Source organism: Kitasatospora sp. NBC_01250, from assembly GCF_036226465.1.
GTDB lineage: Bacteria > Actinomycetota > Actinomycetes > Streptomycetales > Streptomycetaceae > Kitasatospora.
Genome location: NZ_CP108476.1, coordinates 4,742,550 through 4,855,689, shown reverse-complemented (window position 1 = coordinate 4,855,689; position 113,140 = coordinate 4,742,550). Strand labels below are relative to the sequence as shown.

The 113,140-nt window shown below is 72.1% G+C and carries 104 protein-coding genes and 3 tRNA genes (2 of these 107 only partly in view); 46 read left to right on the top strand and 61 right to left on the bottom strand.

The genetic code is table 11. The features are described from left to right. From OG500_RS20265 to OG500_RS20250, 4 genes are all read right to left on the bottom strand, one after another. A protein-coding gene (locus OG500_RS20265; protein WP_329582203.1) for a VC0807 family protein crosses the window boundary here: on the bottom strand, positions 1–472 show its 5' portion. The gene continues 233 nt to the left of window position 1, outside the view; the window shows 472 of its 705 coding nt (coding positions 1–472); the start codon lies at positions 470–472; its stop codon lies beyond the left edge, outside the window. Positions 473–665: 193 nt separating this feature from the next. Continuing rightward, positions 666–866 (bottom strand): DUF5326 family protein, encoded by a 201-nt coding sequence (locus OG500_RS20260; protein WP_327068064.1) that lies wholly within the window; start codon positions 864–866, stop codon positions 666–668. 191 nt (positions 867–1,057) lie between these two features. Continuing rightward, positions 1,058–1,729 (bottom strand): thiaminase II, encoded by a 672-nt coding sequence (gene tenA, locus OG500_RS20255; protein ID WP_329582201.1) that lies wholly within the window; start codon positions 1,727–1,729, stop codon positions 1,058–1,060. Positions 1,730–1,773: 44 nt separating this feature from the next. After that, positions 1,774–2,091, bottom strand: a complete 318-nt coding sequence (locus OG500_RS20250) for a cupin domain-containing protein (protein WP_327068062.1) — start codon at positions 2,089–2,091, stop codon at positions 1,774–1,776. Positions 2,092–2,150: 59 nt separating this feature from the next. Here OG500_RS20250 and OG500_RS20245 point away from each other — a divergent pair, with 59 nt between their 5' ends. Then, positions 2,151–2,528, top strand: a complete 378-nt coding sequence (locus tag OG500_RS20245; RefSeq protein ID WP_327068061.1) for a phage holin family protein — start codon at positions 2,151–2,153, stop codon at positions 2,526–2,528. Between the two features lie 138 nt (positions 2,529–2,666). Then, complete coding sequence (locus tag OG500_RS20240; protein WP_327071616.1) at positions 2,667–3,203, top strand: NUDIX hydrolase; 537 nt, start codon at positions 2,667–2,669, stop codon at positions 3,201–3,203. Positions 3,204–3,215: 12 nt separating this feature from the next. On the opposite strand, the gene OG500_RS20235 is transcribed toward OG500_RS20240, so the two are convergent. The 3 genes from OG500_RS20235 to OG500_RS20225 all read right to left on the bottom strand — a co-directional run bounded on the left by OG500_RS20235 (position 3,216) and on the right by OG500_RS20225 (position 6,132). After that, the gene (locus tag OG500_RS20235) at positions 3,216–4,826 is read right to left on the bottom strand and encodes a globin domain-containing protein (RefSeq protein WP_327068060.1); all 1,611 of its coding nucleotides are present in this window, start codon (positions 4,824–4,826) and stop codon (positions 3,216–3,218) included. A 243-nt stretch (positions 4,827–5,069) separates the two neighbouring features. Next, a complete protein-coding gene (locus tag OG500_RS20230; protein ID WP_327068059.1) occupies positions 5,070–5,273 on the bottom strand; it encodes a DUF397 domain-containing protein in 204 nt (67 codons plus the stop codon). Further along, positions 5,266–6,132: a helix-turn-helix domain-containing protein gene (locus OG500_RS20225; protein ID WP_327068058.1), complete on the bottom strand. Its 867-nt coding sequence runs from the start codon at positions 6,130–6,132 to the stop codon at positions 5,266–5,268. The genes OG500_RS20230 and OG500_RS20225 overlap by 8 nt, the downstream gene beginning before the upstream one ends. A 304-nt stretch (positions 6,133–6,436) precedes the next feature. Between OG500_RS20225 and OG500_RS20220 the strand changes: the two genes are divergently transcribed. The 4 genes from OG500_RS20220 to OG500_RS20205 are packed head-to-tail and all read left to right on the top strand — an operon-like array spanning position 6,437 to position 7,483. Next, on the top strand, positions 6,437–6,838 hold the full coding sequence (locus OG500_RS20220) for an ATP-binding protein (RefSeq protein WP_327068057.1): 402 nt from the start codon (positions 6,437–6,439) through the stop codon (positions 6,836–6,838). Next, positions 6,835–7,098, top strand: a complete 264-nt coding sequence (locus OG500_RS20215) for a hypothetical protein (RefSeq protein ID WP_327068056.1) — start codon at positions 6,835–6,837, stop codon at positions 7,096–7,098. The genes OG500_RS20220 and OG500_RS20215 overlap by 4 nt, the downstream gene beginning before the upstream one ends. Then, on the top strand, positions 7,086–7,325 hold the full coding sequence (locus tag OG500_RS20210; RefSeq protein WP_327068055.1) for a hypothetical protein: 240 nt from the start codon (positions 7,086–7,088) through the stop codon (positions 7,323–7,325). The genes OG500_RS20215 and OG500_RS20210 overlap by 13 nt, the downstream gene beginning before the upstream one ends. Continuing rightward, positions 7,322–7,483 carry a hypothetical protein gene (locus OG500_RS20205; protein WP_327068054.1) on the top strand — a complete coding sequence of 54 codons (162 nt, stop codon included), beginning with the start codon at positions 7,322–7,324 and terminating at the stop codon, positions 7,481–7,483. Before OG500_RS20210 ends, OG500_RS20205 begins: the two co-directional genes overlap by 4 nt. On the opposite strand, the gene OG500_RS20200 is transcribed toward OG500_RS20205, so the two are convergent. The 8 genes from OG500_RS20200 to pdhA all read right to left on the bottom strand — a co-directional run bounded on the left by OG500_RS20200 (position 7,480) and on the right by pdhA (position 13,827). Further along, complete coding sequence (locus OG500_RS20200; RefSeq protein ID WP_327068053.1) at positions 7,480–8,046, bottom strand: hypothetical protein; 567 nt, start codon at positions 8,044–8,046, stop codon at positions 7,480–7,482. The genes OG500_RS20205 and OG500_RS20200 overlap by 4 nt on opposite strands. A 199-nt stretch (positions 8,047–8,245) precedes the next feature. Then, positions 8,246–8,494, bottom strand: coding sequence for a hypothetical protein (locus tag OG500_RS20195; RefSeq protein WP_327068052.1), 249 nt, complete (start codon positions 8,492–8,494; stop codon positions 8,246–8,248). Positions 8,495–8,594: 100 nt separating this feature from the next. Continuing rightward, complete coding sequence (locus OG500_RS20190) at positions 8,595–9,455, bottom strand: helix-turn-helix domain-containing protein (RefSeq protein ID WP_327068051.1); 861 nt, start codon at positions 9,453–9,455, stop codon at positions 8,595–8,597. A gap of 6 nt (positions 9,456–9,461) precedes the next feature. Next, positions 9,462–9,947, bottom strand: a complete 486-nt coding sequence (locus OG500_RS20185; protein ID WP_327068050.1) for a DUF6879 family protein — start codon at positions 9,945–9,947, stop codon at positions 9,462–9,464. Between the two features lie 4 nt (positions 9,948–9,951). Then, positions 9,952–10,179 carry a hypothetical protein gene (locus tag OG500_RS20180; RefSeq protein ID WP_327068049.1) on the bottom strand — a complete coding sequence of 76 codons (228 nt, stop codon included), beginning with the start codon at positions 10,177–10,179 and terminating at the stop codon, positions 9,952–9,954. A 200-nt stretch (positions 10,180–10,379) separates the two neighbouring features. Next, the gene (locus OG500_RS20175; RefSeq protein WP_327068048.1) at positions 10,380–11,678 is read right to left on the bottom strand and encodes a dihydrolipoamide acetyltransferase family protein; all 1,299 of its coding nucleotides are present in this window, start codon (positions 11,676–11,678) and stop codon (positions 10,380–10,382) included. A 5-nt stretch (positions 11,679–11,683) separates the two neighbouring features. After that, on the bottom strand, positions 11,684–12,679 hold the full coding sequence (locus OG500_RS20170; protein WP_327068047.1) for an alpha-ketoacid dehydrogenase subunit beta: 996 nt from the start codon (positions 12,677–12,679) through the stop codon (positions 11,684–11,686). Between the two features lie 5 nt (positions 12,680–12,684). Then, a complete protein-coding gene (gene pdhA, locus OG500_RS20165; protein WP_327068046.1) occupies positions 12,685–13,827 on the bottom strand; it encodes a pyruvate dehydrogenase (acetyl-transferring) E1 component subunit alpha in 1,143 nt (380 codons plus the stop codon). Positions 13,828–14,025: 198 nt separating this feature from the next. Here pdhA and OG500_RS20160 point away from each other — a divergent pair, with 198 nt between their 5' ends. Then, on the top strand, positions 14,026–14,541 hold the full coding sequence (locus OG500_RS20160; RefSeq protein ID WP_327068045.1) for an Lrp/AsnC family transcriptional regulator: 516 nt from the start codon (positions 14,026–14,028) through the stop codon (positions 14,539–14,541). Between the two features lie 25 nt (positions 14,542–14,566). On the opposite strand, the gene OG500_RS20155 is transcribed toward OG500_RS20160, so the two are convergent. Further along, the gene (locus tag OG500_RS20155) at positions 14,567–15,160 is read right to left on the bottom strand and encodes a TetR/AcrR family transcriptional regulator (RefSeq protein ID WP_327068044.1); all 594 of its coding nucleotides are present in this window, start codon (positions 15,158–15,160) and stop codon (positions 14,567–14,569) included. A 174-nt stretch (positions 15,161–15,334) separates the two neighbouring features. Between OG500_RS20155 and paaN the strand changes: the two genes are divergently transcribed. Then, positions 15,335–17,017, top strand: coding sequence for a phenylacetic acid degradation protein PaaN (paaN, locus tag OG500_RS20150; protein WP_329582185.1), 1,683 nt, complete (start codon positions 15,335–15,337; stop codon positions 17,015–17,017). Between the two features lie 44 nt (positions 17,018–17,061). Here paaN and argS read toward each other — a convergent pair whose 3' ends face one another. Then, positions 17,062–18,810: an arginine--tRNA ligase gene (gene argS, locus OG500_RS20145; protein WP_329582182.1), complete on the bottom strand. Its 1,749-nt coding sequence runs from the start codon at positions 18,808–18,810 to the stop codon at positions 17,062–17,064. Positions 18,811–19,025: 215 nt separating this feature from the next. On the opposite strand from argS, the gene OG500_RS20140 reads away from it, so the two are divergent. Further along, positions 19,026–20,549, top strand: coding sequence for an FAD-dependent oxidoreductase (locus tag OG500_RS20140; RefSeq protein WP_327068041.1), 1,524 nt, complete (start codon positions 19,026–19,028; stop codon positions 20,547–20,549). On the opposite strand, the gene OG500_RS20135 is transcribed toward OG500_RS20140, so the two are convergent. Further along, positions 20,546–21,448 (bottom strand): DMT family transporter, encoded by a 903-nt coding sequence (locus tag OG500_RS20135; protein ID WP_327068040.1) that lies wholly within the window; start codon positions 21,446–21,448, stop codon positions 20,546–20,548. The genes OG500_RS20140 and OG500_RS20135 overlap by 4 nt on opposite strands. A gap of 259 nt (positions 21,449–21,707) precedes the next feature. Here OG500_RS20135 and OG500_RS20130 point away from each other — a divergent pair, with 259 nt between their 5' ends. The 4 genes from OG500_RS20130 to OG500_RS20115 all read left to right on the top strand — a co-directional run bounded on the left by OG500_RS20130 (position 21,708) and on the right by OG500_RS20115 (position 26,899). After that, the gene (locus OG500_RS20130) at positions 21,708–24,134 is read left to right on the top strand and encodes a protease pro-enzyme activation domain-containing protein (protein ID WP_329582179.1); all 2,427 of its coding nucleotides are present in this window, start codon (positions 21,708–21,710) and stop codon (positions 24,132–24,134) included. Between the two features lie 351 nt (positions 24,135–24,485). Continuing rightward, on the top strand, positions 24,486–25,499 hold the full coding sequence (locus OG500_RS20125; protein ID WP_327068038.1) for a hypothetical protein: 1,014 nt from the start codon (positions 24,486–24,488) through the stop codon (positions 25,497–25,499). A 61-nt stretch (positions 25,500–25,560) separates the two neighbouring features. Beyond that, positions 25,561–26,034, top strand: coding sequence for an SAM-dependent methyltransferase (locus OG500_RS20120; RefSeq protein WP_329582176.1), 474 nt, complete (start codon positions 25,561–25,563; stop codon positions 26,032–26,034). A 64-nt stretch (positions 26,035–26,098) separates the two neighbouring features. Then, a complete protein-coding gene (locus tag OG500_RS20115; RefSeq protein WP_329582173.1) occupies positions 26,099–26,899 on the top strand; it encodes a TrmH family RNA methyltransferase in 801 nt (266 codons plus the stop codon). Here OG500_RS20115 and OG500_RS20110 read toward each other — a convergent pair. The 4 genes from OG500_RS20110 to OG500_RS20095 are packed head-to-tail and all read right to left on the bottom strand — an operon-like array spanning position 26,888 to position 32,242. Further along, on the bottom strand, positions 26,888–29,053 hold the full coding sequence (locus OG500_RS20110; RefSeq protein WP_327068035.1) for an FUSC family protein: 2,166 nt from the start codon (positions 29,051–29,053) through the stop codon (positions 26,888–26,890). The two genes, OG500_RS20115 and OG500_RS20110, sit on opposite strands and share 12 nt — an antisense overlap. Positions 29,054–29,089: 36 nt before the next feature. Next, positions 29,090–30,352, bottom strand: a complete 1,263-nt coding sequence (locus tag OG500_RS20105; protein WP_329582170.1) for an HTTM domain-containing protein — start codon at positions 30,350–30,352, stop codon at positions 29,090–29,092. Continuing rightward, the gene (locus tag OG500_RS20100; RefSeq protein ID WP_327068033.1) at positions 30,349–30,999 is read right to left on the bottom strand and encodes a DUF5819 family protein; all 651 of its coding nucleotides are present in this window, start codon (positions 30,997–30,999) and stop codon (positions 30,349–30,351) included. The genes OG500_RS20105 and OG500_RS20100 overlap by 4 nt, the downstream gene beginning before the upstream one ends. A 25-nt stretch (positions 31,000–31,024) precedes the next feature. Continuing rightward, on the bottom strand, positions 31,025–32,242 hold the full coding sequence (locus OG500_RS20095) for a rhodanese-like domain-containing protein (RefSeq protein ID WP_327068032.1): 1,218 nt from the start codon (positions 32,240–32,242) through the stop codon (positions 31,025–31,027). 308 nt (positions 32,243–32,550) lie between these two features. On the opposite strand from OG500_RS20095, the gene OG500_RS20090 reads away from it, so the two are divergent. Further along, complete coding sequence (locus tag OG500_RS20090; RefSeq protein WP_329582166.1) at positions 32,551–35,394, top strand: SpoIIE family protein phosphatase; 2,844 nt, start codon at positions 32,551–32,553, stop codon at positions 35,392–35,394. 46 nt (positions 35,395–35,440) lie between these two features. Here the strand turns inward: OG500_RS20090 and OG500_RS20085 are convergent, their stop codons facing one another. Both OG500_RS20085 and OG500_RS20080 read right to left on the bottom strand, forming a co-directional pair. Further along, a complete protein-coding gene (locus OG500_RS20085) occupies positions 35,441–36,091 on the bottom strand; it encodes a hypothetical protein (protein ID WP_327068030.1) in 651 nt (216 codons plus the stop codon). Positions 36,092–36,426: 335 nt separating this feature from the next. Continuing rightward, positions 36,427–38,265: a phosphatidylglycerol lysyltransferase domain-containing protein gene (locus tag OG500_RS20080; protein ID WP_442789189.1), complete on the bottom strand. Its 1,839-nt coding sequence runs from the start codon at positions 38,263–38,265 to the stop codon at positions 36,427–36,429. A 185-nt stretch (positions 38,266–38,450) separates the two neighbouring features. Between OG500_RS20080 and OG500_RS20075 the strand changes: the two genes are divergently transcribed. The 4 genes from OG500_RS20075 to OG500_RS20060 all read left to right on the top strand — a co-directional run bounded on the left by OG500_RS20075 (position 38,451) and on the right by OG500_RS20060 (position 41,122). Beyond that, positions 38,451–39,113, top strand: a complete 663-nt coding sequence (locus OG500_RS20075) for a response regulator transcription factor (protein WP_327068028.1) — start codon at positions 38,451–38,453, stop codon at positions 39,111–39,113. Then, the gene (locus tag OG500_RS20070) at positions 39,110–40,306 is read left to right on the top strand and encodes a sensor histidine kinase (RefSeq protein WP_329582162.1); all 1,197 of its coding nucleotides are present in this window, start codon (positions 39,110–39,112) and stop codon (positions 40,304–40,306) included. The genes OG500_RS20075 and OG500_RS20070 overlap by 4 nt, the downstream gene beginning before the upstream one ends. Before the next feature lie 189 nt (positions 40,307–40,495). Beyond that, a complete protein-coding gene (locus OG500_RS20065) occupies positions 40,496–40,741 on the top strand; it encodes a chaplin (protein WP_327068026.1) in 246 nt (81 codons plus the stop codon). A gap of 222 nt (positions 40,742–40,963) precedes the next feature. Then, positions 40,964–41,122, top strand: a complete 159-nt coding sequence (locus OG500_RS20060; RefSeq protein ID WP_329582159.1) for a hypothetical protein — start codon at positions 40,964–40,966, stop codon at positions 41,120–41,122. Here the strand turns inward: OG500_RS20060 and OG500_RS20055 are convergent. Then, a complete protein-coding gene (locus OG500_RS20055) occupies positions 41,076–41,828 on the bottom strand; it encodes an alpha/beta hydrolase (RefSeq protein WP_329582156.1) in 753 nt (250 codons plus the stop codon). The two genes, OG500_RS20060 and OG500_RS20055, sit on opposite strands and share 47 nt — an antisense overlap. Before the next feature lie 243 nt (positions 41,829–42,071). On the opposite strand from OG500_RS20055, the gene OG500_RS20050 reads away from it, so the two are divergent. Next, positions 42,072–42,446: a hypothetical protein gene (locus OG500_RS20050; RefSeq protein WP_327068023.1), complete on the top strand. Its 375-nt coding sequence runs from the start codon at positions 42,072–42,074 to the stop codon at positions 42,444–42,446. Positions 42,447–42,471: 25 nt separating this feature from the next. Here the strand turns inward: OG500_RS20050 and OG500_RS20045 are convergent, their stop codons facing one another. Then, positions 42,472–43,131 (bottom strand): MOSC domain-containing protein, encoded by a 660-nt coding sequence (locus OG500_RS20045; RefSeq protein ID WP_329582152.1) that lies wholly within the window; start codon positions 43,129–43,131, stop codon positions 42,472–42,474. On the opposite strand from OG500_RS20045, the gene OG500_RS20040 reads away from it, so the two are divergent. Next, positions 43,130–43,804, top strand: coding sequence for a potassium channel family protein (locus OG500_RS20040; RefSeq protein ID WP_329582149.1), 675 nt, complete (start codon positions 43,130–43,132; stop codon positions 43,802–43,804). The two genes, OG500_RS20045 and OG500_RS20040, sit on opposite strands and share 2 nt — an antisense overlap. A gap of 31 nt (positions 43,805–43,835) precedes the next feature. Then, on the top strand, positions 43,836–44,030 hold the full coding sequence (locus OG500_RS20035; RefSeq protein ID WP_327068020.1) for a hypothetical protein: 195 nt from the start codon (positions 43,836–43,838) through the stop codon (positions 44,028–44,030). A 112-nt stretch (positions 44,031–44,142) separates the two neighbouring features. Here OG500_RS20035 and OG500_RS20030 read toward each other — a convergent pair. Beyond that, a tRNA-Leu gene (locus OG500_RS20030) sits at positions 44,143–44,226 on the bottom strand. A 429-nt stretch (positions 44,227–44,655) separates the two neighbouring features. On the opposite strand from OG500_RS20030, the gene OG500_RS20025 reads away from it, so the two are divergent. From OG500_RS20025 to pknB, 5 genes are all read left to right on the top strand, one after another. After that, complete coding sequence (locus OG500_RS20025) at positions 44,656–45,513, top strand: DUF3662 and FHA domain-containing protein (protein WP_327068019.1); 858 nt, start codon at positions 44,656–44,658, stop codon at positions 45,511–45,513. A gap of 11 nt (positions 45,514–45,524) precedes the next feature. Then, complete coding sequence (locus tag OG500_RS20020) at positions 45,525–46,139, top strand: FHA domain-containing protein FhaB/FipA (RefSeq protein ID WP_327068018.1); 615 nt, start codon at positions 45,525–45,527, stop codon at positions 46,137–46,139. Between the two features lie 98 nt (positions 46,140–46,237). After that, entirely contained in the window at positions 46,238–47,980 is a 1,743-nt protein-coding gene (locus OG500_RS20015; RefSeq protein WP_329582144.1) for a PP2C family protein-serine/threonine phosphatase, read from the top strand. Positions 47,981–48,191: 211 nt separating this feature from the next. Next, a complete protein-coding gene (locus OG500_RS20010; RefSeq protein WP_327068016.1) occupies positions 48,192–49,652 on the top strand; it encodes a peptidoglycan D,D-transpeptidase FtsI family protein in 1,461 nt (486 codons plus the stop codon). 262 nt (positions 49,653–49,914) lie between these two features. Next, the gene (gene pknB / locus OG500_RS20005; protein ID WP_327068015.1) at positions 49,915–52,056 is read left to right on the top strand and encodes a Stk1 family PASTA domain-containing Ser/Thr kinase; all 2,142 of its coding nucleotides are present in this window, start codon (positions 49,915–49,917) and stop codon (positions 52,054–52,056) included. A gap of 73 nt (positions 52,057–52,129) precedes the next feature. Here the strand turns inward: pknB and OG500_RS20000 are convergent, their stop codons facing one another. The 5 genes from OG500_RS20000 to OG500_RS19980 form a co-directional block, all read right to left on the bottom strand. Beyond that, entirely contained in the window at positions 52,130–52,894 is a 765-nt protein-coding gene (locus tag OG500_RS20000) for a class E sortase (protein ID WP_442789188.1), read from the bottom strand. A gap of 47 nt (positions 52,895–52,941) precedes the next feature. Further along, the gene (locus tag OG500_RS19995) at positions 52,942–53,991 is read right to left on the bottom strand and encodes a class E sortase (RefSeq protein WP_327068014.1); all 1,050 of its coding nucleotides are present in this window, start codon (positions 53,989–53,991) and stop codon (positions 52,942–52,944) included. Between the two features lie 4 nt (positions 53,992–53,995). Beyond that, positions 53,996–54,658, bottom strand: coding sequence for an aminodeoxychorismate/anthranilate synthase component II (locus OG500_RS19990; RefSeq protein WP_327068013.1), 663 nt, complete (start codon positions 54,656–54,658; stop codon positions 53,996–53,998). Positions 54,659–54,717: 59 nt separating this feature from the next. Then, positions 54,718–54,882, bottom strand: a complete 165-nt coding sequence (locus OG500_RS19985; protein WP_329582140.1) for a hypothetical protein — start codon at positions 54,880–54,882, stop codon at positions 54,718–54,720. Positions 54,883–55,003: 121 nt separating this feature from the next. Then, on the bottom strand, positions 55,004–55,672 hold the full coding sequence (locus tag OG500_RS19980; RefSeq protein WP_327068012.1) for a DUF881 domain-containing protein: 669 nt from the start codon (positions 55,670–55,672) through the stop codon (positions 55,004–55,006). Between the two features lie 269 nt (positions 55,673–55,941). Here OG500_RS19980 and crgA point away from each other — a divergent pair, with 269 nt between their 5' ends. After that, the gene (gene crgA / locus OG500_RS19975; RefSeq protein ID WP_327068011.1) at positions 55,942–56,193 is read left to right on the top strand and encodes a cell division protein CrgA; all 252 of its coding nucleotides are present in this window, start codon (positions 55,942–55,944) and stop codon (positions 56,191–56,193) included. A 358-nt stretch (positions 56,194–56,551) separates the two neighbouring features. Here crgA and OG500_RS19970 read toward each other — a convergent pair whose 3' ends face one another. Continuing rightward, positions 56,552–57,454, bottom strand: a complete 903-nt coding sequence (locus tag OG500_RS19970; RefSeq protein ID WP_327068010.1) for a rhomboid family intramembrane serine protease — start codon at positions 57,452–57,454, stop codon at positions 56,552–56,554. A 218-nt stretch (positions 57,455–57,672) separates the two neighbouring features. Between OG500_RS19970 and OG500_RS19965 the strand changes: the two genes are divergently transcribed. After that, positions 57,673–58,491 (top strand): DUF5324 family protein, encoded by an 819-nt coding sequence (locus OG500_RS19965; protein ID WP_327068009.1) that lies wholly within the window; start codon positions 57,673–57,675, stop codon positions 58,489–58,491. A 67-nt stretch (positions 58,492–58,558) separates the two neighbouring features. Here OG500_RS19965 and OG500_RS19960 read toward each other — a convergent pair. The 13 genes from OG500_RS19960 to dnaA form a co-directional block, all read right to left on the bottom strand. Further along, a tRNA-Ala gene (locus tag OG500_RS19960) sits at positions 58,559–58,631 on the bottom strand. Positions 58,632–58,763: 132 nt separating this feature from the next. Further along, positions 58,764–58,892, bottom strand: a complete 129-nt coding sequence (locus tag OG500_RS19955; RefSeq protein WP_211786189.1) for a DLW-39 family protein — start codon at positions 58,890–58,892, stop codon at positions 58,764–58,766. Positions 58,893–59,126: 234 nt separating this feature from the next. Further along, complete coding sequence (locus tag OG500_RS19950) at positions 59,127–59,882, bottom strand: protein phosphatase 2C domain-containing protein (protein ID WP_329582135.1); 756 nt, start codon at positions 59,880–59,882, stop codon at positions 59,127–59,129. A gap of 78 nt (positions 59,883–59,960) precedes the next feature. Next, positions 59,961–60,034: transfer RNA gene (locus tag OG500_RS19945), tRNA-Ile, on the bottom strand. Positions 60,035–60,050: 16 nt separating this feature from the next. Beyond that, positions 60,051–61,457 (bottom strand): cyclopropane-fatty-acyl-phospholipid synthase family protein, encoded by a 1,407-nt coding sequence (locus OG500_RS19940; protein ID WP_329582132.1) that lies wholly within the window; start codon positions 61,455–61,457, stop codon positions 60,051–60,053. A gap of 273 nt (positions 61,458–61,730) precedes the next feature. Beyond that, complete coding sequence (locus tag OG500_RS19935; RefSeq protein ID WP_327068006.1) at positions 61,731–62,462, bottom strand: DUF3566 domain-containing protein; 732 nt, start codon at positions 62,460–62,462, stop codon at positions 61,731–61,733. Between the two features lie 145 nt (positions 62,463–62,607). Further along, the gene (gene gyrA / locus OG500_RS19930) at positions 62,608–65,238 is read right to left on the bottom strand and encodes a DNA gyrase subunit A (protein WP_329582129.1); all 2,631 of its coding nucleotides are present in this window, start codon (positions 65,236–65,238) and stop codon (positions 62,608–62,610) included. A gap of 68 nt (positions 65,239–65,306) precedes the next feature. Beyond that, a complete protein-coding gene (gene gyrB / locus OG500_RS19925; protein WP_327068004.1) occupies positions 65,307–67,331 on the bottom strand; it encodes a DNA topoisomerase (ATP-hydrolyzing) subunit B in 2,025 nt (674 codons plus the stop codon). 261 nt (positions 67,332–67,592) lie between these two features. After that, positions 67,593–68,135 carry a DUF721 domain-containing protein gene (locus OG500_RS19920; RefSeq protein ID WP_442789352.1) on the bottom strand — a complete coding sequence of 181 codons (543 nt, stop codon included), beginning with the start codon at positions 68,133–68,135 and terminating at the stop codon, positions 67,593–67,595. Positions 68,136–68,172: 37 nt separating this feature from the next. After that, complete coding sequence (recF, locus tag OG500_RS19915) at positions 68,173–69,306, bottom strand: DNA replication/repair protein RecF (protein ID WP_329582124.1); 1,134 nt, start codon at positions 69,304–69,306, stop codon at positions 68,173–68,175. A 44-nt stretch (positions 69,307–69,350) separates the two neighbouring features. Next, positions 69,351–70,226 (bottom strand): phosphogluconate dehydrogenase (NAD(+)-dependent, decarboxylating), encoded by an 876-nt coding sequence (gene gnd, locus OG500_RS19910; RefSeq protein ID WP_327068001.1) that lies wholly within the window; start codon positions 70,224–70,226, stop codon positions 69,351–69,353. A gap of 142 nt (positions 70,227–70,368) precedes the next feature. Further along, positions 70,369–71,499: a DNA polymerase III subunit beta gene (gene dnaN, locus OG500_RS19905; RefSeq protein WP_327068000.1), complete on the bottom strand. Its 1,131-nt coding sequence runs from the start codon at positions 71,497–71,499 to the stop codon at positions 70,369–70,371. A gap of 1,035 nt (positions 71,500–72,534) precedes the next feature. Next, complete coding sequence (gene dnaA, locus OG500_RS19900; protein WP_329582119.1) at positions 72,535–74,613, bottom strand: chromosomal replication initiator protein DnaA; 2,079 nt, start codon at positions 74,611–74,613, stop codon at positions 72,535–72,537. 426 nt (positions 74,614–75,039) lie between these two features. Here dnaA and rpmH point away from each other — a divergent pair, with 426 nt between their 5' ends. The 9 genes from rpmH (at position 75,040) to OG500_RS19855 (ending at position 81,916) form a co-directional block, all read left to right on the top strand. Beyond that, entirely contained in the window at positions 75,040–75,177 is a 138-nt protein-coding gene (gene rpmH, locus OG500_RS19895; RefSeq protein WP_148643823.1) for a 50S ribosomal protein L34, read from the top strand. An 18-nt stretch (positions 75,178–75,195) separates the two neighbouring features. Beyond that, positions 75,196–75,621, top strand: coding sequence for a ribonuclease P protein component (rnpA, locus tag OG500_RS19890; RefSeq protein ID WP_329582116.1), 426 nt, complete (start codon positions 75,196–75,198; stop codon positions 75,619–75,621). Next, positions 75,618–76,019 carry a membrane protein insertion efficiency factor YidD gene (gene yidD, locus OG500_RS19885; protein WP_327067997.1) on the top strand — a complete coding sequence of 134 codons (402 nt, stop codon included), beginning with the start codon at positions 75,618–75,620 and terminating at the stop codon, positions 76,017–76,019. Before rnpA ends, yidD begins: the two co-directional genes overlap by 4 nt. A gap of 3 nt (positions 76,020–76,022) precedes the next feature. After that, positions 76,023–77,204, top strand: a complete 1,182-nt coding sequence (gene yidC / locus OG500_RS19880; protein ID WP_327067996.1) for a membrane protein insertase YidC — start codon at positions 76,023–76,025, stop codon at positions 77,202–77,204. 81 nt (positions 77,205–77,285) lie between these two features. Beyond that, positions 77,286–77,825, top strand: a complete 540-nt coding sequence (locus OG500_RS19875) for a Jag family protein (protein WP_327067995.1) — start codon at positions 77,286–77,288, stop codon at positions 77,823–77,825. A 187-nt stretch (positions 77,826–78,012) separates the two neighbouring features. Next, the gene (gene rsmG, locus OG500_RS19870) at positions 78,013–78,783 is read left to right on the top strand and encodes a 16S rRNA (guanine(527)-N(7))-methyltransferase RsmG (RefSeq protein ID WP_327067994.1); all 771 of its coding nucleotides are present in this window, start codon (positions 78,013–78,015) and stop codon (positions 78,781–78,783) included. 158 nt (positions 78,784–78,941) lie between these two features. Then, on the top strand, positions 78,942–80,036 hold the full coding sequence (locus OG500_RS19865) for a ParA family protein (protein WP_442789351.1): 1,095 nt from the start codon (positions 78,942–78,944) through the stop codon (positions 80,034–80,036). Then, entirely contained in the window at positions 80,033–81,112 is a 1,080-nt protein-coding gene (locus tag OG500_RS19860) for a ParB/RepB/Spo0J family partition protein (protein ID WP_327067993.1), read from the top strand. Before OG500_RS19865 ends, OG500_RS19860 begins: the two co-directional genes overlap by 4 nt. Positions 81,113–81,298: 186 nt before the next feature. Next, the gene (locus tag OG500_RS19855) at positions 81,299–81,916 is read left to right on the top strand and encodes a GNAT family N-acetyltransferase (protein ID WP_329582111.1); all 618 of its coding nucleotides are present in this window, start codon (positions 81,299–81,301) and stop codon (positions 81,914–81,916) included. Positions 81,917–81,989: 73 nt separating this feature from the next. Here the strand turns inward: OG500_RS19855 and trxA are convergent, their stop codons facing one another. From trxA to OG500_RS19820, 7 genes are all read right to left on the bottom strand, one after another. Then, positions 81,990–82,334, bottom strand: coding sequence for a thioredoxin (trxA, locus tag OG500_RS19850; RefSeq protein WP_327067991.1), 345 nt, complete (start codon positions 82,332–82,334; stop codon positions 81,990–81,992). 131 nt (positions 82,335–82,465) lie between these two features. Beyond that, the gene (gene trxB / locus OG500_RS19845) at positions 82,466–83,440 is read right to left on the bottom strand and encodes a thioredoxin-disulfide reductase (RefSeq protein ID WP_329582108.1); all 975 of its coding nucleotides are present in this window, start codon (positions 83,438–83,440) and stop codon (positions 82,466–82,468) included. Between the two features lie 156 nt (positions 83,441–83,596). Further along, positions 83,597–84,589, bottom strand: coding sequence for a zf-HC2 domain-containing protein (locus tag OG500_RS19840; RefSeq protein ID WP_329582105.1), 993 nt, complete (start codon positions 84,587–84,589; stop codon positions 83,597–83,599). Then, entirely contained in the window at positions 84,586–85,422 is an 837-nt protein-coding gene (gene sigM / locus OG500_RS19835; RefSeq protein WP_329582103.1) for an RNA polymerase sigma factor SigM, read from the bottom strand. Before sigM ends, OG500_RS19840 begins: the two co-directional genes overlap by 4 nt. 89 nt (positions 85,423–85,511) lie before the next feature. Next, complete coding sequence (locus tag OG500_RS19830; protein ID WP_329582100.1) at positions 85,512–87,527, bottom strand: protein kinase family protein; 2,016 nt, start codon at positions 87,525–87,527, stop codon at positions 85,512–85,514. Positions 87,528–87,733: 206 nt separating this feature from the next. Beyond that, positions 87,734–90,181 (bottom strand): murein biosynthesis integral membrane protein MurJ, encoded by a 2,448-nt coding sequence (gene murJ, locus OG500_RS19825; RefSeq protein ID WP_329582097.1) that lies wholly within the window; start codon positions 90,179–90,181, stop codon positions 87,734–87,736. 97 nt (positions 90,182–90,278) lie between these two features. Beyond that, complete coding sequence (locus OG500_RS19820; protein ID WP_329582094.1) at positions 90,279–92,693, bottom strand: DUF6049 family protein; 2,415 nt, start codon at positions 92,691–92,693, stop codon at positions 90,279–90,281. A gap of 236 nt (positions 92,694–92,929) precedes the next feature. On the opposite strand from OG500_RS19820, the gene OG500_RS19815 reads away from it, so the two are divergent. After that, positions 92,930–94,441, top strand: a complete 1,512-nt coding sequence (locus OG500_RS19815) for a CCA tRNA nucleotidyltransferase (protein WP_442907045.1) — start codon at positions 92,930–92,932, stop codon at positions 94,439–94,441. A gap of 47 nt (positions 94,442–94,488) precedes the next feature. Here the strand turns inward: OG500_RS19815 and OG500_RS19810 are convergent, their stop codons facing one another. The 4 genes from OG500_RS19810 to OG500_RS19795 all read right to left on the bottom strand — a co-directional run bounded on the left by OG500_RS19810 (position 94,489) and on the right by OG500_RS19795 (position 99,204). Then, positions 94,489–95,676, bottom strand: coding sequence for an LppU/SCO3897 family protein (locus tag OG500_RS19810; protein ID WP_329582091.1), 1,188 nt, complete (start codon positions 95,674–95,676; stop codon positions 94,489–94,491). Between the two features lie 104 nt (positions 95,677–95,780). Continuing rightward, on the bottom strand, positions 95,781–97,049 hold the full coding sequence (locus OG500_RS19805) for an MFS transporter (protein WP_327071611.1): 1,269 nt from the start codon (positions 97,047–97,049) through the stop codon (positions 95,781–95,783). Positions 97,050–97,302: 253 nt separating this feature from the next. Next, the gene (locus OG500_RS19800; protein ID WP_327067983.1) at positions 97,303–98,385 is read right to left on the bottom strand and encodes an inositol-3-phosphate synthase; all 1,083 of its coding nucleotides are present in this window, start codon (positions 98,383–98,385) and stop codon (positions 97,303–97,305) included. Positions 98,386–98,520: 135 nt separating this feature from the next. Continuing rightward, positions 98,521–99,204 carry a PadR family transcriptional regulator gene (locus OG500_RS19795; RefSeq protein ID WP_327067982.1) on the bottom strand — a complete coding sequence of 228 codons (684 nt, stop codon included), beginning with the start codon at positions 99,202–99,204 and terminating at the stop codon, positions 98,521–98,523. A 415-nt stretch (positions 99,205–99,619) separates the two neighbouring features. On the opposite strand from OG500_RS19795, the gene OG500_RS19790 reads away from it, so the two are divergent. Beyond that, a complete protein-coding gene (locus OG500_RS19790) occupies positions 99,620–102,463 on the top strand; it encodes a transglycosylase domain-containing protein (protein ID WP_327067981.1) in 2,844 nt (947 codons plus the stop codon). A gap of 120 nt (positions 102,464–102,583) precedes the next feature. After that, positions 102,584–104,158: a glycosyltransferase family 87 protein gene (locus tag OG500_RS19785; RefSeq protein ID WP_327067980.1), complete on the top strand. Its 1,575-nt coding sequence runs from the start codon at positions 102,584–102,586 to the stop codon at positions 104,156–104,158. Positions 104,159–104,186: 28 nt separating this feature from the next. Here OG500_RS19785 and OG500_RS19780 read toward each other — a convergent pair whose 3' ends face one another. The 3 genes from OG500_RS19780 to OG500_RS19770 all read right to left on the bottom strand — a co-directional run bounded on the left by OG500_RS19780 (position 104,187) and on the right by OG500_RS19770 (position 107,041). Further along, positions 104,187–105,317, bottom strand: coding sequence for an alanine racemase (locus OG500_RS19780; protein WP_329582088.1), 1,131 nt, complete (start codon positions 105,315–105,317; stop codon positions 104,187–104,189). 64 nt (positions 105,318–105,381) lie between these two features. Further along, positions 105,382–106,500, bottom strand: a complete 1,119-nt coding sequence (locus OG500_RS19775) for a lipid II:glycine glycyltransferase FemX (RefSeq protein WP_327067978.1) — start codon at positions 106,498–106,500, stop codon at positions 105,382–105,384. A 235-nt stretch (positions 106,501–106,735) separates the two neighbouring features. After that, on the bottom strand, positions 106,736–107,041 hold the full coding sequence (locus OG500_RS19770) for a hypothetical protein (RefSeq protein ID WP_327067977.1): 306 nt from the start codon (positions 107,039–107,041) through the stop codon (positions 106,736–106,738). A 339-nt stretch (positions 107,042–107,380) separates the two neighbouring features. Here OG500_RS19770 and rpsF point away from each other — a divergent pair, with 339 nt between their 5' ends. The 4 genes from rpsF to rplI all read left to right on the top strand — a co-directional run bounded on the left by rpsF (position 107,381) and on the right by rplI (position 109,163). Then, on the top strand, positions 107,381–107,671 hold the full coding sequence (gene rpsF, locus OG500_RS19765; protein WP_327067976.1) for a 30S ribosomal protein S6: 291 nt from the start codon (positions 107,381–107,383) through the stop codon (positions 107,669–107,671). Positions 107,672–107,772: 101 nt separating this feature from the next. Further along, positions 107,773–108,384, top strand: coding sequence for a single-stranded DNA-binding protein (locus OG500_RS19760; protein ID WP_327067975.1), 612 nt, complete (start codon positions 107,773–107,775; stop codon positions 108,382–108,384). 78 nt (positions 108,385–108,462) lie between these two features. Next, positions 108,463–108,699, top strand: a complete 237-nt coding sequence (gene rpsR, locus OG500_RS19755) for a 30S ribosomal protein S18 (RefSeq protein ID WP_030304537.1) — start codon at positions 108,463–108,465, stop codon at positions 108,697–108,699. A 17-nt stretch (positions 108,700–108,716) separates the two neighbouring features. Further along, a complete protein-coding gene (gene rplI, locus OG500_RS19750; RefSeq protein ID WP_327067974.1) occupies positions 108,717–109,163 on the top strand; it encodes a 50S ribosomal protein L9 in 447 nt (148 codons plus the stop codon). Positions 109,164–109,296: 133 nt separating this feature from the next. On the opposite strand, the gene OG500_RS19745 is transcribed toward rplI, so the two are convergent. Continuing rightward, a complete protein-coding gene (locus OG500_RS19745) occupies positions 109,297–110,664 on the bottom strand; it encodes an MATE family efflux transporter (RefSeq protein WP_329582087.1) in 1,368 nt (455 codons plus the stop codon). Positions 110,665–111,230: 566 nt separating this feature from the next. On the opposite strand from OG500_RS19745, the gene dnaB reads away from it, so the two are divergent. Further along, positions 111,231–112,679 carry a replicative DNA helicase gene (dnaB, locus tag OG500_RS19740; RefSeq protein WP_329587645.1) on the top strand — a complete coding sequence of 483 codons (1,449 nt, stop codon included), beginning with the start codon at positions 111,231–111,233 and terminating at the stop codon, positions 112,677–112,679. Between the two features lie 254 nt (positions 112,680–112,933). Then, positions 112,934–113,140, top strand: partial view of a YciI family protein gene (locus tag OG500_RS19735; protein ID WP_327067972.1) — the start only. The gene runs 225 nt beyond the window's last position; the window shows 207 of its 432 coding nt (coding positions 1–207); the start codon lies at positions 112,934–112,936; its stop codon lies off the right edge, out of view.

The following is a 113,140-nucleotide window of genomic DNA, read 5'->3' as shown; positions in this document are numbered from 1 at the left end:
GCTCCCAGGCGGCCTCCAGCCGGGCGTCGCCGCGGGTCAGGAACGGGCGCAGGCCGGCGGCCATCAGCGGGTTGCCGCGCAGTGCGGAGACCAGGATGCCGCCGCCGATCGCGCTGCTGACCAGGCCGTCCTTGGCGATCATCAGCCGCGGGTCGCCGGTCAGGAAGGTGGCCAGCAGGCCGACCAGGTTGACCACCAGCATCAGGCCCGCCAGCCCGTTGACCCTGCGGTCGCGGACCAGGCCGTGGACCGTGCGCACGGCCGGCAGCAGGCTGCTGACCATCAGCGAGCCGACCATGCTCATCCCGAGGACCGAGTGCGCGGCGTAGTAGACGCCCAGCGGCACCGCGACGTCGACCGCCAGCGGCAGCAGGGCGGTCACCAGCGGGTTGCCGGCCTTGGCGGCAGTGGCGGCAGTGGCGGCAGTGGCGGCGGCGGTGGTGCTCGGCTGCAGGGTGCTGGTCTCGCTCATGGTCCGGTCCTCCCGTTGGTCCCGCTCGGCTACGAGGTAGAGACTCCCAGTCGGAGCTGACCGGCCATCAGTGCCTGATGTCGCCAGTGGCGCATGACAGCTGTCATGCCGCGCACCGGCGGTTGTCACGAAACACCGCGGCGCCCGTCACCTGCGGTGCAGGTACGGGCGCCGGAGCGGAGGCGGCGTTGGATCAGCCCTTGGCGGCCTTCTTGACCAGGATCACCACCGCGGCGGCGATGCCGACCACGATCAGCGCCTTGAAGGCGAACCAGATGATCGCACTGACCACGCCGAGGACCATGCCGAGAAGGTTGATGGCGAGGATCAGCACCAGGATCGGGACCACGACGTTGCGCATCCAGGACGGCAGCGACTTCCAGATCTCAGCCATTTCGGTTCCTTTTCTCCCTTGCGGGTCCGGCCCTTGATCGCCGCATCCCGTCCGCTTTCGGTACTTCGATCGTACGAGGGCGCCGTAGCGGAAACGAGAGTTCAGGCCCCTGAGAGAACCCGGAGACGGCCCTGACCCCGGTCCCTCAGGGTCGCCCTTACCGGTGGCTTACGCCCGCCGGGCGCGGGCGGTCAGACCGGCCAGCCCTCGCCCCGCCAGGCGGCGTCCCAGAACATCCACTCGTACCGGGTGGTGGTGCGCACGTGCTCGTGCACCCGCCGCCGTTCGGCCTCCCCGAGCTGCTCGCCGAGCCGGTCGGTGAGCGCCAGCACCCGGCGCACCACCGACTGGAAGGACTCCTCGCCGTAGACCGCGATCCACCGCGCGTAGAGCGGATCGGGGGAGGAGCGGGCGAGCAATTGCTCGCCCACCTTGGCGTAGACCCAGTAGCAGGGCAGCACGGCCGCCACCGCCTCCGCGAAGGATCCGCCGTAGGCGGTGGCGAGCAGGTAGCTGCTGTAGGCCCGGGTGGTCGGCAGCACCGGCAGGGCGGCGGCCTCGGCCGCGCTGTGGCCGAAGACGGCGAGGAACTCCGCGTGCATGCCCTGCTCGGCGGCGAGCGCCCCGATCGCGTCGTCGGCGAAGGCCCGCACCTCCTCCTCGCCCGGCGCCTTGGCCGCGCAGACGGCCAGCGCCCTGGCGTAGTCGCGCAGGTAGTGCGAGTCCTGGACGACGAAGTGGGCGAAGGCCTCGCGCGGCAGCGTGCCGTCGGTCAGACCGGCCAGGAACGGGTGCTCGAGGATCTTGGTGTAGACCGGCGCGACGCTCTCGGCCCACAGCTCCTCGGTCAGGGTCTGGGTCATGTCAGCGACCCTACGTTCCGCCTGCCGGAGGATCACGGGCAGCCTCAGTCCTCCGGCGGCGAGAAGACCACCAGCACCCGCAGCTCCTCGGTGATGTGGTGGAACCGGTGCGGCACCCCGGCCGGCACGAAGACCACGCTGCCGCGCCCCACCGTGCAGGTCTCCTCCCCCACGGTCAGCGAGGCCCGCCCGCTGACCACCTGGTAGAGCTCGTCCTGCGGGTGCGCGGACTGGGTGTCCTGTTCACCGGGCGCGAGCGCGTACAGGCCCGCCGACATGGTGCCCTCCTTGAGGAAGCGCAGATAGGCGCCCTGCTGCCCGGCCCGGTGCCGATCGAGCTCGTCGAGTCGAAAGACCTTCATCCGCTGCTCCTCCTGTAGGTGCTTCCACCGGCCGCCTGGGCCTGCGACCATGCGGAAGCATGAAGCACTTCGTGGTCAAGACCCTCATCAACGCGGCAGCCATCTGGGTGGCCGCCTGGATCGTCAACGGCATCACCCTGTCCGGCGGGGACTGGAAGCAGAAGACGCTGACGGTGATCGCCGTCGCGCTGATCTTCGGGGTGGTCAACTGGCTGATCAAGCCCCTGGTGAAGTTCTTCTCGTTCCCGCTGTTCATCCTGTCGCTGGGGCTGATCACCTTCGTGATCAATGCGCTGATGTTCTGGCTGACCTCCTTCGCCTCCGACCGCCTGAAGCTCGACTTCCACGTCGAGGGCTTCGTCCCCGCCCTGCTCGGCTCGCTGATCATCAGCGTGGTGGCCTGGGGCCTGCACCTCGCGATCGGCGACGAGGACTGAACCGACGAGGACTGGAGCGTCGTCGGCCGAGCAGACGACGGCTGAGCCGTTCGGCCGGACATTTCGCTCGCGCGTGCGAGTTTCGGGCTCCCTGAGCTGCGGGATGCTCCGGCACAGGAGCATCCGGAGGTGACCCACGTGGCCCAGGTGACGCCGCACCCCCGTCCGGTGGTCAAACGCACCGCACGGGCGATCCTGCTCGACCTGCCGAGCGACGACCCCTGGCAGGGCACCGCCGAGCTGATCGTGATCAAGCGCACCAGGCCGGGAGCGCCTCCGTACTGGATCACCCCGGGCGGGGGCGTGGAGCCCGAGGACCGCACCGTGACCGACGCGCTGCACCGCGAGGTGGACGAGGAGCTGGGCGGCAAGGTGGTCGACGTGGTGCCCGCCTTCGTGGACACCGTCGCCCACCACCACCACGAGGACGGCAGCCCGGCCCATCCGCACGGGGTCAAGGTGCAGCACTTCTTCGTCTGCCGGCTGGCCGCGCTGGACCCGGCGCTGCGGCACGGACCCGAGGTGGACGAGCCGCGCGGCGAGTACGAGATCGTCCGGCTGCCGTTCACCCGCGAGGGCGTCACCTCGGTCAACCTGGTGCCGCCCTCGCTGCGCGCCTACCTGGCCGCCAACATCGAAGGGGTGCGCGCGCTGCTCGCCCCCGACCTGGGCTGAGGCCTGCCGGGTTCAGCTCTGCCCGTCGGGCAGGTCGTGGTGCAGGTGCTCGGCCCGCACCCCCGAGCGCAGCAGCGCGGCAGCCGAGCGGCGCACCATCGCCGCCGGACCGCTGAGGTAGGCGTGGTGCCCGTCCCACGGACCGTTGCGCACCACCACGTCACCCAGCAGCCCGCGCAGCGCACCGTCGCCGCCGGGCTCCTCGTCCGGTTCGGAGACCACCGGGCAGACCGTGAGCCAGGCGTGCCGCCGCGCCGACTCCTGCAGCTCCGGCAGCTGGTAGAGGTCGGCGTGCAGCCGGGCGCCGTAGAAGACCGCCACCTGGCGCCCGGCCGGGTTGCCGTGCGCGGCCAACTCCTCGACCAGCGCGGCGATCGGCGCGATCCCGGTACCGCCGCCCAGGCAGAGCAGCGGGGCCGGCACGGCGTGGTCGAGCACCATGCTCCCGGCGGGCGGACCCAGCCGCAGCACGTCCCCGGGCGCCGCCCGGCGCACCAGCGCGCTGCTCACCCAGCCGGCCTGCAGGGCCTTGACGTGGAAGGTCAGCAGCCCGTCGGGGCGCGGCGCGGTGGCGAACGAGAAGTGCCGCCAGACCCGCGGCCACCAGGGCGTCTCCAGGCTGGTGTACTGGCCGGCCCGGTACGGGTAGGCCTGGTCGGGCCGCACGGTGATCGCCGCCACGTCCCGGCCCAGCCTCCGGTGCGAGACCACCTCGGCCTGCCACCAGGGCGGCGAGCCGACGGCCGCCTGCTCGGCGGCCTCGATCATGATCCGGGAGACCAGCCCGTAGACCCGGCGCCAGGCCAGCTCGGCCTCGGCGTCCCAGCGGGTGCCGCAGTACCGCGCGAGCGTCGCCACCAGGCACTCGCCCACCGGCGCGTAGTGGCCGCTGAGCGTGCCGTACTTGCGGTGGCCCTGGCCGAGCCGGGCCAGGTAGGCGGTCAGGCCCGCCGGGTCGTCGGCGCTGCGGGCGGCCTGGAGCAGGGCCCGGAAGAGGCGGTCGCGCTGCACGTCCATGGCGGCGGGGAAGAGCGAGCGCACCTCGGGGTGGTGCAGGAAGATCAGCGCGTAGAAGTGTGCGGTGGCCCGGTCCGCCACCGGCTCGACCACCGCCAGGGTGGCCCGGATCAGCTCCAGGTCGCGGGCGGTGGGCGGTTGGGCGGCGTCGACCGGGGCGGCCGGTGCGAACTGCCCGGGAGCGGGACCGGGGACGGTGGGCGGGCCCGGCGCCGCCCAGGCCTGGCTCCAACCATCGCCCGGTCCGGTCCAGTTGAGGCCGGGGGCCCAGCGGAACAGCGGCTCGATGGCCGGGCGGGGCTCGGCGGCGGGGGCGGGGCGCACCAGGTCGAGCGCCGAACCGGCCGGAGCGGCGACCGACGGGGCGACCGGCGCGGGGCCGACCGGCAGGGGAGTGACCGGCGGGGTGGTGGCCGGTGGGGCGGCGGGCGGTACGGCCGGCGGCTCGGTCGGCATCGGCGGCACGACCTGCCCGGTCGGCTGGGGCGCCACCGGCGTCGGCAGCGGCGTCGTCATCCCCGGCACCGAGGTGGCCGCGGCCGACCCCTGCCCCGAGCGGACCAGCATCGCGGCGAGCGATTTCACGGTGACCTGTCGCGTGCTCAAGAGAATCGTTTCGCCTCCGGTCGTCCCAGCAACGCCTCCAGCAGCGTGGCACGGCCGAACAGCTGATCCGACAAATCGCGCAAACGCCGGACGGACGCCCGGTCCGCGCGCTAGGGTCGCTCCCTTTGCGCACCGGGCCGGCGGGTGGGTCCGCTCTGGTGTAGCCGACGCACAGCGGAAGAAGGCCGCCGACCCGCGCCTTCGCGCAGCTCGGCGGCCTTCGGCGGGCAACGGCCCGATGGTTCAGTTGGATGGGCTGGCGAAGTGGTCGAACTCGCCGTCCTTGACACCCTGGAGGAACTTGGCGAACTTGACGGGGGTGGTGCGGACGATGACGTCGCCCTCGTCGGACTCGCGGAGCTCGATCAGGCCGTCGGCGGTGCGGACTTCGACGCACTCCTCGTCATTGCTGCTGAAGCTGGACTTCTGCCACTGTGAGCTAGTCATTGATTCCTTGCATCTCTTTCATGATGGAACGAATGAAGACGCGTGATTCATCTTCTGACAGTGCAATAGATCCGATGCGATCAAAGGTTGCGCGATAGCGCCCAAGCTGAGCGGGTGAGTCGAGGAGGCGGGAACCGTCAAAGGCATCGAGCTGGATGGTGTCCAACTCCGCTACTGGGCCTGCCATGTGGCCGATGCTCTCACTCGGGATCGGAAAGACTGCCGCATCGAACGGCACGACTCTGATCGAGATCCCCGGGCGCTCGGAGTCTTCCAGGAGCGAGGCAAGCTGGCCGCGGAGCACTGCGGCCCCACCGAACTGGCCGCGTAGGCAGGATTCGTACAGGAGTGACGAGTAGGGCGTCCCGGTTGATCGGACAACCTGTTGCCTGCGCAGGCGGAACGTGGTCCTGGTGTCGACTTCCTGTTGCGGGAGGGGCAGAAGCGTCTGCGCGAACAAGGCGTTGGCGTAGGAACCTGTCTGGAGCAGCCCAGGGACGTAGGACAGAGAAAAGCAGGTGAGCTTCGATGCGTGCCCCTCCAGCTCTGCCAGATCGAGGAGATGGGACGAAAGCACACCTCGGTACTCCTCCCACCAGCCGCTCGGTCCCCGGTTGATGATGATGTCGGCCAGCGCGCTGACCAGGGGCTCGCTGGTGCACATGCACAGGTCAGCGATGGTGTACAAGCGCTCCACGCTGAGCCCGGTCCTGCCGCTCTCCATCTGCGTGACATGGGCAGGGTTGATGCCGAGTTGGCGCGCGAGCTGGCTGCCTCCGAGGCCGGCCTGCTCCCGCATCCGCCGCAGCTCGGTGCCAAGTCGGCGCTGACGGAGAGTCGGGTTCGTTCGAAGGGCCATGGTCTCCTCTCAACAGCTGGTTGAGAGCAGTCTGCCGCACGCGCAGCACCGTGCCATCCACGATCGGATGAACCTCGTGATGTGCGGCACAAATTTGGGACCTCGTGCGCTATGGTCGTTGCCATACCCGATCCGACGGATCGTCAGTAACGCCTTTCACCAGGGCAGTAGGCGCACACTGCCCCGCACCGCAGAGCAGCCACACGCGACCTCAACCAGTCCCGTCCTGGCCTGGCTCACGGCGACGCATCCGCCGATCACCGCATCCTCATCCTCACCAGTCCACCGCCTCGCGGAGGTTCCCATGCCTTCCTGTGCCCGCCCCACCTTCTCCCAGCCGCCCGACTGGTCCGCCGCCCGCAAGGAGCTGCGCGACCTCCTCACCACCGCTGGGTGGTCCGACGACCTCATCCACGACGCCGAACTCGCCCTGCACGAGCTCTTCGTCAATGCCTGGAAGCACGGCGGCAGCCCCGCGCCCGTCGTCGTGGTCGTGCTCCTCGCCGACCAGGCCTTCCGCACGCTCCGGGTCTCCGTCGCCGACGACAGCCCCGCTCTGCCCGAGCAGCGCCCCCGCACCGCCGATCCCTACGAGCTGTCCGGCAGGGGCCTGCACCTGGTCCGCGCGCTCACCCACCGGTTCGGCGCCGACCCGCACGAGCGCGGCGGCAAACGCGTCTGGTTCGAGCTGGACTCGGCCGCGTGACCGCCGCCCGCCGTGCGCCGATCGCGCCGGCCGACCCCCGTACCTGCGACTACGACGATGCCCAGGTGACCGAGCTGATCACCGAACTCCAGCAGCGAGGAAACCAGTTCGGCCTTCTCTGGGGCTCCGCCCGGACCAACGGCACCGTCGACGGGCACGTCCTCGTCAACTTCGGCAACGCCCCGGTCAGCACCCTGCTCAACCTCCTCGACCTGATCCGCGAGCTGGAAGGGAGGGAGCAAGAACCATGGGAGTCCTGATCATCCTCGGCGGCGCCGCGCCCCACGTCGAGCGGACCACCGTCGCCCACCTCGACGTCGAGTCCGCGCCCGACGCCGCCCTCCAGCTCCGGGCCGCCGTCGACCTCGACATCCACGTCGGCCCCGGCGAACAACTCGCCCTCGCCCTCACCCACCAGCAGGCCGATCACCTGCTCCAGGACCTGGCCGCCCGGCTCGGCCGGCGCCTCATCGGCATCCACCGGTGAGGCCCGGCACCGAGGACGCTCTGATCATCGCGGCCCTGGCGATCTGCTTCGCGCTCGCGATCGCCGGCGTCGCCCTCGGAGTCGTCACCTCCCTCCGGCTGACCCGGCCCGACGAGGACACCACCCTCCCGACGGGCCCACCCCCTCCACCTGGCTAGAACTCCACCCGGCGGACGTACACGGCGTCGGCGAGCAGCGAGAAGCCATGCCCCGCCCAGGCGCGCCGGAGCTTCACCACGGCCTCCTCGTCCGGGCGCCGAACCTCAGGATCATCGGACTCGTACGAGCAGACCTCTCCAGGCCCGTGCTGCGGATGGACGGGTGCCGGATAGCACACTGCCAGCGCCCCAGGCACAGCTAGGCGGCGCAGGGCTTCGACGGCCAGGCGCATCCCCACGCCCTTCCCGCGCCATTCGTCGCAGACCTCGACCGACTCCAGCAGGAGCAACAGCGAGGGCCGCAGCTCGGCCACGGCAGGGGTCATCCTGCCGTCCTCGGTGAAGATCACCTGCGGGATGCGGTCGAGAAGGCCCGGGTCGGCAGCCAGCGTCTCCCGGATGTTCGGGACCGCACCAGGAACAACACGGGTGATCACGGCGGTCCCGAATACCTTGCCCGAGTCATTCTGGTAGAAGGACGCCGTCCAGCGGTCCGCCCTCAGAGCCCAGTCCGTCTCGGAGAAGTGCCGTGTGCTGTACGCGATGACAAGTCGGTCATCCATCGCCGTTCTCCCTCGAAAACGGCGGCAGGCCCCTCACGACGCGACGCGCGCGAGGGGCCTGCCGCCCTGCTGGCCGAACCGCTACTTCTGCGGCGGGTTGGGGTTCTCCGGCGCGGGCTTGCCCGCGTGCTTCGGCGGCGGCTTCGCGTCCCCCTTGTGCTTCATCGTGGCAGTGCTCATGAGTAGTTCCTCCTGCTTCCTACTCGTCGCGGTCGGGGTCGGTGGTGTCGCCATCCGGCGGCATGGGGCCTGGTGGCCTCTCGGTGGGAGATGTCACGATAATGTCGTCCTTCGTGCACTGGTGCTTCGGACAGCCGCACCACGCGGTGTTGACCAGTTCGGGCGTGCCGCGCGCGACGCGATCCCCCTGTGCGGCGAGGTACTCGGCTCGGACCTCGGCCATCTCCCCGGCGCTGACCGTCTTCCTGATTCGGGTGCTCGCGGCCACAACAACCCACTTCCTCGGGGCAGTTGGTACTGTCCCCAGGAAGAAGGTAGGAGCCACGGCGACCGCGTCTCCAGGAACTTGCCCTGGTTTGCCGGGAGGTTCAGCCCAGCGAGTCGATCGCGGTGGTCACAAGAGACCGGAGAGCAGCGCCGTGAACAGCGAGCTGCCCGAGCTGGGCGAAGGTGCGGGCGTACTGCCGCACCTCGCTGGGCTGGGTGATGGTGATCTCGGCCGTGACGGTCTCGACGACGACACGCGCCTGGTCGAAGATCCAGAACCCTTCGACCGGCCACACCGCGCGCCGAACGCCGGACGGGATGACGCCGAGGCTGACATGCGGTAGCTCGGCGACCCGCAGGAGATGGCCGTACTGGGCGGCCATAGTCTCGTCATCGGCCACGCGGGAGCGCAGCGCGGACTCTTCGATCAGGAAGGCGAAGCGCCGCCCACCGCCGTCGTAGAGCACTTCCTGCCTCTGCAGCCTGCCCTCGACCGCCGCTTCGATCTCCGCTTCGACGTCGGCACCTGAATCCAAGCGGCGTACGGACGTGCTGAGGATGGCCCCAGCGTAGGCCCTCGTCTGGAGGAGCCCAGGAATGACGCCTGGCTCGTAGATGCGGAAGTGCCGGGTGCCCTTGAAGAGCGGTACCGCCGTGTACTGAATGTGGCGGGCACCGTTGCGTGCGGCGCGCCGCCATTCGACGTACATTCCCTCGATGCCGTGGGCGGCGGCGATCAGGTCGTCGGCTTGTTCGGGCACACCGCACACGGCTGTCCACGCGCGGATGTCGTCGCTGCTGGGGAGCCTGCGTCCGCTCTGGATGTTGGAGCACTTGGACTCGTGCCAACCAGCGCGAGAGGCGAGCTCCCGCGCTGTGAGGCGTGCGTCTCTCCGGATCTCTCCCAGCCGCTTTCCGAGGTCGAGCCGGCGCTGGCGGACCGCTGGTGTTTCGGAGGTCACTGTTCGTCAGACGATGCTGTAGTCCTCGTGCGGCACGGCTTGTCGCCAGACGGCCTCGAATGCCTCCCGGCACAGGTCGATGGCTGCCGGTCGCGTGTCGATCTCGGCGCCCTCCCAGTCGCCGTTGCCCGCGAAGTGAAGAACGAGGAGGGTCTCATCGTCGAACAGCCAGAAGTCGTTCCCCGGTAGAGCGATGGCGGTACTCCGCCGTCGCGGAAGCCATCGGACGTCCTCGCCGGCAGGCTGGTTGAGCGACGTCGTGTACTCGTACTCGAAGCGCAGGTAGTCGCTGGCGGGCGTCGAGAAGACGCGGGCGCGCTGCACCTGGACTCCTCGGTGCGTGGCACCTGAGACTGCCGCGCGCCACGCCTGGCTCCCAGCGTCCAGCTCTACCCGGTTCTCCCGCTGCCAGGTGATGAAGCACGGGTCGTCGAGCATGTACCCGTCGCGCATCTCAAGGTGCTTGGCGCTCCTGGTCGCTTCCCTGAGCAACTGATCAACTGTCGGCGTCGGCACCGTGGTTGACCTCCGGGAAGAACTTCATCATGCGGCGCGGGAACTCGATGACATCCTCGTGGTCCGGGATGTCCAGCTGCGACAGCCGCTCCTCGTCAAGCACCTTCCACCCTTGTAGCAGGTAGTTGTCGGTGACGTCGTCGTAGTAGACGGTAGGCGAGTTGCCGTTGCGACTCTCCGGGTCCTTCCCAAGCCTGTGCAGTGCCATCGTGCGTCTCCTTTGGCTGCGGAGTCGAGCGCTGTGACACAGCGTGCCGCAGTTGCGGGCTCAGAACGCCGAACTTGCCCGAACTTGCCAGCACGGGTTCAGCGGAGGCCGGGATCCCCAGGTCGGAAGACCCCTCCTCGGCTTGGCCACGGCGGTCATCATGAAGCACCGCCGCGGCCCTGCTCCGCGTCGCACGCTGCTCACACCTGCCGCAGCAGCATCCCCGGTCGCTCCACGCAGTCCGCGACGAAGCGCAGGAAGCCGCCCGCCGTGCCGCCGTCGCAGACCCGGTGGTCGAAGGTGAACGACAGCTGGGTGACCTGGCGCACTGCCAACTGGCCTTCGTGGACCCATGGTTTGGCCGTGATCCGGCCCACCCCGAGCATCGCCGCCTCCGGGTGGTTGAGGATCGGGGTGGAGCCGTCGACGCCGAAGACGCCGTAGTTGTTGAGGGTGAAGGTGCCTCCGGTCAGCTCGGCCGGGGTGAGCGTGCCGGCGCGTGCGGAAGCTGTCAACCGGCCCAGCTCCGCGCCCAGTTGCTCGGTGGTGAGCCGTTGCGCGTCGCGCACCACCGGGACCACCAGACCGCGCTCGCTCTGCGCGGCGAAGCCCAGGTGGACGGCGGTGTGCCGGCGCAGCGCGACCGGGGCGCCGTTCGCGTCCAGGTCCACGCTGGAGTTGAGCTCGGGGTGGCGGGCCAGCGCGGCCACGCAGATCCGGGCGAACAGTGCGAGCAGGCTGACCTTCGGGGCGTCCGGTGCCTGGTTCATCTGGGCGCGCACGGCGAGCAGTTCGGTCGCGTCCGCGTCCACCCAGACAGTGACCGCCGGGATCTCGTGGTGGCTGCGGGTGAGCTTCTCGGCCACCGTGCGGCGCAGCCCGCGCAGCGGGACGACCTCCGCGTCCGCAGGCACCGCGGCGGGTGCCGGGGCGGCGGCCGGCAGGATCGCGCGTTCCACGTCGGCCCGCATGATCAGCCCGTCCGGGCCGCTGCCGGCAACGGCGGCCAGGTCGACGCCGTGCTCCCGGGCCAGCCTGCGCACCAGCGGGGAGATCACCGCGATCGCGGTGGCCGGCTGCTCGACCACCGGCTGCGGAGCGGCGACCGGAGCAGCGACGGCCTGCCCGGCCGGGGCCGCAGCACCCACCCGGCGCCGACGCGAGCCCTTGCCGCCCTCCGCCACGCCGTACCCCACCAGCGGGCGCTCGTTCTCCTGCGGCCCCGCGGCATCGGGCACGGTGGTGCCCGGCTCCGGCGAGACCGCCACCGTCACCAGCGGCTGTCCCACCGCCCGTTCCTCGCCGACCTCGCCGTAGCGCGCGGTGACCACCCCGCCGTACGGGCAGGGCACCTCCACCATCGCCTTGGCGGTCTCCACCTCCACCACCGGCTGGTCGACGGCGATCACGTCGCCGACCTCCACCAGCCAGCGCACCACCTCGGCCCCGGTCAGTCCTTCGCCGAGGTCCGGCAGGGTGAACTCACGCACGATGGGCATCACGCTCAGTCCTCCCACTGCAGCTTGGCGACCGCGTCCAGGATCCGGTCCACGCCGGGCAGGTGGTGGTGCTCCAGCATCGGCGGCGGGTAGGGGATGTCGAAGCCGGTCACCCGCAGCACCGGAGCGGCCAGGTGGTGGAAGCAGCGCTCGCTGACCCGGGCGGCGATCTCGGCACCGACGCCGCCGAACCCGCTCGCCTCGTGCACCACCACCGCGCGGCCCACCGAGCGGACCACCTCGCAGACCGTCGCGTCGTCGAACGGCACCAGGCTGCGCAGGTCCAGCACCGCCAGGTCCCAGCCCTCGGCCCTGGCCGCCTCGGCCGCCTCCAGGCAGACCGGCAGCGAGGGCCCGTAGGTGATCAGCACCGCCGAGCGCCCGGCCCGGCGCAGCACCGCGCGCCCGATCGGCTCGCTCGGGGCCGTGGTGTCCAGCTCGTCCTTGGACCAGTAGAGCCGCTTGGGCTCCAGGAAGATCACCGGGTCGTCCGAGGCGATCGAGGCCCGCAGCAGGCCGTAGGCGTCGGAGACGGTGGCCGGGGTGACCACGTGCAGCCCGGGGGTGGCCGTGTAGTACGCCTCGGAGGAGTCGCTGTGGTGCTCCACCCCGCCGATCCCGCCGCCGTAGGGCACCCGCACGGTGATCGGCAGGCCGAGCCCGCCCGCCGTCCGGTTGCGCATCTTGGCCACGTGCGAGACGAGTTGCTCCATCGCGGGGTAGGCGAAGGCGTCGAACTGCATCTCCACCACCGGGCGCAGCCCGTACATCGCCATGCCGATCGCGGTGCCCAGGATGCCCGCCTCGGCCAGCGGGGTGTCCAGGCAGCGGTCCGCGCCGAACTCGGCCGCCAGGCCGTCGGTGATCCGGAAGACCCCGCCCAGGGTGCCGACGTCCTCGCCCAGCAGGTGCACCGCCGGGTCGGCCCGCATCTCGTCGCGCAGCGCGGCGTTGAGCGCCTGCGCCATGCTGCTGGTGCGCACACCCTGCTCCGTGGTCATCACGTTCACGCCCCCGCCCCCGCCTGCTCGGCCGCCAGCTCGGCCGCCAACTGTTCCGCCTGCTCCATGAGTTGCGGCGTCGGTTCGGCGTACACGTGCCGGAACAGGCTGAGCGGGTCGAGCTCGGGCTCGGCGTGGAACTCCGCGCGCATGGTGGCCGCCACCGCCTCGGCCTCCTCGGCCGCCCGGGCCACCGTCGCGTCGTCCAGCAGGTCGGCCTCGCGCAGGTGGCGCTCCATCAGCACCAGCGGATCGTGCGCGCGCCAGGCCTCCACCTCCTCGCCGACCCGGTAGCGGGTCGCGTCGTCGGCGTTGGTGTGCGCCTCCAGCCGGTAGGTCAGCGCCTCCACCAGGGTCGGGCCGCCGCCGGACCTGGCCCGGTCCATCGCTTCGGCCAGCACCGCGTGCACGGCCACCACGTCGTTGCCGTCCACCAGCCGTCCGGGCATCCCGTAGCCGACCGCCTTGTGCGCCAGGCTCGGCGCCGCCGACTGCTTGGTGAGCGGCACCGAGATGGCGTAGCCGTTGTTCTGCACCAGGAAGACCACCGGGGCGTTCAGCACCGCGGCGAAGTTCAGCGCCTCGTGGAAGTCGCCCTCGCTGGTGCCGCCGTCGCCGAGCATGGCGAGCGCCACCACCGGCTCGCCGCGCAGCCGCGCCGCGTGCGCCAGCCCGACCGCGTGCGGCGCCTGGGTGGCCAGCGGGGTGCAGAGCGGCGCGGTCCGGGTGGCCCGGGGGTCGTAGCCGGTGTGCGCGCTGCCGCGCAGCAGGGTCAGCGCGGCCAGCGGGTCCACCCCGCGCCCGACCACCGCGAGGGTGTCGCGGTAGCTGGGGAAGAGCCAGTCGTCGGCGCCGAGCACGGCCGCCGCCGCCACCTCGCAGGCCTCCTGGCCGGTGGAGGAGGGGTAGACCGCGAGCCGGCCCTGCTTGGTGAGGGTGGTCGCCTGCTGGTTGTAGCGGCGGCCCACCACCAGTCGGCGGTACAGGTCGCGCAGCAGCTCGGGGTCGTACTTGGCCAGCGCGGGGGTGCCGAGGACGCGGACCGGGGAGGTGTCCGGCAGCAGCGGTGCGGGGTCGGTCCTGGGGCCGCTCGCGTCGGGCAGCCACGGGGGGACGGGCGCGGTGGGCCGGTGGTCGAGGACGGTCATCAGGCACCTCCAAGGGGTGGGGAGGTCGCCGCAGCGGAAGCCGGCGGGCCGCGGGAAGGACGGCAGGGGGGTGTTGCCTCCCAACCGATTGTTCGGTTGTCTGTTCATTGTGGCCACAGCCGAACCAAGGTGCTGGACAATCGGCCGCCGCGGCAGTCTGCTGAAGGCAGCGCGTCCATCATGGGAGGGCTGGGGGACATGAGTGCTGAACAAATGGCCGGGTCGACCGGAGGCAGAGCGCAGCTCCCGGCGGTGGGCACCGGCGCCGACCGGGGCCTCGACCGGGTCGACCGCTCGATCCTGCGGCTGCTCCAGCAGGACGGCCGGGCCTCGATACGCTCGGTCGCCGAGCGGGTGCACGTCTCGCGCGCCAACGCCTACGCCCGGATCGCCCGAATGATGGAGGACGGCGTGATCCGCGGCTTCACCGCCCGGGTCGACCACGAGCGGGCCGGTCAGGGCGCCTGCGCCTACGTCACCCTGAAGATCGTCCAGAACTCCTGGCGCACCGTGCGCGAACAGCTGCTCGACCTGCCGGGGGTGGCGCACATCGCCCTGGTGGGCGGCGAGTTCGACGTGCTGATGCTGGTGCACACCGCCGACAACCGGGCGCTGCGGGAGCTGGTGCTGGGCAGCATCCAGGCCATCCCCGACGTGCTCTCCACCCAGACCCTGCTGGTCTTCGAGGAGACCGACCGGGTACCTCCGGCCTGAGGGCGCCCGGCCTGAGGGCGCCCGCTCAGGCCCGCAGACCGTCGAAGGCCAGGTGGATCACCGCGTCCGGCACCCCGTCCACCGTGTGCTCCGCCAGCGGGCCGTCGGGCCGGTACCACTCGACGATCGAGTTGATCATCCCGAAGAGCAGCCGGGTGGCCAGCCGCGGCTCCACGTCCGCGCGCAGCTCGCCCGCCGCCACCGCCTCCCGGAGCAGCTCGGCCACCCGGTGGTCGAAGTCCCGGCGGCGCTCCAGCGCCCACTTCTCGGTGCCGGTGTTGCCGCGCACCCGCAGCAGCAGCGTGACGTAGGGCAGCTCGGCCAGCAGCACCTCGGTGGTCCGCCGCACCACGTGCTCCAGCCGGTCCACGGCCCGGCCCCGGCCGGCACCCGGCTCGTCCAGGATCGCGAACAGCCCGTCCAGCGCCCGGCCGACCGCGAGCCGCAGCAGCTCCTCCTTGCCGCGCACGTGGTGGTAGATCGAGGACTTGGAGATCCCGGCCGCCCGCGACAGGTCCTCCATCGAGGTGCCGTCGTAGCCGCGGTCGTTGAAGACCTCCACGGTGACGGCGAGCAGGGAGTCGACGGTGTAAGTGGTGCGGTTCGGGTACTCGGCCATGCACCGAGTATCCCCGCACCCGGCGGGCCGCCTCCGTGCACCCCTGGCCGCGCACCCCTTGCCCGTGCTCCCCGTCCCCGCACAGCCCGTCCCCGCACACCCTGTCCCCCCGACCGATCGTTCGGTTACGCTGAGGAGCGTCAGCCCAGTCCTCCCCCTCCGAGGAGAGCCCGCATGGCCGCCGTGGACGCATTGATCGAACGTCACCAGGAGACCCTCACCCGGGCGCTCACCGCGCTCGGCGAACGGGACTACTGGTCGCCCTACCCCGAGTTCCCCAAGGCCTACGGCGAGGGCGCACCCGAGGAGGGCAGGCGTGCCTTCGAGTCCCTGCTCGGCACCCCCTTCGCGCTGCCCGGCCAGCCCAGCACCGGCGAGCTGGAGGGCACCGAGGTCTCCCCCTTCGGCCTCGAACTGAACATCTCCTACCCGCGCAGCGAGGTCCCCGAGCTGCTGGCCGCCGCCAAGGCCGCCCAGGGCGCCTGGGCCGCCGCCACCCCGGCCGCCCGCGCCGCGGTCTGCCTGGAGATCCTGGCCCGGATCAACGCCCGCTCGCACGAGATGGCGCTGGCCGTCCAGCACACCACCGGTCAGGCCGCCGCGATGGCCTTCCAGGCCGGCGGCCCGCACGCCCAGGACCGGGGCCTGGAGGCGGTCGCCTACGCCTACGCCGAGCAGGCCAAGCTGCCCGCCGAGGCCAGCTGGACCAAGCCGCAGGGCAAGCGCGACCCGCTGGTGCTGCGCAAGCGCTTCGTCACCGTGCCGCGCGGCACCGCGCTGATGATCGGCTGCAACACCTTCCCGACCTGGAACGGCTACCCCGGTCTGTTCGCCTCGCTGGCCACCGGCAACCCGGTGGTGGTCAAGCCTCACCCGCGCGCGGTGCTGCCGCTGGCGCTCACCGTGCGGATCGCCCGCGAGGTGCTCGAGGAGGCCGGCTTCGACCCCAACCTCGTCACGCTGGCCGCCGAGCGCGACCGCGAGGGCATCGCCAAGACCCTGGCGCTCCACCCGGACGTGCGGATCATCGACTACACCGGCTCCACCGAGTTCGGCGACTGGCTGGAGCAGAACGCCAAGCAGGCGCTGGTCTACACCGAGAAGGCCGGCGTCAACACGGTGGTCATCGAGTCCACCGGCAACTACAAGGGGATGCTGGCCAACCTGGCCTTCGCGCTCTCCCTCTACACCGGCCAGATGTGCACCACCCCGCAGAACCTGCTGATCCCGCGCGGCGGCATCGAGACCGACCAGGGCCCGAAGTCCTACGACGAGGTGGTCGCCGACCTGGCCGGCTCGATCGAGGGCCTGCTCGGCGACGACGCCCGGGCCGCCGCGATCCTGGGCGCCGTGGTCAACCCGGCCGTGCTGCAGCGCAGCGCGGCGGCGGCCGGCGGCGAGTACGGCGACCTCGCCCTCGCGCCGCGGGTGGTGACCAGCGAGGAGTTCCCGGGCGCCACCATCCGCACCCCCGCGCTGATCAAGGTCGAGGCGCACAAGCCGGACGACCGTGCGCTCTTCCTCACCGAGTGCTTCGGCCCGGTCTACTTCGCCGTCGCCGTCGACTCCGCCCAGGACGCCGTGGAGCTGCTGCGCCTGACCGTCACCGAGAAGGGCGCGATGACGGCCACCGGCTACACCACCTCCGCCGAGGTCGAGCAGCAGCTGGTCCAGGCCTGCCTGGACTCCGGCGTCTGCCTCTCGCTCAACCTCACCGGGGGCGTCTACCCGAACCAGACCGCCGCCTTCTCCGACCTGCACGGCACCGGCGCCAACCCGGCCGCCAACGCCGCCTACACCGACGCCGCCTTCGTGGCCAACCGGTTCCGCGTGGTGGAGATCCGCTACCAGGACTGAGCCGGCCTGGCCGGCCGGCGCCGGAGCGGGCGGGGCGCTGAGCCCTACATCCGCTCCGGCGCCTTCAGTCCCAGCAGGTCGAGCCCCTGCGCCAGGGTGCGCGCGGTCAGCCGGCAGAGCGCCAGCCGGTTGGCCCGCAGCGCCGGGGTGGGCGCCTTGAGCACCGGGCAGGCGCCGTAGAACTCGGTGAGCGCCTTGGCCAGCGCGAACAGGTAGCTGCAGAGCCGGTGCGGCTCCAACTCCCGGGCCACCTCGCCGAGTACCGCGTCGAAGCCGTCCAGCCGCAGGATCAGCGCCCGCTCCGCCGGGTGCAGCGGCAGCGAGGCGTCCACCCCGTCCGCCCCGGCACCGCCCGCCTTGCCCAGCAGGGTGCACAGCCGGGCGTGCGCGTACTGCAGGTAGACACCGGTGTTGCCGTTCAGCGAGACCATCTGGGCAGTGTCGAAGACGTAGTTCTTCGCCCGCGAGGTGGACAGGTCCGCGTACTTGACCGCGCCGATCCCGGCCGCCTCGACCACCTCCGTGAGCGCCTCGGCGGTCAGCTCGTGCGCCTTGTCGGCCGTCGCCGCCCGCGCCCCCTCGACGGCCTCGTCCAGCAGCCCGGCCAGCGGCACGGTGCCGCCCGAGCGGGTCTTGAACGGGGTGCCGCCGGGGCCGAGCACCATCCCGAACGGCACGTGCACCGCCGCCACCCCGGCGGGCAGCCAGCCCGCCCGCCGGGCGGTGGCGAAGACCTGCCGGAAGTGCAGCGCCTGCCGGGCGTCGGTGACGTAGAGGATCCGGTCCACGCCGAGCCGCTCCACCCGGTGCCGCAGGGTGGCCAGGTCGGTGGCCGGGTAGCCGTAGCCGCCGTCCTTCTTGCGCACGATCAGCGGCACCGGCTCGCCGTCCGGCCCGGTCAGGTCCTCGGCGAAGACGCAGAGCGCGCCGTCGCTGTCGACCGCGATACCGGCCTCGACCAGCTCCGCCACCACCTCGTCCAGGTACGGGTTGTAGCTGGACTCGGCGGCGGTGTCCTGCTCGGTGAGCAGCACCCCGAGCCGCTCGTAGAGCGCCTGGAACGCCTTGCCGGAGACGGCCGTCAGCTCCCGCCACAGGGCCAGCGTCGCCTCGTCGCCGCCCTGCAGCGCCACCACCCGCTGCCGGGCCCGCTCGGCGAAGGCGGGATCGGCCTCGAAGAGCCGCCGGGCGGCCTGGTAGAGGACGTCCAGCACCGAGACCTGGTCGGCCGCCGTGTCCCCCTGCCAGTCGTACTCGGGATGCTCCACCAGGTACTGGATCAGCATGCCGAAGTTGGTGCCCCAGTCGCCCAGGTGGTTCTGCCGGATCACCTCACCGCCCAGGAAGGCCAGCACCCGGGCCAGCACGTCACCGATGACGGTGCTGCGCAGGTGGCCGACGTGCATCCCCTTGGCGATGTTCGGCCCGGAGTAGTCGACCACGGTGCGGGTGCCGGCCAGCGGCAGCCCCACCCCGAGCCTCGGATCGGCGAGCCGGTCGGCGAGCTGGCCCCAGAGCCGCTCGTCGGTCAGCGTCAGGTTGAGGAAACCGGGCCCGGCCAGGGTCGCGGCGACCGGGCCGCCGGCCAGCTCGGCGTGCAGCGCGAGCGCCAGCTCGCGCGGCGGCGTCCCGGCCGGACCGGCCAGCGAGAGCGCCACGTTGGACTGGAAGTCGGCGTGCTCCGAGGGCCGCACCACGGGGTCGCGTCGGGCGAGCTCTGGGGTCAGGACACGCGTCATGGCACCGGCCACCGCGTCCTCCACCAAAGTCATCGCCGCGCGTACCTCAGCCACCAGGGCTTCCTCTCTCCGGTCCGGGCGGCACCACCGCCGCCCGAGTGCCCGCATGCTACGGGCGCGGGGCGCTGCGAAGCGCCCGAATTTCGCGCCCGCCGCCCCGTCCGGGAGATTCACAGCGCCGAACGGGCCCGCGATGATGGGAAGGTGGGTACGAGACCGATGGTCACCCCGTCCCACTGATGAGCCGACGAACCCGGGGAGTTACGCCCATGACGGATCAGCTGACCGAGTCCGAGGTGGTTGTGGTCGGGGCCGGTCCGACCGGCCTGCTGCTGGCCGGCGACCTGGCCGCGGCCGGGCTGCGGGTGACGGTGCTGGAGCGGCGCGGCAAGGAGGCCAACACGACCCGCGCCTTCTCCGTGCACGCCCGCACGCTGGAGCAGTTGGACGCCCGGGGGCTGGCCGAGGAGCTGATCGCCACCGGCACCAGGCTCGCCGAGCTGCGCCTGTTCGGCCGGCTGCGCTTCGACCTGTCCACGCTGCCCACCCGGTTCCCGTTCCTGCTGGTCACCCCGCAGTACAACACCGAACGGCTGTTGCAGGAGCGGGCCGTGAAGGCCGGTGCGGTGCTGCTGCGCGAGCACCGGGTCACCGGCCTGCGCCAGGACGCCGAGGGCGTGACCCTGCAGGTGGCCACCCCGGGCGGCCAGGTCACCCACCGGGCCGGCTACGTGGTGGGCGCGGACGGTGTGCACAGCGCCGTGCGCGAGCTGGTCGGCATCCCGTTCCCCGGCGAGTCGGTGGTCAGCTCCGTGATGCTGGCCGACGTCCGCGTGGAGCGGGCCCCCGAGCTGCCGATCACCGCCGGCGCGAGCAGCGAGGGCTTCGCCTTCCTGGCCTCCTTCGGGGACGGCTGGTACCGGGCGATCGCCTGGGACCGCAGCCGCCAACTGCCCGACGACGCACCGGTCTCGCTGGCGGAGGTGGCCGACGCCACGCGGCGCGCGCTGGGCGTCGACCACGGCCTGCACGAGGCCCGGTGGCTGTCCCGCTTCCACAGCGACGAGCGGCAGGTGCCGCGCTACCGCGACGGCCGGGTGCTGCTCGCCGGGGACGCGGCGCACTGCCACTCCCCGGCCGGCGGCCAGGGCATGAACACCGGTCTGCAGGACGCCGCCAACCTCGGCTGGAAGCTCGCCGCGGTGGTGCGCGGCCGGGCGCCCGAGAGCCTGCTGGACACCTACCAGGAGGAGCGCCACCCGGTCGGCAGGGCGGTGCTGCGCAGCTCGGGCGCGCTGATCCGGCTCGCCCTGGCACCGAGCACCGCCACCCGGGCGCTGCGCTCGGCGGCCACCGTGCTGGCCGACTCGGTCCCGCCGCTGATGGCCCGGATGGCCAGGTCGGTCAGCGGGATCGGGATCAGCTACCCGGCCGAGCCCGGCGCGCACCCGCTGGCCGGGCGCCGGGTGCCGGACCTGCGCCTGGCCCAGGACGCCCCGGGTGGGCCCGGGCGGCTCTACGAAGCCCTGCGCGGCGGCAGCTTCGTGCTGGTCAGCACCGACGAGCGGGCGCCGGGCGCGCCGTTCAGCGGTCTGGAGCCGGCCGTCGGCGAGGCCTGGGGCGAGCGGCTGGTGCACGCCGCGCCGGCCGACCCGCACGGCAAGCTGCGCTCCACCGTGCTGCTGGTGCGCCCGGACGGCTACGCCGCCTGGGCGGCGGCCGATCCCAGCCGCGCCGAGCTGCGCGCCGCGCTCACCCACTGGCTGGGCACCCCGGACCAGGACCCGTCCTAAGGGGTGTCCGGCCCCGGCGCGGTGACTCCCCAGAGCACCGCGCCGGCCACCAGCAGCGCGCCGAGCGCCCCGGCGGCGGTGAGCCGACCGGTGCCCAGCAGCGGCCCGGTCAGCAGCGCACCGAGCGGCAGCAACCCGACGAAGAGTCCGGCCCTGGCCACGCCGAGCCCGCCGACCGCCCGGTACCAGAGGAAGAACGCCAGTGAGGTGACCACCAGCGCCAGGTAGCCGAACGCCGCCAGCTCGGTCCCGGTGGGCAGCCGCAACACCTGTTGACGCTCTGTCAGCAGCGCGCCGGTGCCGAAGGCCAGCGCGGCTCCGAGGCAGACCACGGCGGAGAGCCGGGCCGCGCCGAGCCGGTCGACCAACTCCACGGCCAGCAGCGAGAAGCAGGTCTCGCAGACCAACGCACCCAGCGCCCAGCAGAGCCCGGCGCCGGTGGCCACCGCGGCCGAGCGGGCCACCAGCAGCCCGGCGAAGGCCAGCAGCGCCGCCGTCAGGATCCGCGGGCTCGGCCGGCGCCGTCCCCCGGCGGCTCCGAGCAGCGGGCCCAGCAGCGGCCCGAGCAGGGCGAGCAGCACCGGGGCGGCGCCGACCGCCGCACCCACCGCCGTCGGGTCGGCCCGGCGCACCGCCTGGAGCAGGCAGAGGTTGAAGCCGACGTTGCCGGTCGCGACGAGCAGCAGCACCCGCCCCCACCCCCGGCCGCCCAGCCGCGGCCAGGCGCCGCGCCGGCAGAGCGGCAGCAGCGCCAGCGCCGCCACCAGATATCGCCAGAACTGCCCAGCAAACCATGGATAGTTGACCACCAGTGGGCTGACCGCAGCCGAACTGCCCGCCGCCACCATCGCGCCGGCCGCGCACACCGAGCCCCGCAGTGCGGGGATTGCCTTCGCCATGGCCGCACGCTAATCGCGCGGCGGGGTCGGTGGACCAGACCACTCGCGGAGCAAAAGTCCGGACCACCGTATTCACTGTATAGATTCCCCGCCATTCAGTTCACAGTGGTCCGATACACACTTGACTGTTATTTAGCATTTCATTACCTGATGATGGGCCAACTCTCAGTGAACTTCTGGGATGTTCTGTCACAGCGTTCACGACCCCCCGGAACGCGTGACCCTGCCGGCCGTTCTGGCCGACCAGAGGAGGAGCCCCGTGCGTCCCCGCCCCCTCGCTCTCGCTGCCGCGATAGCCCTGCTGCCGCTCTGCGCGGCCTCGCTCTCGGTCACCGCTGCCCAGGCCGCGACCCCCAACGCCTCGGCCCCGCGCATCTCGCTGCCCAACACCGTGACTCCCGCGGTGTCCCACTCGCAGAAGCAGGGTGACGTTCCCGCCGCCCAGCAGCTGTCGGTGGCGGTCAGCCTGAAGCTGCGCAACTCGGCCGACCTGGACAAGTTCCTGGCGGACGTCGCCAACCCGAAGTCGCCGAACTACGGCCACTACCTGACCCCGGCCGAGTTCGCCGCCCGCTACGCGCCGACCCAGGCCGACGTCGACCACGTGGTCGCCTACCTGAAGTCGCAGGGCCTGACCGCCTCGGTCAGCGCCAACCGCCAGGTGATCGACGCCAAGGGCACCAACGCCCAGATCGCGCAGGCCTTCGGGACGCACGAGAGCGCCTACTACGACGCCGCGGACGCCAAGCAGTTCTTCGCCAACGACAACGCCGCCACGCTGCCGGCCGACGTCGCCGCGGTCGTCCAGGGCGTCTCCGGCCTGAACAACAAGACCGTGCGCACCCCCGAGCTGGCCAAGCCGAACAACGCGCAGCCGATGGCCACCCCCAGCGGCTACGGCCCGAGCCAGTACGACGGCGCCTACAACCTGAACAAGGTCGGCGCGGACGGCACCGGGGTCAAGGTCGCGCTCTGGGAGTTCGACGGCTACAAGTCGTCCAACCTCAGCACCTACGACAAGCAGTACGGCCTGACCGGCCCGGCGGTCACCACCGTCCCGGTCGACGGCCAGAGCTACGACAGCGCGCCCGGCGACGGCCAGGGCGAGGTCGAGCTGGACAGCGAGATCGTCAGCGGCGTGGCCCCCAAGGCCACCCAGCTGGTCTACGAGGCCCCCAACAGCGACCAGGGCGAGATCGACATGGCCGCCAAGATCGTGGCCGACGACCAGGTCTCGGTCATCTCGATCTCCTGGGGCGGCTGCGAGCCCGACACCACGCAGTCCTCGATGACCGCGGTGGACAACTCCTTCAAGCAGGCCGCCGCCGAGGGCATCTCGGTCTTCTCCGCCTCCGGTGACGACGGCTCGCGCGACTGCACCCGCTCCACCAGCGGCGCCTCGGTCAAGTCGGTGGACTTCCCCGGCTCGGACACCTACGTGACCAGCGTCGGTGGCACCAACCTGCAGGTCTCGGGCAACTCCTACTCCTCGGAGAGCGCCTGGAGCACCGCCGGCGGCGGCGTCTCCACCGTGTTCGGCAAGCCGAGCTGGCAGACCGGCACCGGCGTGAGCGGCACCATGCGCACCGTTCCCGACGTCGCCTCCAACGCCGACCCGAACAGCGGCTTCGCCATCTACACCCAGGGCACCAACGGCCCGGCCTGGCAGCAGTACGGCGGCACCAGCGCCGCGGCCCCGCTGTGGTCCGGCTTCACCGCGCTGTTCAACCAGAAGGCCGCCGCGGCCGGCAAGGCCAACCTCGGCCAGGCCAACCCGGCGCTCTACTCGGTCGCCAACAGCAGCAACTACGGCACCGCCTTCCACGACGTGAAGACCGGCGCCAACCAGGACTTCCAGGCCGGCACCGGCTACGACCAGGTCACCGGCTGGGGCTCCCCGGTCGCCGACGCGCTGACCACCGCCCTGCTCGGCGGCGGCGGCACCGGCCCGACCGGCAACACCGTCACCGTCACCAGCCCGGGCGCCCAGCAGGGCACCGTGGGCACCGCGGTGAGCCTGCAGCTGTCCGGCACCGACAGCGCCACCGGCCAGAGCCTGAGCTACTCGGCCACCGGCCTGCCGGCCGGCCTGTCGATCAGCGCCAGCGGCCTGATCAGCGGCACCCCGACCGCGGCCGGCACCTCGACGGTGGCCGTCACCGCCAAGGACTCGACCGGCGCCACCGGCACCACCGCCTTCACCTTCACGGTCGCCGCGGCCTCCGGCGGCTGCACCTCGGCCCAGCTGCTCGGCAACGCCGGCTTCGAGAGCGGCACCGCCTCGCCCTGGAGCACCAGCTCCGGCGTGATCAACAGCGACCTGAGCAGCGAGCCCTCGCACTCGGGCAACTACGACGCCTGGCTGGACGGGTACGGCAGCACCCACACCGACACCCTCTCGCAGACCGTCACCATCCCGGCCGGCTGCAAGGCCACCTTCAGCTTCTGGCTGCACATCGACACGGCGGAGACCGGCAACACGGCCTACGACAAGCTCACCGTCCAGGCCAACGGCACCACCCTGCACACCTACTCCAACGTGGACGCCGCCAACGGCTACACCCAGCGCACCTTCGACCTGTCGGCCTACGCCGGTCAGACGGTGACCCTCAAGTTCACCGGCACCGAGGACTCCTCGGCGCAGACCAGCTTCGTGATCGACGACACCGCGCTGAACGTCGGCTGAGAATCCCGGCCGTCTCACCCAGCGAAATCGGCTGCCACACCGCGTCATTAAGCAGTAGCGCACCGACACCAAAAATTGAATAGCCCCAGGTGAATGAGATCCCGCCGGTATCGGAGTGCCGTCCGATACCGGCGGGATTGTTGCATTCGCGTTTCATGGGTTTGGAGATCCCCGCAAACCCACGTGAAGCTAATTTGTCGTGACCACTGTCATACCCACGGGTAGATGACGTAGCCTCTGATCCCTGCGTAAGGTTCCTGCAGCTCGGTGCCGTCCCCACAACGGCACCGAGCCGGTTCCGCCACGTAAGTCTCCTGGCAACGAGGCGGCTGGTGGGGAGGGTTATCTCGCATGGGCTCGCAATATCCGCAGAACGTCGGCCACCTGCGCCTGGTGGAGCAACGACCGCTCAGCCCCCTGCCCTTGGGCCGATTGCTGCCCACGGCCTGTCCCGCCCCGGCCGACCGATCGGCCACGATCGGTTTCGCCGAAACCCTGCACAGCGCGATCGAGGCCAGCGGACTGAGCCTGGACCGGATCCGCTCGGAGCTGGACCGACAGGGCATCAGAGTCAGTGTCACGACGCTCAGTTACTGGCGTCGCGGTCGCAGCCAGCCCGAACGGGCCTCCTCCGTCCAGGCGGTGGCACTGCTGGAGAACCTGCTGGGCGTGCCCGAGACCGGCCTGTCCAGTCTGCTCGGCCCGCCCCGCCCGCGCGGGCGGTGGGTGACCGGCAGCACCCAGGACAGCGTGCCCGTGGCCACGATCTGGCCCGAGGAGCTGCGCATCGCCGAGGTCTTCGACGAGCTGGACGCCCCGCCCACCAGCGAGCTGGAGCGGCTCAGCGTGCACGACGCCTGCTACGTCGGAGCCGACCGGATCGGCGCGGTACTGAGGACCCGTCAGGTGGTGCGGGCCACCGTGTCCGGCGTCTCGCGCTGCCTGGTGGTGCACCAGGCGGACGAGGACGCCACCGGCTGCCCCGAGCTGACCTCGGTGCGCCACGCCCGGCTCGGCCGGGTCCGGCGCTGCCCCGAGATCGGCCTGCTGGTCGCCGAGCTGCTGCTGGACCGCCCGCTGGGGCTGGGCGACTCCACCGTCTTCGAGTACGAGGTGGAGCTGCCCCCGGGCGGTCCGACCACCGTCTACGGGCGCCGGTTCGCCGCCCCGGTGCGCGAGTACGTGCTCCAGGTGCACTTCGACCCCACCGCGGTCCCCGCCCACTGCGAGCGCTACGAGCGCGACCCGGGCGCCGCCCAGGACCGGGTCCGCGAGCGCCTGTGGATCGGCGCCTCGGCCAGCGCCCACGTGCTGGCCACCGAGCAGCAGCCGGGCCAGAGCGGCATCCGCTGGGAGTGGGAGTAGGGCTCCCGCCGGTGGCTGCGGCAGGATCGTCCCCCGGAGCCTTCCTGTCCCTGGGGGAACGATGAACGACGACAGCACCGTGCAGCTGCGCCCGATCGGCCTGGTCACCGGCGGCCGCACCGAGGTGATCGACGACGACTGGGGCCAGGTCGCCGCCGTGATCCGGCTCGACCCGGCGCAGTACGGCGCCGAGGCCCTGCTCGGCCTGGACGCCTTCACGCACCTGGAGGTGGTCTTCCACTTCCACAAGGTGGCCGAGGAGAAGATCGAGACCACCGCCCGCCGCCCACGCGGCAACCCCGAGTGGCCCGAGGTCGGCATCTTCGCCCAGCGCGGCAAGAACCGCCCCAACCGCCTCGGCGTCTCGCGCTGCCGCCTGGTCGCGGTGGACGGCCTGGACGTCCACGTGCTCGGCCTGGACGCGGTCGACGGCACTCCGGTGCTCGATCTCAAGCCGTGGATGGCCGAGTTCGGGCCACTCGGCGACACCGGACAGCCGCAGTGGGCCACCGAGCTGATGCGCGCCTACTACTGACCGTCCTCCTGACCGCCCGGCCGTCGGCTCGGGAGCACGGGGCCCCTCGTGCGACAGTGCTGACATGACCAACAGCGCCGCTGCCGATCCCACCGAAGCAGCCGAAGCCCGGGAGACCGCCCTCGGCGGCTGGCGGGCCACGGCCCAGGAGCCGGACACCGTACTGATCGACGGGTTCCACGCGCTCAAGCACACGCTGCGGTTCGGCGGCGAGGTCCGCCAGGTGCTCACCAGCGACCGGGCCCAGCTGGCCGAGCTCGCCACGGGCCTGGCCCCCGACGTCGCCGCCGCCGTGCTGGGCGCCGCCGTCGAGGTGCCGGCCGCCGCCCTGCGCGAGCTGGTGCCGCGCCCGCACCCCACCGGGGTGGCGGCGCTGGCCCGGCGCCCCGACCCGGCCCGGGCGCTCGCCCGGCTGCGGGAGCTGCCGCGCCGGGCGCCGGTGGTGGTGCTGGACAACCCGCGCAACCTCGGCAACGTGGGCGCCGTGGTGCGACTGGCCGCCGGCTTCGGCGCCACCGGCGTGGTCACCACCGGCGACCTGGACCCCTGGCACCCGACCGTGGTGCGGGCCGGCGCCGGGCTGCACTTCGCCACCGACGTGGCCCGGCTGGCGCCCGACCGGCTCCCGACCGGCCCGCTGTTCGTGCTGGACCCGGAGGGCGCGGACATCCACTCGGTACGGCTGCCGGACGAGGCGCTGCTCGTCTTCGGCTCCGAGCGGCACGGGGTGGGCCAGGAGCTGCGGTCCCGGGCGGACGCGCTGCTGGCGATCCCGATGCGCCCGCTGGTCTCCAGCTTCAACCTGGCCACCTCGGTCGGCATGGGGCTCTTCCACTGGCAGTCCGGGCACCGGTCAGCCGGCTGACCCCGGCTCGGCCGGCGCCGGATCGGCCGAACCGAGCCCGGCGGCCACCGACCCGGGCGGCCGCACCGCCTTCTCCAGGTCCGTCAGCGCCTGCATCAGCAGCCGGCTGCCGGAGCGGACCACCTCCAGCTGGTCGCCGGGCCGCTGCCCCGGCGTCTGCTCCAGCAGTTCCTCCCAGGAGAGCTGCGCGTCGCGCGCCGCACGGAAGTCCACCGCCCGCCCGGTGAGCACCGCGGCCCCGGCCGCCGCCGTCGCCTCGGCCAGCGCCGCCCCGAAGTCGGCCGCGCCCGGCACCGGCTCGGCCTGCCGCCCCGGCAGGTGGGCCTCCATCAGCAGCGCGACCCGGGAGAGGAACCCGACCGCCTCCCTGGCCCGGCCCAGCTGCCGGCGGCTGAGCTGCGGCGAGTGCACCGCGTGCCGCACCGGCTCGGCCTCGGCCCGCTCCCGGGCCTGCAGAAAGGCCGCCCGGGCCTCGCGCGCGTCCAGCAGCGCGGTGCGCACCGCCCGCGGATCGCGCCCGGCCGGATCCCCGTAGGCGGCCAGCACCGCGCCCGCGTACCGGCCCACCGCGGTGATCCACTCGGCGGTGCGCTCCGGCAGCCGGGCCGTCTCCCAGGTGGGGAAGAGCGCGTAGGCCAGCAGCGCGACGGCGCCGCCCAGCAGGGTCATCAGGATCCGCTCGTAGGCGGTGCTGAGCGGCGGCTCCGGCTCCAACCCGAGCAGGAAGACCACGTAGGCCGAGATGCAGGTGGTCATCACCGCGTAGCCGGTGCGAAGCGTGAGGTACGCCCCGGCGATGCAGACCACCGCCAGCGCGCAGGCGGCCCAGTCCCCCGGGTGCAGCAGCTCGACCACGCCGGTGGCCAGCAGCACGCCGACCACCGTGCCGGCCACCCGGGCGACCCCCCGGCTGTAGGTCTGCACGAAGTCGGGCCGGATCACCATGGCGGCGGTCATCGCCGCCCAGTAGCTGTGGTGCAGCCCGGTCAGCTTGGCCAGCAGGTACGCGGCGGTGACCACGCCGGACAGCCGCACCGCGTGGTGCAGGATCGGCGAGCCGGCCCGCAGCTGGCGCCGCGCGGTGCGCACCGCCACCGGCAGCATCCGGGCCAGCCCCGGGCGCAGCAGCGCCCCGCCGGGCCCGGCGACCGGGGTCTCCAAGGTGGACTCGGTGTTCTGGTCGAGCCCGCCGAAGGCCCGGCCGAGCAGCGCGGTGAGCCGGCGGGCCGCACGCAGCGCCGGGCCGTGCAGCACCGGCCTGGCGGGGGCGATCAGCGCGGCCGGCGCGGAGGCCGGGTAGCTGGCCGGCTCACCGGTGCGGATCGCCCGGGCCAGCGCGTCCAGCAGTTGCGCGGCGCCGTCCAGCAGCTCCCGGGCCCGGTCCCGCTCCGGGCCCTCGGCCGCCGCGCCGAGCTCGGGGTCGGCGATCGCGGCCAGGGTCGGACGGATCCGCTCGGCGATCCCGCGCAGCCCGCGCAGTTCGGGCGGCCGGCGGCGGTCCTGCCAGGGCGTCACGGCAGCCGCGTGGCGGGCCGTCATCAGCGGGTCCGGGTCCATCGCGGCGTGCGGGTCGTGCCGCAGCCGCCGGGCGTAGTCGGCCAGCGAGGCGTACGCGTCGGCCAGCGCGTCGCGCTGGGCGCCCCAGCTCTTGATCGGCCAGAGCGTGATCACCAGCGCCTGGGCCCCGCCGCCGAGCGCGCAGAGCCCCGCGTGGGCGGCCGCGGTGGCCACGCTGACGGGCAGTTGGACCACCACCAGCATCACGGTCAGCGTGTTGGTGGCCACCACACCGGCGGTCGGGCCCAGCGACCAGGCCAGGCCCGCCGCGAAGGCCCAGGTCGCCAGCAGCACCGGGAAGAGCCCGGGCACCGAGACCGCCAGGTAGCCGAGGAAGGTGCTCACCCCGAGGCCGAGCCCCGCGGCCAGGGCCAGCGAGGGGCGCGGCCGGAAGCTGCGCTGGAAGGTGGCCGTGCCGGCGATGAAGGCGCCCAGCGCGGCCGAGGTGGCCGGAGCCGGACCGCCGACGGCGAGCACCGGGAAGAGCACCAGCGCCACCGCCGCGGCCCCGCGCACCGCCCGGTACGGGTCGCTCAGCGCCCGCTCGGGCCGCAGGCCGGCGCGGCCGGTGTGGCGGAGCGCCGCAAGCCAGGGCATACCGGACATTCTAGGGAGTGCCCGGCCGGACACTCCCTAGGCGGCGCGCCCCAGCCGGTCCCCCAGCCAACCCCCCACCCGGCGCAGCGCACCGGTGGGCAGGAAGACGGCGTCCGCCGCGACCATCGCCAGCGAGAAGAACGGCAGGCCGAGCAGCACCGCGATCGCCAGGTGCTCGGTGATCATCAGCGCCAGCAGCACGTTCTTCACCCGCCGGTTCACCAGCGTGAACGGGAAGGCGACCTGCACCGCCACGGTGCCGTAGGAGAGCAGGAAGACCAGCACCGCGCTGCCGCCGAGCAGCGCCGACAGGCCCGGCCACGGGGTGAAGTAGTCCAGGTGCAGCGGGTAGTAGAGCGCGGAGCCGTCCTGCCAGCGCGAGCCCTGCACCTTGTACCAGCCCGCCGTGGCGTACACCAGCACCACCTGCGCGGCGATCACCAGCATCGCGCAGTGGTGCAGCATGGTGGCCAGCGCGTCCAGCACCGCGCGCGGCTCGCCCCCGGGCCACCAGCGCTCGACGGCGTACCAGAGGCCGGCGAAGGCCCACAGCGTCCAGAACAGCACCGCCCAGCCGACGCCCGGCCAGCCGTCCCCGCCCCAGCCGATGTGCCCGGTCAGCTGAGCGGCCGTCAGCAGCCCGCCGCCGAGCAGCCAGAGCAGCACCCCGACCGGCCCCCCACCGCCGCCGCCCGTCCGGGCACCGCGGCGGGCCGCGCGCCGGGCGTCCAGCGACCAGACGGTCGCGCACCGGGTGAAGACCAGGTAGATCGCCATCAGGTGGATGATGTTGTCGCCGCCGTCGCCCACCAGCACGTTGCGGTTCTGCACCGAGACCACGGCCACCAGGAAGAGCACCGAGCTGAACCTGGTCCGCCAGCCGAGCAGCATCAGCACCCCGGCCAGGATCGCCAGCAGGTAGCAGCCCTCGAACCACCAGCGCTCGTCGCGCCAGAGCAGCACCGTGAAGGCGTGCGTCTCGCCCACCAGGTCACGGGCCAGCTGCGGGCTCCACGGGGACCGGTCGCCGTACAGCTCACGGCGGTCGGGCCACTCGCGCAGCAGTTGCAGGGTGAAGGTCAGCGCGAAGCCGATCCGCACCACGGCGGCCTGGTGGCCGGCCAGCGGCCGGGCGGTCAGCGCGGTGAAACCGGCCAGCAGGGCGCCGCCGAGCCGCCCCGCCGGGTCCGGGCGCGGCGCGGGCGGCGCCGGGCGGGCGGGCTCGTGCTCCTCGGCCACCGGCCCGCCCTGGCGCGGGATCCCGGTCAGCAGGCCGTCGGTCTCCGGCCGGCCGGTCATGACAGCCCCTGGTGGTCCGCGGTGTCCACCGGCCACCAGGGCAACTGGCGGTACTGGGGCTCGGTGGACCAGCGCTGGGTGCTCCACGGCGGCGCCGGCACCGCCACGGTCGCGGAGCGGATCTCGATCCCGGTGATCGGCGCGCCCAGCAGCGTCGGGCCGATCCGCTGCAGCGCGATCCGTTTGAGGTACTCCTCGGAGAGCCGGCCACGGGTGCCGACCGGGCTCTCGTCCTGCGCGTTGTGGGTGCTGTCGTAGAAGTCCCAGGCCCGGCGCAGCAGGTTCTGGTCGGCGTGGCTGGGGAACGGGTTGCCGCGCACCGCGGCGATGTCCTGGGCCGTCAGGTCCACCCAGCCGCCGTCGCCGACGGCGGTGCGCGCCCGGACGTCGACGCTGATGTTCTGCTGCAGCGGGTCGGGGGCGAACAGCTTCCAGTTCTGCTCGAACTCCGGGTAGACGAGGCCGTTGACCTGGTCCTGGTAGCGCTGGGAGAGCGAGTTGGGGGGCGCCACGCTCAGGAAGAGCGCGCCGAGGAAGACGGCCGTGCCGCTCAGCAGCACCGCCGCACCGGTCGCCAGCACCGCGAGCGCGGGCGGCGACCAGGCGCGCCCGGGCATGCCGGAGCGCACCACCTCCTGGTCGGCCATCGGGCCTGCCTCCCCTCCTACGGAGTTACAGCACGTAAGCCTCTTCGCCCGAGCCGCTCACCATCGGGCGCCCCGCCTGCGCCCAGGCGAACATGCCGCCGTCCACGTTGAAGGCCTGGCGCTCCTGGCCGACCAGGTACTGCACGACCTGGGCCGAGCGGCCACCGACGCGGCAGACCACGTACAACGGCGCCTCGGGCACCTCGTCGAGACGGGCCGTGAACTGGCTCATCGGGATGTGCAGCGCGCCCTCGGCGTGGCCCGCGTCCCACTCGTCCTGCTCGCGCACGTCGATCAGCACCGCGTCGGCGGGGACGTTGTCGACCTGGACGGTGGGGATCTGCTGGAACATGCTCGGGCTCTCCTGCTGGGTTGACGGCTCGGGTACGGACGACGGCCGGGGTGCCGGGACCGGTGCCCCATTGTCCACCGCCAGCAGCCGGGTCAGCTCCTGCTGCTGGGCGGCGGCCTTGGCCAGCAGCTGCTCGGCCAGCTCGGCCAGCAACTGGTCCGGGTCGCCCGGCGCGAGCGCCAGCAGCGAGCCCATCGCGGTGCCCTCCAGCCGGACCTGCTCGGTGGCCAGTTCGGCGATCCGCGCGCCCAGCCACTCCAGCCGCTGGAGCAGCCACTCGCCGCGGTCCGGCGCGTCCGGCTCGGGCGCGGACTCCGGCGCGGTCGACCACTCCTCGGTCAGCGCCTCGAGAGCCGCCGCGTCACCGCGCGCGTAGGCCTCGTTGGCCCGGGCGATGAAGGCGGAGCGGCGCTGCTGCTCGGCCGGGTCGGTGGACAGGTCGGGGTGGGCCCGGCGGGCCAGCTCGCGGTAGAGCCGCTGGGCCTCCTTGCCGGGGCGCACCCGGCGCGGCGGCTGCGCGGCGCCGGCTTGACCAGCCGCCTCGTCGGTGTCGCCCACCGCCTGCGCGGCCTGCTCCTCGGCCTGCCGCACGCTGTCGAACAGGGCGTCCAGGTCGGGCAGTTCGTCCACCATGCGGCGCGCGTCCACGGCCCGGCGCAGGTCCTCGGGGCTGCCGGTGCGCGCCGCCACGGCCTCGGCGATCAGCGCCTCCAGCTCGTCGATCCGGGCGTAGAGCGGGCCGAGCCGCTCGTGGTGGACGAGCGCGAAGTTGTCGATCTCGACCCGCAGGGTCTCGACGTCGACCTCCAGCGTCAGCCAGGCCAACTCGGTGGCCGCGACCCGCTCTTCCAGCCGCTGCCGCTCCGGGTCCGCCCAGCGGACGGGGCTCATCGCGGTCACCTGCTCGCCTCGCTCATCATCCGTCGTCATCATCGCCAACCGGCCCGCCCGGGACGGGCCCGGACCGCGTCGAGCCTACCGGGGCCGGGCCCGGACGCCAGGCGCGATGAGGGCGACGAAATCCGGCCAACGAAAAGATGGACAGAGGGTGCGACAGGGCGCACGCTGGGTGACACGCAACTGATACTGACGAATCTGGCCGTTTCAGTACCGGCCCGGGCCCGGTCCGTGCTTCGCTAAGGGACCGGCAGATGGTGGGCCCCATCACGACGGGACAGGCGGGAGCGATCACGAAGCCCATGGCGGACGACCCGAACTCCACCGCGGACACCTCCGCGCAGCAGCCCAGCGCGCCGGGCGCGGTCACGGCTGCGCAGCTCGTCCCCGCGCCGCCCGATCCCGACCAGGCCACCGACCAGCAACCCTCCGGCGTGGTGGCCATGGTGCGGCTGGCGGCCGTGCTGGTCGACCCGGACGGCCGGATCGCCCTGTGGAACCGCGGCGCCGAGGAGCTCTTCGGCCACCGCACCGAGACCGTCCAGGGCCGCACCGCGCGCGGCCTGCTGCCCACCGTCCCGAGCGCGCGGCCGGGCAGCGCCACCGCCCACCGCCGCGGCGACGCCTTCGACACCCTGGACGACCAGACCACCGTGGGCGCCTGGGCCGGCCCGCTGGCGGTCACCGACCGCGAGGAGCGGGTCCGCTCGGTCCTGTGGTGGGCCTACCCGCTGGTCGAGCCGGACGGCCGCAGCCTGCTGCTGCTGGCCGCCGACGCCCGCCCGCTGCGGATGCGCGGCCCGCGGATCGCGATCGGCCGCCGCCTGCTGCCGTACGCGGCCACCGACACCAACGACTGGGGCGCCCCGCGCGCCGAGGGCGGCGTCTTCCACCGGATCTCGGCCGCGCTCGGCTCGACCACCCCCGGCTCGGCGGCGGCACTGGCCCCGCTGCTGCCCAGGCTCGGCGCCACCCGGCTGCGCGGGCTGCTGCGCCGGATCGCCGCCGCCGGCGCACCCGCGCTCTGGGTGGACGCGGGCACCCGGCTGCCGGTCGTCCCGTACGAGCCGCTGGCCGGCGGGGTGGCCCAGCTGGCGGCCGGGCTCGGCCGCCGCTACCCGACGGCGCAGCAGCGCTCCGCCGCGGCCCGGGGGTACGCCCCGCCGGAGGCCCAGGGCGGCTCGCCGGGCCTGCGGGCGGTCCCCGAACCGCGGACGGCGGACCCCGCCCAGCAGCACGGCGCTGATCCAGCGCCCGGCCGGGCGACATCCGCCGGACTACCGGCACCGCGCCCGGCGGCCCCGGGCCCCGCACCGAGCCCGGGAGCTCCCCTGACGACCGAGCAGCGCCCCGCCGCCGTGCCCGCGCCCGCCACCGCCGCGTCCCCGTCCGCAGGCCCGGCCGCGCCGTCGGAGCCGAACGGTGCCGGGCTCACCGTCCAGCCGCTCGCCGACCAGCTCGCCCCGCTGCTGATCAACGGGCAGGCCGGCGAGCAGCTCGCCCTGCTGAACGAGGTCGGCGGCAAGGTCGGCACCACCCTGGACCTGGACACCACCGCCCGCGAGCTGTGCCAGGTCCTGGTGCCGCGGGTGGCCGACTTCGCCTGCGTGGACCTGCTGGACCGGCTGATCTCGGACGCCGAGCTGCCCGAGGAGCTGCCCGACGACGACACCATGCTGCGCCGGGTGGCCCGCAGCTTCCACGAGTCCGCCGGCTGCTGGGCGCACGTGCTGGACGAGGGCGCGCTGATGGCGATGCCGCGCAGCACCCCGCCCGGCATGGCCCTGCAGCGCAACCAGGCGGTGCTGGTCCCGGTGGTGCGACCAGAGCTGGCCGTCGACTACGCGGCCGCGCTGGGCGGCGGCCCGAGCCTGGTCCCGGTGGTCTCCGGGCGCTCGATGCTGGTGCTGCCGCTCTCCGCCCGCGGCACCGTGCTCGGCATCCTCAAGCTGCTGCGGCTGCCCGACCGGGCGCCGTTCGACGAGGCCGACGCGGCCACCCTGCAGGAGCTGGCCGCCCGCGCCGCGCTCTCGCTGGACAACGCCCGGCTGCACCGGGCCGAGTCGAAGATGGCCACCACGCTGCAGCGCTCGATGATCCCGACCCGCCCGCCGCGGATCCCCGGCGTCCAGGTCGCGCACCGCTACCTGCCCGGCGACCGGCGGGCCGAGGTCGGCGGCGACTGGTTCGACGCGATCCAGCTGCCCGGCAGCCGGGTGGCCCTGGTGGTCGGCGACGTGATGGGCCACGGCCTGCACTCGGCCGCCGCGATGGGCCGCTTCCGCACCGCCATGCAGACCCTGGCCGCCCTGGACCTGCCGCCCGGCCAGCTGCTGCGCCACCTGGACAACCTGGCCCAGAAGATCGGCGACGACCACCTGGCCACCTGCCTGTACGCGGTCTACGACCCGATCAACCGCACCTGCGAGCTGGCCAGCGCCGGCCACGTGCCGCCGGTGCTGGTCCACCCGGACGGCACCGGCGAGCTGCTGGAGATCCCGGCCGGCGCCCCGATCGGGGTGGGCGGGGTGCCGTTCGTCGCCAAGAAGATCGACGTGCTGGACGGCTCGATGCTGGTGATGTGCACCGACGGCCTGGTCGAGGTGCGCGGCGGCGACATAGGAGCAGGCCTCGCGGCGCTCTGCGGGAACCTGATCGACCCCAAGCGGACGCCGGACGAGGCCTGCGACACGGTGCTGGAACGGCTGCACTCCGACGACCGCAAGGACGACGTGGCGCTGCTGGTGGCCCGCTTCGACGGGGTGGCGGAGACCGAGGTGGCCACCTGGACCCTGGCGGTCGACCGGTCGGAGGTGCGCCGGGCCCGCCAGCTGGTCCGCGACCAGCTGGCCGCCTGGCAGCTGACCGCGCTCAGTGACACCACCGAGCTGCTGGTCAGCGAGCTGGTCACGAACGCGGTCCGGGTGGCCCGGGACTACGTCCAGCTGCAGCTGATCCGGGTGGACAAGCTGCTGGTCGAGGTCAGCGACGACAACCACAACCTGCCCTCGCTGGAGCCGGCCGAGTCGATGGACGAGAACGGCCGCGGCCTGAACCTGGTCAGCAAGCTCGCCGAGCGCTGGGGCACCGCCCGCAAGGCGGTCGGCAAGGTGGTCTGGTTCGAGCAGCCGCTGCCGCGCGGCTGAACGGCCCGGCCGGTCAGGACGGCCGAGCGATCAGGCGGTCAGCCGGTCAGGCGGTGCGCCGACGCTCGGCGCTGACCAGGGTGGCCGCCCCGACCCCGTTGAGCACCCGCGGCCAGTAGCTGCCGAAGACCTCGCCGGTGGCCGCGATCAGCACCGCGGTGATGATCGCCACCACGTGCTCCAGACCGGCCAGGTTGGGCAGCACCACGGCCTCGCCGACCATGGTCGCCGCCACCAGGGCCCCGGTGAACCAGGCACGGGTCTTCCAGGCGACACAGATCGCCAGCGCCACCACGGCCGCCGACGGCCCGGTGTCCCGCATGTACGCCACCTTGCCGGCGAAGCCGAACAGGTGGTCCGGGCCGATCTGCACCCCGATCCGCGCGTAGAGCGTGCCGGCCAGGGTACAGGCGTAGGCGATGAACAGGGTGGCCTTGCGGCCGAGCACGATCTCGGCGATCCCGAAGACCAGCAGGACCTGCGCGAGCGCCCCCCAGACCGGCAGGTCCAGCGCGGGCACGTAGAGCGAGAGCGGGGTGCGCAGCAGCGAGACGTCGAGCGGCAGCCCGGCCTTGACCACCCCGATCCGGGTGACGAACGCCTCGCCACCGGGCAGGTGCTGGACAATGCTGAACAGGAGGATCAGGAACGTCGCACCGACCGCCAGCGGAATGGACGCGAATCGCTTGCGCGCCACATGATCCCGGATGGTGCCGAACAATGTTCCCCACTCGGCGACGACGGCCCGGCGCAACTGCTCCGACCACCCTCGTCGCTCGTCCCCCGTGTGGGTCCTCTGGTCCACGACTGCCTCTCTCGTCCGTTTCTCTCTCGTAGATATATCCGGCCTGGAAGAGGTTCACCCGCCCGGGTACAGCTCCAGCCTATGCAGATTCAACATCGTCCGACTCGGCCCCCATACCCATATTCCACTCATCCTCAAGTGGGATATCGCACGTGTCGATCTCAGGGTGTGGTCGTCCGGTTATCAGGGGTCGGCACTGCGGGTCCCCTCCGCCCCCCGGCGGAGGGCTACCCCTTCCCGTCGCCTTCCGCCGTGGGCAGCGCCGCGGTCGCGCCCGGCAGGGCGGAGCGGGTGTGCCGACGACGGAAGAGCGAGGGGAGGCTCGGTGCGGTGATGAAGCCCTCGGCCCGGGCGCTGGCGATGCCGATCCGGGGAATCTCGCTGCTCTTCTCGAAGAGCAGGTAACGCGGTTCCCAGATCGGCCGGTACTTGGCGTTGGCCCGGTACAGCGACTCGATCTGCCACCACCGGGAGAAGAAGCCCAGCACCGCGCGCCACAGGCGCAGCACCGGCCCCGCGCCCAGCCGCGAGCCGCGCTCGAAGACCGAGCGGAACATCGCGAAGTTCAGCGAGACCCGCTTCAGGTTCTGCTCCGCCGCCCCCTTCTCCAGAAGTTCGATCACCATGAACTCGATCAGGCCGTTCTCGGTGTCCCGGTCGCGGCGCATCAGGTCCAGCGACAGGCCGCCCGGCCCCCACGGCACGAAGCTGAGCACCGCCCGCAGCTCGCCCTCCACGTCGTGGCACTCCAGCATCACGCAGCGCCCGTCGGCCGGGTCGCCGAGCCGGCCCAGCGCCATCGAGAAGCCGCGCTCGGTCTGCCCGTCGCGCCACAGGTCGGCCTTGTTCAGCAGGTCGACCATCTCCGCCTCGGGGATCTCCTCGTGCCGGCGGATGCGCACCGTGTAGCCGGCCCGCTTGACCCGGTTGTAGGCCTGCCGGACGCCCCGCATCGCCCGGCCGTCCAGCGAGAACTCGTCCAGCTCGACGATCGCCTCGTCCCCCAGCTCCAGGGCGTCCAGCCCGTGCCGGGCGTAGATCACCCCGGCCTCCTCGGAGGCGCCCATCACGGCCGGCGCCCAGGCGTGCTCGCGGGCCTCGGCCAGCCAGGCGTCGATGGCGCCCGGCCAGGCCTCCGGGTCGCCGATCGGGTCGCCGGAGGCCAACGAGACCCCGCCGACCACCCGGTAGGTGACCGCCGCCTTGCCGGTCGGCGAGAACATCACCGCCTTGTCCCGGCGCAGCGCGAAGTAGCCCAGCGAGTCCCGCTCGCCCTGCTTGTCCAGCAGCGCGCGCAGCTTCGCCTCGTCCTCGGGGGTGAGCAGCTCCGTGCCGCGCGGGCTGCGGAAGGCGACGTAGAGCACCAGCAGGAAGAGCACCGCGCCCATCGCGTTGATGAAGGCGTTCAGCCAGTTGGGGACGTCGATCACGTCCAGCAGCTTGTCGGTGGGGGTGACGGTGACCATCCGGCCCACCGCGTAGCGGAACTCGTCCCAGAAGCTCGCGCCCGACAGGCGGTTGTTCATGTTGACCAGCAGTGCGCCGACCACGCCGCCCAGGGCCAGCCCGCCGATGAAGGTGGCCACCGCCGTCAGCGGGTTGGAGCGGTCGCCCTTGGAGGTGAACTCCTTGCGCCCGACCACCAGGAAGAGCATGAAGAGTCCGGTCAGCACGGTGGAGAAGTAGTTGAATCCGTGCTTGTTGAAGTGGTCGCTGCCGGGGAAGACCAGCGCCAGCAGGTACGCCAGGAAGGTCAGCCCGCCCAGGCCGAAGTTGAAGATCCAGGCGGCCCGCTTGCGCCGGCGCATCGCCACCGCGAGGAAGATCGAGAGCACCGCGCTGGCCAGGCCCTCGGTCATCAGGTAGGGCGTGAAGTACTGACCCTCACTGTGGTGGCGCACCGAGTTGCGGAACGGGGTGACCACCACCGCGAGCACGTTGACCAGCGCGATCAGCCGCAGGTACCAGACCGTGCCGGTGGCGGCGATGGGCCGCAGCCGGGACAGCGGACCGGTGCGGGGCGCGGCCGGGGCAGCCGGCGAAGGCTGCTTGGTGGTGGTCGACACAGCTCAATTCCAAACGATCGGATCCGGCGGCGCATCCGCACTGCTGGTGGAGTGTCATCCATCGTGGCGCAGCCCGGCGGAGATCCGCGTGAACCGGGCAGCCGATTCCCACCCCGCCGATCGGCGGGGGTGAGAACCGTTCGACGTCCTAGGCTCGTCTCCGAGCAAGAAGCTAAGGAGGGATCGTGACGGCGATCCGCGTGCTGATCGTGGACGACGAGCTGCTGGTCCGCTCGGGCCTGGGGCTGATCGTCGGATCGGCCCCAGACCTGGAGCTGGTCGGCGGCTGTTCGGGCGGCGAGGCCGAGGAGCAGGTGCGGCGGCTGAGGCCGCACGTGGTGCTGCTCGACGTCCGGATGCCCGACCTGGACGGCATCTCGGTGCTGCGCCGGCTACGGGCCCTGCCCGAGCCACCGGCCGTCTCGATGCTCACCACCTTCGACACCGACGAGTACATCGGCACCGCGCTGCGGGCCGGGGCGGCCGGCTTCCTGCTCAAGGACACCGCGCCCGACCAGCTGGTGCACGCGGTGCGGATCCTGGCGGCCGGCGGCAGCATGCTCTCGCCCGCGGTGACCCGCACCGTGATCGGCGGCTTCGTGGAGGGCGGCGGCCCGGACGCGGCGGCACTGACCCTGGTCCGCTCGCTGACCGGGCGCGAGCTGGACGTGCTGGCGCTGCTCGGCGAGGGCCTGGCCAACGCGGAGATCGCCGACCGGCTCTTCCTCGGCACCGGGACGGTCAAGGACCACATCAGCGCGATCCTGAGCAAGCTGGGCGCCGCGAACCGGGTGCAGGCCGCCGTGATCGCCCACCGCGCCGGACTCGTACGGCCGACCGGGCAGTGATCCAGGACCTCTGGCGCAGACTCTCGCCGACCGCCCGGCACCGCCTGGCGCTGCTCGTCCCGGTCGCCTACGCCCTGCTGGAGAGCTGGCTGCTGGACCGCGACACGGTCTGGTGGAAGAACGCGCTCAACTGCGTGGCCGCGCTCGGCCTGCTGCTGCGGCTGCGCTACCCCGTGGTCTCGATGCTGCTCGCGGTGCCCGGCACCTTCTTCACCGAGAGCTGGCTGGCCCCGATCACCGCGCTGTACTCGGTGACGGCCGCCCGCCGCCGTCCGCTGGTGCCGGTGCTCTGCGCGAGCGCCTTCGCGCTGGCCGACTACTTCACCTGGTCGGTCTCCGGGCAGAACTCCGGGATCGATCCGATCGCGCTCACCCAGACCAACGGGCTGGCCATGATGCAGTCGCTGCTGCTGGGCACCGCCCCGGTGGCGCTGGGCATGCTGGCCCGCACCCGGCGGGAGCTGACGCTGCGGCTGAGCGAGCTCACCCGCGGCCAGCGGCGCGAGGCCCGGCTGCTGGCCGAGCGGGTGCTGGCCACCGAGCGGGCCCGGCTGGCCCGCGAGATGCACGACGTGGTCTCGCACCAGGTGAGCCTGATCAGCGTGCAGGCCGGCGGACTGCAGGTGTCCACCACCGATCCGAACGCCGAACGCACCGCGCAGACCATCCGGGAACTGTCGGTACGCACCCTGCAGGAGCTGCGGCAGATGGTCGGGGTGCTGCGCACGGCCGGCGGCGCGGGCCTGCCGGAGGGCGCCGAGCCCAGCGGCCCGCCGCTCGCCCCGCAGCCCCGGCTGGCCGACCTGCCGCGGCTGATCGAGGACAGCGGCCTGCCCGGCGGCGAGGTCGAGCTGGACCCGGGCGAGCGGGAGTGGCCCGAGGCCGTGCAGCGCGCCGCCTACCGGACGGTGCAGGAGGCGCTGACCAACATCCGCAAGCACGCGCCGGGGGCCGCGGTACGGATCGCGGTCACCGAGGAGGGCGCCCAGCTGCTGGTGGAGGTGCGCAACGGACCCGCCGGCGGCCCCCCGGACGGCGGCCCGGCACTGCCCGGCGGCGGGCACGGCCTGGTCGGGCTGCGCGAGCGGGCCCAGCTGCTCGGCGGTCGGCTGACCGCGGGGCCGACCACCGACCACGGCTTCCTGGTCCGCGCCGAGCTGCCCGGCGGGCGGGACTGGAGCGGGCGCGGGTAGGGCCGGACGAGTGCGGTAATCAGGCCGGTTTCTGCGCCGTGCGGGTGACTACGGGTGACTTTCCGACAGCGTCACCGTTCCGCGGGGAATCGAAGCCGAAGAGTAGCCCGAGGGACACTCTCGGTCAGTGCTGATCGGAAGTGCTCTCGTCTGCCCCTCTTCTATCCGGCAAGGAATGGAGACACCCCCATGAAGGACTTCCGCAGGGCGATCGCCCTCGCCTGCGCCACCGGTGCGCTGGTGCTGGGCGGCGCCGGTGCCGCGTCGGCCGACAACTCCGCCACTGCCGTCGGCACGGCGATCGGCTCGCCCGGCATCCTGTCCGGCAACGTGATCCAGATTCCGGTCAACATCCCGATCAACCTCTGCGGCAACTCGATCGACGTGATCGGCCTGCTCAACCCGGCCTTCGGGAACACCTGCACGAACGGCTGACGCCGCGTACCTCGGCCGGCTCCGCCCTCCGGGCGGGGCCGGCCCTCTGCTGTCCGGGCGCCTGGCCCTACCGCTGCGGCGAGGCGCGCCGGGCGGCACCGGCCGGCCGCAGCTGCCGCAGCGTCCAGCCGCGACCCGCCGGATCCAGGCCCCGGGTGGCGACCGTGAAGAGCTCGGCGGCCCTGCGGTAGGAGAGCCGTCCGCGCCCGGTCCACCGCCGCCGTGGCGGGCCCCGCCCTCGCCGGGCTGCTCACCGCCGCCGCCGGGTTCTTCGGCGCCACCACGGTGCTCGGCTTCGGCTCCCTGGGGCTGCTGCTCGCAACCGCTCTGGTGCTCACCGTGCCTTCGGTGCGCCGGAACTGTTCGGTGCGCCGGAACTGACTGGCCGCCGACCGTGCGGCAGCGGGATCCGCAGCCCGTCCCGGTCCGCGCCGACCAGGTCGAGAGCCGCCGCCACCTCGGGCGGCGCCGGGCGGACCCCGAGCAGGGCCGCGGTCAGCCGGGCGGCTGCCAGGTGCCAGTCCCGCGAGCGGCGCAGCATCGCGTGATCGCCCCCGGCCACCTCGATCCCGGCCACCCGCGCACCGGCCTGCCGGGCCCGGGCCGCGAAGTCCACGGTGGCGGCGGGATCCGTCACCCGGTCGCGGTCCCCGTGCAGGGTCACCAGCGTGCGGCCGGCCAACTGCTCGCAGGGGTCCTCGGGCGGGCACCAGGGCGCGAGCGCCAGCACACCGGTCACCGCACGGTGCCCGGCGGACCGCAGCGCCGCCCGGCCGCCCATCGAGTGGCCGAGGAGCACCACCGGCACCGGTCCCAGCTCGGCCACCAGCCCGTCCAGCACCGCCACCACGTCCTCGGCCGGATCGGCGCGCTCACCGTTCCAGCCCCGGTAGCGGTAGCGCACCAGACCCACCGCCGGCCGCTGCCCGTCCGTGGCCCGCAGCAGCGGCGCCACGAAGCCGCGCATCCGCACCGCCGCGGGCTGCCAGGGGCTGGCCGGCACCGTGCTGGCCACCTGTCCCCCGTGCAGCACCAGCACCACCGCCCGGGCCCCGCCCGGCTGTACCCGCCACCGCACCCCGCGCATGCGCACTCCCTTCGACCGGCCTGCTCAGGATCCAGTGTCGCGGGTACGCCGCAGGGCCGGGGCGGCGCCGCCAGCCGATCGCGATCAACCCTTGTCAATAAGTGCCCACGCCAGCAGGCAAGTTCCCGAGGATTTCAGCAAATACCGGTCAATACCGGCCGGCTGCCGGACCGCACCCGCCCGGATCCCTAACCTCCGGAGTACCCGAACGATCTCCTGCTCCAACGATCCCTGGGAGTCCCGATGGCCGGTGTCGACAGTGCGCTCAAGGAGGCCATGACCATCGAAGGCGCCCTCGGGGCGGCCCTGGTGGACATCGGCAGCGGAATGACGCTCGGCTCACTGGGCCACGCCAACGACCTCGACCTGACCCTCGCGGCGGCCGGCAGCACCGACGTCGTGCGCGCCACCCTGCGCGCGGCCGAGCTGCAGGGGCGGGCCAACGAGACCATGGAGGACATCCTCACCACCCTGACCCGCCAGTACCACCTGGTGCGCCCGCTCACCGGCTCGGGCGGCCAGGGCCTCTTCCTCTACCTGGTGCTGGACCGGGCCCGGGCCAACCTGGCCATGGCCCGGCACCGGGTCCACCGGATCGAGAGCGAGCTGACCATCTGACCCGTCCGCACCCCCGGCGGCGCGCTCAAGCGCCTCGGGCCGCCGTCCGCTGCCGCACCCGCTCCCGGGTGGCCTCGGGCAGCTCCGGCACGTCGAGCAGCAGCGGCAGCAGCTCCGGCTCCAGGGTCAGCGCCCGGAACACGGTGGCCACGGTCACCCCGTGCGCGGGCCGGTGCAGCACCCGCACCGGGTCGCCGGCCCGCACGGCCCCCGGCGTGAGCACCCGCAGGTAGGCGCCGGGCAGCGCCCGCTGGGTGAAGCGCTTCACCCAGCCCCGTTCACCCAGCCACCCCGCGAAGGTGCGACACGGGATCCGCGGCACGGTCACCTGCAGCACCAGGCTCGAACCGAGCTGCCAGCGCTCGCCGATCAGCGCGCCGTTCACCTCGAGGCCCTCGGTGGTCAGGTTCTCCCCGAACACCCCCGGCCCGACCTCGCGCCCCAGCTCCGGGGCCCAGCCGAGCAGGTCCTCCCAGGCATAGGCGTAGACCGCCTGGTCCGGGCCGCCGTGGTGGCGCAGGTCGCAGATCGCGTCACCGGCCAGCGCGCTGCCCGAAACCGGTGCGACCACCTCGATCGGGCCGCTGACCGGCCGCTTGTCGATCCCGGTGCTCCCCACGTCGGAGAACCCGGTCAAGGTGGCCGACCCGATGTTCACGGACCGGACGAACGCGCTCGACTCCATGGAACCAACCTACCGGCGGGCCGCCCGCCGCCTCCCCCGGGCGGCCCAGCAGGCCGGGCCCCGCCCCGCCCGGCCCGCCAGGCTGGGCCTCATGGACTCGCCGCCCCGTGCCGCGCGCTGGCCCCGGCTGCTGCTGGCGGCCGGTGCGCCACTGCTGCTGGTCGTCTTCTTCACCATCCCGCTCGGCTCCTTCGGCCCCGAGCACCCCGCGCTCAGCTGGACGGTCCTCGCCCTGCTGCTGACCGCCCTGGCCGGGCTGCTGCTGCGCGAGATCCAGTTGCTCATGGTGGGTTCCCGGCGCGGCCGGCCCGGCCTCGGCATCCCGCTGCTGAGCCTGGTGGCCCTGCTGGTCTTCGCCGCCGCCTACCTGTCGCTGGCCCGCGACCCCGGCGAGTTCAAGGGCCTGTCCACCCGGATCGACGCCCTCTACTTCACCGTGGTCACGATGTCGACCGTCGGCTACGGCGACATCGCCCCGCTCGGCCAGTCGGCCCGGGTGGTGGTGATGCTGCAGATCCTCTACACCCTGGTCTTCCTGACCGCCGGCGCCACCGCGGTCGGCCAGTACCTGCGCGGCCGGCTCGGCGACCGGGCCCGGCAGCGGCACCCCGGAGGCCCGGCCGACGAGCACCAGCCCGACGAGCACCGGCCCAAGGAGCACGGACCCGGTTGAGCTTTCCTCCGGGCGAGGCGATCCTGAGAGGGTGACCGGCCTATTCGACGAGGAACTGCGCGAGCAGCTGGCACTGGCCCGCGAGGCACTGGCCCGGGCCCGCGCCGACGGCGACCTCGACGGCGTCCAGGCCTATCAGGGCAGGATCGCCGGCCTGCTCAGGATGGCCGCCAAGCACGGCATCACCCTCCCGCACGCGCAGGCCGAGGAACTCGGCGAGGACTGAGCCGGGCGGGGCCGCACCGTGCGAGGGCCGGCGGGACGACGGACCGGCGGACATACGAGAAAGGGCCCCACCTCGATGACTTCCGTCATCTCGGTGAGACCCTGTCTCACTGTGCGCGAGGGGGGAGTTGAACCCCCACGCCCTTTCGGGCACTGGAACCTGAATCCAGCGCGTCTGCCTATTCCGCCACCCGCGCATGGGTGTTGTCGTAGATGCTAACCGATCGTCCGGGTGAGGTCGAACCGGTTTGGACCCGCTTCGCTTCTCACTCGGCCGGTTTCGGCTCCCTCTCGGGCGCCCCTTCCGACGTGGAAAACATTAGCACGGTCCAGCGGGAACCTACGAATCCATCCCCGGCCCCGACCTGCACACCTGCACCGGACCCGCCACTCGAACGGCCTGGCGAACGGGTGAGCCAGGGATGAGGGGCCCCGCCCGGGGGTACCTGTCGTTGCACCAGGACCACCCGAGCAGACAGGGTGTGCGCAAGCGCACGCCCCGCTGTCGTGCGGCCGGGGAACCGTACAGATGGCCGCGGCGTGGATACGATCAGTACGGAAGTACCGCAATCGGGCCCCCACGGCCCGAGCCCGGAAGCCGAGAGCCCTGTGGAAGGGGGTGCCCAGTGGGAGTCCTGAAGAAGTTCGAGCAGCGACTCGAGGGTCTCGTGAACGGCACCTTCGCCAAGGTGTTCAAGTCCGAGGTCCAGCCCGTGGAGATCGCGGGAGCGCTGCAGCGCGAGTGCGACAACAACGCCACCATCTGGAACCGCGACCGCACCGTGGTGCCCAATGACTTCATCGTCGAACTCAGCCCGCACGACTACGAGCGGCTGAGCCCCTATGCCGGCCAGCTCGGCCAGGAGCTCTCCGGCATGGTGCTGGAGTACGCCGAGGCGCAGCGCTACAGCTTCCTCGGTCCGCTCCAGGTGAACCTGGAGCGTGCCGACGACCTGGACACCGGCCTGTACCGGGTGCGCAGCCGCACGCTGGCCGGCGAGACCCCCGAGCCGCCCGCCCCCGCGCCGTCGGCGTACGGCCGCGGCCCGGCGGAGGAGCCCGGCGCACCGTGGCAGCAGAGCAGCGCGCCGACGTACGCCGGTGCGCCGCCCGCCCCGAGCGCTCCGCCCGCCCTGCCGTCCGCGCCGCCCAGCGCGGCCCAGAGCAATGTGCGGCCCTTCCCCGGGGCCGGCACCGGCGCGGGCGCCCGGCGCTGGATCGAGGTCAACGGCACCCGCCATCAGATCACCGGCAACGCCTGTGTGCTGGGCCGCTCCACCGAGGCCGACGTGCGGATCGACGACCCGGGCGTCTCGCGCAAGCACGCCGAGATCCGCCCCGGAAACCCGGCCATGGTGCTCGACCTCGGCTCCACCAACGGCATCGTGGTGGACGGACAGCACACTCAGCGCGCTACGCTCCGCGACGGCTCGCGGATTGTCGTGGGCTCCACGACGATCATCTACCGACAGGTCGAAGGGTAGGGCGAGCTCCGGTGTCCGAACTGACTCTGACAGTCCTACGGCTGGGTTTTCTGGCCGTGCTGTGGCTGTTCGTCATCGTCGCGGTGCAGGTGATCCGCGGCGACCTGTTCGGCGCCAAGGCCACCACCAGGATCGGCCGGCGGGCGGCCAGGACGGCGTCCGCCTCCAGCGGGTCCACCGCCGGGGCCGCTGCGGCCGGTGCGGCCGCCGCTGCCGGCACCCCGGTGCGCCAGCAGCAGCCCGGCCCGGCGGGCGGACGCGACGCCACCCAGGGCGGCCAGCCGTCGAACGGCCGCGGCCGCCAGCAGGCGGCCCAGGGCGGCCGGCGCGGAGCACCGACCCAGCTGGTGGTGGTGGAGGGCGCGCTGGCCGGCACCACGGTCGCGCTGCAGGGCCAGGTCATCACGCTCGGGCGGGCCCACGACTCCACCATCGTGCTCGATGACGACTACGCCTCCTCGCGCCATGCCAGGATCTACCCCGATCAGACTGGGCAGTGGACCGTGGAGGATCTAGGCTCCACCAACGGCACCTATCTTGACCGGCAGCGGTTGACAACGCCGACGCCACTGCAGGTGGGAATGCCGATCCGTATCGGCAGGACCGTCATCGAACTGCGGAAGTAGTAGCGCATGAGGGACAGCACCCCGTCCATGACCAGCCGGGACGGCAGCACCACGGCTGCCTGCGCCCTGCGCGAGGCCCAGAGGGGGGCACGCACCGTATGAGCCTCGTGCTGCGTTTCGCCGCGGGTTCCCACAAAGGCCTGATCCGCGAGGGGAACGAGGACTCCGGCTACGCCGGACCCCGGTTGCTCGCGGTGGCAGACGGGATGGGTGGCGCGGCGGCCGGTGAGGTCGCCTCCTCCGAGGCGCTCAGCGCGATCATCGCGCTGGACGAGTCGGACCCGAACGCCGATCTGCTGACCCTGCTGAACGATGCCGTCCAGGGCGCCAACGACCGGCTGCGCCTGATGGTGGAGCAGGACCCGCAGCTGGAGGGCATGGGCTGCACGCTCACCGCGCTGCTGTGGACCGGCGAGCGGATGGGCCTGGTGCACGTCGGCGACTCGCGCGCCTACCTGCTGCGGGACGGCACGCTGTCCCAGATCACCCAGGACCACACCTGGGTGCAGCGCCTGGTCGACGAGGGCCGGATCACCGCGGAGGAGGCCGAGACCCACCCGCAGCGCTCCCTGCTGATGCGCGCGCTGGACGGGCGCGGCCAGGTCGAGCCCGACCTGTCGATCCGTGAGGTCCGGGCCGGGGACCGCTACCTGATCTGCTCCGACGGCCTGTCGGGTCCGGTCAGCCACCAGACCCTCGAGGAGACGCTGGGCAGCTTCTACGCGCCCGAGCCGACCATCCAGGAGCTGATCCAGCTCGCGCTGCGCGGCGGCGGCCCGGACAACATCACCTGCATCGTGGCCGACGTGCTCGACGTGGGCCCCAGCGACACCCTCAGCGGCCAGTTCGTCGCCGCCCCCGTGGTGGTCGGTGCGGTGGCCGAGGGGCCGCACGGCACCGCACTGGACAACGCGATCATCGACACCCCCGCCGGACGCGCGGCCGGTCTCGGCCGCCCGCAGCAGCCCCCGCAGGGCGCCTTCGGACCGGCCGACGGCTACGGCGGCGCCCCCGGCTTCGGGCCGGCCCAGGGCTACGGCGAGGGCTACGGCGACGCGACGGGCTACGGCGAGGTCCCGGCCGAGGGCTACCAGGAGGGCTACGGCGAGGGCTACGGCGAGGGCTACGGCCAGGCCGGCTACCCGCAGGCGCCCGAGGGCTACAGCCCCGCCGGCCACCCGGGCGAGGGCTTCGGCGCGCCGGAGGGCGAGTACGACGCCGAGGGCTACCGCGCCCAGGAGTACCAGACCCCGCCGGCCGAACAACCGCGCAAGCGGCGCTGGTTCCGCCGCTCGGCGATCACCGTGGTGGCGATCGGCCTGGTCGGCGGCGCCGCGTACGCGGGGTACCAGTGGACCCAGGGCCAGTACTACGTGGGCGACCACGACGGCCACGTCGCCGTCTACCAGGGCGTCAACCAGAACCTGGCCGGGCTGAACCTCTCCTCGGTGCACCAGGACTTCCCGGATGCCTCGCTCGCGGACCTGCCGGCCTACCAGCAGTCCCAGGTCAAGAACACCGTCTCGGCGAGCAGCCTGGACGCCGCCACCCAGCGGGCGAAGGACTTCGAGGCCCAGGCCTCGGTCTGCCACAAGCTCAAGCAGCCCGCCACGGCACCGGCCACCACCGCGACCAGCGCCTCGTACCACGCCTCGCCCAAGGTGGGCGCCTCGCCCGCGACGCCCTCGCCCACGGCCACGCCGAGCCAGCAGACCCAGCCCACCCAGCCCGCCCCGAGCACCCCGGCGCAGACTTCGCCCTCGCCGGCCGCGCCGAGCACCCCGGCCGGGCCCCCGCCGCTCACCGCGGACGAGCAGAAGCTGGCCGGGAACTGCTCCTGACGAGGCCCGCAGGTGCGCGACCCGGGGCCCGCCCCGGCCGGTCGCGCGCCTGACGGTCCGTCCGATCGCCTCGTCCACCGGCCGGCGGGCGCCCCCACGGAACCGACCCGCGCGGTCGGGGCGTAAGGGTTAGTGCGGTTGAATGACTCCCGCCGCACCTACGGGCGCCGAGCACGCCGCGCGTACGCCAACGAGGAGGGGACCGCGTCTCTTGAACAAGCCCATCCGACGGGTCTCCGTCTTCTGCATGGTCCTGGTCTTCGCGCTGCTGCTGCGCGCCAACTGGATCCAGGCGGTGGTCGCCGACTCCTACGCCGACAACTCGCACAACGAGCGGGTCAAGTACAACGAGTACTCCTACCCGCGCGGCAACCTGCTGACCGCCGACGGCCAGCCGATGACGCAGTCGCTCGCCACCACCGGCTCCATGTACAAGTACAAGATGGGCTGGACCAACGGCCCGTTGTACGCCCCGATCACCGGCTACAACTCGCAGCGCTTCGGCAGCAACGGACTCGAGTCGCTGGAGGACCCCGTCCTCGGCGGCACCGACGACCGGCTCTTCGTCAACGACACGCTGGACGAGCTGACCGGCGGCAAGAAGAAGGGCGGGGACGTGGTCACCACGATCAACCCCAAGGCCCAGCTGGCCGCCTTCCAGGGCCTCGGGAACAAGAAGGGCGCCGCGGTGGCCATCGACCCGCGCACCGGCGCGATCCTGGCCCTGGTCTCCACCCCGTCCTACGACCCGGCCACCATCGCCGGCAGCAGCACCGCGGACGGCAGCGCCTACACCGCCCTCCTCAAGGACCCCGACAACCCGATGCTGGACCGGGCGCTCAAGGAGACCTACCCGCCGGGGTCGACCTTCAAGATCGTCACTGCCGCCACCGCGTTCGAGACCGGCAAGTACCAGAACCCGACCGACCAGACCGACACCCCGGACCACTACATCCTGCCGGGCACCACCCGGGAGCTGCACAACGACAGCGACAGCGAGCCGTGCGGGCAGGCCACCCTGATCGACGCCTTCGCGATCTCCTGCAACACCGTCTACGGCAAGCTCGGCGCCGACCTCGGCGAGGAGAAGCTGCTCGCCCAGGCCAACAAGTTCGGGTTCAACGCCACGGTGGACACCCCGATCCGGTCCGCGGCGAGCACCTTCCCCAGTGACTCCACCCCCGACGGCACCGCGATGGACGCGATCGGCCAGCACAACACCGCCGCCACCCCGCTGCAGATGGCCATGGTCGCCGCCGCGGTGGCCGACAACGGCAAGCTGATGCAGCCCTACCTGGTGGACCAGGAGAAGTCGGGCGGCGGCAGCGTGCTCTCCAAGCACTCCCCCAAGGAGATGGACCAGGCGGTCAGCCCGGCCACCGCCCAGAAGCTCCAGCAGATGATGGTCGCCGTGGTGCAGAACGGCACCGGCAAGCTTGCCCAGATCCCCGGCGTCGAGGTCGGCGGCAAGACCGGCACCGCGCAGCACGGCGCCGACGCCAAGGGCCTGCCGTTCGCCTGGTTCGTCTCGTACGCCAAGGTCGGCAACGACATCCCGGTCGCCGTGGCCGTGGTGGTCGAGGACGGCGCCGCGACGAGCGACGAGATCAGCGGCGGCAGCATCGCCGCGCCGATCGCGAAGTCCGTGATGCAGGCGGTGATCGGACACTAGTCCCGGGGCCGTGGATCGCCCTGCCCTGTCGGGCAGGTGCTCGGCTACGGTCTGGTCTCAGCTGGCGGGCGTGTCGAGTTGTCGCTACGGCGACCGGTAGCGTATCCGCAAGCGGCGGGTGTGCCCGCAGCTCGGTCACGGGCCCGCCAGGATCCGCGACCGATGTCACAGAACCACCGTGGCAAGGGCAGCGTCACTACAGCAATGTGCGGGGACACCTACGTCATATCCTCACCGGCCGGTGAGGGAGAGGGCCGGAACTATGGAAGAGCCTCGTCGCCTCGGCGGCAGGTACGAGCTCGGCGGCGTCCTAGGACGCGGTGGCATGGCCGAGGTCTACCTCGCCCATGACACCCGGCTCGGCCGATCCGTCGCAGTGAAGACGCTCCGGGCCGACATGGCCCGGGATCCGTCGTTCCAGGCCCGGTTCCGCCGCGAGGCGCAGTCCGCCGCCTCGCTGAACCACCCCGCGATCGTCGCCGTGTACGACACCGGCGAGGACTACATCGACGGCATCTCCATCCCGTACATCGTGATGGAGTACGTCGAGGGCTCCACCCTGCGCGAGCTGCTGCACTCCGGGCGCCGGCTGCTGCCCGAGCGCGCGCTGGAGATGACCATCGGCATCCTGCAGGCCCTGGAGTACTCGCACCGGGCCGGCATCGTGCACCGCGACATCAAGCCCGCCAACGTGATGCTGACCCGGCAGGGCAACGTCAAGGTGATGGACTTCGGCATCGCGCGCGCCATGGGCGACGCCGGGATGACGATGACCCAGACCTCCGCGGTGATCGGCACCGCGCAGTACCTCTCCCCCGAGCAGGCCAAGGGCGAGACGGTCGACGCGCGCTCCGACCTCTACTCGACCGGCTGCCTGCTCTACGAGCTGCTGACCGTGCGCCCGCCGTTCGTCGGCGACTCGCCGGTCGCGGTGGCCTACCAGCACGTGCGCGAGGAGGCCCAGCCGCCCTCGGTCTACGACCCCGAGGTGCGCCCCGAGGTCGACGCGATCGTGCTCAAGGCGCTGGCCAAGGAGCGCGACTACCGCTACCAGAGCGCCGACGAGATGCGCGACGACATCGAGCGCTTCCTCGACGGCCTCCCGGTGGCCGCCGCCCAGCAGGCCGCCGCGTACGGCATGGGCGGCTACGGCTACGACCAGTACGGCTACCCCGCCCAGCACGACCCCTACGGCCAGACCAACCTGCTGCCCCAGCAGGGCCCCGGCTCCGCGCCCACCACCATGCTCTCGCCGGTGGGCCAGCAGGGCGGCCCCGGCAGCGGCTACGACGAGACCGCGTACAGCCCCGACGGGTACGACGACGGTCCGCGCGGCAGCCGGCGGCGCGAGGACCCGCCGAAGAAGAGCAACGCCTCCTGGATCATCCTGGCCATCGCCGCGGTGTTCGTCCTGGTCGGCTCGTTCTTCGTGGCCTCGGTCATGTTCAAGAGCAACAGCGGCGGTGGCACCAGCCAGATCACCGTGCCCACCCTGACCGGCAAGAGCATCGCCGACGCCACCACGGCCGCGCACACCGCCAGTGCCAAGCTGACCCTCACCCAGGGCGACCCGATCCCGTGCGGGAACGTCGCCAAGGACCTGGTCTGCCAGCAGAACCCGGCGGCCGGCGGGCAGATGCCCGCCAACGGCCAGATCACCGTCCAGCTCTCCAGCGGCCCGGGCCAGAGCCCCGTCCCGTCGGTGACCGGGCAGCCCAAGGACGCCGCCTCCCAGGCACTGACCGCGGCGGGCTTCACGGTCGCGCCGCTCCAGTACGCCAACGACGACACCGTCCCGCAGGACTCGGTGATCTCGCAGAACCCGACGGCCGGCACCAAGGCCGACCCGAACACCCCGATCACCCTGACCGTCTCCTCGGGCCCGGGCAAGATCGCGATCCAGAGCGTGGTGGGCCAGCCCGCCCAGGCGGCCGTCGCGGCCCTCCAGGGCCAGGGCTTCACCACGATCGACAGCACCTCGAAGACCCAGCCGATCACCGACCCGACGAGCCAGACCCTCGGCACGGTCGCCGTGCAGAACCCGTCGGCGGGCACCAAGGCCTCCAAGAGCACCCCGATCACGCTGACGATCTACACCGCGCCGGCGAAGGTCAACGTGCCGATCCTGGTCGGCAAGACCTACAAGGACGCGTTCGCGGCGCTGAGCGCGCTGCACCTGACCCCGAGCGTGATCTCCGGCCCGCAGGACGACAACGCCATCGTGGTCAGCAGCAACCCGCAGTCGGGCACCCCGGTCGACCCGAACTCGACGGTGCAGCTCACCACCATGGCGGCCCCCGCGACGCCGAGCACCACGCCGACCAAAGGGGGTCCCACCGGTGGCGGCCTCCCCTCCTTCGGCTTCCCCTTCTCGCCACCGGGGGGCGGCAACGGGGGGAACTAAGCCCTGACCTGAGGCTGTGAGCAGTGCGAAGGGCCCTGGACGACACGCGGTCGTCCAGGGCCCTTCGCGCTGCTCACAGCCCGGCGCGCTCGCGCAGCTCCGGCGGCGGGGTCCGGCTCGCATCCACCTGGTCCACCCGCACCAGGCTGCCCCACACCGCCATCCGGTAGCGCGAGGTGTAGACCGGCGTGCAGGTGGTCAGCGTGATGTAGCGGCCCGGCTTGGTGTAGCCCGAGCCCTCGGGGACCGGGGCGATGACGCCGACGTCGTACTTGCTGGTCTCCGGCAGGGTGGCGTCGACCCGGTAGACGTACCAGCGGTCGCGGGTCTCCACCACCACCGCGTCGCCCTTGTCCAGCGCGTCCAGGTCGTGGAACTTGGCGCCGTGGCCGTCCCGGTGCGCGGCCAGCGCGAAGTTGCCGCTCGGGTCCCAGGGCATCGCCGCGCGGTACGGCTGCTGGTAGACCCCCGCCACGCCCTCGTTGAGCACCTCGGGGCCGGTGCCCAGCTTGATCAGCACCTGGTAGTCGCTGCCGAGCGCGGGCACGTGCAGGAAGCCGACCCCGTCACCGGCCTGGTAGGGCACCACCGGGCTCGGCGCCCCGGCCGCGGGCACCGACCAGTCCTGCCGCAGCCGGTCGCCGGCCTGGTGCGCCTGACGCTCCGCCAGCAGATCGGTCCACCAGAGCGAGTAGCCGACGAAGAGCGCCAGCACCAGGCCGGCCGTGATCAGCAGCTCACCGAGCAGCCCGAGCGCCACCGCCACCCGCGAGCGGCGGCGGCGCGCAGGAGCCGCCCCGGGGGCATCGTCGACCGGCTGGTGCGACAGGTCCGTCACGCTGGCTCCGCTCGTCCGTCCGGCGGCGGCGCCCGCGTGACGGTCCGCTACTGGCCGCTCTGCAGCGCCGGCGGCAGCCCCTGGCTGCGCGGCCGGTCGTCCACCATCTTGCCAAAGACGATGAGCCGTCCCTGGGCACTGAACTCCGGCGTACAGGTGGTCATGGTGATGTAGCGACCCGGTTGGGTGAACGGCGAACCCTTGGGGATTGACTGCAGCACCGACACGTTGCTCGGCGGGGTCATCGGGATCCCGCCCTCGACCTCGTAGGTGTAGTAGTCGGTCTGGGTCTCCACGACGATCTTGTCGCCGGGGGAGAGCTGGGCGAGCTTGCGGAACGGCTGGCCGTGCGTGGTGCGGTGGCCGGCGACGGCGAAGTTGCCGTTGGCGTCCGAGGGCATCGCGGTGCCGGTGTAGTGGCCGACCAGGCCGTGGTCCAGCACCGTCGTGGTGTCGGTGCCCTCCGCGATCGGGTCGACCAGACCGATCTTGGGAACGTGGATGATCGCGAAGCCCTTGCCGGGCGCGAAGGTGGGCGCGGGCGTGTTGGACGCGCCGGGCGACGGCGCGGGAGCGGGCGCGGCGGGCGCGGCCCACTGCTGTTCCAGCTTGCTGCGCGCGGCGTTCGAGTCGGCGTCGGCCTGCACGTTGGTCCACCACAGCTGGTAGGCGACGAAGAGCAGCATCACCAGGCCGAGCGTGATGAACAGCTCGCCCACCGCACGGGCCAGCAGCACCCGCTTGCGCTCCTTGGGGCGCACCACCGGACCGCGCCGGCCGCTGGCCCGGCGGCGCCCGGTGCCGGACCGGACCGACATCGCGCCCTGGGCGCGGCGCCGCTCGGCCCGCCCGGTACCGGCGGGCTCGGCCTCGGCCGAACCCGCGGGGGCGGCCGATATCGTGCGCAGCTGCAGCGTCTGGTCGGCCAGCCAGGGGTAGGCGGGCTGCTCGGCCGTGGGCCGGCCGGGCGGCTGGGCCGGGTCGTAGACGCCCCAGCCGTCGGGCTCCGGCGTGCCGCCGTACGGGCCGGCGCCGGTGCCGGGCGTGCCGTACCCCTGGTACGCGTCCTGGCGCCCCTCCGGGCGCACCGCCGTCACGGCCTCAGCCCCGACCGATCACCGGGGCGAGCCCGGCCGAACGATCGATCGCCGCCGGGTCTCCGCACTCGGCCAGCCAGTTGGCGAGCATCCGGTGCCCTCCCTCGGTGAGCACCGACTCGGGGTGGAACTGCACGCCCTCGACGGGCAGTTCCCGGTGCCGCAGGCCCATGATGACACCGCTGTCGGTGCGGGCGGTGACCACCAGCTCGGCGGGCACGGTGGCGGGCTCGACGGCCAGCGAGTGGTAGCGGGTGGCGGTCATCGGCGCGGGCAGGCCGGCGAAGACCCCACCGTCCTCGTGGCTGACCAGCGAGGTCTTGCCGTGCAGCAGCTCGGGCGCCCGCCCGACCACCGCGCCGTAGGCCACCGCGATCGACTGCAGGCCCAGGCAGACCCCGAAGAGCGGCAGCCCGATCGCAGCGCAGTGCCGCACCATCTCGATGCAGACCCCGGCCTCCTCGGGCGCGCCGGGGCCGGGGGAGAGCAGCACACCGTCGTAGCCCAGCTCGCCCTCGCGGCGCCGCGCCCGATCGACCGTCAGCTCGTCGTTGCGGACGACCTCGCAGGTCGCACCCAGCTGGTAGAGGTACTGGACCAGGTTGAAGACGAAGCTGTCGTAGTTGTCCACCACGAGGATCCGCGGTGCGGTGTCGGGCGAGGCCATGCGTGCTGTCTCCGGGTGAGTGCGGGCGGGCGGGGGTCGGTGGCGCACGGTGCGACGGATCAGCCGCCGTTGTTCACCGTGACGTCGTTGAAGGGGAGCAGCGGTTCCGCCCACGGGAAGACGTACTGGAAGAGCACATAGATCACACCGAGGATCAACAGCAGCGAGATGACGGCCCGCACCAGGAAGTTCCCCGGCAGGTGGCGCCAGATCCAGCCGTACATGGTGCTCCCTAGGTGATGGATGGTGGGCACCAGAGTAGACCTCGAAGCTGTGCGGATTGGTTGCCGTCGCCGATCTTCCCGCCGCTGCCCCGGCCGCGCGGGGCCGACCGGGGCGGGGCGGCTACTGCCCCGTGGCGGCGTGCAGGTCGGTGCTGCCCGTGTAGCCCGGCAGGTTCAGCTCGCCGTTCTCCTGCACCTTCCAGCCCAGCCCGTAGGCCGTGACGTACTGCAGGTAGTTGCGCACCGAGGGGTCGGCGTCCACGGCCGCGTGCAGGTCGGCGGTCCGGCCGACGGCCCGGATCACGTACGGCGGCGAGTAGACCCGGCCCTGGAGCAGCAGCGTGTTGCCGACGCAGCGCACCGCGCTGGTGGAGATCAGCCGCTGGTCCATCACCTGGACGCCCTGGGCGCCGCCCCGCCACAGCGCGTTGACCACGGCCTGGATGTCCTGCTGATGGATCACCAGGTCGTTGACACCGGGCTCGGGCACCCCGGGGATCCGGGCGGTGGCGTCCGGGGGTGCGTCGTTCAGGGTGACGGTCAGGCCGGGGCCCTGCAGCGGGGTGAGGCCCGCCTGCTGCTGGAGGGTGGCCAGCAGGTCGGCGTCGGCGGGGCTGCGGCCCTGCTGCCCGGCGAGCTGGTCGGCGCGCTGTTGCAGCTCGGAGAGGTCGGACTGGGTCTGCTGGTTCTGGTTGCTGCGCTGCTGTATGACGTCGCTGAGCCGCAGCAGCGAGTCGTCGGTCCGCAGGTCGATCCCGTGGGCCGCGTGCGCACTGACGTAGAAGAGCATTCCGGCCAGGGCGAAGATGCCGCAGGTCAGGACAGGACCGACAATTCGGGGCGAGTCGCGTCGAACGGAAGCCGGTGGCGGGGGAGGATCCCCGGAAATCGAGGAATTAGGCACCGTACCCTTATCTCCTTCCGACCCGGCGAGCCACTACGCTAACGGACGCCGGTGGCATGTGCGGATCCCGAGCCGTACGGACCCGGTCCACAGCCGCCCGCCCAGCCCCGCTGCACCCTGCGCGGTCTCACAGCGCATCGACAGGAGAGCTCCTCGTGCCGAAGTCTCGACTCCGCAAGAAGTCCGACTACACCCCGCCGACGACGGCCACTGCCGTCAAGCTCAGTACCGGGCGCAGCTGGGTGGCCCCCGTGATGCTCGGGCTGTTCCTGATCGGGCTGGTCTGGATCGTCACCTACTACGTGACCAGCAGCAGCTACCCGGTGCACGCCTGGGGCAACTGGAACATCCTGGTCGGCTTCGGCTTCATCGCGGCGGGCTTCGGCGTCTCCACGCAGTGGAAGTAACCGCCCACTGAAACACCCCCGACGCCGCCCCGCCGTGCTGCCGCACCGGTGGGGCGGCTCCTCGTGCTGCACAGACGCAGTCCTACGAGCCGCTTATCCACACGGTTATCCACAGTGGGGAAAAGTCGACCCAACCTGTGGATAACTCGCACGGACCAGGCTGGCGGGAGGATGGCCCAAACCCCGTCCGCGCCTGGTGACTTCGCTGACGGACACGCGTAGACCGACCTTTGCGGCGCCATTCGGCAGCGTTCGATACACAGCCTGTGCGCGGTTCACCGCGTGCTGTGGACAACGTCATGCGGCTCACAGGGGCGCGCAACACGGCGGTGCGCGCCCCCTTGGTCACTGACGGCGCTCAGCCGGTGAGCCGCGCCGACTCCACCAGCACCATCGCGAGCACCACGCCCAGCATCGCGACCACCGTGCCGGCCTGCACCAGGTTCCGGCGCGCCCGCGGCGCGTACATCATCCCGATCCCGGTCAGCACGCCCGCGACCAGCCCGCCGATGTGCGCCCGCCAGTCGATCTGCGGCACCGAGAAGGTGATCACCAGGTTGAAGACGATCAGCGCGATCACCGGCCCCAGCGGCTGGCGGGCCACCCGGTAGAGCACGGCGGTGGCGCCGAACACCCCGAAGATCGCGCCGGAGGCGCCCAGCGAGGCCACCCGCTCCCCCGCGACCAGGTAGACCAGCGCACTGCCGGCCAGCCCCGAGACCAGGTACAGCGCCAGGTAGCGCACCCGGCCCAGCACCCGCTCCAGGGTGGGCCCCATCCACCACAGCGCCAGCATGTTGGAGCCGATGTGCAGCGGCGTGGTGTGCAGGAAGGTCGCGGTGAGCAGCCGGTACCACTGGTCGGGCCCGGCGGCCACACCGGCGCTCGCGCCGTTCGGCCAGACCTGGCTGTAGAGGTCCCACTGGTCGGCCAGCGGCTTGTCCAGGTAGCCGGCGAGCAGGAAGACCACCAGGTTGATCCCGATCAGGATCTTGGTGACCAGCGCGCCGTCGCCGGTGAGCCGGCCGCCGAACCGGGTGGTCGCCGCCCGGGGGGGCTGGGCCGCGGTCGCGCCGCGCACGCACTCCGGGCAGTGGAAGCCGACCGCGGCGTCGATCATGCACTGCGGGCAGATCGGCCGGCCGCAGCGCGAGCAGCTGACCCCGGTCTCCTGGTCGGCGTGCCGATAGCAGCGCGGCAGCACGTGCGCCGCGGCCGCGGCGGCCTCGTCCTGGGCCATCTCCGGATCTTCCTCCCTCATGACAGTTCCCGGCGCCGCTCCGCCACACGGAGGGCCACCGGGAACGTCCAGGCTACTGCCGCACCGGCGGCGCCGACAGGACTCCGCTGCGGTGATCCCCCAGGCCGCGATCCCGTCGCAGACGGCCCAGCCCGCCATGCGGTCGGACAAATCGGGATGCATGATCTCGAATCAGCTGGATAAGCGCATAGACGATGCCACCCAGGAGGAGGATCCCCGTGACCCGCTTGGACACCGCACGTGAGACGGCAGGCAGGACCATGGACACGCTGGCGCCCTACGCCGCCACGGCCAGGGACACCGCCACGCACTACGCGGACGAGGCCCGGCAGCGGCTCGGTCCTGCCCTCGAAGCGCTCGGTCCGCGGGTCGAGGCGGCCGCCTGCCAGGCCAGGACCGGCACCCGGCACGCCGCCCATTCGGCCGCGCACTCCGCCCGGTCCGGGTACAGCAGGCATCTCGCCCCGCACGTCGGGCAGGCGTTCACCGCGCTGCCGCCGCGCGCCCAGGAGAACACCCTGCGGGCGGTGCACCGGGCGCAGGAGGCCGCGCTGGCGGCCAAGCACTCGGCCGACCGGGCCGGTGACTACGCCCGCACCACCACCCTGCCCCGGCTGAGCGGCGCACTGGACGACGCGAAGGCCGCCGCCGGCCCGGCACTGCACGAGGCGCAGAGCCGCGGTGCGGCGGCGCTGATCGCGCTGCAGGGGAACGTGAGCCCCGAGGAGGTCAGCAAGCTGGCCGCGAAGAACGCCCGTAGGGCCCGGTGCAACGCGCTGGCGACCTCGCTGGCGGTGGCGGGCGCGGTCGCGGTCGGCGGCGGCGTGCTGATCTGGGCCTGGTGGCACAAGCGCAGCGAGCCGGAGTGGCTGGTCGAGCCGCCCGAGGTGCAGGGCCCGCCGACCTCCGCGCACCCGGGCACCGCCCCGCTCAACGGCTCCGGCCCCACCGAGGAGAGCGACCAGCCGCTGCCGGGCGAGGACGCGCAGCAGGGCGACGGCCACCCCAAGCCGCACGACCCGCGCAAGCCGCACTGACCACGCGCGACCCCGAAGACGCCCGAGGGCCGACCTGCTGCCAGGTCGGCCCTCGGGCGTCGTGCTGTGGAGCTTAGGAGACTCGAACTCCTGACATCTGCCTTGCAAAGGCAGCGCTCTACCAACTGAGCTAAAGCCCCGTGACGGTGCACCGGTCGCCGTCGGAGAACAGCGTACCGGGTCCGTCGGAAAATCTTGAGCAGGTATCCGGCATCAGCCGGACAGGCGGGAACCAGGGAGGTCCACCGGGACCTCCCGTCGACCGCTCAGGGTCAGCGGCCGGCCGGGATCGGGTCGGTGGCCTCGGTCCACAGGTCCTGCTCGGCACGGTCGGCCTGGACCTGACGGTAGACAAAGAAGCCGCCGAGGGCGACCAGGGCGACCAGGAGGAGCTTCTTCACCGCGGGACCTCGTCCTTCTCAGCATGGCAGGCTCAGCAGCCGACCGTCCGAACGGGGCGTCCGGGCTGCGAGTCCTCGAATGTGCACGTATGAATCGGCGGTTGGCGGGCCAAACCGCTCTGCGGCCGATGATACACACCCGTGTCCTGTTCGAGACCGGGCAGCGGCGGCTCAACCGGCGGACGCTGACGAAGGTTTGACGGCACGGTGTCCGCCGGCCCGGCGGGCGGCGGCTCAGTCGAGGGGCCCCGGGCGCCCGAAGGCCACCGTGGCGTCGTCGTGCCGCTTGCCGCGCAGCCCGGGCGGCTCGGCCAGCTCGGCCGCCCGCACCGCCCGTACGGCCCCCTCAGGGCCCTGCTCGTCCAGCACGTCGAGCAACCGGCGCCAGCTCCAGCCGTAGCGCTCGACCAGCCGCGAGACGCCGTCGGTGAGGACCGCGAAGCGGCGCACCTCGCCGAGCGGGTGGCAGCCGGTCAGCGCCTGGTCGGCGGCCTCGGGGCGGGTGCTGGCCACCCAGAAGCCACCAGGGGCGTTGCGCAGCCGGGCGACGGTGGCCAGGTCGTAGGCGGGCAGGCGCTCGACCCGGTCGTCGAGCACCACTTCCAGCCGACCGTCCGTCAGCTCCACCAGGACCGGGGAGTCGGCGAGCACCAGGTGTTCCAGCCGCTCGCCGCGCCGGCGCAGCAGCGCCACGGTGGCCGAGGGGCTGTCAGGGTGGCCGAGATCACAGCTGTCCGCGTGCAGTTCGCGCAGCCGCTCGATCGCCACCCGCAGCACCTCGGTGAGCGGCCACTGCGGCTCCTCCACCAGCAACTGCCCCAGCCGGACGCCCAGCCGCCGGGTGACCCAGGCCACGTCGTGCCGGCAGCCGGTCTCGGGCGCGCTCACGGTGGCACCGTCCAGCACCACCACGAAATCCTCACCGGCCAGCACGAAGTCCTCATTGGCCCGCCCGCCCGGCGCCGCCACCGACAGGTACCCGACCCGCATCAGCCCGCTCCTCGCTCTCGAACAGCGCCGAAAACAGAAGCGCCCCGGATGGTGAACCATCCGGGGCGCTCTCGCAGGTGGGCCTAACAGGACTTGAACCTGTGGCCTCTTCCTTATCAGGGAAGCGCTCTAACCGTCTGAGCTATAGGCCCTTGCCGCACTGAAAGATTAGCGGACCGACGGCCGATCCCCCAAATCCGCGCCCTCGGCCCCGCCCGGCCCGGCAATCGCAACGTGCAGCTCAGAGGTGCCGGACCCGGCGGCGGACTCGGGGCGGGCCAGCCACTGCTCACGGGTGGCGGGCAGCCGGCTGTCGCCGCTCGTGGTGGTGCGCACGGCCAGCACCTGGTTGATCCCGATCCGGTTCTCCTCGAAGGCCAGCGCCGAGGCGGCCATGTAGAGCCGCCAGACCCGCGCCCGGCCCCGGCCCACCAACCGCACCGCCGTCGGCCAGGCGGCCTCCAGGTTGGCCACCCACTCGCGCAGCGTCAGCGCGTAGTGCTCACGCAGGGCTTCGACGTCGCGGACCTCGAAGCCCGCCTCCTCCAGCAGCTGCACGGTGCTGCCCACCGGCGCCAGCTCGCCGTCCGGGAAGACGTAGCGGGAGATGAACGGGCTGCTGCGGTAGACCTCGCCGGGGCGGGTGGGGCGGCGGGCGATCTGGTGGTTGAGCAGCCGCCCGCCGGGCACCAGCAGGTCGTACAGCCCGCCGGCGTAGACCCGGTACTGCTCGCTGCCGACGTGCTCGGCCATGCCGACGCTGGAGATCGCGTCGTAGGGGCCGTCGGTGATCTCGCGGTAGTCCTGCAGCCGGATCTCCACCCGGTCGGACAGCCCGGCGGCGGCCACCCGCTCGCGGGCCAGCGCCACCTGCTCGGCGGAGATGCTCACCCCGACGGCGGTGACGCCGTAGTGCTCGGCCGCGTGCAGCACCAGCGAGCCCCAGCCGCAGCCGACGTCCAGCAGGCGCATCCCGGGGCGCAGGCCCAGCTTGCGGCAGATCAGGTCGAGCTTGGCCGCCTGGGCGTCCTCCAGGCTCTTGCCCTCGGGCGTCCAGTAGGCGCAGGAGTAGACCATCGAGCTGCCGAGCACCAGGCGGTAGAACTCGTTGCCGACGTCGTAGTGGTGGCTGATCGCCGCCCGGTCGCGGCGCCGGCTGTGCAGCCGGCCCTCGGGGCGGGCCTCCTCGGGGGGCAGCGCGGGCTGCGGGCCGAGCGCACCGACCTTGGCCAGCACCGCCGCCACCCGGCGCCCCGCGGAGCCGGTCAGGTCGCCCAGGCCCAGGTGCAGCTCGCGCACCTCGGGCCGCTCGGCGAAGTGCGCCACCTCGGCCAGCACGGTGTAGAGGTCCTCGCCGGGGCCGACGTCCAGGTCGCCGGAGACGTAGGCACGCGCCAGCCCGAGCTCACCCGGGGACCAGAGCAGCCGACGCAGCGCCCGGCGGTTGCGCAGCAGCAGGGCGGGCCCCTGCGGCGCTCCCGCGACGCTGCCGTCCCAGGCCTGCAGCCGGAACGGCAGCCGGGTGCCGAGCAAGTCCTCCAGCGCACCGACGAGCTGCTGGGCGATCTGTGGCATCAGTGAACCTCCGCGCAACCGAGTGGACAGCGCTCGCGCGGAGGCTGTCCCGTGGGCATAACCGGTAGCCGTGCAGGGGGACGCTCCAGCCAACCCAGGCGGCGTCACCCGGCCCCGGCGGCGCGCCGGGGCCGGGGGCGGCTGTCACCCGAATGACGAAGCGGACCCCCTCGATCCAACAACCGAAGGGGCCCGCGCATGCCGTGTTTCGCGAATTTGGTTCGTACTGTGCGACGTTTTCTGACGATCGGTCAGCCTATGGGCGACCGATCGTCAGTCCTCCTCCGCCAGGGTCAGCTCGACGCCGCCGGTGAAGCCCGCCGCCGCGTTGTAGATGAACGCCGCCAGGGTGCAGAGCGCGGTCAGCAGGATCACGTCCACGACGGCGATCAGCGAGGTGTAGGTGAGCACCTTGCCGAAGCCGACGTAGTCCATGATGTTGATGCCGCTGCTGCTGCCGCCGGTGCCGGAGCCCGTGGCGTCCTTGAGCATGTTGCCCACCGAGCTGAAGACGCCCAGCGAGTCCAGCACGCCCCACAGCACGGCCGCCGCGACGATCATGATGATGCCGAGCGCCAGCGACAGCAGGAAGCTGACCTTCATGACCGACCAGGGGTCGGCCTTGGTGATCCGCAGCCGCGCCTTACGGGTGCGCGCCGCCATGCCGCCCGGTGCGGGCGCCGGCGCCGGGGCGCCGGGGGCCGGCGCGGGACGGCGCGGTGCGGCGCCGCCCTGCGGGGCACCGGCAGGCCCGGTCCCGGTGCGGGTGCCGCGCGGCGGCGTCGGCTGGCCCTTGGTGTACGTCGTCGGCTGCGAGTAACCGCTGCCGCCCGGCGCCGGCGTACCCGGCGGCTGGGTCGGCGCCGGCGTGTAGCCGCCGCCCGAGCCCACCGCGGACATCAGCGAGGTGGACGCAGCCGGGTGCTCGGTCGGCGGCTGCGGTACACCTCCGTACGGCGCACCGCCCGGCGCGGCACCTCCCGCACCACCCGTGGTCCCACTCACTCTGGTGTCCTCCCAGTTTCCCGCCGGGGGCGCGCTGTACGCCCCGGTCGACACTCCACTGTGCGGCATCAAGCTGAGAAGCCCGAAACCGGGGCAGGCCGGCCCTCCCAGCCCGTGAGCGGGAGTGCCGGCTGCCCGATGTACGTCAGTCCAGGTCAGCGGCGTCGGCGTCGGTCGCTGCGGGCTCGGCCACGGCCTGCGCCGTGCCCTCGACCACATCCTCCGCGAGCGCCTGCGCGCCGTCCTCGACCGAATCCTCGGCCCCGTCCTCGTCCTCCGCCTCCGCGTTGCGGGCCACGCCCACCACCGCGTCGCGCTTTCCGAGGTTGATCAGTTGGACGCCCATGGTGTCACGTCCGGTTTCACGAACTCCGGAAACCCTGGTGCGGATCACCCCGCCCGAGAGGGTGATGGCCATGATCTCGTCGGTCTCCTCGACCACCAGCGCGCCCACCAGCGAGCCGCGGCCCTCGACGATCTTCGCCGCCTTGGTACCGAAACCGCCGCGGCCCTGGACCCGGTACTCGTCCACCGAGGTCCGCTTGGCGTAGCCGCCGTCGGTCGCGGTGAAGACGAAGGTACCCGGCCGCACCACGTTCATCGACAGCAGCTCGTCGTCCTCGCGGAAGGCCATGCCCTTCACGCCCGAGGTGGCCCGGCTCATCGGGCGCAGCGCCTCGTCGGTGGCGGTGAAGCGGATCGACTGGGCCTTCCTGGAGACCAGCAGCAGGTCGTCCTCGGCGGAGACCAGCTCGGCGCCGATCAGCTCGTCGTCCCGGCCGTCCTCGTCGGTGCGCAGGTTGATCGCGATCAGACCGCCCGAACGCGGCGAGTCGTAGTCCTTCAGGTGCGACTTCTTGACCAGACCCTCACGGGTGGCCAGCACCAGGTAGGGCTTGTCCTCGTAGGTGCGCACCGCCATCACCTGGGTGATGTGCTCCTCCGGCTGGAAGGCCAGCAGGTTGGCCACGTGCTGGCCGCGGGCGTCGCGCCCGGCGTCCGGCAGCTCGTAGCCCTTGGCCCGGTAGACCCGGCCCTTGTTGGTGAAGAACAGGATCCAGTTGTGCGTGGTGGTCACGAAGAAGTGGTCGACGATGTCGTCCTGCTTCAGCTGCGCGCCGCGCACGCCCTTGCCGCCGCGCTTCTGCGAGCGGTAGAGGTCGGAGCGGGTGCGCTTGACGTAGCCGCCACGGGTGATCGTGACGACGATGTCCTCCTCCGCGATCAGGTCCTCGACGGACATGTCGCCGTCGAAGGGGATCAGCGTGGAGCGCCGCTCGTCGCCGTACTTGTCGACGATCGCGGTCAGCTCCTCGGAGATGATCTCGCGCTGGCGCGCCGGCGAGGCCAGGATCGCGTTGTACTCGTCGATCTTGCGCTGCAGCTCGTCGTGCTCGTCGGTGATCCGCTGGCGCTCCAGGGCGGCCAGGCGGCGCAGCTGCATCTCCAGGATCGCGTTGGCCTGCAGCTCGTCGATGGCGAGCAGGTTCATCAGGCCGCTGCGGGCCGCGTCGGCCGAGTCCGAGGCCCGGATCAGCGCGATGACCTCGTCGATCATGTCCAGCGCCTTGAGCAGCGCGCGCAGGATGTGGGCGCGCTCCTCGGCCTTGCGCAGCCGGAACCGGGTGCGGCGCACGATCACGTCGACCTGGTGGCTGACCCAGTGCCGGATGAAGGCGTCCAGCGAGAGCGTGCGCGGCACGCCGTCCACCAGGGCCAGCATGTTGGCGCCGAAGTTGGTCTGCAGGTCGGTGTGCTTGTAGAGGTTGTTCAGCACCACCTTGGCCACCGCGTCGCGCTTGAGCACGACCACCAGGCGCTGGCCGGTGCGCGAGGAGGACTCGTCGCGCACGTCGGCGATGCCGGCCACCCGGCCGTCCTTGACCAGGTCGGCGATCTTCAGCGCCAGGTTGTCCGGGTTGACCTGGTACGGCAGCTCGGTGATCACCAGGCACTGGCGGCCCTGGATCTCCTCGACCTCGACCACCGCGCGCATGGTGATCGAGCCGCGCCCGGTCCGGTAGGCGTCCTCGATGCCGCGGCGGCCCACGATCAGCGCACCGGTCGGGAAGTCCGGCGCCTTGATCCGCTCGATCAGGGCGTCCAGCAGCTCCTCGTTGGAGGCGTCCGGGTGCTCCAGCGCCCAGAGCGCGCCGGAGGCCACCTCGCGCAGGTTGTGCGGCGGGATGTTGGTGGCCATGCCGACAGCGATGCCGGTGGCACCGTTGACCAGCAGGTTGGGGATGCGCGAGGGCAGGACGGTCGGCTCCTGCGAGCGGCCGTCGTAGTTGGCGGCGAAGTCGACGGTCTCCTCGTCGATGTCGCGCATCATCTCCATGGCCAGCGGCATCAGCTTGCACTCGGTGTAGCGCATCGCCGCGGCCGGGTCGTTGCCCGGCGAGCCGAAGTTGCCGTTGCCGTCCACCAGCGGCATCCGCAGCGACCAGGGCTGGGCCAGGCGCACCACGGTGTCGTAGATCGAGGTGTCGCCGTGCGGGTGGTAGTTGCCCATCACGTCGCCGACCACGCGGGCGCACTTGTAGTAGCCCTTCTCGGGCCGGTAGCCGCCGTCGTACATCGCGTACAGCACGCGCCGGTGCACCGGCTTGAGGCCGTCGCGGACCTCGGGCAGCGCGCGGCTGACGATCACGCTCATCGCGTAGTCGAGGTAGGAGCGCTGCATCTCGGTCTCGAGCTCGATCGGCTCGACCCGGGAGACGAAGGTGGCGGTGTCGGCGTCCGGCTGCTCGCCGTCGGGACGGTTGTCGTCGACCACTGGTGGTCAGTTTCCTTTCACGCGTGACTGGACAGTGCGGTGCTGGCGTGACGTGATGTCACGTCGCGTCACACGTCCAGGAAGCGGACGTCCTTGGCGTTGCGCTGGATGAAGGACCGACGGGCCTCGACGTCCTCGCCCATCAGGACCGAGAAGAGGTCGTCGGCACGGGCCGCGTCCTCCAGGGTGATCTGCTGCAGCAGCCGGTGTGCCTGGTCCATGGTGGTGATCCGCAGCTCCTCGGCGTTCATCTCGCCCAGACCCTTGAAGCGCTGGATCGCGTCGTCCTTGGGCAGCCGGCGCCCGGCGGCCACACCCGCCTCGATCACCGAGTCGCGCTCGCGGTCGGAGTAGACGTAGTCGAAGTCGTCCTTGCCCCACTTGATCTTGTACAGCGGAGGCATCGCCAGGTAGACGTAGCCGGCCTCGACCAGCGGGCGCATGAAGCGGAAGAGCAGCGTGAGCAGCAGGGTGCGGATGTGCTGTCCGTCGACGTCGGCGTCGGCCATCAGCACGATCTTGTGATACCGCAGCTTGGACTCGTCGTAGTCCTCCTGGATGCCGCAGCCGAAGGCCGAGATCAGCGCCTGGACCTCGGTGTTCTGCAGCACCTTGTCGATCCGGGCCTTCTCGACGTTCAGGATCTTGCCGCGGATCGGCAGGATGGCCTGGGTGCGCGGGTCGCGGCCCTGCTTGGCCGAGCCGCCGGCCGAGTCACCCTCGACGATGAAGATCTCGCACTCGGCCGGGTCCTTGGACTGGCAGTCGCTCAGCTTGCCCGGCAGCGAGGCGCTCTCCAGCAGGCCCTTGCGGCGGGTCAGGTCGCGCGCCTTGCGGGCCGCCATCCGGGCGGTGGCCGAGTTGATCGACTTGCGGATGATGTCCGCGGCCTCGGTCGGGTTGCGGTCCAGCCAGTCGTTCAGCTGCTCGTGCACCACGCGCTGGACGAAGGTCTTCGCCTCGGTGTTGCCCAGCTTGTCCTTGGTCTGGCCCTCGAACTGCGGCTCGCCGAGCTTGACCGAGATGATCGCGGTCAGGCCCTCGCGGATGTCCTCGCCGGAGAGGTTCTCGTCCTTCTCCCGGAGCAGCTTCTTGTCCCGCGCGTAGCGGTTGACCAGGCCGGTCAGCGCCGCGCGGAAGCCCTCCTCGTGGGTACCGCCGCCGTGCGTGTGGATCGTGTTGGCGAAGGAGTAGACCCCCTCGGTGTACGAGGAGTTCCACTGCATGGCGACCTCGACCGAGATCGTCTTGTCCTTGTCCTCCGCCTCGAAGTCGATCACCGAGGGGTGGATGACCTCGCCCTTGCGGGAGTTGAGGTCCTTCACGAAGTCGGCGATGCCGCCCTCGTAGTAGTACCGGGCGGAGAGCGGCTTGCCCTCGTCGTCGACGTGCTCGGGGCGCTCGTCGGTCAGCGAGATGCTCAGGCCCTTGTTGAGGAAGGCCATCTCCTTGAAGCGGCGCGAGAGCGTCTCGAAGGAGTAGACGGTGGTCTCGAAGATGTCCGGGTCGGCCCAGAAGGTGACGCTGGTGCCGGTCCGGTCCGTCGCCTCGTGCTGCTGCAGCGGGGCGGTGGGGGCGCCGAGCTTGTAGTCCTGGGTCCACCGGTGGCCGTCGGTGTGGATCTCGATCGCCAGCCGGGTGGAGAGCGCGTTGACCACCGAGACGCCGACACCGTGCAGACCACCGGAGACGGCGTAGCCGCCGCCGCCGAACTTGCCACCCGCGTGCAGCACGGTCAGCACGACCTCGACGGCCGGCTTCTCCTGGCCCGGGACGATGCCGACCGGGATGCCGCGGCCGTTGTCGACCACCCGCACCCCGCCGTCGGCCAGGATCGTCACGTCGATGGTGTCCGCATGCCCCGCCATCGCCTCGTCGACGGAGTTGTCCACGACCTCCTGGACCAGGTGGTGCAGGCCGCGCTCGCCGGTGGAACCGATGTACATACCGGGACGCTTGCGGACTGCGTCGAGCCCCTCCAGCACCTGGATGTTGCTGGCGGTGTAGGAGGTACCCGAGGACGGGTCGGTGGGGACGGGGGACTGGCTGGAATCGCCGGAATCGGCCACGAAGCGCCCTCTCTGGCACAGCACGGGCCGCATCCCCGCCCAGGGTTCGGGCGGACGTGCGACCACGGCGTTTCGACTCAGTTACCGCAAGCGGCAGTGTTTGACTCTCAGTCTACCGGTACCGCCGACATAGATGGGCGTTTGGCAGGCTCTGAAGGCGGATTTACCGCCCCGAATCCCCTCCGCACATGTCCCGATACTCGCCCGGGGGGCTCAGCGGCCTCACACGGGCCGTCAGCGGTTCCGGAGGTATGCGCTCCGTCAAGGGCGAGCCACCGGCCGGGATCACCCCCAGGTGTCGCGCGGCCCCTGGCTGCCCGGCGCCCGGAGCCGGCCGTACTTGCGCTCCGGCGCCGAGGGACCGAGTACCCGGATCACCCGGACCGTGCCGTGGCCCAGCTCGTGGTTCAGCCGGGCCACCAACTGCCGTGCCAGCAGGCGCAACTGAGTGGCCCACGCGGTGGAGTCACAACGCACCGTCAGCACCGCATCGGCCTCGGCGAACTGTTCGGGGGTGCAGTGCGCGGCGATGTCGGGGCCGACGATCTGGGCCCAGCGGCCCATCACCCCGCCGACCGCGGCCGGGGCCTCCCAGCCACGCTCCGTGATCAAACGATTGAGTGCGGCCCCCAGCGGGACCGGGTCGCGACCGTCCGCGCGGGCGCCGCTGCGCAGCCCGTGCCGCTTCGCCTCCCGCTTCTCCCGGACCTGCTCGCCACGTCGGCGGGCCTGCTCCTTGGCCGCGCGCAGGGCGACCCGCGCCAGGTCGACGCCGGACAGTTCCGATTCACTCACGGGCGGTGCACTCCTTCCCCAGCCTGTGGACAGACCAGGGTACGAGGTTCCTGGGCGGTCGCGGACCGGGCTACGAACCGATCCTGGTCACATCGCCCGCGGCGACCGCGTACCGCACTCCGGCCAGCGCCTTCGGGACGTCGTCGGGCACCGCCGCCGTCACCAGCACCTGCTCGCCGCCGGCCACCAGCTCGGCCAGTTGCTCGCGGCGGCGCGCGTCCAGCTCGGCGAAGACGTCGTCCAGGATCAGCACCGGCTCGCCGCCGTCCGCCCGCAGCAGCTCGTAGGAGGCCAGCCGCAGCGCCAGCGCGAACGACCAGGACTCGCCGTGGCTCGCGTAGCCCTTGGCGGGCAGCGTGCCGAGCAGCAGTCCGAGCTCGTCGCGGTGCGGGCCGACCAGGGTCACCCCGCGCTCGGTCTCCTGCTTGCGGACCGCCCGCAGCGCCTCCATCAGCTGCTGGTACGCCTCCTCGCGGCTGCCCGGCAGCCCGCCCTCGAAGGAGGAGCGGTACTCCAGCCGGGTCGGCCCGCCACCGGGGGCGAGCCGCTCGTAGGCCTGCTCGACCAGGGGCGCCAGCGCGGCCACCAGCTGCAGCCGGAAGGCGGTCAACTCGGCGCCGGCCTGGGCCAGGTGGCCGTCCCAGACCTCCAGGGTGGACAGGTCGGCGCCCTTGCCGCCGCCGGCCCGGCGGGCCATCGCGGCGGTCTTCAGCAGCGCGTTGCGCTGCTTGAGCACCCGCTCGTAGTCGGCGCGCACGCCGGCCAGCCGGGGCGCCCTGGCGGTCAGCAGCTCGTCCAGGAAGCGCCGCCGCTCCCCCGGGTCGCCCTTCACCAGGGCCAGGTCCTCGGGGGCGAAGAGCACCGTGCGCAGCAGGCCCAGCACGTCACGCGGGCGCACGTTGTCCGAGCGGTTGATCCGGGCCCGGTTGGCCTTGCCCGGGGTGATCTCCAGTTCGAGCAGGGTGGTCCGGCCGCGGTCCACGACCGAGCCGCGGACCACCGCCCGCTCGGCGCCCTGGCGCACCAGCGGCGCGTCGGTGGCCACCCGGTGGCTGCCCAGCGTGGACAGGTAGCCGATCGCCTCGACCAGGTTGGTCTTGCCCTGGCCGTTGGGCCCCACGAACGCGCTGACGCCCGGGTCGAGGGAGACCTCGGCCCGGGCGTAGGAACGGAAGTCGGCGAGCGACAGGTGCGCGACGTGCATGGCTGTGGACTGCGCTCGCCTTCTGGACCGTTGGCTCTGCTCGACTACTTCGACTCGACCGCGTGGCCGCCGAACTGGTTGCGCAGCGCGGCGATCATCTTCATCTGCGGGGAGTCCTCCTGGCGGGAGGCGAAGCGGGCGAAGAGCGAGGCGGTGATGGCCGGCAGCGGCACGGCGTGGTCGATCGCGGCCTCCACCGTCCAGCGGCCCTCGCCGGAGTCCTGCGCGTAGCCGCGCAGCTTGTCCAGGTGCTCGTCGCCGTCGAGCGCGCGCACCGCGAGGTCGAGCAGCCAGGACTTGATCACGGTGCCCTCCTGCCAGCTGCGGAAGACCTCGCGCACGTCGGTGACCTCGTCGGCGGCCTCGAGCAGCTCCCAGCCCTCGGCAAAGGCCTGCATCATCGCGTACTCGATGCCGTTGTGGACCATCTTGGCGAAGTGCCCGGCGCCCACCTTGCCGGCGTGCACCGCACCGAACTCGCCCTCCGGCTTGAGCGCGTCGAAGATCGGCTGGACCCGCAGGACGTGCTCGGCGCCACCGCCGTACATCAGCGCGTAGCCGTTCTCCAGGCCCCAGACGCCACCGGAGACGCCGCAGTCCACGAAGCCGATGCCCTTGGCGGCCAGCAGCTTCGCGTGCTCGATGTCGTCGGTCCAGCGCGAGTTGCCGCCGTCGACCACCACGTCGCCGGGGGAGAGCAGCTCGGCCAGCTCCTCCACGGTCGCCTGGGTGGCGGCGCCGGCGGGGACCATCACCCAGATCACCCGGGGGCCCTCGAGCTTGCTGACCAGCTCCTGAAGGCTCGTGGCGTCGGCGAGGTCGGGGTTGCGGTCGTAGCCGATGACGGTGTGGCCGGCGCGGCGGATGCGCTCGCGCATGTTGCCGCCCATCTTGCCGAGACCGATGAGGCCGAGCTCCATGACAAGTCCTTACCTGTGGTGTCGTGCCTGACGGCGGCGCCGTTGCCGCGACACCAGAGCCTACGCCGCGTGGCTGTCCACAGCCCTGGGACGGGCTGTGGACACCACTCACGTCGTCAGGTCCTGGCCTGGTCCACGGGGGTCAGCCGCTCAGGCGCACCGGCATGATCAAATACTGGTAGGCCTCGTCGACCTCCGCGTCCACCGCCGCCTTGCCCTTGAGCAGAGCGGGCTTGGTGGAGGTGGTGAAGCACAGGTTGGCGTACGGGGAGTCGATGGCCTTCAGGCCCTCCTCCAGGTAGCCGGGGTTGAAGGCGATCGAGATGTCGTCGCCCTCGAGGTCCGCGTCGATCCGCTCGGTGGCCTGGGCGTCGTCGCCCGAGCCGGCCTCCAGGGTCAGCACGCCCTGCTCGAAGCTCAGCCGCACCGGGGTGTTGCGCTCGGCGACCAGCGAGACGCGCTTGAGCGCCTCCAGGAACGGCTGGGTCTGGACCGAGGCCTCGGCGCTGAACTCGGTCGGGAAGAGGGTGCGGAACTTCGGGAAGTCGCCCTCCAGCAGCCGGGTGGTGGTGCGCCGCCCGGCGCCCTCGAAGCCGATCAGGCCCTCGCCGGCGCCGCCCGAGGAGAGCGCGATCGAGACGTTGTCGCCGCTGCCCAGCGACTTGGCGATGTCCTGCAGGGTGCGGGCCGGGACCAGCGCGACCGCGGAGATGTCCGGCTGCTCGGGCTTCCACAGCAGCTCGCGGACGGCGAAGCGGTAGCGGTCGGTGGCGGCCAGGGTGATCTTGTCGCCCTCGATCTCGACCCGGACACCGGTGAGCACCGGCAGCGTGTCGTCACGGCCGGCGGCCACCGCGGCCTGGCTGACGGCCGAGGCGAAGACGTCGCCGGAGACCGTGCCGGTGGCGGTGGGCATCTGCGGCAGCGTCGGGTACTCGTCCACCGGCAGGGTCGGCAGGGTGAAGCGGGAGGTGCCGCACACCACGCTGACCCGCTGGCCGTCGGTGGAGATCTCCACAGGCCTGTTGGGAAGGTTGCGGGCGATGTCGTTGAGCAGCCGGCCGGAGACCAGCACGGTGCCCTGCTCCTCGACGTCGGCCTCCAGCTCGACCCGGGCCGAGACCTCGTAGTCGAAGCCGGACAGCGCCAGGCTGCCGTCCTGGGCGGTCAGCAGCAGGCCGGCCAGCACCGGCACCGGAGGCCGCGCCGGGAGGCTGCGAGCAGCCCAGGCCACCGCCTCCGCGAGGACGTCACGCTCCACCCGGAACTTCACCGGTCACCGCCTCCTGAGGTCCTGCAGTCGCTTGCAGCTCTTGATCGTCTTCTGGCGCCTGGTCCGGCGCCGGGGGCCACTGGAGCAGCGAGCCGAGCCCGCCTCGGCTCCAGGTGCCGAAGGACAGTCTGACGTACTCGGCCGACACTCGGGGCCGACGGGCGGAAGCCGGGCCGAACAGACGTCGGATCCGGTTGTCCACAGATTTCGGGCCACCCCGCTGTTGAGCGAATCCAGGGGTCTCTAGGTGTAGTGGTAGTAGTAGGGCCTGTGGATACCGTGGATAACCCCGTTTCCGCAGCTCAGAGCAGGTTTTTTGTCCACACAGGGTGTGGACCGTGGCGGTGGAAAACTCGGTGCCGCTGTGGACAGCGGAGCGTTACTCACAGGCCACCGAGGGTATCCACAGCTTTTCCCCAGGGCCGTCCCCAGATTCTGGCCGGGTTATCCACGAGCTCCGGTCAACTTCTCGTGACGCCTTTCACACCGGGCGATGAACAGGGCTTGTCCGTTGTCGAACAGTGGATAGCGCTGTGGAGAAGCTGGGGATAATCGCCCTTCCCCTGGGGACAGCCAGGGGACAACTCTCGGCGCCGATTGACGGGCCGCCAACTGTCCACACCCTGTGGATAACTGTTGTGCACAAGTACACAGGGGGCTGACCTGCGGCGAAGAGCGTAGCGGCGAGCGGGCTGTGGAGAAATTCGGGATAACTCGGTGATCCCCACGCTGTGGACGGGGAACAACACCCGTCGCTGTGGACAACGCCTCCGTAGGCCCTCGCTGTTCGAATCGCTGATCAGATGTGCGATCGGGGCCGGAGCTTGGTGGATCGTCAGCTGGTGCGAGCCTTCCCCGGCCCGGTGCGTTTCACACACCCGGTCGGCCTACATCGGCCGCGATCCACCGGTGGTGGCCGGTGGATCGCGGCGGGCGGGGGCCGGGAACGCCGAAGGGGCCGCCGGGAACCTCGCTGGAGGTCCTCGGCGGCCCCCTCAAGGGCCCTGCCGGGCTTGGCTCTTGGTGCGGCCGCAGTCAGCTCTTGATGCGGTTGGTCAGCTCGGTGACCTGGTTGTAGAGCGAGCGCCGCTCGGCCATCAGCGAGCGGATCTTGCGGTCCGCGTGCATCACGGTGGTGTGGTCGCGGCCGCCGAACTGGGCGCCGATCTTCGGCAGCGAGAGGTCGGTCAGCTCGCGGCAGAGGTACATGGCGATCTGACGGGCCGTCGCCAGCACGCGGCTGCGCGAGGAACCGCAGAGGTCCTCCACCGTGAGGCCGAAGTACGCGGCGGTCTGCTGCATGATCACCTGTGCGGTGATCTCCGGTCCCGCGTCCTCGTCGCCGCCCGGGATCAGGTCCTTGAGCACGATGCCGGCCAACTCCAGGTCCACCGGGGACCGGTTGAGGTTGGCGAAGGCGGTCACCCGGATCAGCGCGCCCTCCAGCTCCCGGATGTTGCGGGTGATCCGGGAGGCGATGAACTCCAGGACGTCGGCAGGGGCGTTGAGCCTCTCCTGGATCGCCTTCTTGCGCAGGATCGCGATCCGGGTCTCCAGCTCGGGCGGGGTGACGTCAGTGATCAGGCCCCACTCGAACCGGTTGCGCAGCCGGTCCTCCAGGGTGATCAGCTGCTTGGGCGGCCGGTCGGAGGAGAGGACGATCTGCTTGTTGGCGTTGTGCAGGGTGTTGAAGGTGTGGAAGAACTCCTCCTGCGTCGACTCCTTGCTCGCCAGGAACTGGATGTCGTCGACCAGCAGGATGTCCATGTCCCGGTACCGCTTGCGGAACGCGTCCGCCTTGCCGTCCCGGATCGAGTTGATGAACTCGTTGGTGAACTCCTCCGAACTCACGTACCGCACCCGGGTTCCGGGGAAGAGGCTGCGCGAGTAGTGGCCGATGGCGTGCAGCAGGTGGGTCTTGCCCAGGCCGGACTCGCCGTAGATGAAGAGCGGGTTGTAGGCCTTGGCCGGAGCCTCCGCCACGGCCACCGCAGCCGCGTGTGCGAAGCGGTTGCTGGCGCCGATCACGAAGGTGTCGAACAGGTACTTGGGGTTCAGCCGGGCGGCCGGTTCGTCCTTGCGCCCGCTGTCCGCCGACGGGGCGCCGGGCGGGGCCGGCACGCCGGGGACCGGGGTGCGGTCGGCGACCCGCTCGGGCAGCGCAGCGCCGGGGCGCTCGCCCTCCGGCGGCAGCGCGCCGCCGCCCTGGGCGCCCTGGCCGGGACGGTCCTGGTCGCCGGCGGGGCGGATGGCGGGCGGCAGGTCGCGGCGCGGACCCTGGCCCGGGCGCGGGCGCGGGTCACGCCCCGCGCCGCGCGGGCGCACCTCCTCGCCGGTGGAGTCGTAGGCCCCGCCGAACAGGTCGCCCTGGGCGTGATCGCCGCCGGGCCCGCCCGGGGCGCCCGGACGCGGCCCGGGCGAGGGCAGGGCGCCCTCGTTCTCCCGGTCGTTCCAGTCGCGGTAGCCGCGCTCCTGGTAGGGCTGCGCGGGGTAGCCGGGGGTCGGGTAGCCGCCGCCGTTCTCCGGGCGGGGGCCGCCCCACGGCTGCTGCTGGTAGGGCTGCTCCTGGTAGCCGTCGTACGGCTCGCCGTAGCCGTAGCCGCCGCCCTCGTAGGACTGCTCGCGGTAGCCGCGGCCGGGGGCCGGGTAGTCGCGCGGCGGCTGAGGGGCGGTGGGCCAGCCCTGCGGCTGGGCACCGGTGTGCGGCGACGGCTCGGACCCCGGCCGCGGCTCGATGGTCGATCGCTCGGAGGCCGACCGTTCAGGGCCCGAACGCTCGAGGGCCTGCCGGGGCTCGGTGGGCTGCGGCTCGGGTTCCACCGGGGCCGGCGCGGGGCCCGGCGGCACGGCGTTGGCGTCCACCATGACGGCGATCCGCACTGGGCGGCCGAACTGCTGGCTGAGCCCGTCGGTCAGCTGCGGCAGCAGCCGGCCCTCCAGGACCTGCTTGGCCCACTCGTTCGGGGCGGCCAGCAGCGCGGTGTCGTGCATCATCCACATCGGCTGGGTGCGCTGCACCCAGAGTTTGTCCTTGTCACCGACCGAGGTGTCGTTGACCAGCCGCTCGACGACCTTCGCCCAGGCGGGGACGAGGTCGCTGTTGACATCAGCCACTGGTGCACGCTTTCTCGTTCCCCCGAAGGGGGTGGTCCTGGTCAGGATCTGGGGCGTCAGGATGTGGGGCTGGCTCAGGTCGATGAACAAAACCAGACAAGTCCTGCAACGGTAGTCAGCGGGCAGAGCTGATTCAAGTTGTTGTCCACAGGCTGTGTACGAGTGGCCCGGCGAGAGGCCGGTTTGACCCTCGGCCTCCCCGCCGCGTACCGTAACCAGGTCGAGTTGTCGATGGCCGCTGCCGCATGTCCGCGGGTCCGCCCCGCTTCCATAAGGCGCGCAGCACGGGCGCCGTGGATTGCCTCAAACCCAGCAGACCTGGGGATTCGGGCCGGATTTCCCAGGAATGAAGGGGAGATCACGCGGACGCACGGTGACGGCCAAGCTGCAAATCGTCATCCTACGATTCACCCCAGGAGCCCCCGAGTGAGCAAGCGCACCTTCCAGCCGAACAACCGTCGTCGCGCCAAGACCCACGGCTTCCGGCTGCGGATGCGTACCCGCGCCGGCCGCGCCATCCTGGCGGCCCGCCGTGGCAAGGGCCGCAGCGCCATCTCCGCCTGATCCGCGTAAGGGTCTGCAGTGCTGCCCTCCGAGAATCGGCTGCGGCGGCGCCAGGACTTCGCGATCGCGGTGAAACGCGGCCGTCGAGCCGGTCGGCCTCTGCTGGTCGTCCATCTCAGACGAGATGACGAGCTGGCGGGTCAGGCAGACGGGTACAGCGACTCCCACCCGCACGTCGCCGAGGGGCCTCCCTCGGCGCGTGCGGGTTTCGTCGTGAGCAAGGCTGTTGGTCCCGCCGTGGTCCGCAACCTGGTCAAGCGTCGTCTGCGTCACCTGGTCCGCGAGCGTCTGGCCCGCTTGCCCGCAGGTAGCCTGATAGTGGTACGGGCGCTGCCCCCCGCGGGGACGGCCTCGTATCTGGATCTTGCACATGACCTGGACGCCGCGCTGAAGCGGCTGCTCCGGACCGATCCGACCTCCCCGGGAGGAGGATCAGGGCGATGAAGTACCTGCTGATGGGTCTGATCCGGCTCTACCAGCTGACGATAAGTCCGCTGCTGGGCCCGGTCTGCCGCTACTACCCCTCGTGCTCGCACTACGGCTACGAGGCGGTGCGGACACACGGTGCGATCAAGGGCAGCGTGCTGACCGGCTGGCGGATCCTTCGGTGCAATCCCTGGTCCCCGGGCGGTGTGGATCATGTGCCGCCGCGTAAGCGTCCCGTTTGGCACCAGCGGCTCCGTACCCTGGTGCAGTCCAGGACCGGTAGCGCCACGGGCGCGGAGCCGACCGGCTCCGCGGCCCGCGGCCCGGTCACCTCAGGCTCGACGGCTGCTGGTCAGACGTCGGTAGGCCCGATGTCCGAAAGCCTGACGACCAAGCCCAATGCCCAAGGAGTCTGACCGGTGACCTGGTCCTTCCTGAACCCTCTCTACACCGCTGTCTCGTGGATCATCGTTCAGTTCCACGCGCTGTACAGCCACGTCTTCCCGGCCGACAGCGGCTGGGCCTGGGGTCTCGCCATCGCCTCCATGGTGATCGTGATCCGGATCTGCCTGATCCCGCTCTTCGTGAAGCAGATCAAGTCGACCCGGGCCATGCAGGCGATCCAGCCGAAGATGAAGGCCATCCAGGAGCGCTACAAGAGCGACAAGCAGCGCCAGTCCGAAGAGATGATGAAGCTCTACAAGGAGGCGGGCACCAACCCCTTCTCGAGCTGTCTCCCGATCCTGGTGCAGATGCCGTTCTTCACCGCCCTGTACGGGGTGCTGAGCTCGGTCGCGCACAACAAGGAAATCGGCGTCATCAACGGCCCGCTGCTGGCCAGCGCGGGCAAGGCGCACATCTTCGGTGCTCCGCTGTCGGCCACCTTCGTGCACTCCACCGAGACCAACGTCAAGATCGTCACCGCGGTGATGATCGTGATGATGTCGCTCTCGCAGTTCATCACCCAGCGCCAGCTGATGACCAAGAACGTGGACCTCACGGTCAAGACGCCGTTCATGCAGCAGCAGAAGATGCTCATGTACGTCTTCCCGTTCATGTTCGCCGTGATGGGCATCAACTTCCCGGTCGGTGTGCTGGTCTACTGGCTGACCACCAACGTCTGGTCGATGGGCCAGCAGCTGGTCGTGATCCGCAACAACCCGACGCCGGGCAGCAAGGCCTGGGACGAGCGGCAGGTGCGCCTGAAGGCCTCCGGCCGGCTGAACCCGGACGGCTCGATCATCAAGGGCGCCGGCGTGCTCGGCTTCCTCGGCGGTGGCAAGGCGAAGGCGGCTGCCGAGCAGCAGGCCGCTGCCGCGCTGACCGAGACGGTCCAGGTGCGCCGGCAGCAGCCGCGCAAGCAGACCAAGGCCCAGCGCCAGCAGGTGCACGGCGGTGCGGTGAAGACCGACCAGAGCAACACGGACGGTGAGCCGGCGGCGGCGGAGACCGACGCGCAGGTCGAGGACGCGGTGCCCAGCACGCAGGGGGCGGGCAAGGCGCAGGCCTCGGGCGGCGCCAAGCGGCCGGCCCCCAAGCAGGGTGGCGGCGGCGCCAAGCGCGGCCCGCAGCAGAGCGGTCAGCGACCCAAGAAGAAGTAGTCGCCCGACCCTCGCCCGAACCCCTCGAGTCCTCGATTTCGGCCCGTACCCGTGGGCCCTGTCTGTGAAGGAGTCCCTCCCGTGACGGAAGGCACCACCTCCGCCGTCGACGCCGGATCGGCCGCCCCGGCTGAGGAGTCGGCGGACACCCTGGTCGCTCGCCTGGAGCAGGAGGGCGACATCGCGGCCGACTACCTCGAAGGCCTGCTGGACATCGCCGACCTGGACGGCGACATCGACATGGATGTCGAAGGCGACCGGGCCCTGGTGTCCATCGTGGGCGACGGCAACGACCGCACCCTGCAGCGGCTGGTGGGTCAGGACGGTGAGGTGCTGGAGGCGCTCCAGGAGCTGACCCGGCTGGCCGTGCACCGGGAGACCGGGGAGCGCAGCCGGCTGATGCTGGACATCGCCGGCTTCCGGGCCCGCAAGCGCGAGGAGCTGGCGGAGCTCGGGGCCAAGGCCGCCGAGCAGGCCAAGCAGACCGGCGAGTCGGTCAAGCTGCGCCCGATGACGCCGTTCGAGCGCAAGGTGGTCCATGACGCGGTGGCCGCGGCTGGGCTGCGAAGCGAGTCGGAGGGCGAAGAGCCGCAGCGCTGCGTCGTGGTCCTGGCGGGCTGAGGCCCGGGGCTCCATCCCTCGACGACCCCGTTCGCACGGTGCGGCTGTGCGAGCGGGGTCGTCGCTCCTCGGGGGCTCTGCAGGTGCTGCCTCACAGGCGGTGCCTCGCACGTGGTGCTTCGAGTTGGCGTGGGATGTTTCACGTGAAACGGTGCTAACGGTGGATTCGGTGAGCGGAGAGGCTGAGATGGCGACGGAGAGTGCGGCGGCCGATGGGGCGCCGGAGGGTCTGGGCGAGCCGCCGCAGGCGGCACGGGAGATCTTCGGCGAGCGGTTCGCCTCGGCGCAGCGTTACGCCGAGCTGCTGGCGTCGGCGGGGGTGCAGCGCGGGCTGATCGGTCCGCGGGAGGTGCCCCGGCTGTGGGACCGCCACGTGCTCAACTGCGCGGTGCTCTCCGAGCTGCTGCCCGAGGGGGCGACCCTGTGCGATGTGGGGTCGGGCGCGGGGCTGCCCGGGATCCCGGTGGCGCTGGCCCGGCCCGACGTGTCGGTGACCCTGCTGGAGCCGCTGCTGCGGCGCACCACCTTCCTGGAGGAGGTGGTGCGGGAGCTGGAGCTGACCAACGTCACCGTGCTGCGCGGGCGGGCCGAGGAGATGATCGGCAAGGTCTCGGTGGAGATCGTCACGGCCCGGGCGGTGGCACCGCTGGACCGGCTGGCCGGCTGGGGCATGCCGCTGCTGCGTCCCTACGGGCAGATGCTGGCGCTCAAGGGCGACACCGCCGAGCAGGAGCTGGCCGACTCGCGGGCGGCGCTCAGCAAGCTGGGTGCGGTCGAGTGGTCGGTGATCCCGGTGGGGGAGAGCCTGCTGGGCGCTGCGACCCGGGTGGTGCAGGTGAAGGCCGGCGAGAGCCCCGGCGGGGTGAAGGCGGCGACCAGGCGGGCGAAGGCGGCCCGGGCGGGCCGGGCCGGCGGTCGGCCGGCGGAGGCGCGGGGCGCCGGTCGCCGGCGGCGCTGAGCGGCCGGGCCCACGCGGCCCACGAGGAGTGACCGGGAGGCCCCGGGTGCGGATCGCACCCGGGGCCTCTGGCGTCGTCCGGAGTGTCGCGGCGTCAGATATCCGACATTGCGGGCATGGTGTTTCACGTGAAACGTCGCTCGCTGCTTCCCGCCAGTCTGGACCTCCGGCTGCGCCGGGGGCTCGGCCGTGGCCGGGCGGAGACTGTTGCCGCTCCGGTTTCACGTGAAACACTGAGCCCCATGCAGGACTCGGAGACCATCGACCAGATCGATGACACCCCCATCGCCCGGGCGGCGCAGGCCGCCGTGCAGGCGCTGGGACGGGCGGGTGAAGGCCTGCCCAGGCCACCGGCGACCCGCGTGATCGTGGTGGCGAACCAGAAGGGCGGGGTGGGGAAGACCACCAGCACCGTCAACATGGCCGCCTCGCTCGCCATGCACGGGCTACGGGTCCTGGTGATCGACCTCGACCCGCAGGGCAACGCCTCCACCGCGCTCGGCATCGACCACCACGCCGAGGTGCCGTCCATCTACGACGTGCTGGTGGAGGGCAAGCCGCTGGCCGATGTGGTGCAGCCGGTGGTGGAGGTGGAGGGGCTGTTCTGCGTCCCCGCCACCATCGACCTGGCCGGCGCGGAGATCGAGCTGGTCTCGCTGGTGGCCCGGGAGAGCCGGCTGCAGCGGGCGATCGCCGCCTACGAACAGCCCCTGGACTACATCCTGATCGACTGTCCGCCCTCGCTCGGGCTGCTGACGGTCAACGCCCTGGTGGCAGGCCAGGAGGTGATGATCCCGATCCAGTGCGAGTACTACGCGCTGGAGGGCCTGGGACAGCTGCTGCGCAACGTGGAGCTGGTGCGCGCGCACCTGAACCCGGCGCTGCACGTCTCCACCATCCTGCTCACCATGTACGACGCGCGGACCAGGCTGGCCGCCCAGGTCGCGCAGGAGGTGCGCAACCACTTCACCACGGAGGTGCTGCGGACCGCGATCCCGCGTTCGGTGCGCATCTCGGAGGCACCGAGCTACGGGCAGACGGTGCTCACCTACGATCCCGGCTCCACCGGCGCGCTCTCCTACCTGGAGGCGGCGCGGGAACTGGCGCTGCGGGCGGTCGGCCTGGAGGGCCCGGCCACCGCGGTGGAGCAGGCGGCGGCCGAGGCGTTGGACGCGGTGGGACAGCACCGGCACACGATCGGCGCGCAGGCGACGCCGACGGCACAGCACAGCACGATGGAGGGCAATCGGTGAGTGGTCGCAGGGGTCTGGGTCGTGGGCTGGGTGCGCTGATTCCGGCGGCCGGTGCGTCGGCGGCTCCCGGGACGGCGGCCACGACCGCCGCCGCCGACAGGCCGGTGGCGCCCGGTGGCGCGGCGGTGCTGGAGACCGGAGCGGTGTCGCCCAGCGCGGTGCCGGTGCTGCCGGCGGGGCGCGGCACGGTGGCGGCGCGGGTGGCTTCGAGCGCGCGCCCGGAGCTGGTGCCGGTGGAGGGCGTGCGCTTCGCCGAGCTGCCGCTGGACGCGATCACGCCCAATCCGGCGCAGCCCCGCAAGGTGTTCGACGAGGAGAAGCTGGAGGAGCTGGTCACCTCGATCAAGGAGGTGGGTCTGCTCCAGCCGGTGGTGGTCCGTCAGGTGGGTCCGGAGCGCTACGAGCTGATCATGGGTGAGCGGCGCTGGCGCGCCTCCCAGGAGGCCGGGCTGGAGCGGATCCCGGCGATCGTGCGGGCCACCGAGGACGACAAGCTGCTGCTGGAAGCGCTGCTGGAGAACCTGCACCGGGCGGAGCTGAACCCGCTGGAGGAGGCCGCCGCCTACCAGCAGCTGCTGGAGGAGTTCGGCTGCACCCAGGACGAGCTGGCGGACCGGATCGGCCGCTCGCGTTCGCACCTCTCCAATACGCTGCGGCTGCTCAAGCTCTCCTCGGCGGTGCAGCGCCGGGTGGCCGCCGGGGTGCTGACCGCCGGTCACGCCCGGGCGCTGCTCGGGGTCGCGGCCGAGTGGCAGCAGGAGCAGCTGGCCAAGCGGATCATCGCGGAGGGGCTCTCGGTGCGCAGCACCGAGGAGATGGTGAAGCTGCTGGAGCCGCAGGAGAAGCCGCGTCCGGTGGGCCCCAAGGCGGGCAAGATCCTCTCCCCGGCCTTCAACGACCTGGCGGGTCGGCTCTCCGACCGGTTCGACACCCGGGTGAAGGTCGAGGTCTCGCAGCGGGGTGGCAAGCTGGGCAAGGGCAAGGTGGTCCTGGAGTTCGCCTCGGTGGACGACCTCAACCGGATCCTGGACAGCCTGGCGCCAGGGGAGGACGGGCTGCGGCTCTCGCAGAGCTGAGCCCGCTCGGGGCCTGTGCCCGCTGCTGTGCGGCTCGGCCGAGACGGGCATGCTGGACCGGTGGGTGCATGTTTCACGTGAAACATGCACCCACCGGTGTCTGTACGGGTCCTGGGGGAGGAGCGCGCCGGTCGGACTGGTTGGCCCTCGCCCCCGGGGGAGGAACCGAACGAGGAGGTGTGCCGCATGGGTCGCAGGATCGTCCCCCTGACACTGGACAACCTGGGGGATCTGCCCGCGCCCTGCCGCTCCTGTGTCTTCTGGGAGCTCGATCCGGTGCGCGGCCGGGAGGCGGTGGACAGCGGGAAGGCGGGGGCGGAGAAGGAGGGGTGGATCTCCGCGGCGCTGCTGGAGTGGGGGTCCTGTGGCCGGCTGGTCTACGTCGACCAGGAGCCGGCCGGGTTCGTGCTCTACGCGCCACCGGCCTACGTGCCGCGCTCGCAGTCCTTCCCGACCAGTCCGGTCTCCCCGGACGCCGTGCAGCTGATGATGAGTCGGGTGCTGCCGGGCTACCAGGGACAGGGCATCGGAAGGGTGCTGGTGCAGGCGGTCGCGAAGGACCTGCTGGGGCGGGGCTTCCGGGCGATCGAGGCCTTCGGGGCGGCGGGCGGCGATCGGCCGAGCTGCCTGCTGCCGGCCGAGCACCTGCTGGCGGTCGGGTTCAAGACGGTGCGCCCGCACCACCGCTACCCACGGCTGCGGCTGGAGGCGCGCGCCACCGTCTCCTGGAAGGGCGGTGCGGAGGGGGCGCTGGAGCGGCTGCTCGGCGCCGGGCGCAAGGAGCCCGCACTGCGCCCGTTCTGACGCGGTCGGTCCGGCCGGCAACGCGAGAGGGCGGCCCCGATGGGGCCGCCCTCTCGTCCGTGCTGCCGTCGGCTCAGCCGACCGGCTTCACCGTGATGATGCCGTCGAGGTCGCGCAGCAGGGCGGCCTTGGGCTTGGCGCCGACGATGCTCTTGACGAGCTCGCCCTTGACGTAGACGTTCATGGTCGGGATCGAGACGATGCCGTACTGCGCGGGGACGGCCTGGTTCTCGTCGACGTTGAGCTTGGCAATGGTGAGCTGGTCGCCGTACTCCTCGGCGACGGCCTCCAGCACGGGGGCGACCTGACGGCAGGGGCCGCACCATTCGGCCCAGAAGTCCACGATCACGGGCTTGTCGCTGTTGAGGACGTCGCTCTCGAAGGTCGCGTCGGTGACGGTTATGGTGGCGCCGGCCACGGGAACTCCTAAGGTCGCATGCGGGGTGGTGCTGGGTGCTCCGAAAGGGACAACAACGGAGCGGGGGATTCTGTTTCGCAGCCGGGCGTTTCACGTGAAACACCTGGCTGCGAGGGGATGGTGCCGGGAGGTCAGACCGCGACGGCGGCGGTCTCGCTCTCCTTGCCGGCCGCGTCGGCCAGGTGGGCCAGGTAGCGCTCGGCGTCCAGGGCGGCGGCGCAGCCGGTACCGGCCGCGGTGATCGCCTGGCGGTAGGTGTGGTCGACCACGTCGCCGGCGCCGAAGACACCGGGGATGTTGGTGCGGGTGGTGGGGGACTCCACCTTGAGGTAGCCCTCGGCGTCCAGCTCCAGCTGGCCCTTGAAGAGCTCGGTGCGCGGGTCGTGGCCGATCGCGATGAACAGGCCGGTGACCGGCAGCTCGCGCAGCTCGCCGGTGGTGGTGTCGCGCAGGGTCACACCGGTCAGCTTCGGGTCGCCGTGGACGGCCTCGACGGCGCTGTCCCAGGCGAAGCTGATCTTCGGGTCGGCGAAGGCACGCTCCTGCATCGCCTTGGAGGCGCGCAGCTCGGCCCGGCGGTGCACGACGGTGACGGACTTGGCGAAGCGGGAGAGGAAGGTGGCCTCCTCCAGGGCGGTGTCACCGCCGCCGACCACCGCGATGTCCTGGTCCTTGAAGAAGAAGCCGTCGCAGGTGGCGCACCAGGAGACACCGCGGCCGGAGAGCGCGTCCTCCCGGGGCAGGCCGAGCTTGCGGTGCTGGGAACCGGTGGTGACGATCACGGCGTGGGCCCGGTGCACGACGCCCTCGGAGTCGGTGACGGTCTTGATGTCACCGGTGAGGTCGACCGCGACGATGTCGTCCGGGACCAGCTCGGCGCCGAAGCGCTCGGCCTGTCCGCGCATGTTGTCCATGAGCTCGGGGCCCATGATGCCGTCCCGGAAGCCGGGGAAGTTCTCCACCTCGGTGGTGTTCATCAGGGCGCCACCGGCGGTGACGGCCCCTTCGAAGACCAGCGGCTTGAGGGAAGCGCGCGCGGTGTAGAGCGCTGCCGTGTAACCGGCGGGGCCGGAACCGATGATGATCACGTTACGGACGTCGCTCACTGCATCTCCTGGTTCGCATCGCGACCCGCGCCAGGCGGGGAGGGTGGCGGTCCTGCTCCGCCGCCCGGGACAACGACTCACCAGTGTCGCGCATTCCCAGCTCCTGGTGTACCAGCGGCCGCCCGTCGGACGGCCGTGGCGGCGGCGCGGGCGTGGTCAGTGGGCCGGGATCTCCTCCTGGAGGCGAACCGTGGCGGGGGAGTTGGGGGTGGTGGTGGCGCAGCCGGCGGCGAGCAGAAAGACGTCCAGGTGCGCCGGATCGTCGCTGATCCGGAAGACGTAGACGTCCACCGGCGCGCCCTGGAAGCTGCCGTGCGTCACCAGTAGCGGCTGCTCGCCCTGGTGTCCGGCGACGGCGGACTCGACGCAGACGGGCAGCGGGGCCGTGGCGGGGGAGGCGTGGTCGGGTGCGGCCTGCTCGCTGCTGGCGTGCGGCAGGTTGCCGGAAGCGGCGGGCAGCAGGGTCCGGAGCTGGTCGGGCAGACCGCTCGCGGTGAACGCGGGACCGGCCGGGGTGAACGGCGATGCGCTGGTGCCGCCCTGCGGCGCCGAGGTACTCGGGACGGCGTACGAGGCAGCCGGGTGGCCGGCCGCGGAGGCGTCGTTCGCGGAGCGGTCCGCGGTGCTGGCGAGGCCCGCCAGGACGGCCGCGGTGCCGCCGCCCAGGACCGCGAGGCAGGCGACCGCGGCGGCCAGCAGCCGGACCCGGCTCCGACGCGGCCGGGGCCGCCCGGGGCCGGTGTGCTGGCGCGCGGTGCCGGGCGGCGCGGTGCCGGCCACCCTGCCGGGTGCGGTGCTGCTCTTCGGGGTGCTGGTCGCCTTGGCGGGTGCGGTGCTGCTCTTCGGGGTGCTGGGCACCGCGTGGTTGTCGGCCGGTGCCGGCTCGGCGATCGCGGCGGCGATCGCGGCGTCGAGGCGCTGGGCGACGTCCGCCGGCATCGCCGGTGGCGGATCAGCGGCCAGCAGGCCGGTCAGCTCGGCCAGCGCCGCCAGGGTCTCCGAACACTCCTCGCAGTCGGCGAGGTGGCTCCGCAGGGCGGCGGCCTCCTCGGCACCCAGCAGGTCCTCGTGCAGGTCGGCCAGCTGGTCGACGCCGGGATGGGAGGCGCTCGGCGCCGACTCGACGGGGTCGGGGGTCTGGTTCGTCATCGGGGCGTCGCGTCTCCTTCCAGGCTCGGCTCTTGGGCGGGGATGCCAGGGCCCCGCGATGGGACGGATGCGGGGCCCGGCCGGTTCCCCGGCGGTCCAGTCGGCGGCCCGGGCTCCCGCGCGGCCCCTCGCCCGGCCTCCCGCGCGCTCGGGGGTGGGCCGGCCGAGGGCGTGCCGGGCGGCGTTTCACGTGAAACATCACCCGCGGCGGTGCGCTGCGGGCCGTCGCCCGGTTCGGCGTCCGCCCGCAGGTGGCGCACCAGCGGCAGCAGCCGGGCCCGGCCCCGGGCGCAGCGGCTCTTCACCGTGCCCACCGGGACGCCCAGCAGCTCGGCGGCCTCGGCCACCGGGTAGCCCTGCATGTCGACCAGGACCAGTGCGGCCCGCTGCTCGGCCGGCAGCTCGGCCAGGGCCGCGCCGAGCTCCCGGCGCAGCTCGTGCCGGAGCACCAGGGCGTCGGTGGGTTCGGCGGCGGGCACCAGGGTGTCGAGCCGGCCCGGCTCCTCGTCCAGCGAACCGGCCCGTCGGCTGTTGGCCCGCCGGGCCCGGTCGAGACAGGCGTTGACCACGATCCGGTGCAGCCAGGTGGTGACGGCCGAGCGGCCCTGGAAGGTGTGCGCGGCGCGCAGCGCCGAGACCAGGGCGTCCTGCAGCGCGTCGGCGGCCTCCTCGCGGTCGCCCAGGGTGCGCAGGGCGACCGCCCACAGGCGGTCCCGGTGACGGTGCACCAGCCGGCCGAAGGCCGCCTGGTCCCCGGCGACGTGCCGGGCCAGCAGCTCGGCGTCGCTCTGCTCGCCGGTCTCGGGCGGCTCTGGTCGCGCCGGTCCTGCCATCTGCCTGCCCCTCGGGTGCCCTGGTCGCGCTCAGGTGCCGGTGGGCCTCATGCGCGACCGGGAGCCCCTGTGGCGGCCCGGCGCCGCAATCAGCCGGAGACCTTGATCTCGGACACCTGGCCGCGGTAACTGCCGTCCCTATCCTTGGGGAGGCTGGTCAGCCAGATCAAGAGGTAGCGGGAGGTGACCGGCGAGGTCAGCTGGAACTGGGCGTCGGTCCCGCTGGCCTTGGCCAGCGGCTGGCCGAAGTCGTCGAGGGTGGTCGGGGCACTGCCGCCGGTGGCGCTGGGCACCCGCAGTTCGGCGCTGGTGGTGCCGAGGAACTGGACCTCGACCGAGCTGACCGACTTGGCCGAGCCCAGGTCGACCAGCAGGCCGGTGCCGTGGCCGATGGTGGGCAGATCGGAGTAGTAGCCCTGGGTCTGCCAGGCGCCGTTCGGGCTGCCGCTGTTGATCTCGGAGATCAGCTCCGGGTGCATCGGGCCGCTGCCGAACGGGTTGAACGACTGGATCTGCGAGATCTGCAGCGCCGTGACCGGCTTGGCGGAGGGCGAGGCCGAGGAGACCACGCCGGCGCCACCGGTGGTGCCGAGCGCCTGCTTCTGCGTCGTGGTCCCCAGGCGACCGGCCAACTCCCAGGAGCCGTAGCCGATCGCGGCCAGCAGCACCACGGAGACCGTCCACTGGAGCACTCGCCTGGCCCGGCGGCGGCCCGGCCGGGGAGCTGGCGCGACGGGGGCCGGCGGCGGCGCGAACGGAGCGGGGGCGGGGCGGTGCCCGCCCGGCGGCACGGTCCGCAGCACCTGGGTGCGGTTGTCCGGGCGCGGCGGTGCCGGGTAGCGGGGAGCGGTGCGTTCGGGGCCCGGCTGCTCGGGTGCGGGCTGCCGGATCTTGGGCAGCAGCGCGATCTCCTTGGCCAGCGCGGCCGGCGAGGTGATCGGGGTCAGGCCGCGCGGCGGCGGATCCGACAGGACCCGCACCGCCAGCTCGGCCAGGCCCTGGTGGACCTCGGGCCGCAGCTGCTCCGGCGGGGCCAGCGTGCCGCCCTCGGGCAGGCCGGGGAGCCCGTAGCGGTTCTCCGGGTGCGGCCAGTGGTGGGTGAGCGCGGCGTACAGCAGGGTGCCGATCGCCCGGGTGTCCGTCAGCTCGGCGTCCTGGTCGGGCAGTCCGCGCAGCGCCGCGTCGACCGCGACCCCGTTGATCCGGTACTGGCCGGTGTCGGTGCGCAGCACGCAGCGCGGGGTCAGCCGCAGGTGGGAACGGCCACTGCGGTGCGCGGCGGCGATGGCGTCGGTGAGCTGACGGGCCATCTGGTAGGCGTCGTAGGGCTCCATCGGGCCCGGGGCGAGCAGCGTGGCCAGGTCGGTGGCGTCCGGCAGCCACTCCCGGATCACGTAGACCAGCTCGCCCTCCTGGACCGCGTCCAGCACCTGGACGAAGCGCGGGTCACCGAGCAGGGCCGCGGAGCGGGCGGCGGCCAGCACGCCCTCGGCGCGCTTGCTGCCGGCCGCGAGCAGGTGGACGCCGACCGCGCGGCGCAGCTTCTCGTCCACGGCCCGCCAGCTGCTGAAGGCCGTCGACTGGGAGATGCGCTCCTCCAGCCGGTAGCGCCCCGCGATCTTGTCGCCGCTGTGGCGCTCCGGGACCGGGAAGTGGTCGTCGGGCGCCTCGGCGTCCTGGACGGGATCCGGCTCGGCCGCGGCGTCGAGGTCGGCCCCGGCATCGAGGTCGGCGCCGGCGTCGAGGCCGGCCCCGGCATCGGGTTCGGCGCCGGTCTCCGGCTCGTCGGCGGGATCCTCGGCCGGAGCCTGGTCGGCGCCGGGTACCGGCAGCACCTGGGTGGCGCCGTTCGCGTCGGCAGGTACCGGCAGCACCTGAGTGGCGCTGTTCGCGCCGGCGGGCAGCGGCATCACCTGGGTGGCAGCCGACCCGCCGTCCGCGCCGCGCTTGCCGCCGACCGGCCGGTCGGCCAGCTCCGCGGCGATCTCGTCGGCGGAGAGCGGGGCGGTGATCTCGCCGGTGGCCTCGTTCGGGGACTCGACCGGCGTCTTGGCCGCCGCCCGCTCGACGACTGCCTTGGTGCGATCCTTGGTGCGATCAGCCACCGTCGTCCTGCCTCCCCTTGTAGCGCCCGGTCCGGCACCCCCGCCGGCGTGTCGCCGGGAGGCGGACAGGCGGGGACCCGGGTCTGCAGACCAAGTCATTCGAAGACAATTGTGCCCACTCTTCCCACCCCCGGACGACCGCTGACGGGGCCAACCGGTTTCACCGGGTGCACTACCGGCCAGTAGGTGGACAAACTGATGGGCGGTCAACGGCCAAGGCGACCGCGGACCATGCCGATCACCGTGGTCAGTTCCTCGATCCGCAGCCGCCGGGCGACCGCGAGGAAGACCGCCACCTGCCCGGCGCCGGCCACCAGCACGGTCATCACGCTACCGGTCCAGCCGTCCAGCAGACTGCGCAGCACGAGCGACAGCAGCAGGCCGACCACCGCGGCCGGCAGGCAGGCGAGCGCCAGCCGCACGTAGGTCTTGGCGATCCGCGCGGTGTCCAGTCCGCCGATCCGCTGCTTGAGCTTGGGCAGCGCGACCGCCACGCCCACCACGTACGAGGCGCCGTAGCCCAGCGCCATCCCGGTGACCGCCCACTGGGCGGGCAGCAGCAGGAAGCAGACCAGTGCGGTCGCGGCCTGGGTGACGGCCACCCAGACGGTGTTGGAGAACGGGGTGCGGGTGTCCTCGTAGGCGTAGAAACCGCGCAGCAGCACGTACTGCACCGAGTAGGGGATCAGGCCGAGTGCGAAGGCGGAGAGCATGAAGCCGACCGCCGTGGTGCCGTGCGCCGCGCTGCCGCCGTTGCCCAGGCCGTAGATGGCGCCGCCGATCTGCGGGCCGAGTGCGAGGAAGAGGAAGGCGGCGGGCACGATCGCCACCGCCGAGGTGCGCAGCCCGTACGAGAGGTCGTCGCGCACCGCACCGGGGTCGCCGTCGGCGGCCGAGCGGGAGAGCCTGGGCAGCACGGCGCTCATCACCGAGACGGTGATCACCGCCATCGGCAGCTGCCAGATCAGCAGCGCGTTGGAGTACGCGGCCAGGCCCACCCCGAGGTAGCCGTGCGCGGCGGCCCGGCTGCCGGCCGCGGTGGCCAGCTGGGTGACGACCAGGTAGCCGGCCTGGTTGGCCAGCACGAAGAGGAAGGTCCACTTGGCCAGCCGGGCGGCCTTGCCCAGGCCGTGCCCGCGCCAGTCGAAGCGCGGCCGGAAGTGGAAGTCGGCCGCGCGCAGGTAGGGGAGCATCGCCAGCGCCTGGACGGCCAGGCCCAGCATGGTGCCCAGGCCCAGCAGCCGCAGCCCCTCGGGGGAGATGCTCTCGGGGGTGACCCGGCTGTGCTGGAAGGTGCCGAAGACCCACAGGTACATCGCGAAGGTGAAGATCACCACGACGTTGTTCAGGACCGGGGTCCACATCATGGCGCCGAACCGGCCGCGGGCGTTGAGGATCTGGCCCATCACCACGTGCATGCCCATGAAGAAGATGGTCGGCAGGCAGTAGCGGGCCAGGGCCACCGTGCTGTCCGCGCTGGCCTGACCGCTCATCAGCGAGTGCGAGATCAGCTGGACCAGCAGCGGGGCGGCCAGCACGGCCACGAAGACCACCCCGGCCAGGCCCACCATCACCAGGGTGAGCAGGCGGTTGGCGTAGGCGGTGCCGCCGTCCTGGTCCTGCTTCATGCTGCGGACCAGCTGCGGCACGAAGACGGCGTTCAGCGCGCCGCCGCCGATCAGGATGTAGAGCAGGGTGGGCAGCGTGTTGGCGGCGGAGTAGGAGTCGCCCATGGTGCCGACGCCGATCGCGGCGGCGATCACCATGGTGCGCAGGAAGCCGGTGCCCCGGGAGACCAGGGTGCCGGCGGCCATGATCGCGCTGGAGCCGAGCAGGCTCGCGACCTTGCCGCCGCCCGAGGTGGCGGGCGCTTCGGTGGGCTTCTCGGGCTCCTCGGGCCGGTCCTGCTCGTCCTGCTCGTCCGGCTGGGCCGGCTCCGCCGCGGCGGCCCGGTCCGGCTCCTCGGGCCCGTCCGGGAGGTCGAAGGTGAACGGCAGGTCGGACCCGGACTCCGCGGCGGCCTCCCGCAGCGCGGTCTCCTCGGGGCTGAGCGGCGGGTCGAACTCGATGACCGGGACGAAGGGCCGCCGTGACACCTCGCCGGTCGGGTAGGCGGCGGCGAACAGGTCGTCCACGCCCACGTACTCGGTGCTCCCGGTGTCCCGGGGCGAGCCGCCCGCGGGCTCGGCCTCGGCCTCGCTCCCGGGTTCGGTGGCAGGGACGGTGCTGGGCACCGCGGGGGCGGGCGTGGCGGCCGCCTGGCGGGCCCAGCGGGAGGCGGGCACCGCGGGCTCGTCCGGCGGCTCCGCGGCCCTGTCACGGCGCTTCTGCCGCTTCCGTGCGGTGGGTGCCGCGGCGGGGGGCGCGGGCTCCTCGGCGGGGTCGCCGTCGCCCGCCGGGGCCTGCGCTTCCGGGGCCTGCGATGCGGGGGTGCCCGCTTCCGGGCCGCTCGGTTCCGCTTCGGCCCGGTGGTACGGACCCGGGCCGTCAGGCGTCGCGTACGGGTCGGTGGCGAACGGGTCGCGCGCGAAGGTCTCGGTGAGGTACCAGTCGCTCTCCTCGGCCGCCGTGGGCGCGTGCTCCTCGGCCGGCGGGACCGACCTTCCGCCGCCCCCGCCCGCGGCCGGGGGGACCCCCGTGCTCCGCTCGCTCATGCCACCTCATCGCTGGTCGGTCCGGCCGTCTCCGAGAGATCTCAAGGACCTACTGTCTCATCACCAGCGGCCCGATCCCGGCTTTCGGCACGGTGCCCTAGGGGTGCGCCGCGGTCCCTTCGGGGGTCGGTCGGCTGTCCGATTCGGACGGGTTCGTTCCGCCGTCGGCCGACGGCCGGCTGTCCGGCCCGTCCTCGGCGTCGAGCGCCTCGCCGGCTCCGTCCGGTGCGTCGGGGTCGACCAGCGGCGCGTCCGGGTCGTCGTCCGGCTCGCCCTTGCGCTTGCGGCGCTGCAGGAAGAACCGCAGCCCGGCCAGCAGCACCAGCAGGACACCGGCCCCGACCACCCACCAGACGCCGTTGGGCACCTGGCTGACCTCGACCGAGAACTTCACCGGTTCGCCGTACGGCTGCGGGTTGGGCCCCACCGTGTACAGCTGGGCGGTCATCTGCACCACGCCGTTGCCCTGGGCCTGCGCGAGGAACTTGGCCGAGACGCTCTGCGCGCTGCTCAGCGAGATGTTCTGCGGCTTGCTGACGCTCACCCGGTAGGGCTGGTTGGAGGTGAGCCGCAGTTCGAGGTTGATCACCGGCTGGGTCAGGTCGTTCTTGACGCTGACCTGCAGGACGCCCTCGTTGCCCGCGAGCGTGATCTTGTTGCTCTTCTTCGGGATACTGACGGCGTTGACCAGCTGCCCCATGTTCTTGGAGACATTGGTGCGGTAGTCGTCGCCGGCCTTGGCGTCGGTGCGCCAGGAGGTGGAGACCGAGCTCATCATGGCGGCGCTGAACGGGCTGCTGACCCGCCCCGGGTTGGTCAGGATCTGCAGCAGCAGGTCCATCTGACCCTGCACGTCGGCCACCTGTCCGAGGTTGCTGCTCGGCAGTTCGCCGGCGCGCAGGGCGGCGGGGTAGGCGTCGGCGGGCTGCACCGTGGTGTCGGCGGTCGCGGGGTCGGCGGGGGTGCCGGCCACCGTGTCCAGCGTCACCGGGTTGGTCCACTGGCCGCTCTTGAGCAGCGCGTCCTGCAGGGTCTGCGCGCTCTGCGCGGTGAGGTTGCGCGGCGGCATGACCAGCAGGGTGCGCTGGGTGCTGGGCTGCTGCCGGGTCATCGCCAGCGTCTCGGCGAGGAACCGCTGCTCGGCCGCGGACCTGGCCTCGGGGGTGGCGAGGTCGTTCGCGAACAGGTCCGCGATGGTGCTGTCGGCGACCAGGGCGGTCTGGCCGTTCGGCAGCGGCCGGGCCGCGTTCGGGGTGTAGGACAGCTGCGGATCGCTGACGCTCGCGCTGCTCACGATGATCTTCGAGCCGCCCAGCTGCTGGGCGACCTGGGCGGTCTGCGGGTCCAGTGCGCCCTGGTAGGGCCAGGCGATGTCGCCCACCGGGTCGACCATCAGCCGGCCCTCGACGGTCACCTGCCCGGCCACCTGCGCCTTGCCCAGCACGGTGCTCAGCCCGCTCAGGCCGCTGCCGTTGTGCGCGATCGAGGCGAGGTCGGGATCGCCGTACGGCAGGGCGACCACCTCGTCGCCCTTCTGCGTGACGGCGTGGCGCAGCTCGTCCAGCCAGTGGGTGGCCACTGCGGTGCCGGTGCCGGCGACGGTGTTGTCGCTGTGGGCGGGCTCGCCGCTGTGGCCGGGCAGCTGCACCCGGTAGGGCTTGGTCATCGCGGTCACGGCGTCCAGCAGCGCCGGGTCGATCACCCAGGTCAGCGAGGGGATCTGCTCGCCGAGGCTGAGCAGCTGGCCGAGCCGTCCGTTCGGCGCGAGGTCGGTGGCCAGGCTGTCGTCCCGCAGGACCGGGCTCTGGTCGGTGTCCAGGGTCTGGGTGACCAGCTCGGCCTGGTGGGTGAGCGGCCACACCGTGGCGACCTGGGTCTTCTGCGGGACGTCCTTGGGGTCGGAGAAGTACGGCAGCACGCTGCGGGCGATACCGACCTCGTGCGACGCGGGGTCGTCGTTGGTGCCGGCCTGCACCTGCACCGCCAGCTCGTAGACCGCGCTCCCCTCGCTCGGGTCGAGCTTCAGGTCGCTTATCGCCACCGGGGGCAGGTGGAACGCGGTGCTGGCGCCGGGCGCCAGGTCGCCCACCGGGCTCACCGGGGCGGCCAGCGGCTTGCCGTCGGCGCTGGCCGGGTCGGTCCTGGCGAGCATCGTGCCGATCGCGTAGCGGTTCGCCAGCGGCGTCGAGCCGCGCCCCAGTGACAGGCCCACCTGCGCGGCCTTGAGCGGGGTCGAGCCGCTGTTGGTGACGGTGCCGGAGATCTGCAGCGAGTCGCCGGCGGTGGGGGCCGGGGGCTGGACGCTGGAGATGGTGACTGTGACCGGGAAATCGGGCGAGACCGCGGCCAGCCCCGGCTGGGCCGGCGCGGCGAGGGCCGGCACCACGCCGGCGGCGCCGAGCAGCGCGAGCGTGCCGGCGACCACCGCGGTGGACCGCAGCGCCCGGGTCAACCGCCGGGAAGCGCGCTCCGACCTGCGGGGACCCTCGGTGTGCCGTGCTGGCTCGCCCACGCGCTTCGTCCTCGCCGTTCTGGTTCGCGGTCGTCTTCGCTTCGGTCCGCGCCGCCCCCGCGACCACGCGCGGTGTCGGGCTCGCGCCCTCGGCGGACCATCGGTCCCACCGGCATGGTAACGACGCTGCCGGGCCCGCAGTGTTGCGGGCCTTGGGATGGGCGGGGTCGGGAGGTGATCGGCACCGGAAAAAGGAGCGGGCTGCCGACCGGCTCGGGCACGTACCCTTGTGTGCCGTGCCCAACGCCAATGAACCCACCGCCGCCCCCGCTGCCGCTCCTGCCCAGGCCACCGGCCCTGCCGCGGCCCTGCCAGGCCTGAGCGAGGCCCAGACACGGGGGCTGCAGGAGCTGCTCCGGGTCTCCCCGGTCGCGGACGAGATCGCCCGGCGGTTCCAGGAAGCCGGCTTCCGGCTGGCCCTGGTGGGTGGGTCGGTGCGCGACGCGCTGCTCGGCCGGCTCGGCAACGACCTGGACTTCACCACCGACGCCCGGCCGGGGCAGGTGCTCAAGCTGGTCAAGGGCTGGGCGGACGCGGTGTGGGACGTCGGCATCGCCTTCGGCACGGTCGGTGCCCGCAAGGACACGCCGACCGGCAGCTTCCTGATCGAGATCACCACCTACCGCAGCGAGGCCTACGACCGCACCTCGCGCAAGCCCGAGGTCACCTACGGCGACACGATCGAGCAGGACCTGGTCCGCCGGGACTTCACGGTCAACGCGATGGCGGTCGACCTGCCGGGGCGCGGCTTCGTCGACCCGCACCACGGGCTGGAGGACCTGGAGGCCAGGGTCCTGCGCACGCCGGCCACGCCCGAGGAGTCGTTCTCCGACGACCCGCTGCGGATGATGCGTGCCGCCCGGTTCGCCGCCCAGCTGGACTTCACGCCCGCCCCCGAGGTGGTGGCGGCCATGACGGCGATGGCCGAGCGGATCACCATCGTGTCCGCCGAGCGGGTCCAGGCCGAGCTGAACAAGCTGCTGACGGCCGAGTACCCGGTGCAGGGCCTGCGACTGCTGGTGGAGACCGGGCTGGCCGACCACGTGCTGCCCGAGCTGCCCGCCCTGCGGCTGGAGGAGGACGAGCACCACCGCCACAAGGACGTCTACGAGCACTCGCTCACCGTGCTCGAGCAGGCGATCGCGCTGGAGCAGGACGGCCCCGACCTGACGCTGCGACTGGCCGCGCTGCTGCACGACATCGGCAAGCCGCGCACCCGCCGCTTCGAGTCGGACGGCCGGGTCTCCTTCCACCACCACGAGATGGTCGGTGCCAAGCTCACCCGCAAGCGGATGCGGGAGCTGAAGTACTCCAAGGAGCTGATCGACGACGTCTCGCGCCTGGTCGAGCTGCACCTGCGGTTCCACGGCTACGGCGGCGGCGAATGGACCGACTCCGCGGTGCGCCGCTACGTCACCGACGCGGGCCCGCTGCTGGAGCGGCTGCACAAGCTGACCCGCTCCGACTGCACCACCCGCAACAAGCGGAAGGCCGCGACCCTGTCGCGGACCTATGACGGTCTGGAGGAGCGGATCGCCCAGCTGAAGGAGCAGGAGGAACTGGACTCGATCCGGCCCGCGCTTGACGGCAACCAGATCATGGAGCTGCTCGGCCTGGCGCCGGGCCCGGTGATCGGCAAGGCCTACAAGCACCTGCTGGAGCTGCGCCTGGAGCACGGCCCGATGGAGCACGAGGCGGCGGTGGCGGCGCTCGAGCAGTGGTGGGCGCAGGAGCAGCGGGGGAACTGACCCGCCCGGGCCGCGGTGGCGTACCACCGCGGCCCACGGACGGTCCGTCAGACGCTGGTGCCCGAACCGGTCGAGTCGGTCGAACCGGTCGAACCAGTGGTGCCGGAGGAGCCGTCGGGGGCGTCGGGGGCGTCGGGGGCGTCCTTCGCGGCCAGGCAGAGGGCGAAGCTGGCGCCGCCGTCCTTGTGCAGGAGCCAGGAGGTGGCGGCGTGGTAACCGGAACAGGCGCCCTGTGGGTCGTCCACGGTGGCCACCTTGGCGAGCACCCGGTACTGCGCCTTGGAACTGCTGCAGGGGAGCACGGTGACGTCCGGATGGGCGTCGGGCTGACCCAGCGAGCCATGGGCGTCGCGCAGGCAGTCGCCGCCGTTCGCGGTGATCACCGAGCGGCCGGCCGGCCCCGAGTCGTCGCCGTTCGCGCCGGAGACCAGCAGCACCAGCAGCGTGATGCAGGCCGCCACCGAGGCCACCGGCAGCAGCAGCATCCAGATCGCACCGCGCTTGGTGAGCGGGGTGCCGGGGTCCAGCTGCGGACCGTGGGTTCCCGGCGCGGGTGGCGGGAGCTGACGGATCTTCTGATAGGCGGCCCGGGTGCGCAGCAGCGTGATCAGGGTGAAGAGCGGCGAGAGGACGGCCCACCAGCCGCGCACCAGGGTCCGCTGCGCCATCTCACGGACCGTCGCGGTGCCGCAGACCTGGCAGTACGGGCCGGGACGGCTGGGGAACTTCCACAGCACGATCACGCCTTGGTGGCCGCGCACCGTGACGTCCACCGCCGGGAAGCCGCCGCACACCCGGCAGACGGCGGGCGTGTCCGGCATCCCGGGGCCCGGGTAGCCGTACGCCGTCGCGAAGGCCGGTGTGCCGTACGGGTTCGGGCTGGCGTACGCACTCGGCGCGGCATACGGGTTCGGCACCGCGTAGGGGTTCGGCGCGGCCGGTGGCTGCGCCGGGGCCTGGGCGGGGGGCGGTGTCGGCGTCGGCTGGGCGAAGACCGGCGGCGGGAGCACGGCGGTCGGCGGCTGCGCGGCCGGGGGCTGTGCGGCCGGGGCCGGCGGGGTGGCGTCGACGGGCGTGCTGTCGACGGGCGTCGCGTCGACGAGCGTCGGGTCGGCCGGTGCGGGCTCCGCGGGTGTCACGGCCGCGGGCGCGGAAGCCGGCGGCGCGGGAACGCTCGGCGGATTCGGCGGTGGCGGTGGGATGTTCGGGTTCGGCGGCTGGGGCGGATTGCTCACGACGGCTCTCCGAGGATGGCACGACGGCCGAGGGGCGGCGGAAGTGGAGCGAAAACGTCAACTCGTTGGTGCGGACGTACCCTAGCGAGTCGCCGTGTCCCCGGTCACCGGGGCCCGGGCGGCGGTGTGCGCCGACCGGCCCGGGCGTAGAGCGCGGCGCTCAGCGCGTAGACCGCGGCGACACCGAGCAGTACGCCCACGGAACGTCCGTTCAACGGCAGCACCAGCGCGGTGACGCCGGCGGCTGCGACGAAGGCGACGTTGAACAGCACGTCGTAGAGGGCGAAGACCCGCCCCCGGTAGTCGTCCTCGACCGCGTTCTGCACGATGGTGTCCGCGCAGATCTTGCTGCCCTGGGTGACCACACCGAGCAGCAGCGCAGCGGCCATCACCGGGCCGGTGTCGAAGAAGAGGCCCAGTGCCGGGACGAAGAGGGCGGCCGAGCCGAGGCAGGCGACCATCCAGCCGGTGAGCCCGAGCCGCCGGGTGAACCAGGGGCTGACCACGGCGGCCAGGAAGAAGCCGACCGCCGAGAAGCCGAGCGCCGTGCCCAGGGTGGCGAGCCCGGCCTGACTGTCGGCCGGGTCGTTGAAGGTGTAGCGGGAGAGCATGAGCACCGTGACGATCAGGACGCCGTAGCAGAACCGCGCCGCGGTCACCGCGGCGAGCGCGTGCACGGCGGGCCGGCTCTCCTTGACGAGGTGGCGCACGCCGTCGACCAGTGACCGGCCGGCCTGGCCGAGGGCCGCACGCAGGTCGGGGCGGTCGGGGTGGTGCTCGGGGCCGAGCAGGTCGGGGGCCATCCGGTGGGCGGCGAGCGCGGCGGCCAGGTAGAGCACGGCGGCCAGCGTGACGAGAGCGGCGTCGGCCCGTGGTCCGGGCGCCATCACCTGGTGGAAGAGGAAGCCGATGCCACCGCCGCAGGCAGCCGCGACGGTTCCCGCGGTGGGGGAGAGGGCGTTGGCGGTGACCAGTTGGGCCGGTGCCACGACGCGGGGCAACGCGGCCGAGAGTCCGGCCAGGATGAACCGGTTGAGCGCCGTCACCAGCAGCGCGGAGGCGAAGAAGAGCCACTCGGGCACCTGGCCGAGGAGCAGCCCGGCGGTCGCCAGGCCGAGGCCGAAGCGGGCCAGGTTGCCGAGGTAGAGCACCTGGCGGCGGCGCCAGCGGTCCAGCAGCACCCCGGCGAACGGGCCGATCACCGAGAACGGCAGCAGCAGCACCGCGAGCATGGAGGCGATGTCGGCGGGGGAGGACTGGTGCTCCGGGGAGAAGATCACGTACGAGGCCAGGGAGACCTGGAAGACGCCGTCGGAGAGTTGGGAGAGCAGCCGGGCGGCCAGCAGTCGGCGAAAGTCCCGGGAGCGCAGCAGCGAGCCGAGCGAGGCACGGTCGGTGTCGGGCGTGCTGGGAGCCGGGGCCTGCCGTCGGGTGATCGCCACGTGCTCAGGGTGTCATGACGGTGGCCGATGTTTCACGTGAAACATCGGCCACCGTCATGGTGCGGGGGTCAACCCGCTTGCTCAGCGCTCAGCCTTCATAGCTCGCAGGCTTCGCTGCGCTCAGCCTTCATAGCTCGCAGGCTTCGCTGCGCTCAGCCTTCATAGCTCGCAGGCTTCGCTGCGCTCAGCGCTCGACCTCACCGCGGATGAACTTCTCGACGTTCTCCCGCGCCTCGTCGTCGAAGTACTGCACCGGCGGCGACTTCATGAAGTACGAGGAGGCCGACAGGATCGGGCCACCGATGCCGCGGTCCTTGGCGATCTTCGCGGCCCGGACGGCGTCGATGATGACACCGGCGGAGTTCGGGGAGTCCCAGACCTCGAGCTTGTACTCCAGGTTCAGCGGCACGTTGCCGAAGGCGCGACCCTCGAGGCGGACGTACGCCCACTTGCGGTCGTCGAGCCAGGCGACGTAGTCCGACGGGCCGATGTGGACGTTCTTCGCGCCCAGCTCACGGTCACGGACCTGGGAGGTGACGGCCTGGGTCTTCGAGATCTTCTTGGACTCGAGGCGGTCACGCTCGAGCATGTTCTTGAAGTCCATGTTGCCGCCGACGTTCAGCTGCATGGTGCGCTCGAGGAGGACACCGCGGTCCTCGAAGAGCTTCGCCATCACGCGGTGCGTGATGGTGGCGCCCACCTGCGACTTGATGTCGTCACCGACGATCGGCACGCCGGCCTCGGTGAACTTGTCCGCCCACTCCTTGGTGCCCGCGATGAACACCGGCAGGGCGTTCACGAAGGCGACCTTGGCGTCGATGGCGCACTGCGCGTAGAACTTGGCAGCGTCCTCGGAACCGACGGGCAGGTAGCAGACGAGGACGTCGACCTGGCGGTCCTTCAGGACCTGCACCACGTCGACCGGCTCCTCGGCGGACTGCTCGATGGTCTCGAGGTAGTACTTGCCGAGGCCGTCGAGGGTGTGGCCACGCTGCACGGTGACGCCGGTCGGCGGCACGTCGCAGATCTTGATGGTGTTGTTCTCGCTGGCGCCGATGGCGTCGGCCAGGTCGAAGCCGACCTTCTTGGCGTCGACGTCGAACGCGGCGACGAACTCCACGTCCTTGACGTGGTACTCGCCGAACTGCACGTGCATCAGGCCGGGGACCTTACCGGCCGGGTCGGCGTCCTTGTAGAACTCGACACCCTGCACCAGCGACGCGGCGCAGTTGCCCACGCCCACGATGGCTACGCGAACCGAACCCATTCCGGTTGCTCCCTGTGATCTCGTGAGGTCCGCCGGAGACCGGCGGTCCTCGTCCTGCTTCTCATCTGACTGTCTGACGGGCGCACTGCGCCCACTTCCGCTGCGTGGCGCCAGGCGGACGCGGCGGCGGCACTCCTAGGCGGAGTGCCCCGGGCGGTCGTGCGGTGGCCGGGACGGAAGGGGGGATCCGTCCTCGTCGCCACGGCCGTCCGAAGACTGTGGTACGGCGGTTCTGCCCGGCGGGGCGGCGGTGCGCCCGGTCCGGTTGGCCCGCTCGGTCTCGATCAACTCGTTCAGCCAGCGGACCTCGCGCTCCACCGACTCCAGACCGTGCCGCTGCAGTTCGAGCGTGTAGTCGTCGAACCGCTCGCGGGTGCGGGCGATCGAGCTGCGCATCCGCTCCAGGCGCTCCTCGAGGCGACTGCGGCGGCCCTCCAGGACGCGCATCCGCACCGCCCGGTCGGTCTGACCGAAGAAGGCGAAGTGCACTCCGAAGTGCTCGTCCTCCCAGGCGTCCGGGCCCGAGTCGGCGAGCAGCTCCTCGAAGCGCTGCTTGCCGTCCGCGGAGAGCCGGTAGACGATCTTCGACCGCTTGCCGTTCAGCGCCGTGGCCGGGACGTACTCGGTGTCCGGGTTGTCCTCGACCAGGAAGCCCTGGGCGACCAGGCTCTTCAGGCACGGGTACAGCGTGCCGTAGGAGAAGGCGCGGAACGAGCCGAGCAGCACGTTGAGGCGTTTGCGCAGCTCATAGCCGTGCATCGGGGCGTCGTGCAGGAGGCCGAGGACGGCGAATTCCAGCACTCCTGAGCGTCTGCTCACGCGGTCCGACCTCCCTTCGATGCCTCGGTCGCCGGTACCTCGCGACCGGCTATGCCGCTGCGATGTATCGACTCGATATATCGAGAACGATAGGCGGAGGTCACGATTGGGGCAAGAGGGGCACGGGTGAATGTGATCACAAGAGCACGCAGCGCTCCCAGCCAGGTCTCACCGAAGCCCCAGGAGAAGGCCGACCCGGGAGTTCTTGGCAACGGCCATGTAATGATCTGTTGCCCTTTCACGGCTCTTGTACGCAAATGCCCGATTGATGACTCATCAGGCATGCGTACGCTGTCGCGTGTGCACGAGGACCACCACCTGGGCAGCGGCCTGATCCCCGCCTAGGGCGGGTTGCGGGCATCGGAAGTGGATCCTGTCTACAGGCGTCCGTGCCTGGCCTAGGAGTTACTGGACTATGAGCGAACACCGGCGCCGGTCGGCGAACTCGGGCGGCGACGAGCAGCCGCCCGGCCGACCGAACGACCAACGCCCGTACGCCTACGGCTCTGCGCCTGAAGGCGCGCCGTCCTACGACACCCCGGGGCGGCCGCGTGCGGCCCGGCCCGCGGGTCCGCGGGGCCCGCAGGCGATGCGGGAGACGGCCCAGCAGCCGCGGATGACCCGCGCCGAGATGCGCAAGGCGGCCCAGAAGGGCGGCGGCGGTCGCAAGGGCGGCGGTCCGGGCGGCGGCGGTGGCCGGGACGGCCGGGGTGCGGGGGCCAAGCCGCCGGGCAAGAAGCGGTTCATCGACTACCCGCGCTGGGGCAAGAGCGGGGTGCGGCGCTGGCTGCCCTCGTGGAAGCAGCTGCTGTCGGTCTTCCTGATCTTCTTCGGCGGCGGTGTCGCCGCGGTCGGCACCGCGTACGCGATGACGACGGTGCCGGCGCTCAAGGACATGGTGAACAACGCGCCCAACACCTATTACTGGGCCGACGGCTCGGAGATGACCAGCACGGGCAGCCTGACCCGGCAGGTCGTCCCGATCGGGGACATCAACAAGTCGATGCAGGACGCGGTGATCGCGGCCGAGAACGAGAGCTTCCGGACCGACCCCGGCATCGACCCCAAGGGCATCGCCCGGGCGATGTACAACATGGCCTCCGGCCAGGCCACCCAGGGTGGTTCGACGATCACCCAGCAGTACGTGAAGAACGCCTACCTGAGCCAGAGCCAGACCCTGAGCCGCAAGCTCAAGGAGTTCTTCATCACGCTGAAGATCAATCAGAAGATGTCCAAGGACGACATCCTGGACGGCTATCTGAACACCAGCTGGTTCGGACGCCAGTCCTACGGCATCCAGGCCGCCGCCCACAACTACTACAACGTGGACGCCAAGGACCTGAACGTCTGCCAGAGTGCGATGCTGGCCGGTCTGCTGAAGGGCGCTGGGCTCTACGACCCCTCGCTCAGCGCCAGCAACCACGCCAACATGTTCGGCACCCCGGCCAAGCCGGACACCGGCCGCTGGGAGTGGATCCTGGGCAAGATGGTGGAGACCAAGGCCATCACCAAGGACCAGCAGAGCCAGTGCCTGTCGGCCGGCCTGCCCGAGCCGGTCAAGCAGCAGACCGCGACCAACATGACCGGTCAGGTCGGCTACATCGTCGCCACCGTCAACAAGTACCTGGAGCAGAAGGACCCGACGATCACGGACGCCTCCCTCGGCCGGGGCGGCTACAAGATCTACACCACGCTGCAGAAGGACAAGGTCGACGAGCTGAGCGCGGCCGTCGCGCAGATGCAGCAGCAGAACCTCGACCCCGTCAAGCACCCCACCACCGACACCAACGTCCAGGTCGGCGCGGCCTCGGTGATCCCCGGGGACGGCGCGCTGGTGGCCCTCTACGGCGGTCCGGGGCAGGACAAGGGGCAGTACAGCAACAACGCGGACACCACCGGTGTCCCGGTCGGCTCGACCTTCAAGCCGTACGTGCTGGCCACCGCGATGCAGGTCGGCCTGCAGACCCAGACGGGGCCGGACGGCAAGCCGCTGCGGATCAACGAGGACAGCCGCTACAACGCCGACGACCTGAGCACCATCCGCCAGCCGGACGGCTCGCTGGTGAAGAACCAGGACGGCTCGGTCTTCCACCAGAAGAACGACGAGGACGGGCCGCAGGGATACGTGACCCTGCGCGACGCCATGATCAACTCGTTCAACGTCCCCTACGTCCAGCTCGGTGAGGACGTCGGCGGATCCAACGTGGCCAAGCTGGCCGAGCAGATGGGCCTGAGCGCGGCGAGCATGCCGGTCCAGAACCAGGGCACCGCCGCCTTCGCGATCGGCACCTCGACCCCGAGCGCGATCCAGATGGCCTCCGGCTACTCGGTCTTCGCCGCCCGCGGGCAGCAGGCCGACATGTACCCGGTGACCAAGGTGCAGCTCGGCGACAGGACGCTGAGCACCTTCACCAAGCCCACCCCGAAGACGGTGCTCGACCAGGCGGTGGCCGACAACATCACCAGCGTCCTGCAGGACGTGGTGGCCAAGGGCACCGGTAAGAAGGCGCTGGCGGTCGGTCGCCCGGTGGCCGGCAAGACCGGTACCACCGACAAGGGCACCTCGGCCTGGTTCGACGGCTACACCCCGCAGCTGGCCACGGCCATCACCATGTTCCGCGAGGACCCCAACCACCCCGGGCTGCAGTCCCTGGTCGGCACCGGCGGTCGGACCGAGTTCGCCGGTGGTGACCTGCCGACCGAGATCTTCGCCAACTACATGAAGGCCGCGTTGGCCAACACCCCGGTGGCCGACTTCCCGGACCCGGCGGCGGTCAACCAGGAGGTCGACGCCTCGGGCGCGCCGAGCACCGCCTCGCCCTCGCCGTCCACCTCGGCGTCGAGCTCGCCGAGTTCCACCCCGAGCTCCACCCCGAGTGCCCCGGCGAGCAGCCAGGCCCCGCCGCCGTCGCCCACCACCCAGGCTCCGCCCCAGCCGCCGACCGGTGGCGGTCCGGAGACCTGCCTGCCCGGCGTGGACTGCGGCGGCCAGCCCACCGCGTCCAAGCAGCCGCCCGGTGGCGGCAACGGCGGCGGTACCGGGGGCGGCGGTACCGGCGGTGGCGGCAACACCGGGGCTCCCGGTGGTGGCGGTTCGACCTGTGCCTTCGGGGACCTGTTCTGCGGCGGTGGCGGCCAGACCTCGGCCCCGCCGACCACCAAGCCCACGCACAGCGGGGGCGGTGGCGCCGGCGGTGCCACCGGAGGCCCGAGCAGCCCGGCCAGCGGCACGGCGAACCCCGGCGCTGCCGGGGGCTGAGGCAGCAGGCAGACGGACGAGGGCGGTCCCGCACTGGCGGGGCCGCCCTCGGCGGTTTCCGGCACGGATGCGCCGGACCGGTCCTCGTACCAACCGCGCGCGTGCGGCAGTATGTCCGCCATGACGTCCAGCACCCGTGACGAGATCCCCGCCGCCGAGTCCGCGGAGGCACAGGCCCAGGGCCCGCTGCCCAACACCGTGGTCGTGCCCGCGGACGAGGACCCGGTCGCGGCGGCCGGCAGCGAACTGCTCGGCGGCCCGCCCGGCCGGCGCGCCCTGCTCGGCGTCTCCTGGTGGGTCCCGGCCCGCTTCCTGGCGCTGGCCACCATCGTCACGTACATCGTCGGGCTCGCGCAGAAGCTGCCCTGCTACACCAGCGGCTGGTTCTTCGGCGCCACCGCGCAGTACACCCACGCGTGCTACAGCGACATCCCGCACCTGTACACCGCACGCGGCTTCGCCGCCGGGCTGCACCCCTACGTGGACATGCTGCCCTCGCCCACGCCGGACATGAAGTACCTGGAGTACCCGGTCCTGACCGGCGGCTTCATGCAGATCGCCGGGTGGCTGACCCCCACCGGCGGCATCATCGAGGACCGCGAGCGCTGGTTCTGGATGGTCAACGCCGCGATGCTGCTGATCTGCGCGGTGGTCACGGTGATCGCGCTCACCCGCACCCACCGCCGCCGCCCCTGGGACGCGCTGCTCTTCGCGCTGGCCCCCTGCCTGGCACTGGACGCCACGATCAACTGGGACCTGCTCGCGGTCGCGCTGACCGCGGTCGCGATGGCCTACTGGTCCTCCAACCGCACGGTCTGGGCCGGTGTGTTCATCGGCCTGGCCACGGCCGCCAAGCTCTACCCGGTGCTGCTGCTCGGTCCGCTGCTGGTGCTCTGCTGGCGCACCGGTCGCTGGCGGGCGTTCTGGCAGGCCACCGGCGGCGCGGTCGGCGCCTGGCTGCTGGTCAACGTCCCGATCATGATCGCCAACTGGGACGGCTGGGCCACCTTCTACACCTTCAGCCAGACCCGCAAGGAGGACTTCGGGTCCTTCTGGATGATCCTCATGCAGGACCGCAACGAGTCGCTGGCCGGCCTCAACAACTGGATCGCCGCGCTGCTGATCGCCTGCTTCCTGGGCATCGCCTGGCTGGGCCTGTCCGCCCCGCGCCGGCCGCGCTACGCCCAGCTGGTCTTCCTGATCGTGGCGGCCTTCGTGGTCACCAACAAGGTGTACTCGCCGCAGTACGTGCTCTGGCTGATCCCGCTGGCCGCGCTGGCCCGGCCGCGCTGGCGGGACTTCCTGATCTGGCAGGCCTGCGAGGTGCTGTACTTCCTCGGCATCTGGTCCTACCTGGCCTTCATCGGTGACTCCAAGCAGCACGGGATCGGCCAGAACTGGTACCACTTCGCCGTCATCCTGCACGTGGCCGGCACGCTCTACCTCTGCGTCAAGGTGATCCGCGACATCCTGCGCCCCGACCGCGACCCGGTGCGCTGGGACGGCAGTGACGACCCGTCGGGCGGGGTGCTCGACTTCGCCCCCGACGTCTTCGTGCTCGGCGCGGCCCGCCGGCTGCGCGAGCAGGAGTCCTACGCGGCCTTCGCCCCATTGCCGGGCGCCGACTGGCTCGGGCACGAGCCGGAGGCCGACGTGCTGGAGGACGGCGTGCCGGGGCAGTCCCCGGGCGCCTAGGGGGGAGTCCGGCCGGGCACCCCCGGGCCTACCGGTCCGCCAGCCGGTCGAAGTGCGTGGTGGTGTGCCGGACGTTGAGCGGCAGTTCGTCGCCGATGGCCGGGGGCTTGGTCTCCCCGGGCAGGAAGACGATGCTCACCTGCATGTGCGGCGGCTCGGCGAACCAGAGCTGGCGGCCGTTCCACTGGTAGGGCGACAGGGTGCGGTTGAGGCTGGCCAGCCCGGCCCTGGCGATCCCCTTGGCGCGGGGCAGCAGGCCCTTCACGTACGTGGGCGCCTGCAGGCCGATCCCGTGCGCGGTGCCGCCGGAGACCACCAGCAGGTGGCCGTCGGAGGGGGCCTTGTGCTGGCGGTAGCCGTAGCGCTCGCCGCGGGAGACCGCCGTCACGTCCAGCACGGTGGCCCGGGCGGTGAGCGCCTCGACCTCGCCGAGCCAGAGCCGGGTGCCGATCCGGGAGTGGAAGGTGGTCGCCGGGTGGCGGACGTTCAGCCAGGCGATGCCGCCCGCGTCCAGGTGGCTGAGGTAGATGTGCTCGACGGGCAGCGCGGCCGTCTCGATCGCCTGGACCCAGGCGGAGATCTCGGCCGCCGGGTCGGAACCGTCGGGGCGGTCCAGCGGCAGGTGCAGCGCGAAGCCCTCGATCACGCTCCCCGCCCCGCCCGTGGCCGCCGCCGCCTCGGCCAGGTGCGCGAGCTCGGCGGGCGCGATGCCGTGCCGGCGCATGCTGGTCATGCACTCCACCACCACCCGCCGGCGGCCCGGCGCCTGGGACAGCGCCCGCAGCGCCTCCACACCCGCCACCGTCCGCAGCACCGTGTCGTCCGGCAGCTCGGCGCCCTCCTCGCCGACCCGGTACGGCGTCAGGACCAGCAGCTCGCCCGGGAAGCCGCCCGGCCGGTCGCCGTTGCCGTCGCCGTCGCGGTCCCGGCCATCGCCGTCCTGGCCGTGGCCGCCGTCGCGGAGCAGTTCGGCGGCCTCGGCCGCGGTGCCGACCGCCAGGCACCCGGTGCCCAGCAGCGCCGCCTCCTGGGCCAGCCGGCGGTTGCCGAACCCGTAGCCGTTGCCCTTGGCCACCGGGACCAGCCCCGGGAACTCGGCCAGTACCGCGCGCTGATGCGCCCGCCAGCGGTCGGTGTCCACGTACAGCGAAAGGGTCATCGAGCTCTCCCCGGGGTGGTGCGGGTGGTGCGCGGTGGTGCGGCAGCGGCGTGGCAGGGGCCCGTCAGCGCCGGGACATGTAGATGTCGAGCGCCCTGTGCAGCAGCTTGTTCAAGGGGAAGTCCCACTCGCCCAGGTACTCGGCCGCCTGTCCGCCGGTACCCAGCTTGAACTGGATCAGCCCGAACAGCGGGTCGTCCTCGTCCAGCGTGTCGCTGATCCCGCGCAGGTCGTACACGCTCGCGCCGAGCGCGTACGCGTCGCGCATCATCCGCCACTGGATCGCGTTGGAGGGCTTGACCTCGCGCTTGTGGTTGGCCGAGGCGCCGTAGGAGTACCAGACGTGCTCGCCGACGGCGAGCATCGTGGTGGCGGCCAGCGGTTCGCCGTCCAGGTAGGCGATGTACAGCCGCATCCGGTTGGGGTCCTCGGCGGTCAACGCCGTCCACATCCGCTGGAAGTAGGCCAGCGGGCGCGGGGTGAAGCGGTCGCGTTCGGCGGTGACCTCGTAGAGCCGGTGGAAGACCGCGAGGTCCTCGTAGCCGCCCTGGACCACCTCGACGCCGCTCTTCTCGGCCTTCTTGATGTTGCGCCGCCACAGTTGGTTGAAGCCGCGCTGGATGTCGTCCAGCGACCGGCCCGCCAGCGGCACCTGGAAGACGTAGCGCGGCTGCACGTCGCCGAAGCCGGCGCCGCCGTCCTCGCCCTGCAGCCAGCCGGACCGGCGCAGCCGCTCGGCCAGCTCGAAGGCCCGGGGCTCGTGCCAGTCGGGCTCGATGTCGCGCAGCCGCTTGGCCTGCCCGCCGGAGATCGCCTCCTTGATGGTCGTCGTCTCCCAGCGCCGGATCACCACCGGCGGCCCCATCTTCACGGAGAAGGCGCCCTGCGCCTTCAGGTGCGCCAGCATCGGCCGCAGCCAGCTCTCCAGGTCCTGGTCGAACCAGTCGATCACCGGGCCCTCGGGCAGGTAGGCCAGGTAGCGCTTGAGCTTGGGCAGCTGCCGGTAGAGCACCAGGCCCACCCCGACCACCGCGCCCGAGGCGTCCGTCCAGCCGATCGACTCGCTGCGCCACTCCGACTTCAGTTCGCCCCAGGACGGCACCTGCATATGGCTGGCCGAGGGACGGCCGCGCAGAAAGGCGAGGTGCTCCTCACGGGTGATCGTCCTCAGACGCAGGCTCATGCTCGGGATGCTCCTTGGAGTGATGACGGACCTCTGCTCTGTGACCCTATCGCCCGAATGGTCCGTTTCTGCTCCGTTTCGGGCGGGTCGCGCGCGGCGTGCTGACGGAACCATAGGGCCAACCGGGCGACCGGGTGCGGAACGTGGCGAACGGCGCCCTCCGGGGGAGAGCGCCGTCCTGAGCGCGGTGCGCGGGCGGGTGGCCGACCGTGCGAGGCCCTTCCGGGGCCGGCCGCTACACGCCGCCGAAGAGGCCGCCGTGGGCGAGGGCGATGCCGAAGCCGAACGCCGAGGCGGCCAGTGCGATCACCAGGACGAAGCGCTCGGAGGTGGTGACGGAGATGAACTGGCCCCACAGGCCGGTGACGATGCCGCCCAGCCCCGTCCAGGAGGTCAGCATGTTGAGGCCGTGCCAGAACGAGGTGATGAAGGCCACCAGGCCGAAGATCACGGTCAGCCCCACCAGGGTGTTCTCCCGGGGGTGCGTGTGGCCGTCGGTGTTGAGGGTGAACGCGGGGAATCGGCGGATGGTCTGTGCCATGGAACCCACCTCCTGCGGAGGGCGAGCGCTGCGTGTGTGTACCCGTTCTGCCCAGATTGCGCCGCTTGAGACCCGACGGCAATCCATGAGTGTTTTGTTCGGCCGGATGGGTGCGGGTAGGCTGAGCGATCTGCACTGGTGTATCTGTGCCCTCCCATGTCCGCCGGCTGGCCGTTTCGGCCCCTGCCGGCCTGGTGGGGGCCCACTGTCCGACCCGGTGGCTAGCGTGGTTCCGAACCACGGTGGTCCGCGGTCGGCAGCGCTCCAGTGCCGACGCCGTACAACCCTCCTGCCACGGAGAGACCGTGGCCGCTGAGTCCAAAGGAGGTGGGTTTACCCATGCGTCACTACGAGGTGATGGTCATCCTCGACCCCTCGGTCGAGGAGCGCGCTGTCTCCCCCCTGATCGAGAACTTCCTCAACGTCGTCCGCACCGGCGGTGGCACCGTTGAGAAGATCGACACCTGGGGTCGTCGCCGCCTGGCGTACGAGATCAAGAAGCAGCCCGAGGGCATCTACTCGGTCATCGACCTCAAGGCCACGCCTGAGGTCGTCAAGGAGCTCGACCGCCAGATGTCCCTGAGCGAGTCGGTTCTGCGGACCAAGGTCCTGCGCCCGGACACCCACTGAGCCACCGCTGGGACTCCTGTTGAGTCCCGGACGGCTCATGTCCGATGTTTCACGTGAAACATCGCTGAACGGAACTCCTCCTCCCGAGAGGTCAGCACACCATGGCAGGCGAGACCGTCATCACCCTCGTCGGCAATCTCGTCGACGACCCCGAGCTGCGTTTCACCCCCTCGGGTGCGGCGGTCGCGAAGTTCCGCATCGCGTCCACCCCCCGCACCTTTGACCGTCAGACGAACGAGTGGAAGGACGGCGAGAGCCTCTTCCTCACGTGCAACGTCTGGCGTCAGCCGGCGGAGAACGTGGCCGAGTCGCTGCAGCGCGGCATGCGCGTGATCGTGCAGGGCCGACTGCGCCAGCGGTCTTACGAGACCAAGGAAGGCGAGAAGCGGACGGTCTTCGAGGTCGAGGTCGACGAGGTCGGCCCGAGCCTGCGCTCGGCGACCGCCAAGGTGACCCGGGCCAACCGGTCCGGTGCGCCGGGCGGTGGCGGCGGCGGCTTTGGTGGCGGCCAGCAGGGTGGCGGCCAGGGCAACTGGGGCGGCGGTGGCGGCCAGCAGAGTGGCGGCGGCTGGGGCGGCAACGCCTCCGGCGGCGGCCAGTCCGGTCCCGCTGACGACCCGTGGGCGTCCAGCCCGCCCGCTGGTGGAAACCAGGGTGGCGGCGGCTGGGGTGCCCCGTCCGGTGGCGGCTACTCGGAAGAGCCCCCGTTCTAAGAGCTGACAGATTTCGTGCGACCCGGGACACCACCCCCATCGGGTGGTTCCGGATCGTGATCCCATTTGGAGCACACCATGGCGAAGCCGCCTGCTCGCAAGCCTAAGAAGAAGGTTTGCGTCTTCTGCAAGGACAAGGTCAACTACGTTGACTACAAGGACACGAACCTGCTGCGGAAGTTCATCTCCGACCGCGGAAAGATCCGTGCCCGCCGGGTCACCGGCAACTGCACCCAGCACCAGCGTGACGTCGCCACGGCCGTGAAGAACAGCCGTGAGATGGCGCTGCTGCCCTACACCAGCACCGCGCGCTAAGAGAGGGTGACCAAGTAATGAAGATCATCCTCACTCACGAGGTGCCGGGTCTCGGCGGCGCCGGCGAGGTCGTCGAGGTCAAGGACGGCTACGCCCGCAACTACCTGGTCCCGCGTGGCTTTGCCATCCGCTGGACCAAGGGTGGCCAGAAGGACGTCGACGCGATCCGTCGTGCCCGCAAGGTGCACGAGATCCAGACCCTCGAGGCTGCCAACGAGTTCAAGGGCAAGCTCGAGGGCCTGCAGGTCAAGCTGGCCGTTCGCTCCGGCGAGGCCGGCCGCCTGTTCGGCTCGGTCACCCAGGCCGACGTCGTCGAGGCCGTCAAGGCCGCCGGCGGCCCGGTGGTGGACAAGCGCGCCGTCTCGATCGCCTCGCCGATCAAGACCGTGGGCACCCACAAGGTGACCGTCAAGCTGCACGCCGACGTCCAGGCCAACCTCGACGTCGCCGTCGTCGCTGCCTGACACAGGTCGCGGTAACGCACGACCGGCGGGCCGGTCCTCCCCACGCGGGAGGGCCGGCCCGCCGGCTTTTGTGCGGTTGGTCGTCGGGCTCGTGCGGCGGCTCGGGGCGGCGGCGGGTCAGGGCGGCGGTGGGTCAGGCCCGGACGGCGCCGGTGACCAGCCAGCGGCCGGTGCGCAGCCGGGCGACCAGGAACGCGCAGCGGACCAGGATGAAGAGGTTCAGCGCCCACCAGAGCCCGGCCAGGCCCCAGCCCAGGTGCAGCGCGGCCAGGGCCGCCGGTGCGAAGGCGGCCAGGGTGCCCAGCATCGCCCAGGCCAGGTAGCCGCCGTCGCCCGCGCCGGTCAGCACCCCGTCCAGCACGAAGACCGGACCCGAGGCCGGCTGGGTCAGTGCGACCAGCAGCAGCACGGCGGCCAGCTGGGACTTCACGCCGGGATCGGCGCTGAAGAGCGGGACGTACAGCGGCCGGGCTGCCACCACCAGCACGCCGAGCAGCACACCGGCGGCCAGCCCCCACTCGACCATCCGCCGGGCCTGGGCCCTGGCTCCCGCGCGGTCGCCGGCCCCCAGGTAGCGGCCGATTGTCGCCTGCCCGGCGATCGCGATCGCGTCCAGCGCGTAGGCGAGGAAGCTCCACAGCGCCATCGCTATCTGGTGGGCCGCCAGCTCCCGGTCGCCCAGTCGCGCCGCCACCGCGGTGGCCAGCAGCAGCACCGCCCGCAGGCTCAGGGTGCGGATCATCAGCGGCCCGCCGGCCCGGGCGCAGGCCCGGATGCCGGCCGCGTCGGGGCGCAGCACAGCGCCCTCGCGGCGGGCGCCGCGGACCACCACGGCCAGGTAGACGGCCGCCATCGCGTTCTGCGCCAGCACCGTGCCCCAGGCCGAGCCGGCCACCCCGAGGCCGGCGCCGTAGACCAGGGTGAGGTTGAGGCAGAGGTTGGCGGCGAAGCCGCCGACGGCCACCAGCAGCGGTGTCCGGGTGTCCTGCAGCCCGCGCAGCACCCCGGTGGCGGCCAGCACCATCAGCATCGCCGGGATGCCCAGCGTGCTGATCCGCAGATAGGTGACCGCGTACGGCGCGGCGGTGGCGGAGGCGCCGAGCAGCCGGGCCAGCTGCGGGGCCAGGGCGAGTGCGAGCAGTGCGACGGGCACCGCGAGCAGCAGGGCCAGCCAGATGCCGTCGATGCCCTGCTGGACGGCCGCCCTGCGGTCCCCGGCGCCGATCCGGCGGGCGACGGCGGCGGTGGTGGCGTAGGCGAGGAAGACGAAGACCCCGGTGAGCGTGGTGAGCGCGGCGCCGGCCACGCCGAGGCCGGCCAGCTGGGCGGTGCCGAGGTGGCCGACGATCGCCGAGTCGCCGAGCAGGAAGAGCGGCTCGGCGACCAGCGCGCCGAAGGCGGGCACCGCCAGCGCCAGGATCTCGCGGTCGTGGCGGCGGCGGTCGGCCCGCGCGGCCTTGGGGGCCTCGGGGGCGGGCGCGGTCGTGGGGCCACCGGTCATGCGGACACGGTAGCCAACCGTTAGTAAGTAGCACAAGCAGCTACGGCCATTACGAGAGGCCGTCCGGGCTGTGTGAAGTATTTCTCATGCACAGCCGGTGGAAAGACTCCTCGCAGGTCAGCGAGTTGACACCAGGCCGATCGTGTGGTTATCCACAGGACCTTCCACATGCTTGTGCACAGGTTTCGGGCAGTTGTCCACAGTGATGGGCCATCCATCCACACCCCCTGTGGATAACCGTGTTGGTCCGAGGCCCGATCGCCCCTTAGCGTGGTCGCTCATCCGACGCGCCGTGCCCCGACCCGGGCAGCCGTTCCGTCGGCCGCGTGGCGTATGAAGGAGGTGGCCCGGACCGTGTCCGCGTCCGCCCGACCAGGCCACCGCACCTTCGCACCACACTCGCACCGCTTGCTGAACGGGGAACACGCGTGACCGGCCCCCAGTACGACGACCACGACGTACCGCCGCCCCCGGAGGACGACTGGCAGCCGTCCGACGACGCCTTCGGACCCTCGTTCGCACCCGGTGGCTCCGGCGACGGGTTCCCCGACAGCCCCGGCGACCGCCTGCCGGTCTCCCGCGGCCGCGGCAAGGAGGCGGCGGGCGGCGGTAAGGGCGAGTTCCGCAAGGACTTCCGCAAGCGCGACAAGGACGGCGACCGCGAGGCCGGCCGGGACGGCGCCGTGGAGGGCTTCGAGCGGGTCCCGCCGCAGGACATCCCGGCCGAGCAGTCGGTCCTCGGCGGCATGCTGCTCTCCAAGGACGCCATCGCGGACGTGGTCGAGGTCCTGAAGCCGATCGACTACTACCGCCCGGCCCACGAGCTGATCCACAGCGCGATCCTCGACCTCTACGCCCGCGGCGAGCCGGCCGACCCGATCACGGTGGCCAGCGAGCTGACCAAGCGCGGCGAGCTCACCCGGGTCGGCGGCCCCGGCTACCTGCACACCCTGGTCAACTCCGTCCCCACCGCCGCCAACGCCGAGTACTACGCGGAGATCGTCCACGAGCGCGCCGTGCTGCGCCGCCTGGTGGAGGCCGGCACCCGGATCGCCGGCATGGGCTACGCCGCCGAGGGCGACGTGGACGAGATCGTCAACGCCGCCCAGGCCGAGATCTACGCCGTCACCGAGCAGCGCACCAGCGAGGACTACGCCCCGCTCGCCGACATCATGGAGGGCGCGCTCGACGAGATCGAGGCGATCGGCTCCCGGCAGGGCCAGATGTCCGGCGTCCCGACCGGCTTCGCCGACCTCGACGCGCTCACCAACGGCCTGCACCCCGGTCAGATGATCGTCATCGCGGCCCGTCCCGCGATGGGCAAGTCGACCCTGGCGCTGGACTTCTCGCGGGCCTGTTCGATCACCAACGGGCTGCCGAGCGTGATCTTCTCGCTCGAAATGGGGCGCAACGAGATCGCCATGCGTCTGCTGTCGGCCGAGGCGCGGGTGGCGCTGCACCACATGCGCTCGGGCAACATGACCGACGACGACTGGACCCGGGTGGCCCGGCGGATGCCCGACGTCACCGCCGCGCCGCTCTACATCGACGACTCGCCGAACCTGTCGATGATGGAGATCCGCGCCAAGTGCCGGCGGCTGAAGCAGCGGCAGGACCTCAAGCTGGTGGTCATCGACTACCTCCAGCTGATGCAGTCCGGCGGCTCGCGGCGGGCCGAGAGCCGCCAGCAGGAGGTCTCCGACATGTCGCGAAACCTGAAGCTGCTGGCGAAGGAGCTGGAGGTCCCGGTGATCGCGCTGTCCCAGCTGAACCGTGGTCCCGAGCAGCGCACCGACAAGAAGCCGATGGTCTCCGACCTGCGTGAGTCGGGCTCGATCGAGCAGGACGCCGACATGGTCATCCTGCTCCACCGCGAGGACGCCTACGAGAAGGAGTCCCCCCGCGCGGGCGAGGCCGACCTGATCGTGGCCAAGCACCGAAACGGCCCGACGGCGACCATCACGGTGGCGTTCCAGGGCCACTACTCGCGCTTCGTGGACATGACGCGCGACTAGGAGTCTCTTGAAGATCTTGCTCTGACCGCCCGATTTGCGACAGATTGCCAGTAAATGTCAATCAGGTCGAACTGGTGCAAGCCGGGCGCGTTTTCAAGATCTTCATCAGACTCCTAGGCCCTGCCCTGCCCGGCTGTGGGACTTCTCGAAAAAAGTTCACCCGGGCTGTCGATCCGGCGCGCTCCCGTTCGACGCACGGGTGAAGGCTGGGGGAGGGACCCCCAACCCGTGGCGACCGAGAAGGAGCCGGCGAGATGCGCTACATGATGCTGGTACGGGCCGACGAGAACACCGAGGCGGGCGTGCTGCCGCCGCCGGAGGTGTTCGCGGAGATGAGCCGGTACAACGAGGAGCTGGTGAAGGCCGGCGTGCTGCTGGCCGCCGACGGGCTGCACCCGAGCGAGAAGGGCTTCCGGGTGACCTGGCCCGGCGGGAAGCCGACGGTGACCGACGGCCCGTTC

What these genes read in the sequence shown, in the direction of transcription:
- rpsR (WP_030304537.1), top strand. Translation starts at nt 108,463, where the DNA reads ATGGCGAAGCCGCCTGCTCGCAAGCCTAAGAAGAAGGTTTGCGTCTTC.
- OG500_RS20040 (WP_329582149.1), top strand. Translation starts at nt 43,130, where the DNA reads ATGGAACCAACCTACCGGCGGGCCGCCCGCCGCCTCCCCCGGGCGGCC.
- OG500_RS20045 (WP_329582152.1), bottom strand. Translation starts at nt 43,131, where the DNA reads ATGGAGTCGAGCGCGTTCGTCCGGTCCGTGAACATCGGGTCGGCCACC.
- OG500_RS19970 (WP_327068010.1), bottom strand. Translation starts at nt 57,454, where the DNA reads ATGAGGGAGGAAGATCCGGAGATGGCCCAGGACGAGGCCGCCGCGGCC.
- OG500_RS20210 (WP_327068055.1), top strand. Translation starts at nt 7,086, where the DNA reads ATGGGAGTCCTGATCATCCTCGGCGGCGCCGCGCCCCACGTCGAGCGG.
- OG500_RS20220 (WP_327068057.1), top strand. Translation starts at nt 6,437, where the DNA reads ATGCCTTCCTGTGCCCGCCCCACCTTCTCCCAGCCGCCCGACTGGTCC.
- OG500_RS19990 (WP_327068013.1), bottom strand. Translation starts at nt 54,658, where the DNA reads ATGGCCTCGCCCGACACCGCACCGCGGATCCTCGTGGTGGACAACTAC.
- OG500_RS20180 (WP_327068049.1), bottom strand. Translation starts at nt 10,179, where the DNA reads ATGGCACTGCACAGGCTTGGGAAGGACCCGGAGAGTCGCAACGGCAAC.
- OG500_RS20015 (WP_329582144.1), top strand. Translation starts at nt 46,238, where the DNA reads ATGAGCCTCGTGCTGCGTTTCGCCGCGGGTTCCCACAAAGGCCTGATC.
- tenA (WP_329582201.1), bottom strand. Translation starts at nt 1,729, where the DNA reads ATGACCCAGACCCTGACCGAGGAGCTGTGGGCCGAGAGCGTCGCGCCG.
- OG500_RS19855 (WP_329582111.1), top strand. Translation starts at nt 81,299, where the DNA reads ATGGGTCGCAGGATCGTCCCCCTGACACTGGACAACCTGGGGGATCTG.
- OG500_RS20120 (WP_329582176.1), top strand. Translation starts at nt 25,561, where the DNA reads ATGAACGACGACAGCACCGTGCAGCTGCGCCCGATCGGCCTGGTCACC.
- OG500_RS20140 (WP_327068041.1), top strand. Translation starts at nt 19,026, where the DNA reads ATGACGGATCAGCTGACCGAGTCCGAGGTGGTTGTGGTCGGGGCCGGT.
- OG500_RS20230 (WP_327068059.1), bottom strand. Translation starts at nt 5,273, where the DNA reads ATGACTAGCTCACAGTGGCAGAAGTCCAGCTTCAGCAGCAATGACGAG.
- rsmG (WP_327067994.1), top strand. Translation starts at nt 78,013, where the DNA reads ATGGCGACGGAGAGTGCGGCGGCCGATGGGGCGCCGGAGGGTCTGGGC.
- OG500_RS19840 (WP_329582105.1), bottom strand. Translation starts at nt 84,589, where the DNA reads ATGACGAACCAGACCCCCGACCCCGTCGAGTCGGCGCCGAGCGCCTCC.
- OG500_RS20050 (WP_327068023.1), top strand. Translation starts at nt 42,072, where the DNA reads ATGGCCGGTGTCGACAGTGCGCTCAAGGAGGCCATGACCATCGAAGGC.
- OG500_RS19950 (WP_329582135.1), bottom strand. Translation starts at nt 59,882, where the DNA reads ATGCGGGTCGGGTACCTGTCGGTGGCGGCGCCGGGCGGGCGGGCCAAT.
- OG500_RS19790 (WP_327067981.1), top strand. Translation starts at nt 99,620, where the DNA reads ATGAGCGAACACCGGCGCCGGTCGGCGAACTCGGGCGGCGACGAGCAG.
- murJ (WP_329582097.1), bottom strand. Translation starts at nt 90,181, where the DNA reads ATGAGCGAGCGGAGCACGGGGGTCCCCCCGGCCGCGGGCGGGGGCGGC.
- OG500_RS20055 (WP_329582156.1), bottom strand. Translation starts at nt 41,828, where the DNA reads ATGCGCGGGGTGCGGTGGCGGGTACAGCCGGGCGGGGCCCGGGCGGTG.
- OG500_RS20160 (WP_327068045.1), top strand. Translation starts at nt 14,026, where the DNA reads ATGAGTGCTGAACAAATGGCCGGGTCGACCGGAGGCAGAGCGCAGCTC.
- OG500_RS20260 (WP_327068064.1), bottom strand. Translation starts at nt 866, where the DNA reads ATGGCTGAGATCTGGAAGTCGCTGCCGTCCTGGATGCGCAACGTCGTG.
- OG500_RS19775 (WP_327067978.1), bottom strand. Translation starts at nt 106,500, where the DNA reads ATGAGCCTGCGTCTGAGGACGATCACCCGTGAGGAGCACCTCGCCTTT.
- yidD (WP_327067997.1), top strand. Translation starts at nt 75,618, where the DNA reads ATGAAGTACCTGCTGATGGGTCTGATCCGGCTCTACCAGCTGACGATA.
- rplI (WP_327067974.1), top strand. Translation starts at nt 108,717, where the DNA reads ATGAAGATCATCCTCACTCACGAGGTGCCGGGTCTCGGCGGCGCCGGC.
- pknB (WP_327068015.1), top strand. Translation starts at nt 49,915, where the DNA reads ATGGAAGAGCCTCGTCGCCTCGGCGGCAGGTACGAGCTCGGCGGCGTC.
- OG500_RS20250 (WP_327068062.1), bottom strand. Translation starts at nt 2,091, where the DNA reads ATGAAGGTCTTTCGACTCGACGAGCTCGATCGGCACCGGGCCGGGCAG.
- OG500_RS20065 (WP_327068026.1), top strand. Translation starts at nt 40,496, where the DNA reads ATGAAGGACTTCCGCAGGGCGATCGCCCTCGCCTGCGCCACCGGTGCG.
- OG500_RS20110 (WP_327068035.1), bottom strand. Translation starts at nt 29,053, where the DNA reads ATGCCCTGGCTTGCGGCGCTCCGCCACACCGGCCGCGCCGGCCTGCGG.
- OG500_RS19785 (WP_327067980.1), top strand. Translation starts at nt 102,584, where the DNA reads ATGACGTCCAGCACCCGTGACGAGATCCCCGCCGCCGAGTCCGCGGAG.
- sigM (WP_329582103.1), bottom strand. Translation starts at nt 85,422, where the DNA reads ATGGCAGGACCGGCGCGACCAGAGCCGCCCGAGACCGGCGAGCAGAGC.
- OG500_RS20225 (WP_327068058.1), bottom strand. Translation starts at nt 6,132, where the DNA reads ATGGCCCTTCGAACGAACCCGACTCTCCGTCAGCGCCGACTTGGCACC.
- OG500_RS20170 (WP_327068047.1), bottom strand. Translation starts at nt 12,679, where the DNA reads ATGACCACGGAGCAGGGTGTGCGCACCAGCAGCATGGCGCAGGCGCTC.
- OG500_RS19940 (WP_329582132.1), bottom strand. Translation starts at nt 61,457, where the DNA reads ATGCCACAGATCGCCCAGCAGCTCGTCGGTGCGCTGGAGGACTTGCTC.
- OG500_RS20105 (WP_329582170.1), bottom strand. Translation starts at nt 30,352, where the DNA reads ATGACCGGCCGGCCGGAGACCGACGGCCTGCTGACCGGGATCCCGCGC.
- OG500_RS20125 (WP_327068038.1), top strand. Translation starts at nt 24,486, where the DNA reads ATGGGCTCGCAATATCCGCAGAACGTCGGCCACCTGCGCCTGGTGGAG.
- OG500_RS20090 (WP_329582166.1), top strand. Translation starts at nt 32,551, where the DNA reads ATGGCGGACGACCCGAACTCCACCGCGGACACCTCCGCGCAGCAGCCC.
- OG500_RS19800 (WP_327067983.1), bottom strand. Translation starts at nt 98,385, where the DNA reads ATGGGTTCGGTTCGCGTAGCCATCGTGGGCGTGGGCAACTGCGCCGCG.
- OG500_RS19745 (WP_329582087.1), bottom strand. Translation starts at nt 110,664, where the DNA reads ATGACCGGTGGCCCCACGACCGCGCCCGCCCCCGAGGCCCCCAAGGCC.
- OG500_RS19985 (WP_329582140.1), bottom strand. Translation starts at nt 54,882, where the DNA reads ATGTACGGCTGGATCTGGCGCCACCTGCCGGGGAACTTCCTGGTGCGG.
- OG500_RS20095 (WP_327068032.1), bottom strand. Translation starts at nt 32,242, where the DNA reads ATGAGCCCCGTCCGCTGGGCGGACCCGGAGCGGCAGCGGCTGGAAGAG.
- OG500_RS19780 (WP_329582088.1), bottom strand. Translation starts at nt 105,317, where the DNA reads ATGACCCTTTCGCTGTACGTGGACACCGACCGCTGGCGGGCGCATCAG.
- OG500_RS19760 (WP_327067975.1), top strand. Translation starts at nt 107,773, where the DNA reads ATGGCAGGCGAGACCGTCATCACCCTCGTCGGCAATCTCGTCGACGAC.
- recF (WP_329582124.1), bottom strand. Translation starts at nt 69,306, where the DNA reads ATGCACGTCGCGCACCTGTCGCTCGCCGACTTCCGTTCCTACGCCCGG.
- OG500_RS20200 (WP_327068053.1), bottom strand. Translation starts at nt 8,046, where the DNA reads ATGGATGACCGACTTGTCATCGCGTACAGCACACGGCACTTCTCCGAG.
- pdhA (WP_327068046.1), bottom strand. Translation starts at nt 13,827, where the DNA reads ATGACCGTCCTCGACCACCGGCCCACCGCGCCCGTCCCCCCGTGGCTG.
- paaN (WP_329582185.1), top strand. Translation starts at nt 15,335, where the DNA reads ATGGCCGCCGTGGACGCATTGATCGAACGTCACCAGGAGACCCTCACC.
- OG500_RS20155 (WP_327068044.1), bottom strand. Translation starts at nt 15,160, where the DNA reads ATGGCCGAGTACCCGAACCGCACCACTTACACCGTCGACTCCCTGCTC.
- OG500_RS20100 (WP_327068033.1), bottom strand. Translation starts at nt 30,999, where the DNA reads ATGGCCGACCAGGAGGTGGTGCGCTCCGGCATGCCCGGGCGCGCCTGG.
- rpsF (WP_327067976.1), top strand. Translation starts at nt 107,381, where the DNA reads ATGCGTCACTACGAGGTGATGGTCATCCTCGACCCCTCGGTCGAGGAG.
- gnd (WP_327068001.1), bottom strand. Translation starts at nt 70,226, where the DNA reads ATGGAGCTCGGCCTCATCGGTCTCGGCAAGATGGGCGGCAACATGCGC.
- OG500_RS20245 (WP_327068061.1), top strand. Translation starts at nt 2,151, where the DNA reads ATGAAGCACTTCGTGGTCAAGACCCTCATCAACGCGGCAGCCATCTGG.
- OG500_RS19770 (WP_327067977.1), bottom strand. Translation starts at nt 107,041, where the DNA reads ATGGCACAGACCATCCGCCGATTCCCCGCGTTCACCCTCAACACCGAC.
- OG500_RS20175 (WP_327068048.1), bottom strand. Translation starts at nt 11,678, where the DNA reads ATGCCCATCGTGCGTGAGTTCACCCTGCCGGACCTCGGCGAAGGACTG.
- OG500_RS20115 (WP_329582173.1), top strand. Translation starts at nt 26,099, where the DNA reads ATGACCAACAGCGCCGCTGCCGATCCCACCGAAGCAGCCGAAGCCCGG.
- OG500_RS20135 (WP_327068040.1), bottom strand. Translation starts at nt 21,448, where the DNA reads ATGGCGAAGGCAATCCCCGCACTGCGGGGCTCGGTGTGCGCGGCCGGC.
- OG500_RS19980 (WP_327068012.1), bottom strand. Translation starts at nt 55,672, where the DNA reads ATGCTCTTCTACGTCAGTGCGCACGCGGCCCACGGGATCGACCTGCGG.